Source organism: Haliea atlantica, from assembly GCF_054779855.1.
This window is the reverse complement of the sequence record NZ_BAAGXL010000006.1, coordinates 57,672-171,714: the sequence shown is the minus strand read 5'-3', so window position 1 is coordinate 171,714 and position 114,043 is coordinate 57,672. Positions and strand designations below refer to the sequence as shown.

Annotated in this window: 106 protein-coding genes, 3 tRNA genes and 1 other RNA gene (2 of these 110 only partly in view); 43 read left to right on the top strand and 67 right to left on the bottom strand. The window is 65.9% G+C overall.

Annotated elements, in window-relative coordinates:
• Nucleotides 1-1,178, bottom strand: partial view of a DNA internalization-related competence protein ComEC/Rec2 gene (locus ACYVGS_RS07450; protein WP_460588039.1) — the 5' end (the start) only. It extends 1,189 nt beyond the left edge of the window; 1,178 of the gene's 2,367 nt are visible here — the first part of the coding sequence; it begins with the start codon at nt 1,176-1,178; its stop codon lies off the left edge, out of view.
• A gap of 69 nt (nt 1,179-1,247) precedes the next feature.
• Between ACYVGS_RS07450 and ACYVGS_RS07445 the strand changes: the two genes are divergently transcribed.
• Nucleotides 1,248-1,802 (top strand): DUF2062 domain-containing protein, encoded by a 555-nt coding sequence (locus tag ACYVGS_RS07445; RefSeq protein WP_460588038.1) that lies wholly within the window; start codon nt 1,248-1,250, stop codon nt 1,800-1,802.
• On the opposite strand, the gene ACYVGS_RS07440 is transcribed toward ACYVGS_RS07445, so the two are convergent.
• The 12 genes from ACYVGS_RS07440 to ACYVGS_RS07385 all read right to left on the bottom strand — a co-directional run bounded on the left by ACYVGS_RS07440 (nt 1,796) and on the right by ACYVGS_RS07385 (nt 13,873).
• Entirely contained in the window at nt 1,796-3,034 is a 1,239-nt protein-coding gene (locus ACYVGS_RS07440; RefSeq protein ID WP_460588037.1) for an FtsX-like permease family protein, read from the bottom strand. The genes ACYVGS_RS07445 and ACYVGS_RS07440 overlap by 7 nt on opposite strands.
• Nucleotides 3,021-3,719, bottom strand: coding sequence for an ABC transporter ATP-binding protein (locus ACYVGS_RS07435; protein WP_460588036.1), 699 nt, complete (start codon nt 3,717-3,719; stop codon nt 3,021-3,023). Before ACYVGS_RS07435 ends, ACYVGS_RS07440 begins: the two co-directional genes overlap by 14 nt.
• Complete coding sequence (locus ACYVGS_RS07430; RefSeq protein WP_460588035.1) at nt 3,712-4,962, bottom strand: lipoprotein-releasing ABC transporter permease subunit; 1,251 nt, start codon at nt 4,960-4,962, stop codon at nt 3,712-3,714. Before ACYVGS_RS07430 ends, ACYVGS_RS07435 begins: the two co-directional genes overlap by 8 nt.
• Nucleotides 4,963-4,979: 17 nt before the next feature.
• Nucleotides 4,980-5,213, bottom strand: coding sequence for a (Na+)-NQR maturation NqrM (gene nqrM / locus ACYVGS_RS07425; RefSeq protein ID WP_460588034.1), 234 nt, complete (start codon nt 5,211-5,213; stop codon nt 4,980-4,982).
• 27 nt (nt 5,214-5,240) lie between these two features.
• Complete coding sequence (locus tag ACYVGS_RS07420) at nt 5,241-6,332, bottom strand: FAD:protein FMN transferase (protein WP_460588033.1); 1,092 nt, start codon at nt 6,330-6,332, stop codon at nt 5,241-5,243.
• Nucleotides 6,325-7,548 (bottom strand): NADH:ubiquinone reductase (Na(+)-transporting) subunit F, encoded by a 1,224-nt coding sequence (gene nqrF, locus ACYVGS_RS07415; protein WP_460588032.1) that lies wholly within the window; start codon nt 7,546-7,548, stop codon nt 6,325-6,327. Before nqrF ends, ACYVGS_RS07420 begins: the two co-directional genes overlap by 8 nt.
• A gap of 15 nt (nt 7,549-7,563) precedes the next feature.
• Nucleotides 7,564-8,181 carry an NADH:ubiquinone reductase (Na(+)-transporting) subunit E gene (gene nqrE / locus ACYVGS_RS07410; protein WP_460588031.1) on the bottom strand — a complete coding sequence of 206 codons (618 nt, stop codon included), beginning with the start codon at nt 8,179-8,181 and terminating at the stop codon, nt 7,564-7,566.
• Nucleotides 8,181-8,849, bottom strand: coding sequence for a Na(+)-translocating NADH-quinone reductase subunit D (locus ACYVGS_RS07405; RefSeq protein WP_460588030.1), 669 nt, complete (start codon nt 8,847-8,849; stop codon nt 8,181-8,183). The genes nqrE and ACYVGS_RS07405 overlap by 1 nt, the downstream gene beginning before the upstream one ends.
• Nucleotides 8,850-8,851: 2 nt before the next feature.
• Complete coding sequence (locus ACYVGS_RS07400; RefSeq protein ID WP_460588029.1) at nt 8,852-9,625, bottom strand: Na(+)-translocating NADH-quinone reductase subunit C; 774 nt, start codon at nt 9,623-9,625, stop codon at nt 8,852-8,854.
• Nucleotides 9,618-10,814 carry a Na+-translocating NADH-quinone reductase subunit B gene (locus ACYVGS_RS07395; protein WP_460588028.1) on the bottom strand — a complete coding sequence of 399 codons (1,197 nt, stop codon included), beginning with the start codon at nt 10,812-10,814 and terminating at the stop codon, nt 9,618-9,620. Before ACYVGS_RS07395 ends, ACYVGS_RS07400 begins: the two co-directional genes overlap by 8 nt.
• A 3-nt stretch (nt 10,815-10,817) precedes the next feature.
• On the bottom strand, nt 10,818-12,164 hold the full coding sequence (locus ACYVGS_RS07390) for a Na(+)-translocating NADH-quinone reductase subunit A (protein ID WP_460588027.1): 1,347 nt from the start codon (nt 12,162-12,164) through the stop codon (nt 10,818-10,820).
• Between the two features lie 239 nt (nt 12,165-12,403).
• Entirely contained in the window at nt 12,404-13,873 is a 1,470-nt protein-coding gene (locus ACYVGS_RS07385; RefSeq protein ID WP_460588026.1) for a glyceraldehyde-3-phosphate dehydrogenase family protein, read from the bottom strand.
• A 184-nt stretch (nt 13,874-14,057) separates the two neighbouring features.
• Here ACYVGS_RS07385 and mfd point away from each other — a divergent pair, with 184 nt between their 5' ends.
• Nucleotides 14,058-17,522 carry a transcription-repair coupling factor gene (gene mfd, locus ACYVGS_RS07380; protein ID WP_460588025.1) on the top strand — a complete coding sequence of 1,155 codons (3,465 nt, stop codon included), beginning with the start codon at nt 14,058-14,060 and terminating at the stop codon, nt 17,520-17,522.
• Nucleotides 17,522-18,766, top strand: a complete 1,245-nt coding sequence (locus tag ACYVGS_RS07375) for a CsiV family protein (RefSeq protein ID WP_460588024.1) — start codon at nt 17,522-17,524, stop codon at nt 18,764-18,766. The genes mfd and ACYVGS_RS07375 overlap by 1 nt, the downstream gene beginning before the upstream one ends.
• Here ACYVGS_RS07375 and ACYVGS_RS07370 read toward each other — a convergent pair.
• Nucleotides 18,720-19,466: an MTAP family purine nucleoside phosphorylase gene (locus ACYVGS_RS07370; protein WP_460588023.1), complete on the bottom strand. Its 747-nt coding sequence runs from the start codon at nt 19,464-19,466 to the stop codon at nt 18,720-18,722. The two genes, ACYVGS_RS07375 and ACYVGS_RS07370, sit on opposite strands and share 47 nt — an antisense overlap.
• A 271-nt stretch (nt 19,467-19,737) precedes the next feature.
• Between ACYVGS_RS07370 and ACYVGS_RS07365 the strand changes: the two genes are divergently transcribed.
• The gene (locus ACYVGS_RS07365; RefSeq protein WP_460588022.1) at nt 19,738-20,058 is read left to right on the top strand and encodes a DUF6763 family protein; all 321 of its coding nucleotides are present in this window, start codon (nt 19,738-19,740) and stop codon (nt 20,056-20,058) included.
• Nucleotides 20,059-20,157: 99 nt separating this feature from the next.
• Nucleotides 20,158-20,760, top strand: a complete 603-nt coding sequence (lexA, locus tag ACYVGS_RS07360; RefSeq protein WP_460588021.1) for a LexA family protein — start codon at nt 20,158-20,160, stop codon at nt 20,758-20,760.
• A gap of 27 nt (nt 20,761-20,787) precedes the next feature.
• On the opposite strand, the gene ACYVGS_RS07355 is transcribed toward lexA, so the two are convergent.
• The 4 genes from ACYVGS_RS07355 to ACYVGS_RS07340 form a co-directional block, all read right to left on the bottom strand.
• Nucleotides 20,788-21,027: a hypothetical protein gene (locus ACYVGS_RS07355; RefSeq protein WP_460588020.1), complete on the bottom strand. Its 240-nt coding sequence runs from the start codon at nt 21,025-21,027 to the stop codon at nt 20,788-20,790.
• A 71-nt stretch (nt 21,028-21,098) separates the two neighbouring features.
• Nucleotides 21,099-21,563, bottom strand: a complete 465-nt coding sequence (locus tag ACYVGS_RS07350) for a hypothetical protein (RefSeq protein ID WP_460588019.1) — start codon at nt 21,561-21,563, stop codon at nt 21,099-21,101.
• Entirely contained in the window at nt 21,560-24,289 is a 2,730-nt protein-coding gene (topA, locus tag ACYVGS_RS07345) for a type I DNA topoisomerase (RefSeq protein ID WP_460588018.1), read from the bottom strand. Before topA ends, ACYVGS_RS07350 begins: the two co-directional genes overlap by 4 nt.
• 113 nt (nt 24,290-24,402) lie before the next feature.
• Nucleotides 24,403-24,852, bottom strand: a complete 450-nt coding sequence (locus ACYVGS_RS07340; RefSeq protein WP_460588017.1) for a hypothetical protein — start codon at nt 24,850-24,852, stop codon at nt 24,403-24,405.
• A 128-nt stretch (nt 24,853-24,980) separates the two neighbouring features.
• On the opposite strand from ACYVGS_RS07340, the gene ACYVGS_RS07335 reads away from it, so the two are divergent.
• Complete coding sequence (locus tag ACYVGS_RS07335) at nt 24,981-25,415, top strand: adenine nucleotide alpha hydrolase family protein (RefSeq protein ID WP_460588016.1); 435 nt, start codon at nt 24,981-24,983, stop codon at nt 25,413-25,415.
• A 33-nt stretch (nt 25,416-25,448) separates the two neighbouring features.
• On the opposite strand, the gene ACYVGS_RS07330 is transcribed toward ACYVGS_RS07335, so the two are convergent.
• Complete coding sequence (locus ACYVGS_RS07330) at nt 25,449-25,706, bottom strand: glutaredoxin family protein (protein WP_460588015.1); 258 nt, start codon at nt 25,704-25,706, stop codon at nt 25,449-25,451.
• Nucleotides 25,707-25,848: 142 nt separating this feature from the next.
• On the opposite strand from ACYVGS_RS07330, the gene ACYVGS_RS07325 reads away from it, so the two are divergent.
• Nucleotides 25,849-26,754: an IclR family transcriptional regulator gene (locus ACYVGS_RS07325; protein WP_460588014.1), complete on the top strand. Its 906-nt coding sequence runs from the start codon at nt 25,849-25,851 to the stop codon at nt 26,752-26,754.
• Nucleotides 26,751-27,536, top strand: a complete 786-nt coding sequence (locus ACYVGS_RS07320; RefSeq protein ID WP_460588013.1) for a TrmH family RNA methyltransferase — start codon at nt 26,751-26,753, stop codon at nt 27,534-27,536. Before ACYVGS_RS07325 ends, ACYVGS_RS07320 begins: the two co-directional genes overlap by 4 nt.
• Before the next feature lie 97 nt (nt 27,537-27,633).
• Here the strand turns inward: ACYVGS_RS07320 and ACYVGS_RS07315 are convergent, their stop codons facing one another.
• The 10 genes from ACYVGS_RS07315 to dnaX all read right to left on the bottom strand — a co-directional run bounded on the left by ACYVGS_RS07315 (nt 27,634) and on the right by dnaX (nt 36,060).
• A complete protein-coding gene (locus tag ACYVGS_RS07315; RefSeq protein ID WP_460588012.1) occupies nt 27,634-28,809 on the bottom strand; it encodes a vWA domain-containing protein in 1,176 nt (391 codons plus the stop codon).
• A gap of 4 nt (nt 28,810-28,813) precedes the next feature.
• Nucleotides 28,814-29,662: an AAA family ATPase gene (locus ACYVGS_RS07310; protein WP_460588011.1), complete on the bottom strand. Its 849-nt coding sequence runs from the start codon at nt 29,660-29,662 to the stop codon at nt 28,814-28,816.
• A 62-nt stretch (nt 29,663-29,724) separates the two neighbouring features.
• Nucleotides 29,725-31,107 (bottom strand): vWA domain-containing protein, encoded by a 1,383-nt coding sequence (locus tag ACYVGS_RS07305; RefSeq protein WP_460588010.1) that lies wholly within the window; start codon nt 31,105-31,107, stop codon nt 29,725-29,727.
• Nucleotides 31,104-31,454: a hypothetical protein gene (locus ACYVGS_RS07300; protein WP_460588009.1), complete on the bottom strand. Its 351-nt coding sequence runs from the start codon at nt 31,452-31,454 to the stop codon at nt 31,104-31,106. Before ACYVGS_RS07300 ends, ACYVGS_RS07305 begins: the two co-directional genes overlap by 4 nt.
• Entirely contained in the window at nt 31,451-31,906 is a 456-nt protein-coding gene (locus ACYVGS_RS07295) for a YcgN family cysteine cluster protein (RefSeq protein ID WP_460588008.1), read from the bottom strand. Before ACYVGS_RS07295 ends, ACYVGS_RS07300 begins: the two co-directional genes overlap by 4 nt.
• Nucleotides 31,899-32,177, bottom strand: coding sequence for a YcgL domain-containing protein (locus ACYVGS_RS07290; RefSeq protein ID WP_460588007.1), 279 nt, complete (start codon nt 32,175-32,177; stop codon nt 31,899-31,901). The genes ACYVGS_RS07295 and ACYVGS_RS07290 overlap by 8 nt, the downstream gene beginning before the upstream one ends.
• Nucleotides 32,174-33,289: a ribonuclease D gene (rnd, locus tag ACYVGS_RS07285; RefSeq protein ID WP_460588006.1), complete on the bottom strand. Its 1,116-nt coding sequence runs from the start codon at nt 33,287-33,289 to the stop codon at nt 32,174-32,176. Before rnd ends, ACYVGS_RS07290 begins: the two co-directional genes overlap by 4 nt.
• The gene (recR, locus tag ACYVGS_RS07280) at nt 33,286-33,891 is read right to left on the bottom strand and encodes a recombination mediator RecR (protein ID WP_460588005.1); all 606 of its coding nucleotides are present in this window, start codon (nt 33,889-33,891) and stop codon (nt 33,286-33,288) included. The genes rnd and recR overlap by 4 nt, the downstream gene beginning before the upstream one ends.
• A 10-nt stretch (nt 33,892-33,901) precedes the next feature.
• A complete protein-coding gene (locus tag ACYVGS_RS07275) occupies nt 33,902-34,225 on the bottom strand; it encodes a YbaB/EbfC family nucleoid-associated protein (RefSeq protein WP_460588004.1) in 324 nt (107 codons plus the stop codon).
• Nucleotides 34,222-36,060 (bottom strand): DNA polymerase III subunit gamma/tau, encoded by a 1,839-nt coding sequence (dnaX, locus tag ACYVGS_RS07270; RefSeq protein ID WP_460588003.1) that lies wholly within the window; start codon nt 36,058-36,060, stop codon nt 34,222-34,224. The genes ACYVGS_RS07275 and dnaX overlap by 4 nt, the downstream gene beginning before the upstream one ends.
• Before the next feature lie 171 nt (nt 36,061-36,231).
• Here dnaX and ACYVGS_RS07265 point away from each other — a divergent pair, with 171 nt between their 5' ends.
• Both ACYVGS_RS07265 and ACYVGS_RS07260 read left to right on the top strand, forming a co-directional pair.
• Complete coding sequence (locus tag ACYVGS_RS07265) at nt 36,232-37,755, top strand: thymidine phosphorylase family protein (protein ID WP_460588002.1); 1,524 nt, start codon at nt 36,232-36,234, stop codon at nt 37,753-37,755.
• A gap of 2 nt (nt 37,756-37,757) precedes the next feature.
• Nucleotides 37,758-38,651, top strand: a complete 894-nt coding sequence (locus ACYVGS_RS07260; protein ID WP_460588001.1) for a ribose-phosphate diphosphokinase — start codon at nt 37,758-37,760, stop codon at nt 38,649-38,651.
• 67 nt (nt 38,652-38,718) lie between these two features.
• Here the strand turns inward: ACYVGS_RS07260 and ffs are convergent.
• An RNA gene (gene ffs, locus ACYVGS_RS07255) (signal recognition particle sRNA small type) lies at nt 38,719-38,815 on the bottom strand.
• Between the two features lie 198 nt (nt 38,816-39,013).
• On the opposite strand from ffs, the gene ACYVGS_RS07250 reads away from it, so the two are divergent.
• From ACYVGS_RS07250 to ACYVGS_RS07230, 5 genes are all read left to right on the top strand, one after another.
• A complete protein-coding gene (locus ACYVGS_RS07250) occupies nt 39,014-39,358 on the top strand; it encodes a hypothetical protein (RefSeq protein WP_460588000.1) in 345 nt (114 codons plus the stop codon).
• A 63-nt stretch (nt 39,359-39,421) separates the two neighbouring features.
• Nucleotides 39,422-40,735, top strand: coding sequence for a TolC family protein (locus ACYVGS_RS07245; protein WP_460587999.1), 1,314 nt, complete (start codon nt 39,422-39,424; stop codon nt 40,733-40,735).
• Between the two features lie 22 nt (nt 40,736-40,757).
• Nucleotides 40,758-41,681, top strand: coding sequence for an efflux RND transporter periplasmic adaptor subunit (locus ACYVGS_RS07240; RefSeq protein WP_460587998.1), 924 nt, complete (start codon nt 40,758-40,760; stop codon nt 41,679-41,681).
• A 12-nt stretch (nt 41,682-41,693) separates the two neighbouring features.
• Nucleotides 41,694-44,831, top strand: coding sequence for an efflux RND transporter permease subunit (locus tag ACYVGS_RS07235; protein WP_460587997.1), 3,138 nt, complete (start codon nt 41,694-41,696; stop codon nt 44,829-44,831).
• A 42-nt stretch (nt 44,832-44,873) separates the two neighbouring features.
• Nucleotides 44,874-45,857: a LysR family transcriptional regulator gene (locus ACYVGS_RS07230; RefSeq protein ID WP_460587996.1), complete on the top strand. Its 984-nt coding sequence runs from the start codon at nt 44,874-44,876 to the stop codon at nt 45,855-45,857.
• 60 nt (nt 45,858-45,917) lie between these two features.
• Here the strand turns inward: ACYVGS_RS07230 and ACYVGS_RS07225 are convergent, their stop codons facing one another.
• On the bottom strand, nt 45,918-47,501 hold the full coding sequence (locus tag ACYVGS_RS07225; protein WP_460587995.1) for a sulfatase-like hydrolase/transferase: 1,584 nt from the start codon (nt 47,499-47,501) through the stop codon (nt 45,918-45,920).
• A 253-nt stretch (nt 47,502-47,754) separates the two neighbouring features.
• Here ACYVGS_RS07225 and ACYVGS_RS07220 point away from each other — a divergent pair, with 253 nt between their 5' ends.
• Nucleotides 47,755-48,429 carry an SOS response-associated peptidase gene (locus ACYVGS_RS07220; protein ID WP_460587994.1) on the top strand — a complete coding sequence of 225 codons (675 nt, stop codon included), beginning with the start codon at nt 47,755-47,757 and terminating at the stop codon, nt 48,427-48,429.
• A 160-nt stretch (nt 48,430-48,589) separates the two neighbouring features.
• Here the strand turns inward: ACYVGS_RS07220 and ACYVGS_RS07215 are convergent.
• The 3 genes from ACYVGS_RS07215 to ACYVGS_RS07205 form a co-directional block, all read right to left on the bottom strand.
• Nucleotides 48,590-48,666 (bottom strand) — tRNA-Arg (locus ACYVGS_RS07215).
• 15 nt (nt 48,667-48,681) lie between these two features.
• Nucleotides 48,682-48,757 (bottom strand) — tRNA-His (locus ACYVGS_RS07210).
• A 60-nt stretch (nt 48,758-48,817) separates the two neighbouring features.
• A tRNA-Pro gene (locus tag ACYVGS_RS07205) sits at nt 48,818-48,894 on the bottom strand.
• Nucleotides 48,895-49,141: 247 nt separating this feature from the next.
• Between ACYVGS_RS07205 and folD the strand changes: the two genes are divergently transcribed.
• On the top strand, nt 49,142-49,987 hold the full coding sequence (folD, locus tag ACYVGS_RS07200) for a bifunctional methylenetetrahydrofolate dehydrogenase/methenyltetrahydrofolate cyclohydrolase (RefSeq protein WP_460587993.1): 846 nt from the start codon (nt 49,142-49,144) through the stop codon (nt 49,985-49,987).
• 78 nt (nt 49,988-50,065) lie between these two features.
• On the opposite strand, the gene cysS is transcribed toward folD, so the two are convergent.
• Together cysS and ACYVGS_RS07190 are read right to left on the bottom strand one after the other, a co-directional pair.
• Nucleotides 50,066-51,475: a cysteine--tRNA ligase gene (gene cysS, locus ACYVGS_RS07195; protein ID WP_460587992.1), complete on the bottom strand. Its 1,410-nt coding sequence runs from the start codon at nt 51,473-51,475 to the stop codon at nt 50,066-50,068.
• Between the two features lie 7 nt (nt 51,476-51,482).
• Nucleotides 51,483-53,141: a glutamine--tRNA ligase gene (locus tag ACYVGS_RS07190; protein WP_460587991.1), complete on the bottom strand. Its 1,659-nt coding sequence runs from the start codon at nt 53,139-53,141 to the stop codon at nt 51,483-51,485.
• A gap of 146 nt (nt 53,142-53,287) precedes the next feature.
• On the opposite strand from ACYVGS_RS07190, the gene ACYVGS_RS07185 reads away from it, so the two are divergent.
• Nucleotides 53,288-53,785 carry a peptidylprolyl isomerase gene (locus tag ACYVGS_RS07185; protein WP_460587990.1) on the top strand — a complete coding sequence of 166 codons (498 nt, stop codon included), beginning with the start codon at nt 53,288-53,290 and terminating at the stop codon, nt 53,783-53,785.
• Between the two features lie 15 nt (nt 53,786-53,800).
• Complete coding sequence (locus ACYVGS_RS07180) at nt 53,801-54,517, top strand: UDP-2,3-diacylglucosamine diphosphatase (protein ID WP_460587989.1); 717 nt, start codon at nt 53,801-53,803, stop codon at nt 54,515-54,517.
• 78 nt (nt 54,518-54,595) lie between these two features.
• On the opposite strand, the gene ACYVGS_RS07175 is transcribed toward ACYVGS_RS07180, so the two are convergent.
• Both ACYVGS_RS07175 and ACYVGS_RS07170 read right to left on the bottom strand, forming a co-directional pair.
• On the bottom strand, nt 54,596-55,243 hold the full coding sequence (locus tag ACYVGS_RS07175) for a MiaE family protein (protein WP_460587988.1): 648 nt from the start codon (nt 55,241-55,243) through the stop codon (nt 54,596-54,598).
• Complete coding sequence (locus tag ACYVGS_RS07170; RefSeq protein WP_460587987.1) at nt 55,240-55,710, bottom strand: DUF1289 domain-containing protein; 471 nt, start codon at nt 55,708-55,710, stop codon at nt 55,240-55,242. Before ACYVGS_RS07170 ends, ACYVGS_RS07175 begins: the two co-directional genes overlap by 4 nt.
• A gap of 195 nt (nt 55,711-55,905) precedes the next feature.
• On the opposite strand from ACYVGS_RS07170, the gene acnB reads away from it, so the two are divergent.
• Both acnB and ACYVGS_RS07160 read left to right on the top strand, forming a co-directional pair.
• The gene (gene acnB / locus ACYVGS_RS07165) at nt 55,906-58,521 is read left to right on the top strand and encodes a bifunctional aconitate hydratase 2/2-methylisocitrate dehydratase (RefSeq protein ID WP_460587986.1); all 2,616 of its coding nucleotides are present in this window, start codon (nt 55,906-55,908) and stop codon (nt 58,519-58,521) included.
• Between the two features lie 99 nt (nt 58,522-58,620).
• On the top strand, nt 58,621-59,388 hold the full coding sequence (locus ACYVGS_RS07160) for a crotonase/enoyl-CoA hydratase family protein (protein WP_460587985.1): 768 nt from the start codon (nt 58,621-58,623) through the stop codon (nt 59,386-59,388).
• Between the two features lie 61 nt (nt 59,389-59,449).
• On the opposite strand, the gene ACYVGS_RS07155 is transcribed toward ACYVGS_RS07160, so the two are convergent.
• Entirely contained in the window at nt 59,450-61,171 is a 1,722-nt protein-coding gene (locus ACYVGS_RS07155; protein ID WP_460587984.1) for a potassium/proton antiporter, read from the bottom strand.
• Nucleotides 61,172-61,433: 262 nt separating this feature from the next.
• On the opposite strand from ACYVGS_RS07155, the gene ACYVGS_RS07150 reads away from it, so the two are divergent.
• The 8 genes from ACYVGS_RS07150 (at nt 61,434) to ACYVGS_RS07115 (ending at nt 71,472) form a co-directional block, all read left to right on the top strand.
• A complete protein-coding gene (locus tag ACYVGS_RS07150) occupies nt 61,434-63,548 on the top strand; it encodes a carboxy terminal-processing peptidase (RefSeq protein WP_460587983.1) in 2,115 nt (704 codons plus the stop codon).
• A 137-nt stretch (nt 63,549-63,685) separates the two neighbouring features.
• On the top strand, nt 63,686-64,390 hold the full coding sequence (locus tag ACYVGS_RS07145; RefSeq protein ID WP_460587982.1) for a PAS domain-containing protein: 705 nt from the start codon (nt 63,686-63,688) through the stop codon (nt 64,388-64,390).
• 110 nt (nt 64,391-64,500) lie between these two features.
• Complete coding sequence (locus ACYVGS_RS07140) at nt 64,501-65,709, top strand: multidrug effflux MFS transporter (protein ID WP_460587981.1); 1,209 nt, start codon at nt 64,501-64,503, stop codon at nt 65,707-65,709.
• Nucleotides 65,710-65,924: 215 nt separating this feature from the next.
• Complete coding sequence (locus tag ACYVGS_RS07135; protein WP_460587980.1) at nt 65,925-68,138, top strand: TonB-dependent receptor; 2,214 nt, start codon at nt 65,925-65,927, stop codon at nt 68,136-68,138.
• Between the two features lie 15 nt (nt 68,139-68,153).
• Nucleotides 68,154-69,086 (top strand): Lrp/AsnC family transcriptional regulator, encoded by a 933-nt coding sequence (locus ACYVGS_RS07130; protein ID WP_460587979.1) that lies wholly within the window; start codon nt 68,154-68,156, stop codon nt 69,084-69,086.
• Nucleotides 69,087-69,291: 205 nt separating this feature from the next.
• Complete coding sequence (locus tag ACYVGS_RS07125; protein WP_460587978.1) at nt 69,292-69,717, top strand: H-NS histone family protein; 426 nt, start codon at nt 69,292-69,294, stop codon at nt 69,715-69,717.
• Nucleotides 69,718-69,771: 54 nt separating this feature from the next.
• Entirely contained in the window at nt 69,772-70,176 is a 405-nt protein-coding gene (locus ACYVGS_RS07120; protein ID WP_460587977.1) for a VanZ family protein, read from the top strand.
• Nucleotides 70,177-70,329: 153 nt separating this feature from the next.
• Nucleotides 70,330-71,472, top strand: a complete 1,143-nt coding sequence (locus ACYVGS_RS07115; protein WP_460587976.1) for a helix-turn-helix domain-containing protein — start codon at nt 70,330-70,332, stop codon at nt 71,470-71,472.
• 126 nt (nt 71,473-71,598) lie between these two features.
• Here the strand turns inward: ACYVGS_RS07115 and ACYVGS_RS07110 are convergent, their stop codons facing one another.
• Nucleotides 71,599-71,799, bottom strand: a complete 201-nt coding sequence (locus tag ACYVGS_RS07110) for a cold-shock protein (protein WP_460587975.1) — start codon at nt 71,797-71,799, stop codon at nt 71,599-71,601.
• Nucleotides 71,800-71,988: 189 nt separating this feature from the next.
• Nucleotides 71,989-72,969 (bottom strand): helix-turn-helix domain-containing protein, encoded by a 981-nt coding sequence (locus tag ACYVGS_RS07105; RefSeq protein WP_460587974.1) that lies wholly within the window; start codon nt 72,967-72,969, stop codon nt 71,989-71,991.
• Nucleotides 72,970-73,108: 139 nt separating this feature from the next.
• On the opposite strand from ACYVGS_RS07105, the gene ACYVGS_RS07100 reads away from it, so the two are divergent.
• The 6 genes from ACYVGS_RS07100 to ACYVGS_RS07075 all read left to right on the top strand — a co-directional run bounded on the left by ACYVGS_RS07100 (nt 73,109) and on the right by ACYVGS_RS07075 (nt 81,449).
• Nucleotides 73,109-74,599 (top strand): flavin-containing monooxygenase, encoded by a 1,491-nt coding sequence (locus ACYVGS_RS07100; protein ID WP_460587973.1) that lies wholly within the window; start codon nt 73,109-73,111, stop codon nt 74,597-74,599.
• A 148-nt stretch (nt 74,600-74,747) separates the two neighbouring features.
• Nucleotides 74,748-76,217: an acyl-CoA carboxylase subunit beta gene (locus ACYVGS_RS07095; protein WP_460587972.1), complete on the top strand. Its 1,470-nt coding sequence runs from the start codon at nt 74,748-74,750 to the stop codon at nt 76,215-76,217.
• Nucleotides 76,218-76,259: 42 nt separating this feature from the next.
• Nucleotides 76,260-78,065, top strand: coding sequence for a DNA helicase RecQ (recQ, locus tag ACYVGS_RS07090; protein WP_460587971.1), 1,806 nt, complete (start codon nt 76,260-76,262; stop codon nt 78,063-78,065).
• A gap of 25 nt (nt 78,066-78,090) precedes the next feature.
• Entirely contained in the window at nt 78,091-79,278 is a 1,188-nt protein-coding gene (locus ACYVGS_RS07085) for a hydroxymethylglutaryl-CoA reductase (RefSeq protein WP_460587970.1), read from the top strand.
• A gap of 157 nt (nt 79,279-79,435) precedes the next feature.
• The gene (locus tag ACYVGS_RS07080; RefSeq protein ID WP_460587969.1) at nt 79,436-79,861 is read left to right on the top strand and encodes a nuclear transport factor 2 family protein; all 426 of its coding nucleotides are present in this window, start codon (nt 79,436-79,438) and stop codon (nt 79,859-79,861) included.
• A 49-nt stretch (nt 79,862-79,910) separates the two neighbouring features.
• Complete coding sequence (locus ACYVGS_RS07075) at nt 79,911-81,449, top strand: AbgT family transporter (RefSeq protein WP_460587968.1); 1,539 nt, start codon at nt 79,911-79,913, stop codon at nt 81,447-81,449.
• Between the two features lie 12 nt (nt 81,450-81,461).
• Here ACYVGS_RS07075 and ACYVGS_RS07070 read toward each other — a convergent pair whose 3' ends face one another.
• Both ACYVGS_RS07070 and recA read right to left on the bottom strand, forming a co-directional pair.
• Nucleotides 81,462-81,911, bottom strand: a complete 450-nt coding sequence (locus ACYVGS_RS07070) for a regulatory protein RecX (protein ID WP_460587967.1) — start codon at nt 81,909-81,911, stop codon at nt 81,462-81,464.
• 83 nt (nt 81,912-81,994) lie between these two features.
• A complete protein-coding gene (recA, locus tag ACYVGS_RS07065; protein WP_460587966.1) occupies nt 81,995-83,038 on the bottom strand; it encodes a recombinase RecA in 1,044 nt (347 codons plus the stop codon).
• Nucleotides 83,039-83,307: 269 nt separating this feature from the next.
• Here recA and ACYVGS_RS07060 point away from each other — a divergent pair, with 269 nt between their 5' ends.
• A complete protein-coding gene (locus ACYVGS_RS07060) occupies nt 83,308-83,769 on the top strand; it encodes a type III secretion system chaperone family protein (RefSeq protein WP_460587965.1) in 462 nt (153 codons plus the stop codon).
• Nucleotides 83,770-83,818: 49 nt separating this feature from the next.
• On the opposite strand, the gene minE is transcribed toward ACYVGS_RS07060, so the two are convergent.
• The 3 genes from minE to minC are packed head-to-tail and all read right to left on the bottom strand — an operon-like array spanning nt 83,819 to nt 85,714.
• A complete protein-coding gene (minE, locus tag ACYVGS_RS07055) occupies nt 83,819-84,070 on the bottom strand; it encodes a cell division topological specificity factor MinE (protein WP_460587964.1) in 252 nt (83 codons plus the stop codon).
• Complete coding sequence (minD, locus tag ACYVGS_RS07050; RefSeq protein WP_460587963.1) at nt 84,070-84,882, bottom strand: septum site-determining protein MinD; 813 nt, start codon at nt 84,880-84,882, stop codon at nt 84,070-84,072. Before minD ends, minE begins: the two co-directional genes overlap by 1 nt.
• A gap of 49 nt (nt 84,883-84,931) precedes the next feature.
• Complete coding sequence (gene minC / locus ACYVGS_RS07045; RefSeq protein WP_460587962.1) at nt 84,932-85,714, bottom strand: septum site-determining protein MinC; 783 nt, start codon at nt 85,712-85,714, stop codon at nt 84,932-84,934.
• Nucleotides 85,715-85,857: 143 nt separating this feature from the next.
• On the opposite strand from minC, the gene ACYVGS_RS07040 reads away from it, so the two are divergent.
• Both ACYVGS_RS07040 and ACYVGS_RS07035 read left to right on the top strand, forming a co-directional pair.
• Nucleotides 85,858-87,480, top strand: coding sequence for a BCCT family transporter (locus ACYVGS_RS07040; protein WP_460587961.1), 1,623 nt, complete (start codon nt 85,858-85,860; stop codon nt 87,478-87,480).
• The gene (locus ACYVGS_RS07035; RefSeq protein ID WP_460587960.1) at nt 87,452-87,919 is read left to right on the top strand and encodes a universal stress protein; all 468 of its coding nucleotides are present in this window, start codon (nt 87,452-87,454) and stop codon (nt 87,917-87,919) included. The genes ACYVGS_RS07040 and ACYVGS_RS07035 overlap by 29 nt, the downstream gene beginning before the upstream one ends.
• Before the next feature lie 24 nt (nt 87,920-87,943).
• Here ACYVGS_RS07035 and ACYVGS_RS07030 read toward each other — a convergent pair whose 3' ends face one another.
• The 3 genes from ACYVGS_RS07030 to ACYVGS_RS07020 form a co-directional block, all read right to left on the bottom strand.
• Complete coding sequence (locus ACYVGS_RS07030) at nt 87,944-88,801, bottom strand: PA4780 family RIO1-like protein kinase (RefSeq protein WP_460587959.1); 858 nt, start codon at nt 88,799-88,801, stop codon at nt 87,944-87,946.
• Nucleotides 88,798-90,612, bottom strand: coding sequence for a DEAD/DEAH box helicase (locus tag ACYVGS_RS07025; protein WP_460587958.1), 1,815 nt, complete (start codon nt 90,610-90,612; stop codon nt 88,798-88,800). Before ACYVGS_RS07025 ends, ACYVGS_RS07030 begins: the two co-directional genes overlap by 4 nt.
• A 154-nt stretch (nt 90,613-90,766) precedes the next feature.
• Nucleotides 90,767-91,426 carry a Fe2+-dependent dioxygenase gene (locus ACYVGS_RS07020; RefSeq protein WP_460587957.1) on the bottom strand — a complete coding sequence of 220 codons (660 nt, stop codon included), beginning with the start codon at nt 91,424-91,426 and terminating at the stop codon, nt 90,767-90,769.
• 88 nt (nt 91,427-91,514) lie between these two features.
• Here ACYVGS_RS07020 and ACYVGS_RS07015 point away from each other — a divergent pair, with 88 nt between their 5' ends.
• Complete coding sequence (locus ACYVGS_RS07015) at nt 91,515-92,312, top strand: hypothetical protein (RefSeq protein WP_460587956.1); 798 nt, start codon at nt 91,515-91,517, stop codon at nt 92,310-92,312.
• A gap of 44 nt (nt 92,313-92,356) precedes the next feature.
• Here ACYVGS_RS07015 and secF read toward each other — a convergent pair whose 3' ends face one another.
• Together secF and ACYVGS_RS07005 are read right to left on the bottom strand one after the other, a co-directional pair.
• On the bottom strand, nt 92,357-93,271 hold the full coding sequence (gene secF, locus ACYVGS_RS07010) for a protein translocase subunit SecF (RefSeq protein ID WP_460588154.1): 915 nt from the start codon (nt 93,269-93,271) through the stop codon (nt 92,357-92,359).
• 66 nt (nt 93,272-93,337) lie between these two features.
• Entirely contained in the window at nt 93,338-93,664 is a 327-nt protein-coding gene (locus tag ACYVGS_RS07005) for a hypothetical protein (RefSeq protein ID WP_460587955.1), read from the bottom strand.
• Nucleotides 93,665-93,890: 226 nt separating this feature from the next.
• Here ACYVGS_RS07005 and mutS point away from each other — a divergent pair, with 226 nt between their 5' ends.
• Nucleotides 93,891-96,434, top strand: coding sequence for a DNA mismatch repair protein MutS (mutS, locus tag ACYVGS_RS07000; protein ID WP_460588153.1), 2,544 nt, complete (start codon nt 93,891-93,893; stop codon nt 96,432-96,434).
• 99 nt (nt 96,435-96,533) lie between these two features.
• Complete coding sequence (gene fdxA, locus ACYVGS_RS06995) at nt 96,534-96,857, top strand: ferredoxin family protein (RefSeq protein WP_460587954.1); 324 nt, start codon at nt 96,534-96,536, stop codon at nt 96,855-96,857.
• A 14-nt stretch (nt 96,858-96,871) separates the two neighbouring features.
• On the opposite strand, the gene rpoS is transcribed toward fdxA, so the two are convergent.
• From rpoS to ACYVGS_RS06915, 16 genes are all read right to left on the bottom strand, one after another.
• On the bottom strand, nt 96,872-97,957 hold the full coding sequence (rpoS, locus tag ACYVGS_RS06990; RefSeq protein ID WP_460587953.1) for an RNA polymerase sigma factor RpoS: 1,086 nt from the start codon (nt 97,955-97,957) through the stop codon (nt 96,872-96,874).
• 101 nt (nt 97,958-98,058) lie between these two features.
• On the bottom strand, nt 98,059-99,018 hold the full coding sequence (locus tag ACYVGS_RS06985) for a M23 peptidase family protein (protein WP_460587952.1): 960 nt from the start codon (nt 99,016-99,018) through the stop codon (nt 98,059-98,061).
• Nucleotides 99,015-99,929, bottom strand: coding sequence for a DUF368 domain-containing protein (locus tag ACYVGS_RS06980; protein ID WP_460587951.1), 915 nt, complete (start codon nt 99,927-99,929; stop codon nt 99,015-99,017). Before ACYVGS_RS06980 ends, ACYVGS_RS06985 begins: the two co-directional genes overlap by 4 nt.
• Before the next feature lie 4 nt (nt 99,930-99,933).
• Entirely contained in the window at nt 99,934-100,566 is a 633-nt protein-coding gene (locus ACYVGS_RS06975; protein WP_460588152.1) for a protein-L-isoaspartate O-methyltransferase family protein, read from the bottom strand.
• A gap of 16 nt (nt 100,567-100,582) precedes the next feature.
• A complete protein-coding gene (gene truD / locus ACYVGS_RS06970) occupies nt 100,583-101,632 on the bottom strand; it encodes a tRNA pseudouridine(13) synthase TruD (RefSeq protein WP_460587950.1) in 1,050 nt (349 codons plus the stop codon).
• A complete protein-coding gene (gene ispF / locus ACYVGS_RS06965) occupies nt 101,629-102,108 on the bottom strand; it encodes a 2-C-methyl-D-erythritol 2,4-cyclodiphosphate synthase (RefSeq protein ID WP_460588151.1) in 480 nt (159 codons plus the stop codon). The genes truD and ispF overlap by 4 nt, the downstream gene beginning before the upstream one ends.
• Nucleotides 102,109-102,113: 5 nt before the next feature.
• A complete protein-coding gene (ispD, locus tag ACYVGS_RS06960; RefSeq protein WP_460587949.1) occupies nt 102,114-102,812 on the bottom strand; it encodes an IspD/TarI family cytidylyltransferase in 699 nt (232 codons plus the stop codon).
• Complete coding sequence (locus ACYVGS_RS06955; protein ID WP_460587948.1) at nt 102,805-103,110, bottom strand: FtsB/FtsL family cell division protein; 306 nt, start codon at nt 103,108-103,110, stop codon at nt 102,805-102,807. Before ACYVGS_RS06955 ends, ispD begins: the two co-directional genes overlap by 8 nt.
• Before the next feature lies 1 nt (nt 103,111).
• Nucleotides 103,112-104,404: a phosphopyruvate hydratase gene (eno, locus tag ACYVGS_RS06950; protein WP_460587947.1), complete on the bottom strand. Its 1,293-nt coding sequence runs from the start codon at nt 104,402-104,404 to the stop codon at nt 103,112-103,114.
• 22 nt (nt 104,405-104,426) lie between these two features.
• Complete coding sequence (gene kdsA / locus ACYVGS_RS06945; protein ID WP_460587946.1) at nt 104,427-105,278, bottom strand: DAHP synthetase I family protein; 852 nt, start codon at nt 105,276-105,278, stop codon at nt 104,427-104,429.
• A 30-nt stretch (nt 105,279-105,308) separates the two neighbouring features.
• On the bottom strand, nt 105,309-106,940 hold the full coding sequence (locus ACYVGS_RS06940; protein WP_460587945.1) for a CTP synthase: 1,632 nt from the start codon (nt 106,938-106,940) through the stop codon (nt 105,309-105,311).
• A gap of 128 nt (nt 106,941-107,068) precedes the next feature.
• Complete coding sequence (tilS, locus tag ACYVGS_RS06935; RefSeq protein ID WP_460587944.1) at nt 107,069-108,436, bottom strand: adenine nucleotide alpha hydrolase family protein; 1,368 nt, start codon at nt 108,434-108,436, stop codon at nt 107,069-107,071.
• 23 nt (nt 108,437-108,459) lie between these two features.
• Nucleotides 108,460-109,407: an acetyl-CoA carboxylase carboxyltransferase subunit alpha gene (locus ACYVGS_RS06930; protein ID WP_460587943.1), complete on the bottom strand. Its 948-nt coding sequence runs from the start codon at nt 109,405-109,407 to the stop codon at nt 108,460-108,462.
• A gap of 78 nt (nt 109,408-109,485) precedes the next feature.
• Nucleotides 109,486-110,787: a sodium ion-translocating decarboxylase subunit beta gene (locus tag ACYVGS_RS06925; protein WP_460587942.1), complete on the bottom strand. Its 1,302-nt coding sequence runs from the start codon at nt 110,785-110,787 to the stop codon at nt 109,486-109,488.
• Between the two features lie 3 nt (nt 110,788-110,790).
• The gene (oadA, locus tag ACYVGS_RS06920; protein WP_460587941.1) at nt 110,791-112,611 is read right to left on the bottom strand and encodes an oxaloacetate decarboxylase subunit alpha; all 1,821 of its coding nucleotides are present in this window, start codon (nt 112,609-112,611) and stop codon (nt 110,791-110,793) included.
• A gap of 4 nt (nt 112,612-112,615) precedes the next feature.
• Entirely contained in the window at nt 112,616-112,873 is a 258-nt protein-coding gene (locus tag ACYVGS_RS06915) for an OadG family protein (RefSeq protein WP_460587940.1), read from the bottom strand.
• A 139-nt stretch (nt 112,874-113,012) separates the two neighbouring features.
• On the opposite strand from ACYVGS_RS06915, the gene ACYVGS_RS06910 reads away from it, so the two are divergent.
• Entirely contained in the window at nt 113,013-114,002 is a 990-nt protein-coding gene (locus ACYVGS_RS06910; protein ID WP_460587939.1) for a tRNA dihydrouridine synthase, read from the top strand.
• A gap of 31 nt (nt 114,003-114,033) precedes the next feature.
• Nucleotides 114,034-114,043, top strand: partial view of a pyrroloquinoline quinone-dependent dehydrogenase gene (locus ACYVGS_RS06905; RefSeq protein WP_460587938.1) — the beginning only. It continues 1,925 nt past the right edge of the window; only the first 10 of its 1,935 coding nucleotides appear in the window; it begins with the start codon at nt 114,034-114,036; the stop codon falls past the right edge of the window.

Genomic DNA, 114,043 nt, shown 5'->3' with positions numbered 1-114,043 from the left:
AGGCGCGCCGCGCCAGCGGCCCGACCGCGCCAGTGGGACAGCCAGAACAGGGACGCCACCGCCGCGAAGGACAGGCAGAAGCCCGGGGAGAGTGCGCTGAAGGGGTTCAGCAGGAGCACCGCCAGCGCCGCCAGCAGCAGATTCAGGGGTGCCCAGGCGGAGCGCCCGGCTAGGCTGGCGGCCATGCTGCAGGCCAGCATCACCCAGGCGCGGGTGGTGGGAATACTCCAGCCCGCCAGCGCCGTGTACAGTGTCGCCGATACCAGTGCCCCCAAGGCGAGCAGCCGGGGTGCCTGGCCACCCCAGCCCGGCAGGCGGGCCAGGGCAGCGCCCAACAGGGCGCCGAGCCCCGCCACCATGCCCACGTGCAGCCCGGAAATCACCAGCAGATGCGCCACGCCGAAACGCTGGAAGCGCGCCCAGTCGGCCGCCCCGATACCGCTGCGGTCGGCCACCGCCAGCGCCCGCAGCAGCCCGGCCGCTGGCAGCTCCCGGTCCAGCGCTCCCGCGAAGCGCTGGCGCCAGCGGTCGACGGCGCCACCCTTGTCCCGCTGCGGGCGCCGCTGCGGCGTGATTGCCGCACTGACACTGCCCAGGGCATGCACCCCGCGCGCGAGATGGCCTGCACGCGCGTTCCAGGCCCCGGGATTGACCGCGCCCCAGGGACGGCGCAGCCGCAGGCCCAGGGCCCAGGCCTCGCCCGGCACCGGCGGCAGCGCCGCCGGCCAGTAGACCTCGACCGTGCGAGGGCCCCGACAGCGCGCCGGGCTGAGGTGCTCCAGGGACAGGGTGACGCGGTAGAGCGGTTCGTCGCGGGCGTTCTGCACTGCCTCGGGCAGCCCGGTGACACGAGCAACCACCGACAACAGCTCGCGCTCGCAGGCCGCGGGGAGTTCCCGCTCGGCCCAGCGTGCCGCGTGCCCGCCGGTGACGCACAGGCCGAGCAGAACGCTCCCCAGCAAGGGGCGGGGCCCGCTGCCGCGGAGGCAGGCCGCCACGGCCGCCAAAAGTGCCCCGCAAAGCCAGACGGCTGCAGACACCGGAGGCAATGCGGGCGCCAGCAGGGGCAGGAGCAGACCCGCCAGCAAGGCCAGGCCGCGCTCGATCACGTCTGGAGATACCCGCCCAAGGTCGTCATAATGGCCGTCCACTGGCTCGACATGTCGAACGCGGCCCATGCCCGCGCCCGGATGGCCAGTCAAACACAGCCCTTGCATTTTTGACACGTCAGAAGCGAGCAGCCATCAATGCCACGCAAGAGACTACGCCGCTGGCTGCCCTCGCCGGCCCGCGTGCGCAGCATGCAATCCCTGCGGGTACTGGGGGAGTGGATCTATCAGCCCAACCTCTGGCACATCAACCGCTACTCCGCGTCGATGGGCATGTTCACCGGCCTGTTCGTGGCCTTTCTGCCCCTGCCCGGGCAGATGCCCCTGGCGGCCCTGCTGGCGGTGTTGCTGCGCTGCAACCTGCCGCTGTCGGTGGCCCTGGTCTGGGTCACCAACCCGGTTACCATGCCGGCCATTTTTTACCTGGCCTACCGTGTCGGCGCCCTGCTGATCGACAGTCACGTGCCGGTGCCGGCCTTCGAGATGAGTCTGTCCTGGCTGGAATCGCGGCTGCACACCATCTGGCAGCCACTGCTGCTGGGCAGTGTGCTCTGTGGCCTGCTGGTGGGGTCGCTGGGTTACTTCGTGGTCAACCTGCTGTGGCGTATCCACGTCATCCACCACTGGCGCCAGCGCCGACTGCGGCGGGCACAGCGGAGTGCAGCCTCAGCCGAGGACCGCGACCCTCAGTGACGCTCCTGGTGAAGCACCTGGGCGGGTGCCAGGCGCGCCGCGCGCAGGGCCGGGTACAGTGCCGCCAGCAGGCACATCAACAGGGCCACACCGCCGATGCTGAGCAGATCCGAGGCCAGCACGTCCACCGGCAGGAATGATACCGGGTAGACATCGGTGTCGAGGAAACGGTAGTCGAGCAGGCGCTCCACCACCCCCACCAGCTCCGGCAAGGCGAGGCTGAGAGCCACGCCGAGGCCCAGGCCGACACTCACGCCCACCGCCCCGATCAAGGCCCCCTGGAGGACAAAAATGCCGGCAATGGCGGCCCCGGAGGCACCCAGCGTGCGCAGAATGGCGATGTCACCCTGCTTGTCGAATACCACCAGGACCAGTGAGGAGACCAGGTTGAAAGCCGCCACGGCAATGATCGAGTAGAGCAGGATGCTGACTAGGTCGCGGGAGAGCTGGATCGCCGCGTAGAGATTGCCGTGGGTCATCATCCAGTGGGTCGCGTAATAGCCCGGTGGCAGCTGTCCCACCAGCTCCCAGGCCAGGTCCGATACCGCGAAGAGGTCACGGGTGCGCAGGTGCAGGCCGCTCACCCCCTCCCCCAGTCCGCTCAGCGCCGCAGCCCGGGACAGGCGCACCAGGGCCAGGGACTGGTCCAGCTCGGTGCCGGTTTCCGCCACCGCGACCAGGGTGAAACGCCCCATGCCCGTATCCCCCGCACCGCCGCGAGTGTCGGCGCCCCGCGGGACCAGCAGGGTCAGGCTGTCCCCCACCGCGGCCTGCAGGCGCCGCGCCAGGCCCGCGCCGAGGACCAGGGCGTCCTCCCGGCCCGCCATCGCCGCAGCGACGTCACCGGGTAGTGCGGCCAGCAGGGCGCTGTCCCCCGCCTCCAGCCCCAGGCCCGCCGCGGTCTGTACCTCACTGCCGCGCAGGAACAGTGCGTCGAAGGCAACGAAGGGACTGGCAGCGGTCACCTCCGGATGCTGCAGCAGTTCGCGGCGCATGTCGCGCCAGTCGGCCATGCCCTGTACGGACTGGATGGTCACGTGGGGCACCAGGGCCAGGATCCGCTCGCGCATCTCGCGGTCGAAACCGTTCATGACCGAGAGCACGGCCACCAGCAGCGCAATCGCCAGCACCAGGCCGAGGGTGGAGAGGGACGACAGGAAGGTCGAGAGATAGCCGCGGCCAAAGGCAAAACTATAGCGCAGGGCCAGGCGCAGCTGCTCACGCAGGCTCACGCGAACGCTCCTCCAGGTGACCGTCGACCAGCTCCAGTGTGCGCTGCATGTGCGCCGCGACGCCGGGGTCGTGGGTCACCACGACGAAGGCCGCACTGCCGGCGCTGAGCGTTTCGATCAGGCCCAGTATCTGCGCCGCGGAGCCCGGGTCCAGGTTGCCGGTGGGCTCATCCATCAACACACAGTCCGGCCGGGTCACCAGGGCGCGGGCGATCGCCACCCGCTGTCGCTCGCCGCCGGACAGCTCGCCGGGGCGGTGCTCCAGGCGGTGCCCCATACCCACCTGCTCGAGCATGTCCGCGGCCGCCCGCCAGGCCTGGCGACGGCCCTGCCCGGCGATCAGCAGAGGCATGGCGACATTTTCCCGGGCATCGAATTCCGGCAGCAGGTGGTGAAACTGGTAGACAAAGCCCAGGTGGCGGTTGCGCCAGCGGCAGCGCTCGCCCTCCCGCAAGCGGGACATGTCCCGGCCGCGCAGCAGCACCTGCCCCTCGCTGGGTGTATCCAGGCCGCCCAACAGGTTCAGCAGGGTCGACTTGCCCGAGCCGGAGGCGCCGATAATGGCGATGGTCTCCCCGGCGCGCAGGCTGAAATCCACGCCGCGCAGCACGGCCACTTCGCGCTGGCCGTCGCGGTAGACCCGGGACAGCTTCTCGCAGTGCAGGACGACGTCTCTCTCACTCATATCGCAGAACCTCCGCCGGCGCGATGCGCGAGGCTCGCCAGGCGGGATACAGGGTGGCCAGCAGGCTCAGCGCCAGGGCCGCGAGCACAACCGCCGAGACATCACCCCACATCAGCCGTGCCGGCAGCTCGCTGATAAAATAGACGGCCGGGTCGAACAGCTTCACCCCCAGCCAGTTCTCCAGGGTCGCGGTGACCGCGGCAATCTGCCAGGACAACACGACCCCCAGCAAGGCCCCCAGGGCAATGCCGAACAGGGCCAGCCCCAGGCCGTGGGCCACGAAAATCGCCACAATCCCACTTGCGCGGGCCCCCAGGGTGCGCAGCACGGCGATGTCGCGCCGCTTTTCCGCCACCGACATCACCAGCGTGGACACGATATTGAAGGCGGCCACCGCGACCACGCTGAGCAGCAGCAGCCCCACCATGAGTTTCTCCATGCGCACCGCGCGGAACAGGCTGCCCTGGGTCTGGGTCCAGTTGGTCACCACCAGGGAGTCGGGCAGCGCGAGCGCCAGATCCGCCAGGATCCCCGGCGCCGCCATCAGGTCGCGGGTGGCCACCTGCAGCCCGTCCACGGCCTCTCCCAGCGCCAGCAGGCGCTGCCCGGTGGGCAAGGAGACATAGGCCTGCTGGCTGTCGGGCTGGGCGTTGACCCGGAACAGGCCGGACACCGTGAGTCGCTTGCTGCGCGGAAAAGTCCCCAGCGGGGTGATGGTCAAGCGCGGCAGGGTGACTTCCACGGTATCCCCGGGACCGACTTCCAGGGCCGCTGCCAGGGCGCTGCCCAGCACGATGGAAAACGGCTCTGCCAGCAGCTCGGCCATGTCGCCGCCCAGCAGTGCACTGCCTACCCGGGAGACCTGCGCCTCCTGTGCGGGGTCGATCGCCGTGAGCCGTGCGCCCCGCAGCTGCCGCGGACCGGCGAGAATCACCTGGTCGTCAATGAAAGGGGCCACGCCGACCACGCCCGCCTGATTGCGGAGGCGTTCCGCCAGCGCCGACCACTCGGACAGCGGGCCGTCCGCCGACTGCACGTAACCGTGGGGGACGAGTGAGAGAATGCGCCCGCGCAACTCCGCGGCAAACCCATTCATCACCGAGAGCACGGTAATCAGCGTCGCCACGCCCAGCACCATGCCGAGCATGGAAATGCTGGCAATCAGGCCGGTGAAGCGGCTGCGTTTGCGGCTGAAGCTATAGCGCAGGCCGACGAACAGGGCATAGTGGGATAGACCGGACACGCCTCGGGGCGCCCGGCTCAGCGGTCGGCGCGGTAGAACGGCGTGTCGCCACCCGACTCGGGCTGCCCGCCGCGGGTCTCCTCGTCACAGCGATTGGGGTCGCCGCCGCAAATCTCGCAGGTGGAATCGATACCGACCGCGCCGAGGCCCCCGCAGGAGCCCTTGATCGGGCTGCGACCGGACATCACCCCCACCGCCATGATCGCCATGACCAGGCCGATGAACAATGCACTGAGTAGAAAGACTGCCATAGTGAAATCCTGCGGGGCTGCTGCCCGCTATGCCGAGGCTGGCGACCGGGCCAGCCAGGGGGCGAAGGCGGATGAATGTCGGGCCACGAAATCCTCGCCCCGTCGTTGTAACAAATATACCGCGAGACCCTGCTCCTCCGCCAGCGCCAGGGCCGCATCGGCCCCCAGCACCACCAGCGCGGTGGCCCAGCCGTCGGCTTCCATGCAGGTCGGCGCGAGCACCGTTACGGAAACCAGATCGTGTTCCACCGGGTAGCCCGTGCGCGGGTCGAGGGTGTGGGAATAGCGGCGCCCTTCCAACTCGAAGAAGTTGCGGTAGTCCCCCGAGGTCGCCACGGCAATGTCGCTCAGGGACAGGCCCAGCGCCACGCTTTGCGCCGACACGCCCCGGGGCAGGCCGGCTTCGGGGCGCTCCACGGCCACCCGCCAGTCATCGCCACGGGGGCTGTTGCCGGCCAGGCGCATCTCACCGCCAACTTCCACCAGGTAATCCTCGATGCCCCGGGTCGCCAGTACTGCAGCCAGCTGATCCACGGCGTAGCCCTTGGCGATGGAGGAAAGGTCGAGCTCCAGTGGGCGCTGTTTGCGCAGCGCCCTCCCCTGCGGGTCGAATTCCAGCCACTGCTGGCCCACCCGCTCGCGGGTCGCCGCCAGCTTGTCGTCGTCGGGCAGCGCCACGGGCATTTCGTGGGAGCCAAAGCCCCACAACTGAACCAGGGGCCCCACCGTGACGTCGTAGGCGCCTGCGGTCGTCTCGCCGATGGCAAGCGCCTGCGCCACCACCGCAAACAGCGGTTCGCTGACCGCCACCCACTCCCCCACCGGGGCGCGATTGAAGGCTGACAGTTCACTGTCATCGCGCCAGGTGGACATGCCGGCATCCACCGCGGCGAGCTCGGCTTCCAGCAGGCTGCGGATAGTTTCGGCATCGACCGGCTCGCCCTGGCCTGACGCTGCGCCCGGCAGATAGGTGACATGCCAGCTGGTCCCCATGGTGGCCCCGGCAAGCTGCACGGCATCGCGCCCGCCACCGCAGGCGGCGACGAGGCACAGGGCCAGGACACAAAAAAGCCACCCGGTGAGGTGGCTTTTCGCGACGCGGATGGGCCGATCAGCCACCGAAATCGTCCAGCATGATGTTCTCCGGCTCGACCCCGAGCTCGGTGAGCATCTTGATCACCGCGGCGTTCATCATCGGCGGGCCACACATGTAGTACTCGCAGTCCTCGGGCGCCGGATGGTTCTTCAAGTACTGCTCGTAGAGCACCGTGTGAATGAAGCCGGTAAGGCCTTCCCAGTTGTCCTCGGGCTGCGGATCCGACAGGGCCACGTGCCACTCGAAGTTGTCGTTCTCCTCCGCCAGCTGGTCGTACTCCTCGGTGTAGAACATCTCCCGCAGGGAGCGCGCGCCGTACCAGAAGGAGATCTTGCGCTTGCTGTTGAGGCGCTTGAGCTGGTCGAACAGGTGCGAACGCATCGGCGCCATGCCGGCACCACCGCCGATAAAGACCATCTCGGCGTCGGTATCCTTGGCAAAGAACTCGCCGAAGGGCCCGTAAACCTTGACCTTGTCGCCCGGCTTCAGGTTGAACACCCAGGAGGACATGATGCCCGGGGGGATGTCCTTGGCGCCGGGGGGCGGCGTGGCGATCCGGATGTTGAACTTGACCAGGCCCTTCTCTTCCGGATAGTTCGCCATCGAGTAGGCGCGGATGGTGGTCTCGTCACACTTGGACTCGAGGTCGAAGAAGCCGAAGCGCTCCCAGTCGCCGCGATACTCGGCGTCGATGTCGAAGTCCTTGTACTTGACCAGGTGCGGCGGACACTCCAGCTGCACGTAGCCACCGGCGCGGAAGTCCACGTTTTCGCCCTCGGGCAGACGCAGGGTCAGCTCCTTGATGAAGGTGGCCACGTTGGGATTGCTCTCCACCGTGCACTCCCACTGCTTGACCCCGAAGACCTCTTCCGGCACCTCGATGACCATGTCCTGCTTGACCGGGGTCTGGCAGGACAGGCGCCAGCCTTCCTGGGCGTCACGACGGGTGAAGTGGCTCTCCTCGGCGGGAACCATGGCGCCGCCGCCTTCCTTGACCACACACTTGCACTGGGCACAGGTGCCGCCGCCACCGCAGGCGGAGGGCAGGAACAGGCCGCTCTCGGAGAGCGTTCCCAGGAGCTTGCCGCCGGCGGGAACGTGGATGGTCTTCTCGCCGTTGATCTGGATACTCACCTCACCGCTGCTCACCAGGCGCGAGCGGGCCGCGAGGATAATCGCCACCAGTGCCAGCACGATGGCCGTGAACATGGTGACGCCGACAATGATCGTCATATTCATAACAGCACTTCCGCCTTAGATGTCGATACCGCCGAAGGACATGAAGCCCAGGGACATGAGGCCAACAGTGATGAAGGTGATGCCCAGGCCCTGCAGGCCGGCGGGCACATCACTGTACTTCAGTTTTTCACGAATACCGGCGAGGGCCACGATGGCCAGCGCCCAGCCAACCCCGGCACCGGAGCCGAAGGCCACACTCTCGGCAAAGCTGTAATCGCGCTCAACCATGAACAGCGAGGCACCCAGGATGGCGCAGTTTACCGTGATCAGCGGCAGGAACACACCGAGGGCGTTGTAGAGAACCGGCACATACTTGTCGAGGAACATCTCCATAATCTGGACAATCGCCGCGATCACGCCGATGTAGGAGAGCAGACCCAGAAAGCTCAGGTCGACGTTGGCCAGGGCGGGGATGCCGGTCCAGGCCAGCGCACCCTCGGCAAGCAGGTAGTTGAGGATCAGGTTGTTGACCGGCACGGTCACCGTCAGCACCACGATTACCGCGATACCCAGGCCCAGGGCCGCCGACACCTTCTTGGAGATGGCCAGGAAGGTACACATGCCCAGGAAGAAGGCCAGCGCCATGTTCTCGATAAAGATGGCGCGAATGAAAAGACTCAGCAACTGTTCCATTACGCGCCCTCCTCGGCGGCGGTGTGGGGGGCCATCTTGAAGTCAGGCTCTTCGACCTGCTGCTTGTCCCAGCTGCGCAGGGCCCAGATAAACAGACCGATCAGGAAGAAGGCACTCGGGGCCAGCAGCATCAGGCCGTTGGGGCTGTACCAGCCGCCTTCGTTGGCCAGGGGCAGGATCTCGAAGCCAAACAGCTTGCCGGAACCAAACAATTCGCGGAAGAAGGCCACCACCAGCAGGACCACGCTATAGCCAAGGCCGTTGCCGATGCCGTCGACAAAGCTCGGCAGCGGCGGGTTTTTCATGGCGAAGGCTTCGGCGCGCCCCATCACGATGCAGTTGGTGATGATCAGGCCGACGAAGACCGACAGCTGCTTGCTGATTTCATAGGCCACGGCCTTCAGCACCTGGTCCACCACGATCACCAGGGAGGCGATGATGGTCATCTGCACGATGATGCGGATGGAACTGGGAATCTGGCTGCGGATCAACGAGATGAAAAAATTCGACAGCGCCGTCACCGAGGTCAGGGCGATACACATCACCACCGTGACCTGCAGCGAGGTGGTCACCGCCAGCGCCGAGCAGATCCCCAGGATCTGCAGGGCGATGGGGTTGTTCCTGAAGATCGGTGTGGACAGCGTGTCCATCAATTCGGATTTTGCCATGATCAGGCCTCCCCGGATTTCAGGTTGTTCAGGAAGGGCTGGTAGCCCTGTTCGCCCAGCCAGAACTGCACCAGGTGGGTCACCCCGCGGCTGGTCAGGGTCGCCCCGGACAGGCCGTCCACACGCCACTCGGCGCGGGGGTTGTCGGGCTCGACACTGCCCTTGATCAGCTCGATTTCCACCTCGCCGTCGCGATAGACCTGCTTGCCCGGCCACAGGGCCTTCCAGCGGGGATTATCGACTTCGCCGCCGAGGCCGGGGGTTTCGCCATGCTCGTAGAAACCGAGGCCGGCGATGGTATTGAGGTCCGACTCCAGGGCGATGAAGCCGTAGAGGGTCGACCACAGGCCGTAGCCCCGTACCGGCAGGATGACCTTGTCCAGATCACCGCCGCTGCCCTCGACCAGGTACACCAGGGCGTAGTTCTCGCGGCGGCCAATGCCGGCGATATCCTCTTCCTGGGACAGGTCGATGGATTGCGAGGGGTCCTTGGCGGCCTTCACCGGCTCGTAGTTCTCCGGATTGCGTTCGTCGGTGAATTCGCCGGTCTTCAGGTCGATAACGCGAGTCTGCACCTGGGCAAACTGTTCCTCCACCGAGCGGCCTGGCTCCAGCATGCCGGCAGCGGCCAGGATATTGCGCTTGCGGTCCAGGGTCTTGTTGGCTTCCTGGGCCGGCTTCAGTACCACCGCCGCGGTGGATACCACCACCGAGCAGACAATACAGATGGCAAACGCGACCAGCAGGGTCTTTCCGATGCCGTCGTTCTTAGACACGGGCGAGCCTCCGTTTGATATTGGCCTGGATCACGAAGTGGTCCATCAGCGGCGCGAACAGGTTGGCGAAGAGAATGGCCAGCATGATGCCCTCGGGGAAGGCCGGGTTCATCACCCGGATCAGCACGCACATGACGCCGATCAGGATGCCGTAGGCGAACTTGCCGGTGTTGGTCATCGCCGCGGATACCGGATCGGTAGCCATGAACATCATGCCGAAGGCGAAGCCGCCCACCACCAGGTGCCAGTACCAGGGCATGGCAAAGGCGGGGTTGCTGTCGGAACCCACCAGGTTGAACAGCGTCGACAAGGCCACCATGCCCAGGAAGACACCGGCGACAATGCGCCAGGAGGCGATGCGGGTCACCAGCAGCACGGCGCCGCCGATCAGGATGGCCAGGGTCGAGGTTTCCCCGATGGAGCCGTGGATATTGCCGAGGAAAGCCTGGGTCCAGGTCCACTGTTCCTGCAGGGCGGTCATGCCCTGGGAGGCCACCACCGACAGCGGGGTGGCACCGGTGTAGCCATCCACCGCCGTCCACACCGCGTCGCCGGACATGCTCGCCGGGTAGGCGAAATACAGGAAGGCCCGGCCGGTCAGGGCCGGGTTGAGGAAGTTCTTGCCGGTACCGCCGAAAACTTCCTTGCCAATGACCACACCGAAGCTGATGCCCAGGGCCGCCTGCCACAGGGGCAGGTCCGGCGGGCAAATCAGGGCAAACAGGATGGAGGTGACAAAGAAGCCCTCGTTAACCTCGTGCCCCCGCTTCATGGCGAAGAGCACTTCCCAGAAGCCCCCGACGACGAAGGTCACGGCGTAAATCGGCAGAAAATACAGGGCGCCAAAGAGGAAGCAGTCCCACAGGCTGGACGCGTCGTAGCCCCCCAGGGCGGCGATGATGCTGCCGCGCCAGCCCTCGACCTCACCGCCGGTGGCGGCGAGGATCTCGTTGGCCTGGAAGCCCAGGTTGTACATGCCGTAGAACATGGCGGGGAAGGCCGCCAGCCAGACGGTGATCATGATCCGCTTGAGATCGACACCGTCGCGCACGTGGGCCGTGCTGCGGGTCACCGATGACGGCGAATAAAAGATGGTATCCACTGCCTCGTAGAGCGCATACCACTTCTGGTATTTGCCGCCCTCGTGGAAATGGGGCTCGAGCTTGTCGAGAACACTGCGCAAACCCACGGCTTAACCCTCCTTCTCGATGCGCGTCAGGTTGTCACGCAAAATGGGACCGTATTCGTACTTGCCCGGACACACATAGGTACACAGGGCCAGATCCTCCTCGTCGAGGTCGAGGCAGCCCAGGACCTGGGCGGTCTCGGTATCGCCCACGATCAGTGCGCGCAGCAGCTGCGTGGGGAGGTAATCCTGGGGTACCACCCGCTCGTAGCTGCCCACCGGCACCATGGCCCGCTCGCTGCCATTGGTGGTGGTGGTCATGGCCAGGGGGCGGGTACCCAGGAAACTGGTCAGGTAGATACCCAGGTTGGAGTGGCGCTTGCTGCCCGGGGACAGCCAGCCCATGAAGGAGCGCTCGCGGCCCTCCCGCAACACCGAGACCTGGTTGTGATAACGCCCCAGGTAGGCAGTGGGTGCCTGTACCCGACGGCCGCCGAGGACCGAGCCGGAGATCATGCGGTTCTCGCCGTCGCGCAACTGGCCGGCACACAGGGCCTGGAGATCGGCGCCCCGGTGGGTGCGCAGCAGGCGCGGCTGCTCCACCTGGGGACCGGCGAGTGCCAGCACCCGGCGGGTATACAGGCGGCCGTCAAGGAACAGTCGGCCGATGGCGATCACGTCCTGGTAGCCGATGGTCCAGACCACCTTGTTGAAGGAGACACCCCCTTCGAGGAAGTGGATATGGGTGCCCGGCAGGCCCGCGGGATGGGGCCCGGCGAACTCCGCCAGTTCGATGTTGGCGGCCTGCCCCCGGGGCAGGTCCGCCCCCGGTGCCGCACACAACCAGACCTTGCCAGCGGTCAGGCGGGCCAGCAGGTCCTGCCCCAGGGCAAAGGCCTCGGGCTCCTCGGCCACAATCACCTTGGGATCGGGTGCCAGGGGATGGGTGTCGATGGCGGTGATGAAAATGGCGGCGGCTTCGGCATCCAGTGCGGGCACCCGGCTGAAGGGCCGGGTCCGCAGGGCGGCCCATTCGCCGGCCTGGTTGAGCTGCTCGCGGATCGCGGCGGGCTCGAGCTGACGCGCTGCCTCCGGCGCGTGGGCGCCGAAATCCTCGGCCTCGTCACCCTCGATGTCGATCACCACCGACTGCAGTACCCGTTTGGCACCGCGATTGATTGCCGAAACCACACCGGCGGCGGGTGCGGTATAGCGCACGCCCTCGGTCTTCTTGTCGGTGAACAACAGCTGACCGAGCTTGACGCGATCGCCCTCGGCCACCTCCATGGTTGGCTTCATGCCAACGTAGTCGAAACCCACCACGGCTGCAGCACGTGCTGCCGGAGCGTCCTCAATGACCTGCCGGGGAGCCCCCTCAATCGGAAGGTCAAGACCCCGCTTGATTCTGATCATACGATCCGCCTACCAGTCTGTTTGCTGTTTCACGCGCGCCAGAGGCCCCGGAGGGCGCTGGCTTGATGCTGGAATGCCCTCTCGGGCCTGATCTTGTCGCAGCGTACCACCCCTGGCGGTACGCTGGTTCAAACCGCGCGCATTATAAAGAACCGGGAAGCCAGCGGCCACCTCCGTCCTTGTTCTGGGCAAAAAAAGTCCTGCGCGACGTCCCGCGCGGGACTACCCCGAGACGCCCGTCAGAGCGGCTTGGGGTAACGCGCATAGCTGATTCCCGCCATCTGCTCGAGAATCCGGTACACCTGACAACTGTAGCCGAACTCGTTGTCATACCACAGGTAGAGCACCGCCTGGCTGCCGTTGACGATGGTGGCCTGGGCATCAAAGATGCAGGCGTGACGCGAGCCGACAAAGTCCGAGGAGACCACTTCCGGCGAGTTGGAGTAGTCGATCTGCTTGCGCATGTCGGAGTGCAGCGCCATGTTGCGCATGTACTCGTTGACTTCCTCGGCGGTGGTTTCCCGGGCCAGGCTCAGGTTGAGGATAGCCATGGACACGTTGGGAATCGGCACGCGAATGGCGTTGCCGGTCAGCTTGCCGGAGAGCTGGGGCAGCACCTTGGCCACCGCCTTGGCCGCGCCCGTCTCGGTAATCACCATGTTCAGCGGCGCGCTGCGGCCGCGGCGATCCGCCTTGTGGTAGTTGTCGATCAGGTTCTGGTCATTGGTGTAGGCGTGCACCGTTTCCACGTGCCCGGAGAGAATCCCGAACTGGTCGTCCATGGCCTTCAGCGGCGGCACGATGGCGTTGGTGGTGCAGGAAGCGGCAGAGATGATGCTGTCGGAGGGCTCGATGATGGCGTTGTTGATGCCCGCCACCACGTTCTTCATGTCGCCCTTGCCCGGCGCGGTGAGGATGACCTTACTCACACCCTTGCTCTTCAGGTGCTGGGACAGCGCGGCTTCGTCGCGCCAGACACCGGTATTGTCGACCACGATGGCGTTGTCGATACCGTAGGCGGTGTAGTCGATGTTGTCCGGCGCATCGGCGTAGATGACCTTCACTTCGTTGCCGTTGGCAACAAAGGACTGACGCTCCTCATCCACGCGGATGGTGCCGTCAAAGGCACCGTGCACCGAATCCCGGCGCAGCAGGCTAACGCGTTTGAGCAGGTCGTCGGCGGCCTTGCCCTTGCGCACCACCACGGCCCGCAGCCGCAGGGACTCACCGCCGTCGGTCTTGTCGATCAGGATGCGCGCCATCAGGCGGCCAATGCGACCGAAGCCGTAGAGCACCACGTCCACCGGCTTCTCCACCGGCTTGTCGGTGGCGCCGATCAGGTCGGCGAGCTGCTCGCGAACATACTGCTCGACCGACAGGCCGGCACCCTCGCCCTTGTCGTAGTAGCGGACCGCCATGCGACCGATGTCGATGTGGGCGGGGCCCAGATCGAGTTCGGAAACCGCCTTGATCACCGGGAAGGTCTCGAACTCGGAGAGTTCGTTCTCCTCCACCTGCCGCACGTAGCGGTGGTCTTTCATGATCTGGGTCACCGAGCGGTTGACCAGGGACTTGCCGTATACATAGCACTTGACGTTGCGCTGACGGGACAGCTGACCAACCAGGGGTATCATCCCCTCAGCCAGCGCCTCGCGCTCCTTCCAGTCCTTGAAATAGTCGTCAGGGCGCTCTCGCTTGCGTTCATTCACGGGCTGTCTACCTTTCTGCCTGGGGATGAGGGAATTCGACGGGCGCGTATTATCGTTCCCCGCCCCGCCGAGGGCAAGGCAAGCCGTGACTATTCACGCTGCCGAATCAGACTGGCCGCGGCGTTTCCCCGCCGCACGATTGCTTTACAATAGGCCGCCAATCCGCTGAAGACCCAGGACACCCATGTTTGCACCCCTGCTGGAGGGCACCCCCTGGCCCGGCAAGCCCGGTTCACGCACCGCCATCGGTCCCTTTTACGGCAGCGCCGAAGCCCGCGCCGTGGCCGAACTGGCCCCGGCCGATCGCCTGTTGCTGGTGGTCACCGCCGACACCAGCTCCGCTATCGCCCTGGAGCGCGAGCTGTCCTTCTTTATCGACCGCGAACTCGAGATTCTGGCCTTTCCCGACTGGGAAACGCTGCCCTACGACAGCTTCTCACCCCACGAGGACATCATCTCCGATCGCCTGCGGACCCTCTTCCACCTGCCCCGGACCCGCGCCGGCATCCTGGTGGTCCCGGTTTCCACCCTGATGCACCGGCTCTCGCCCACCGATTACATCGCGGGTTCCAGCCTGGTGCTGGAACCGGGTGACACCCTGGACCGGGATGAATTCCGCCGCAACCTCGAGCGCAACGGCTACCGTCATGTGGACACCGTCTACGAGCACGGTGAATTCGCCCTGCGCGGCTCCCTGCTGGACATTTTCCCCATGGGCAGCGAGCAGCCCTACCGGGTCGACCTGCTCGACGACGAAGTGGACAGCCTGCGGGTTTTCGACCCGGAAACCCAGCGCACGGTGGAAAAGGTCGAGCGGATCAACCTGCTGCCGGCGCGGGAGTTTCCGCTCAACAGCGCCGCCATCGAACGCTTCAAGATGAACTGGTACGCCGCCTTTGACGTCGACCCCGACAGCTGCCCGACCTTCACCGAGGTCAGCGCAGGTCGCGCCCCCGGGGGCTGCGAGTACTACCTGCCGCTGTTCTTCGAGCGCTGCGCCACCCTCTTCGACTATCTGCCCGAGCGCACGCCGGTGATCACGGTGGGGGACACTTTCCAGGCGGCACGGCGCTTCTGGGAGGACGCCAACCGGCGTTTCGAAGAGCACGGCATCGACCCGCGGCGCCCCCTGCTGCCGCCGCGGCGCTGCTTCACCGCCGCGGAGGAGCTCTATCAACTGCTGGGCGAGACCGCGGTACTGGAACTGCGCCGCGACCCGCAGGCGCCTGTCCACGTGGAAAGCGGCTGCCTGCCGCCGCCCACCCTGGGTGCCGAGGGCGTGCGCGAGGCCCCCGCCGACCGCCTGCGCGGCTTCCTCGACCGCCACCGCGGCCCGGTGCTGCTGTGCGCGGAATCCGCCGGCCGCCGGGAAATCCTGCTGGAAAACCTCGCCGCCCACGACCTGCACCCGACAGAGGTCGACAACTGGCCCGGCTTCCTCGCCTCCGGCCTGGACTTCGCCATCGCCACCGCGCCGGTGGACCGCGGGCTGTACAGCGGCCCCGGCGAGCCGGCCCTGGTGGTCGAGCCCCAGCTCTTCGGCAACCGCGTGGCCCAGCGCCGCCGGCGGCGCAAGAGCGATGAAACCAGCATCGACAATGCCTTCCGCGACATCAACGAGCTGCGCGAAGGGGTGCCCGTGGTGCACCTGGAGCACGGCGTGGGCCGCTACCTGGGCCTGCAGAGCCTCAACGTGGATGGCGCCGACACTGAGTTCCTGGCGCTGGAATACGCCGGCGGCAGCAAGCTCTATGTGCCGGTGACCTCGCTACACCTGGTCAGCCGCTACGCCGGCGCCGACCCCGACCTGGCGCCCCTGCACAAGCTGGGCTCCGACCAGTGGGAGAAAGCCCGCCGCAAGGCCAGCGAGCGCGCCAGTGACGTCGCCGCCCAGCTGCTGGATGTCTACGCCCGCCGCGAGGCCCGCCAGGGCTTCTGCTTCGAGCTGCCGGCACTGGAGTACGAACAGTTCGCCGCCAGCTTCCCCTTCGAGGAGACCGCCGACCAGGCCGCCAGTATCCAGGCGGTAATCGACGACATGACCAGCCCGCGGGTGATGGATCGCCTGGTCTGCGGCGATGTCGGCTTCGGCAAGACCGAGGTGGCCATGCGTGCCGCCTTTATCGCCGCCCGCAACGCCAAGCAGGTGGCGGTACTGGTGCCCACCACCCTCCTCGCCCAGCAACACTACAACTCCTTTGCCGACCGCTTTGCCGACTGGCCGGTGACCGTGGAAGTGGTCTCGCGCTTCCGCAGCGGCAAGGAAATGGACGCGGTGCTGGCGCGGCTGGAACGCGGCGATATCGATATCCTGGTGGGCACCCACAAGCTGCTGTCCAAGGAGTTCCGCTTTGCCGACCTGGGCCTGCTGATCATCGACGAGGAGCACCGCTTCGGGGTCAAGCAGAAGGAGGCGATCAAGGCCCTGCGCGCGGAGGTGGACATTCTCACCCTCACCGCGACGCCGATTCCGCGCACCCTGAACATGGCCCTGGGGGGCATGCGCGACCTCTCCATCATCGCCACGCCGCCCGCGCGCCGGCTGTCGATCAAGACCTTCGTGCGCGAGCACAACATCGCCCTGATTCGCGAGGCGGTCCTGCGGGAGACCCTGCGCGGCGGCCAGGTCTACTACCTGCACAACGAAGTGAAGACCATCCAGGAAGCCGCCCGCAAGCTGCGCGAGCTACTGCCGGACCTGTCGATCGGGGTCGCCCACGGGCAGATGCGGGAAACCGAGCTGGAGCAGGTGATGTCGGCCTTCTATCACCAGCGCCACCACATCCTGCTGTGCACCACCATCATCGAGACCGGGATCGACATCCCCAACGCCAACACCATCATCATCGAGCGCGCCGACCGCTTTGGCCTGGCCCAGCTGCACCAGCTGCGCGGCCGGGTCGGCCGCTCCCACCACCAGGCCTACGCCTACCTGCTGTGCCCGCCGCGCTCGGCGATCACACCCGATGCCGAGAAGCGCCTGGAGGCGATCGAGGCCGCCGGCGACCTCGGCGCCGGTTACCAGCTGGCCACCCACGACCTCGAGATCCGCGGCGCGGGGGAACTGCTCGGCGACGACCAGAGCGGCCAGATCCACAGCGTGGGCTTTTCCCTCTACACCCGCATGCTGGAGCGCGCCGTGGCGGCGCTGCGCCGGGGCGAACTGCCGAATACCGACAGCCCCCTGGAACACGGCACCGAGATCAACCTGCATCTGCCGGCCCTGATTCCCGAGGACTACCTGCCCGACATCAATACCCGCCTGGTGCTCTACAAGCGCATAGCCGCCGCCGGCAGCGAAGAGGCCCTGCGCGCCATCCAGGTGGAAATGATCGACCGCTTCGGCCTGCTGCCGCAACCGGTCAAGCACCTGGTGCTGATGGCCAGGCTGCGGCAGCAGGCGGAATCCCTTGGCATCGTCGGGCTGGACATCGGGCCCGCGGGTGGCAGCATTGACTTCAGCGCCGATACCCGGGTCAACCCCATGAGCCTGGTCAAGCTGGTGCAGGGCGACCCGAAAGCCTGGCAGCTCGCCGGCGCCACCCGCCTGCGCTACCGCGGCGCCCTGGAAACCCCGGAGGAACGGGAGCAGTTTGTCGGCGACCTGCTGGCCCGTTTTGCCGCCGATGCCAACGAGGAAGCCGCCTGATGAGAAGCCCGTTCACCCGCACATTCGCCCTGCTGTTCGGTCTTGCGGGCAGCACCGCTTTATCTGCGGAGCCCACCGACTGGTACCAGGTGGAGCTGCTGGTTGTCGAGCAGCCCGCCCGACTCCGGGCGGACGGCGAGGCCTGGCCGCCCTTCCCGGATCTCGCCTACCCCGGGAACGGACGCTTCCTGATCGACCCCCAGCGTCTGCAGACCCGGATCGCGGAGCACCCCGAGGCCCTCGCCAGCCAGGTGGACGCCCGGGGGCGCCAGGTGTTGACGCTGCCGCCGCTGGCGGCCGCCTGGCGCGTTCCGTCAAGTCTGCCCCCGGCGGCGGACATCCCCCCCACGGGCGGGACACCGGCAGCCTCCGGCAGGCAGGCCGCCATCGCCGGGGCCGCAGCCACCCGTGCCGTCGACGACACCACCGGGGTCGCCGGCAGCGGCACGCCCGCGGCGGCCTCAGATCCGGTGCCAGAGAATCCCGGGGCCGACGCCGACACTGCCGCGGCCGCCGAAGCCCCCGAGGCGCCGCCACGGCTGCCGCTCTCCCACACTCTGCTGCCCGCCAGCGGCCACGAGTTTCGCGGTAAGGCCGCCTACATGGCCCGCAATGGGGGCTACCGCATTCTGTTCCACAAGCGCTGGTGGCAGCCAATACCCGAGGGCGCATCCCTGCGCCCGATTATCCTGGACCACTCCGGAGACGGGGGCAGCTGGCCAAGGCTGCAGGGCAGCGTCCAGCTCAGCCGTTCGCGCTACCTGCATCTGAGCACCCGCTTGTGGCTCAACACCGAGGGCGACACCTTCCCCGGGGAGGGCGCCATGCCCAGCCCGCCGCGGGGGCCAGCCAGTCTGCTGAGGGAACAGCCGGATGCCCGCGCGCTGAGCTGGCTGCTGGTCCCCGGCGTCCTGCCGGCGCACCTCGACCGGCGCCTGTTCCCGGCACCGCCGACGACCGAGGCGCCACCCGACTGGCCCTGGCGACACGCGGTGACCCTGGAGCAACAGCGGCGCATGCGCTCGGGGGAGGTTCACTATCTCGACCACCCCCGGCTGGGCCTGATCATCAAGCTGACCCCGCTGGACAGCGACACCCTGGAAGCGGCCGACTACGATCGCGCGTGGTACCACCTGACGACCGGCGCAGCGCTGGAAAACGGCGCTCCGGTCGACGCAGCCGAGGGGAAAGCCGGGGTCAGCCCGGCGCTGCAGCAGCCAGCAGGTTCGCCAGCAGCACCCTGACCCGACCGGCATTGGCCTCCAGGGTCTCGCGCATCGCCGCCAGGGTCAGGGGGGCATCCCCCAGCCCGGCGGCGGCATTCACCACCATGCACAGGCTGGCATAGGCCAGCCCGGCCTCCCGCGCCAGCGCGGCCTCGGGCATCCCGGTCATTCCCACCACATCGCCGCCATCCCGGCGCAGGCGCCGTACCTCCGCCGCGGTTTCCAGCCGCGGCCCCTGGGTGATCGCGTGCACCCCCGACGCCCGACAATCCAGTTCGGCCCTGCTGGCAGAGACCAGCAGGGCCTCGCGCAGGCCGGCGTCGTAGGGCTCGGTGAAGTCGATATGCAACAAGTGGCCATCGGCCCCCTCGTCGAAGGTGTGCTCGCGACCCCAGGTGTAATCCACCAGCTGGTCCGGGACCACCAGCGTGCCGGGAAGCAGGTCTGTGTGCAGCCCGCCCACCGCGTTGACGCCGACAATGTGGGTCGCCCCCACGGCCTGGAGCGCGGCGATATTGGCCCGGTAGTTGATCCGGTGGGGCGGGACCGCCGCCGGGCTGCCGTGGCGCTGCAGGAACCACACGGTCTCGCCGTTGAGGCGACCCCGTTGCAGCGGCCGCGAGGCCCGCCCCCAGGGCGTCTCGGGGTGTCGCTCTTCCACGACTTCCAGCCCCGGCAGCTGATGCAGCCCGGTGCCACCGATGATTGCCCAGCTCATGCCCGCACCCCCTGGTGCCCGGGTGAGTTAGACCGATTTGTCATTTACCTGCCCCCTGCTTGACGCCGTGCGGACATAACACACCGGAAACGGGATCAGACCGCTTCTCGGTGCCGCCTGCAAGACGCTGATTTGTCGGTGGTTACCCACAACGGCTGCGAAAAGACGCATAAACAAGCGCCTTGCATATTCCGGCTTTCCATAATGGACAGCGGCCCGCTGCATGGTATGTTGATCGGGAGTCAGTCTAACGCCACAGGGAGGAAACACAATGAAACGGATGCTCAATCCCGTTGTGGGCCGCTGGTACCTGGATGTGGAAACCGACACCCTGTTTGAAGTGGTTGCCTGGGAGCCCCAGGGCCTGGCGGTCGAAGTGCAGTACGTCGATGGCGAGGTCGCCGAATTCGACCTCGAGGTCTGGAGCCAGCTGGCCCTGGAGCCGGCCGCCGCCCCGGAGGACTGGCGCAACCCCTTCGAGCTGGACGACGAGGACAGCGCCGATCCCGACCTGCCCTACCACCCGGAAGACTGGAACAACCCGGTCAGCACCATCGAACCGGACGCCATGCTCGGGGTGGAGGAGTACTAGCGACGCCCCACGAGGTGATACCCAAAGTGGCGGCTTGTGTCCGCGGCGGGCCACTGTATATAATCACAGCCACTGTACAAAATTACAGGTGGCTGTGACATGGAGAGATTGACCCAGCGGCAACAACAGGTTCTGGACCTGATTCGGCGCCACATCGATGCGACGGGCTATCCTCCGACCCGCGCCGACATCGCCCGCCAACTCGGTTTTCGCTCCGCCAATGCGGCGGAGGAGCACCTCAAGGCACTGGCCCGCAAGGGCGCTATCGAAATCATCGCCGGCGCCTCCCGGGGCATTCGCCTGCCCGAGCCGGCGGGAATACCCATCGTCGGCCGTGTGGCCGCGGGCAGCCCCCTGCTGGCCCAGGAGCACATCGAGGACTACTGTCCCCTGCCCTCCTCCTTCTTCCGCCCCGCCGCCGACTACTTCCTGCGGGTGCAGGGGGACAGCATGATCGAAGCGGGCATCCTGGACGGCGACCTGCTGGCGGTGCACAGTACCCACGAAGCCCGCAACGGCGACATCGTGGTCGCGCGCATCGACGAAGAGGTCACGGTAAAACGCTTCCAGCGCGGCCGGCAGCGGCACCAGGTGGCCCTGCTGCCGGAAAACCCTGACTACCAGCCGATCCAGGTCGATCTGCGGGAGCAGTCACTGGTGATTGAAGGGTTGAGTGTCGGCGTAATTCGCCGCGACCACTAGACCATCAGTCGGGCTGCCCGCCGGGTATCAGTGCAAAACCCGGGGGCGCTCGGCCATGGTGTCATCCTCCTGCTCAAGCAGCACGGCGGCCGCCTGCAGGCCCGCCTGGAACATGGCTCGAGCCACCTCCAGGCTGTTGTCCATCAGGTACTCGCGGGTTTCCTCGGAGAACTCCACACGCACCAGCGGCTCGCTGTCTTCCCCGGAGCGTCGCAGCACGATCTCGCCATCACCCAGGTCAACAATTTCCAGTACAGCCGTCGGCACACGGCCTCCTCACACGCAACATGAAACGCTAGTGTAACAGCCGGCGGGCGGTGGGTCAGCCTCGAGCGCTATCAGCTCTCGTCGACAAAACTGCCGAGACGATCGAAGGTATCCCGCAGGCGGTCCAGGGTCGCCGCCAGGGCCTCGGGGTCGCTGGCGGGATCGACGCTCACCGCCAGGCCGACCCTTGCGGGTGCCGGCTCGCCGAGCGCGGACTCGTGCAGATAGGGCGCCAGCCAGGGGCTGGACTCCAGCTGCCGGCATTCTTCCAGCTCGGCCGGCAGACTGCGCCCCGGGGGCGGTGCGGGCAGCGCATCGACACAGTCGGGAAGGCTGGGGGGCAGTTGCGCGGGCTGCGCCAACGCGAGCAGAAACCAGCCCCAGGCGCGCTGCAGGTGCAAACGCACCGCGGGGGCCCAGGCCTGGTCCACCAGGGTGCCGCGCAGCTCGCCGGCGGCGCGCGCCTGCTGCCAGGCCTCCAGCAACAGACGGGCCAGGTAGAGGTGATGATTGGCCTGTCCCCGGGCGGAACTCATGTTTTTGCACCCGCCTTGCGCTTGGCCGGCGCCGCCTTGCGATTGCGAGCGGTACCCGACTTGGCGCCCTTGCCGCCCGCTGCCTTGCCAGCGCCGGCCTTGCCCTCCTCGGGCTGCCAGCGGCCGTTGCGATAGACAGCACGCCAGCCCGTCGCCTTGCCGTCAACCTCGCTCATCACGTACTGCTCGGCGCTCTTGCGGCTGTAGCGTACCTGGGTGCGGTTACCCTCGGGGTCGGTGACCGGGGCATCGAAGAGAAAGGTGTACTTGGGGTCGATTTCATCCCGGTGCGGCAACAGCTCGTCCACGAAGGGCGCCCGCGTCTCCCGGTTGCGCGGGAACTGGCTCGCCGCCAGAAACAGGCCCGCGGCACCGTCGCGCAAGACATAGTGGTCGTCGACTTTCTCACAGGCCAACTCGGGCATGGGCACGGGGTCCATCTTCGGCGGGGCCGGCTCGCCGTTGCGCAGCAGCTTGCGGGTGTTCTTGCAGTCCTCGGCGGTACAGCCGAAGTACTTGCCAAAACGCCCGGTCTTGAGCTGCATTTCCGCCCCGCACTTGTCGCACTCCAGGGTGGGTCCGTCGTAGCCCTTGATCTTGAACTTGCCGCTTTCCACCTCGTAGCCCGGACAGTCCGGGTTGTTGCCGCAGACGTGGAGCTTGCGCTGCTCGTCGATCAGATAGCTGTCCATGGCGGCATTGCACAGGCGACAGCGGTGCTTGGAGCGCAACAGGCGCGACTCCGCCTCGTCGTCGGCATCCTCGCGAATGACCTCGTCGCCGGGTATCAGGTTGATGGTGTGCTTGCAGCGCTCCTTGGGCGGCAGCGAGTAACCCGAACAGCCCAGGAACACCCCGGTACTCGCGGTGCGGATCTGCATCGGACGACCGCACTTGGCACAGGGAATGTCGGTCATCGTGGGCTCGTTGGGCTGCATGCCCACCGGCTGGGGTTCCTCGGCGCGCTCCAGCTGGGCGCGGAAATCGGCGTAGAAGCGGTCGAGGAGCTGCTTCCAGTCCAGCTCGCCCTGGGCGACATCGTCCAGGTGCTCCTCCATGCTGGCGGTGAAACCGTAATCCAGCAGCTCGGCGAAACTGTTCTGCAGCCGCTGGGTCACGATATCGCCCATTTTCTCGGCGTAGAAGCGGCGGTTCTCCAGGCGCACATAGCCGCGATCCTGGATGGTGGAAATAATCGACGCGTAGGTCGAGGGACGGCCGATACCGCGTTTTTCCAGCTCCCGCACCAGGCTGGCCTCGCCGTAGCGCGCCGGGGGCTTGGTAAAATGCTGGGCCGGGTGCAGGGCCTCCAGGGCCAGGGCTTCCCCTTCCTTCAGGTCCGGCAGGACGGCGTCCTCGCCCTTGCGACCGGCCGGTGGCAGCACCCGCGTGTAACCGTCAAAACGCACAATCCGTCCGCGTGCCGCCAGCTCGTAGTCACCCGCGCGCACGGTCACCGTTGTGGACAGGTATTCCGCGGGGGTCATCTGGCAGGCGACGAACTGCCGCCAGATCAGCTCGTACAGACGCTCCGCGTCCCGCTCCATGCCCTGCAGCGCGGACTGCTTGAGGCGCACGTCCGAGGGACGGATGGCTTCGTGGGCCTCCTGGGCGCCCTCCTTGCTGGAGTAGCGGTTGGGCTGCTCGGGAAGATAGCGCGCCGGGAAGCTCTCGCCGATGTAGGCCCGGCAACTGGCCACCGCCTCGTCGCTCAGGTTGGTGGAGTCGGTTCGCATGTAGGTGATGTAGCCCGCCTCGTAGAGGCGCTGGGCCATGGTCATGGTTTTCTTGACCGAGAAACCCAGCCGGGTACTGGCGGCCTGCTGCAGGGTCGAGGTGATAAAGGGGGCGGGTGGCTTGGAGCGGGTGGGCTTGTCTTCCCGCTGCGCCACCTGGTACTGCTGGCCCTCGAGTTCCGCCACCGCGGCCATGGCCGCCTGCTCATTGCCGGGCCGGAAGTTCTCGCCGCGATGGCGGCGCACCTCGAAACGGGTCGATGTCTGTTCCTGGCTCAACAGGTCGGCGTGGACCTCCCAGAATTCCTCAGGTACGAAGGCGCGAATTTCCCGTTCGCGCTCGACGATCAGGCGCACCGCCACCGACTGCACCCGCCCCGCGGACAGGCCGCGGGCCACCTTGGACCACAGCAGTGGCGACACCATGTAGCCCACCACGCGATCGAGAAAGCGCCGGGCCTGCTGGGCATTGACCCGGTTCTGGTCGAGGTGGGCGGGGTGCTGAAAGGCCTCGGTGATCGCATTCTTGGTGATTTCGTTGAACACCACCCGCTGGTAGCGCTTGTCATCGCCGCCAATCGCCTCGCGCAAATGCCAGGCGATAGCCTCTCCCTCGCGATCAAGGTCAGTCGCCAGGTAGACGGCGTCACAGTCGGCAGCCAGTTTCTTCAGCTCGGAAACCACTTTTTCCTTGCCGGGCAGGATCTGGTAGCGGGCTTTCCAGCCGTGCTCGGGATCGATACCCATGCGCCGCACCAGCTGCTCGCGGGCCTTGGCCTTGCGGTGGGCAGCCTTCTCGTCGGGGGACATCTTGCGCGTTCGCGCGGCCTGGGCGGCGCGCTCCTTGGGGTCTACCGGAGCCGTGCTGCCCGAGGTCGGCAGGTCACGGATATGCCCGACGCTGGACTTCACGATGAAATCCGGGCCCAGGTATTTGTTGATCGTCTTCGCCTTGGCAGGCGACTCGACTATGACGAGTGATTTACCCATAAACTCCCGCAGGTCGCAGCCAACGCTCGGCTGCCCAAGGTGAAAAGGACGCATATATACGGGGCTCGCCGGTCGCGGTCAAGGCGAGCAGTCCCGGCCGTGCCCGGCCCGGGTCAGCGCTGTTCGAGCGAATCACGCCACTGAACCAGCAGTTTGCCCATGCTCTGCACCATAGCGGCATCGCCCTGCTCTTGCCAGTAGAGACCGCAACTTCCCTCATCCACGCTGGCGGCCAGCACCTCCTCCGGGCAGCCCTCGAGGCAGGAGGGAGCCGGACCGGCCGCGGGCAGCGGGGTCCAGGCCGGGCCCTCCCGCCACCAGGCCTGCCGGCGGCGACCGCGGGCCAGGGACGGCGGCAGCCGCAGGCCGTAGTAAATCACCTCGCCGATCTCCGGGTTCGTGGGCGAACGGCCACCGGGCAGATCGCGGAACTCGACAAACAGCCCCGCCTGGGCGGCAGCCTGGCGCAGCGAGGCCTGGCGCCGTTGGCGCGGGGAGGGAAAGAAATTCGACAAGGGCGCCAGCACCATCAGGATGGCGCCGGCTATCAAGAGTAATTCCACGACTGGACCTGAGCGGGATCAATGAAAGCGCATGCCAGCGGCTCGGGGAGCGATGCGGGTGTATACGCGGCGACGCAGTATGCTATAACAGCGGTCTGTCGAAAACCCGAAGTCTCTGGAGCTGCACCATGGCCAATTACAAGAAACTGCTGATCGCCGTCGACCTCAGCGAAGACTCCCCCGAAGTTGCCGAGCGCGCCCGGGGGCTGGCCGAAGGCTCCGGCGCGGAACTGCACCTGATCCACGTGATCGAGCCCCTGAGCTTCGCCTACGGCGGCGACATCCCGATGGACTTCTCGGGCATCCAGGACGAGATCCACCAACAGGCCACCCAGCAACTCGCCAAGTTTGGCGAGACCTGGAAGATCGCCGCCGACCGCCAGTACATCGTGCTCGGCCGACCGGAAGTCGAGATCCACGAGAAGGCCGAGGAAATCGGCGCCGACCTGATCGTGGTCGGCAGCCACGGCCGCTATGGCCTGGCCCTGCTGATGGGCTCGACCGCCAACGGCGTACTCCACGGCGCCAGCTGCGATGTCCTCGCGGTGCGCGTGGGCAGCTGAGGACCGGCCGGCCGCTGTGGCGGGGCGTCACACTCAGGCAGGCGAAAGGAAGGCAAGTACCTCGGCCTCGCCAAAGGGCCAGTCGAGTTCCCTGCCATCGGCACTCTTGAGTACCGGAATGCGCAGCGCGAAGCGCTGCATCAGGTCTTCCGTCTCGCTGATGTCCACCACGGCAACGCCGGAGACCAGTCCGGCGTCCAGCACCCGCTGCAGCACCGCCTCCGCTTGCTCGCACAAGTGGCAGGCGCTGGTTCCATAGAGTGTCAGTGGCGGGTCACCGGGGTCTGGCACGAGTCTCACTCCTGTTGTTTAATGCGCCCTCATCCTGACGGATCGCGGCGATTTCCGGCCTGATTGGCCCCTCTTCGCGGAAACGGTACACTGGTCAGGTATAGTATACTGAACCAGCCAAGGATTCACCGGGAGCAATACTGTGGCGTTATTTTCGCAACCGACGGCCAGGGCTCTGGCCATCCTCGACCTGTTGATGGCCAACCCACAACAGGCCTTCGGGCTGACCGAAATGACCCGGCGCCTGAACCTGAACAAGGCCACCTGCCACGCCATCCTGACCACCATGGCCAACTACGGCTTCCTGGTGCAACACCCCAAGACCAAGGCCTACCGCCTGGGCCCTTCCATCATTGCCGCGGGCAATGCGGCCTTTGCCCAGTTCCCGGTGCTGGAGTATGCCAGGCCCGAACTGGAGGGCCTGAACAGCGACCTCAATCTCGGCTTTGCCGTGACCGCCCGCTCCAAGCTCCACCAGGTACTGCTGGCCCTCTACGGCAACGCCACCCCGCTGATGGACAGCTTCCAGCTCGGGCTGCGCCTGCCCAATACCGCGCCGATCGCCGCCTGCTTCACCGCATTTTCGCCGGCCAAGCAGCTGGAGGCCTGGCTGACGCGCGCGCATGAGTCCCGCGGTGGCTACAACGAGCGACTGGATCAGAAACTGCGGGTTTCGGTGATAGCGATTCGCGCCCGCGGCTACGAAGTGACGCTGAAGACCCGCGCCGAGGCCGAACTCACCCGGGAGCTCGAGCGGATTCACCAGTCCTGGAGCCTCGAGGAGCTGGAGGAAGCCACCAACCGCTACCAGCGGGATGTCTGCCTGGAACACTACCACCTCGACCGCATCGACCCCAAGGCGCGCTACGAGGTCGCCACCATCGCCGTGCCGGTGTTCGTCGCCCGCCAGGTACCGGTCCTGTGTTTCGTGGCCGGCTCGATCGAAAACGCCATCACCGGCGCCCAGATTGAAGATATCGCCGCGCGCATGAAGCAATCCGCGGACCGGGTAACGCGGCTCGCCGGCGGCGACGACGGCAGCAAGTGAGCAGTCACGACTACGCCGCCCGCAAGGCTTTCTTCCAGCGGGTCCTGACCGTCTACGGGCGCAAACCGGTACTCGAGGCCCTGCAGACCGAGGGCCTGACCTGCCACGCCCTGCACCTGGCGGACAGCAATCGCGAAGAAGGCGTGCTGCGGGAAATCCTGCGCCAGGCCGCGCGGCGCGAGATCCCCCTGCACTACCACAGCCGCACCGAGCTCGCGCGCATCTCCCGCAACGGTCGCCAGGACCAGGGCGTCGCGGCGGACATCCTCTGCCCGCGCTTCGCCAGCCTGGGCGATTACCTGGCGGCCCTGCCCCCGCGGCCCCAGCGACTGCTGGCCCTGGACGGTATCAGCAATCCGCAGAACCTGGGCATGCTGATCCGCTCCGCCGCCGCCGGCAGCATCGATGGCATTCTGCTGCCCAACCGCGGCTGCGCGGGCCTGGGTCCGCTGGTGATCAAGGCCAGTGCGGGGACGGTGTACCGCGCCCCGCTGCTGCGATGCGAGAGCGTGATCGAGGCTTTGGGTGAATGTCGGGCCGCCGGTTTCGAGCTGTGCACCCTGCGCGCCGACGCGCGGGAGTCACTGTTTGCCTACCGCCCCTCGGGCCACGTCGTCTTTGTACTGGGCAATGAAACGGAGGGAGTCAGCCGGGAAGTCGGGAAACTGGCGGATCGCGGCCTGTCCATCCCCATGCACAACGGCGTCGAATCCCTGAACGTCGCGGTGACCGCCAGCCTGATCGCCTTTGCCGGAGCCCTCCAGGGCAGCGCGGCTGAGTGATGGAAACTGGCCGGCAAGGGGCCTGGCAGCGGACTGCCCGCACCAGCAGGCACCACAAGGGCAGCGGAAATCCCGCGGCGGGGGAGCTCGCAGCGGGCTATTTCGAGAGATAGGCCATGGCATCCTCCAGACCGCGCAAGGTCAGGGGATACATGTGGTCCTCGAGTAATTGCCGGGTCATCTGGGTGGACTGGGTGTACTCCCACTCTTCCCGGGGTACCGGATTGATCCAGGCGACCTTTTCATAGGTCTGGCGCAGTCGACGCATCCAGACCTCGCCGGATTCCTCATTCCAGTGCTCCACCGAGCCCCCCGGCTGCACGATCTCGTAGGGCGACATCGCCGCGTCGCCGATGAAGATCACCTTGTAGTCGTGGCTGTACTTGTGCATCACGTCCAGCAGCGGGATGCGCTCGTTGTGGCGACGGATATTGTTGCGCCAGACGCTCTCGTAGATGAAGTTGTGGAAGTAGAAATACTCCATGTGCTTGAACTCGGTGCGCGCCGCGGAAAACAGCTCCTCGCACACCCGCACGTGGGGATCCATGGAGCCGCCGACGTCGAAAAACAGCAGCACTTTTACCGCGTTGTGCCGCTCCGGCACCATGCGAATATCCAGCAGGCCGGCATTGCGCGCGGTGGAGTGGATAGTGTCGTCGAGGTCGAGCTCCTCGGCAGCGCCGGTGCGTGCAAACTTGCGCAGGCGCCGCAAAGCCACCTTGATATTGCGCGTGCCGAGTTCCACGCTGTCGTCCAGGTTGCGGAATTCCCGCTTGTCCCAGACCTTCACCGCCCGCTTGTTGCGGCCGTTGGGGCCGACCCGGATACCTTCCGGGTGGTATCCCTCCTGACCGAAAGGCGAGGTGCCACCCGTGCCGATCCACTTGTTGCCCCCGGCGTGACGCTCTTTCTGCTCCTCCAGGCGCTTCTTGAACTCCTCGATCAGCTTCTCCAGCCCCCCCAGGGACTCGATCTTCGCCTTGTCCTCCTCGCTCAACTGCTTGATGAATTCCGAGCGCAGCCAGTCGTCGGGGATCAGCGCCTCGATCACGTCATCCATGGCCTCCAGGTCGCGGAAGTGCAGGCCAAAGGCGCGGTCGAAACGGTCAAAGTACTTCTCGTCCTTCACCAGGCAGGTGCGACTGAAGTAGTAAAAGTCGTCGATCGAACCGAAGGCCACCCGTGCCCGCAGACCGGTGAGCAAGTCGAGCAGCTCCCGGGTGGTGACCGGAATACCGGCATCGCGCAGGCCGTGGAAGAAGTTGACCAGCATAGGGTCAGCGGGCCTCCCGGCGATGCATGAAGGCCAGGCGCTCGAGCAGATGCACGTCTTGTTCGTTCTTCAGCAGGGCACCGTAGAGCGGCGGAATTGCCTTGCTGGGGTCGCGGTTCTTGAGCACCTGCTCCGGCAGGTCGTCGGCCAGGAGGAGCTTCAGCCAGTCGATCAGCTCGGAGGTCGAGGGCTTCTTTTTCAGACCGGGGATGTCGCGCAGGTCGAAGAAGACCTCCAGGGCCTCCTGGACCAGGGCCTGGGCGATCCCCGGGTGATGCACATCAATGATTTCCCGCATGGTGTCGCGGTCGGGGAAGTTGATGAAGTGGAAGAAGCAGCGGCGCAGGAAGGCGTCCGGCAACTCCTTTTCGTTGTTGCTGGTGATAATAATGATCGGGCGGTGGCGTGCGACAACCGTCTGCCCGGTCTCGTAGACAAAGAACTCCATGCGGTCGAGCTCGACCAGCAGGTCGTTGGGAAACTCGATATCGGCCTTGTCGATCTCGTCGATCAGCAGCACCACCTGCTCGTCTGCCTCGAAGGCCTCCCACAGCTTGCCTTTCTTGATGTAGTTGGCAATGTCGTGGACCTTGTCGTCCCCAAGCTGGGAATCCCGCAGGCGGGACACGGCATCGTATTCGTACAGCCCCTGCTGGGCCTTGGTGGTCGACTTGATGTGCCACTGGATCAGGCGCTTGCCCAGGCCGCGCGCCACCTCCTCGGCCAGCATGGTCTTGCCGGTGCCCGGCTCGCCCTTGATCAGCAGCGGGCGTTGCAGGGTAACGGCGGCATTGACCGCCATGCGCAGGTCGTCTGTGGCGACGTAGCGATCGGTTCCCTCGAATTGTGTCATTGGTGGTTCATCCAGTCAGCAGGTCGGAAAGCGCTCAAGGGTACTGGCAGCGCCCGCGGGGTTCAAGTTGAGCGGCCGCGGCGCTGCTCCCAGAGGCGCAGCTTGTGCCGGCGGCGGCGGCGCAGAATCCAGCTTATCAGGATGCCCGCGCCAAGCAGAAACACCAGCAGCGACAGCGTTGCGGTACGCAGGTTGGCCTGCGGAAGATCCGGTGGACGGGTGCTGATGGAAGACCCGGTCGCCGCCGGCTCCACCTGCAGCCGGTAGACCCAGCTCAGACGTTCCGGGCCGCGCTCCAGAGTGATTTGCAGGCGATACCAGCCCGGCTGCTGCAGGGGCGAGAAGAGCAGGGGCAGGCGCCCGGATAGCGGTTCCGGACTGGCTACCGCGACATAGTCCGCGGGCCCCTCGAGCCGTACCCGCCAGCGCCCCTCCTCCGGGAGTCCGCCCGCGACACCCTCCTGGAGCAGACCGAAGCTCCCCTCCAGGGCCTCCCCGGCCAGGACACGCGTCGGCAGCTCGCGGCGAGCGGGACTCAGGGGCAGGGAAGCAAAGACCGCGACCTGCTCGAGGTCTTCACCGTCCACCCGCCATTCACCGGGGGACGGGGACTCCCAGCGGCGCAGCCGGTGCGCCGCAAAACGCACGCGAGTTTCACCGGGGCCGGCCGTACTCGCATTCGCCGCGCCTTCGCGCGCGCCCTCGCCGTCACCGACAAGCGCCTGTGCCGGGCGGATGCTCAGGGCCGGCTTGGCGGAGGCGATCAACCAGGTCAGTGTGCGGGTCTCCCCGGGCACCTGCACTCGTCCTTCGCGCAGGGGCAGACGGGTCATGGGCAGCGCGGCGCTCAATACCCGCCACCAGGTATCCGCCGGGCTTGCCTGGGCAGGCAGCGCCTGGCCTCCGCTATTGCGGGCGAGGGACGCCAACAGGTCCGCCCCCGGCCCGCGACCGGCAACGGCGGTATAGATCGGCCAGCTGAGCGACTCGCTGTCGGCAAAGCGAGCGTCCAGGTCCCGGGCACCGGCGGCATTGACCATGGGCGAGTCCGCCACCTCGACGCGTCCGTCGCCCATCAGCAGTAGGGCACGCGGCCAGGCCGGATCGGCGGGAGCCGCAGCCAGGGCGGCGTCGAGTGCCGCCGGCAGTTGGGCGCCACCCTCCCCGGGTTCCCCCTGCAGCGAGGCCAGTGCCCGGTCACGCCAGTCGGCATCCACGGTGCCCGGGGGAAGCAGAGACTCGGCCCTGGCGCCGTAGCGCCAAAGCCCGACGCGCCCGCCCTCGGGCAGCAGGTGCAGCACCAGGCTGACCGCCTCCCGGGTCGCGGGATCCTCCAGCCAGTCTGCCTGCACCACCAGCCGCAGGTCATAGGTGGCCTGTGCGAAGGGGCTGATCACAAACCCGAGCAGGGCCGCCAGCAGGACTTGCCGCAAACGCCGGATCACGATCTGGGCGTCTCCGCCCGCGTCCGCCACAGCGTCAGGCGCAGCAGCGCGGTGATTATCACGGCCGCCAGCAGCGCCGCAGCGAGCGGTCTGAGGGCGTGCGTCGCCGAGGCCAGCTCGCCGGAAGTGAAGAACTGAAAGGCGGCGACGACCAGCGCCGGCGCGAGGGTATCGACACCCCCGTGGGGAAAGGCCGGGGTCAACAACAGGGCCGCGCCGCAGAGCAACAGCAGACAGCGTCGGCCGGGCCCCCAGCAGCCGCGCAGCCACCAGCCAAACAGGACCAGGGCAAGCAGAGCCGAACCCAGGTAGGCACCCAGGGCAATCGGATAGGCCTCCGCCGTCATGCTGTCTCCTCCCTGCTGTCGACCCAGTGCACAATGTGCTCCTCGAGACTGTCGGGATGCACGTGTTCCTCCGAGATCGCGCGCTCGTCCAGGGTGATTCCCGCCCGGCGCACGGACTCCGGATCGCCGGTGCGCAGGGGATGCCAGGCAGGCAGTGGCTTGCCGTGGGCCCGCAGCCGGTAGGCACAGGTGCCGGGCATCCACTCGAATTCCTCGGGCCGCGACCGATCCAGTACCACGCAGTCCGGCACCCAGCGTTGGCGCGTGGGATAGACCGTGCAGCGACATCCGGCGAGGTCCAGGTACTGGCAGTGCACGCGGGTGTAGAACAACTCGCCGCTGTACTCATCCTGCAGCTTGTGCAGGCAACAGCGACCACAGCCGTCGCAGAGCGCCTCCCACTGCTGCTGGTCCAGGGCCTCCAGGGGCAGGCTGTCCCACCAGTTAGTCATGTGCCGGCCCGGGCTGCAGCGGAGCCTCCGCGGGTTCTGCGGGGGGCATCTGCAGGAAAAAGCCGCGCTGCGCAATGCTGTCCAGAACATCGACCACGGCGACACGCGCCAGGTGACGCCCGGCATCCAGGGCCAGCACCATGACCGGCTGGGGCTCACCGAACTGCTGCAGCAGTGCCTCGGGAACATCCGCCAGTCCGCGCGCCTTGTCGACATAGAGATACATCTCGGCCCGGCGCGGGCTGCGATAAATCTGGCAGATACGTTTCACAACTGTCCTTCCTTCAATAGCTGTCGCAGAGGGCCAATCAGCTGCGTCTCGCGCCAGCCGCCCCAGCTCGGCGGCGGCGCTACCGACGTGCCGCCCGATTCGCGCAACAACAGTTCGTAGTCCCGCCCCGCCAGCGCCAGAGCCGGCGCCACGCCGAGCCCCTCCGCCAGGGCCTGGCCGCGCTGCTTGAGACGCTTGAGACGCTTGCGCTCCTCGGCGTTCAGGGGCGCAGGCAGACGCTGCGGCAGCGCCGCCTCCTGCAGACCAGCCACCTCCTCGACCAGGCCCTGGAACACCTCGCCGTAGCGACGTCGGGCCGCGGGGTTCAATGCCTCGACCCGGCCCAGGGTTTCCGCGTTCGGTGGCTGGGCCTGGGCAATAGCCAGACAGGCCGCATCGTCGACAATCCAGCCCCGGGGCTTGTCGCGCCGCCGGGCCTCCGCCTCGCGCCACTCGCAAATGCGCATCAACAGGGCCAGCTGGCGGCGGTTCAGCTTCCACGCCGACTTGATACGCTGGACCGGGTGCGCCTGGCTGTCGCGGAAACTGGCCAGGGTGTCGCGCCCCTCCTGGAGAACCCACTCCAGGCGCCCCTGCTCCCGTGCGCGTGCGTCGAGTACCCGCCAAACCGCCATCAGCCAGGTGACATCCTGGGCCGCGTAGTCACACTGCGATGCCGTGAGGGGGCGCTGCAGCCAGTCGGAGCGGGTTTCCCCCTTGGCCAGCGACTCCCCGCACAAGCGTTCCACCAGCCCACTGTAGCCAATGCCAAAATCCTCGCCGAGCAGTGCCGCGGCCCGCTGGGTGTCAAACAGGGGTTCCGGGAGGACACCCAACCAGCGATCGAAGACCTCGAGATCCTCGCTGACCGAGTGAAAGACCTTGACCACATCGGGGCGGGAAAGGAGGGTTTTCAGGGAAGCGGTGTCCGCCAGCGCCAGGGGGTCGACCAGGAAGGCCTGGCTGTCGAAGCAGAGCTGCACCAGGGCCACCTGGGGGTAGAAGGTGTCCCGGCGCATGAACTCGGTATCCATGGCCACCACCGCGCAGTCGGCGTGGTCGTCGAGGACCTGCTGCAGCGCCGCGCTGCTGTCGATCCAGCGCCAGCTCATGCCGGACGCTCGACACGGCGGCGGCCGCTGAAGGCGTGGGCCAGGGTATTGCCATCCACGTATTCCAGCTCGCCACCCAGGGGCACGCCGTGGGCGATGCGCGAGACATTGACCGAGGCCGGCAGGGCCTCGGTGAGGTACCAGGCGGTTGCCTCGCCCTCGACGGTGGGGTTGGTGGCCAGAATCACCTCCGTGACGCCCTCCTCGGCCACGCGCTCGAGAAAGCGATCGAGACCGAGCTCGGCGGGGCCGATGCCGTCAATCGGCGACAGGTGCCCCATGAGCACGAAATAACGCCCGCGATAGCCTCCGCTGTACTCCACCGCCATCACGTCGGAGGGGCTCTCCACCACGCAGACCGTCTGCGGGTCACGCCGCGGGTCGCTGCAGATTTCACAGACATCCTGTTCGGTGTAATTGCGACAGCGGCTGCAGTGATCGACCCGTTGCATGGCGTCTTCGAGCGCGGAAGCCAGGCGCATGGCCCCGGCGCGATCGCGTTCCAGCAGGTGCAGGGTCATGCGCTGGGCGGACTTGGGGCCAACACCGGGCAGGCAGCGCAGGGCCTCGACCAGGTTGCCCAGTGCGGGGCTGAACTTCATCGGCCAGGTCTCAGAACGGCAGCTTGAAGCCGGCCGGCAGGTTCATGCCCGCGGTCAGCCCGGACATCGCTTCACGATTGTGGGCCTCGACCTTGCGCACCGCGTCGTTAACGGCCGCCGCGAGCAGGTCCTCCAGCACTTCCTTGTCCTCGCCCAGCACGCTGTCGTCGATGCTCACCCGGCGCACGTCGTGACGCCCGGTCATCACCACCTTGACCAGCCCGGCGGCCGCTTCGCCCTCGACCTCGGCGCGGGCCAGCTCTTCCTGGGCGCGCTGCATGTCCGCCTGCATTTTCTGGGCCTGTTGCATGAGTTCGGAGAGATTGCCTTTCATCGTGGCTCCTGGGTATCTACCGGCGCGATGGACGACCGGTCCAAACGCCCGTCGAAACGGGCTATCAAGTGTTTCAGCAGCGGGTCCTGATCCACCTCCCGCTCTGCCTCCTGCTGCCGCTGGGCAGCCAGCCTCTGCTGCCGCTGTGCCGGGGTCTCGCCGGCCACCGCGCCGAGGGTGATCTTCACCGTCACGGGCTGTTCCAGGCGCAGCTCCAGGGCCTTGCGCAGGCGCTCGTCGTGACCGCTGTTGTAGAGCGCCGCATGCCGCTCGTCCAGCACGAACTGGAAGTCGGCGCCCTGCCACGCGCGCAGCTCGCAATGCAGGGCAATATTGTACACGATGCCCACCAGCCCGAGGGACTCCAGCAGGGCCGGCCAGTCACCGGCCAGGGTGTCCAGGTCAGGCGCTTCCGCCGGCTCGCCATCCTCCGCCTCGTCCGCACCCGCATCTGGCCCACCCGCGGGTGCCGGGCGCAGGGTGGAAGACGCCGGAGGCGGAGTCGAGGTCGAGGGCGGGGCCGGAGGGCCCCTCACAGACAGGGCCGGCGCCACGGGTGCGGCGCCAGCGGCCGCCGGAGCCGGCGCGGTCGTGGCGGCTGGCGCGGTGGAAGGCTCAGCGGGCGTCGGCGGGAGGCGCTGCGCGGGAGCCGACACCGGGACTGGCGTCGGCTCAGCCGGCTTTTTTCCCCCGGGGCTGCCCTCCCCGGCAGCCTGGCGTTCCCTATCGTCCTCGAAGGCGCCCGGTGGCAGCATCGCCGGGCGGAAAGCGAGCATTCGCAGCAGGCTCATCTCGAAGCCGCTGCGGGGGTCCGCTGCCCAGGGGAGATCGCGCTTGCCCTGCAGCGCCATCTGGTACCACAGCTGCACATCCTCCGCACTGAGGCGCCCCGCCAGTTCCGCCAGGCCGGGAGCATCCCCGCGCAGGCGGTCGCTGCCCGGCAGGAACTGCTGTACCGCGAGCTGGTGCAGGACAGAGAGCATCTCGTCGAGGCTGGCGGCAAAATCCGGCGCGTGCTCCGCCATGCGCGCCACGATATCCAGCACCGGCCCGGGCTCGCCCTCGGCCAGGGCCCGCAGCAGATCCAGCACAAAGTGGGTGTCCACCGTACCCAGCATGCTGCGCACCTGTGCCTCGTGCACACTGCCACTGCCGAAGGCGATCGCCTGATCGGTGAGGCTGAGGGCGTCGCGCATGCTGCCGTCGGCCGCCCGGGCGAGCAACCACAATGCGGGCTCCTCGAAGGGGATCATCTCCGTCTCGAGCACCTGGCGCAGGTGCCCAACCACCTGCTCCGGCAACATGTTCTTGAGGTTGAACTGCAGACAGCGGGACAGCACTGTCGCCGGCAACTTCTGCGGGTCGGTGGTGGCAAGCAGGAACTTGACGTGGGGTGGCGGCTCCTCGAGGGTCTTCAACAGCGCATTGAAGCTGCTGTTGGAGAGCATGTGCACCTCGTCGATCAGGTAGACCTTGAAGCGCGAGCGGGTGGGGGCGTACTGCACGTTGTCCAGCAGCTCGCGGGTGTCCTCCACCTTGGTCCGCGAGGCGGCATCGATCTCCAGCAGGTCGACGCTGCGCCCCTGGGCGATCTCCTCGCAGGCACTGCAACGGCCGCAGGGCTCCGAACTCACCCCGGCCTCGCAGTTCAGGCTCTTGGCAAAGATGCGCGCAATGGTGGTCTTGCCCACGCCGCGGGTGCCGGTGAACAGGTAGGCGTGGTGCAGGCGGTCGTGATCCAGGGCATTTACCAGCGCCTGACGCACGTGCTCCTGGCCGACCAGTTCACTGAATCGGCTGGGGCGCCATTTGCGGGCGAGAACCTGGTAGGACATGAAAATACGCGCCTTGCGGAAAAGGCCAAGGATACACCAGCCAGAGGGGTATCCAAAGCGCCGCTCCCCTCATGGCGGGCGGCCGGATAGCCCCGCGGGCCAGTGGCCAGGCATGGACAAGTGCCGCGCGGCCACTTATGGTTCCCGCTGCCCCAGACGCACGAGTTCCCCATGTCAGACGACAACAAACACTGCCTCAAACTGCGCCGGGTCGGCATCGACACCTACAAGGAAAACGTCGCCTACCTGCACCGGGACTGCCACCTCTATCGCAGCGCCGGCTTCCAGGCGCTGTCCAAGGTCGAGATCCACGTCGACGACAATGGCCGCAGCATCCTCGCGGTGCTCAACATCGTCGATGACCCGCGCATCTGCGGACCCGAGGAGCTGGGCCTGGGCCTTGAGGCCTTCGCGCAGCTGCAGTACCCCGAGGGCACGCCGGCGCTGATCGCCCACGCCCGCCCCCCGGGCTCGATCAGCGCGGTCCACCGCAAGATCGCCGGCGAGCCCCTGGACCGCGCGGACTACGCCGCCATCGTGCGCGAGATTGCCGAGCGGCGCTACGCCAAGATCGAGATGGCCGCCTTCCTGGTTGCCTGCAGCGAGGCGGGCATGGACCGCGACGAGGTGCTCTACTTGACCCAGGCGATGGTGGAAACCGGCGACCAGCTGTCCTGGAACGAACCGCTGGTTGCCGACAAGCACTGCATCGGCGGCATCCCCGGCAACCGGACCAGCATGCTGGTGGTCCCCATCGTTGCCGCCCACGGCATGTTCATTCCCAAGACCTCCAGCCGCGCCATTACCTCCCCCTCCGGCACCTCCGACACCATGGAGGTGCTGGCCAACGTGGAGCTGCCCACGGAGCTATTCAATGACATCGTGCGCAACCAGCGGGGCTGCCTCGCCTGGGGGGGCACATCGCGCCTGGCGCCGGTAGACGACATCCTGATTTCGGTCGAACGTCCCCTCTCCCTGGATTCCCCGGGTCAGCTGGTCGCTTCCATCCTGGCCAAGAAGGTCGCCGCCGGCGCCACCCACCTGCTGGTGGATATCCCCATGGGGCCCACTGCCAAGGTGCGCACCCAGCAGGAAGCCTTCCGCCTGCGCAAGCTATTCGAGTTCGTCGGCGACCGCATCGGCCTGCACCTGGAGGTGATCATCACCGACGGGCGCCAGCCGATCGGCCGCGGTATCGGGCCGGTGCTGGAGGCGCGGGACGTGATGCAGGTACTGGAAAACCACCCGGACCAGCCCCGGGACCTGCGCGAGAAGGCGCTGCAGCTGGCCAGCCGGATCCTCGAGTTCGACCCCGACGTGCGCGGCGGCCAGGGCTATCTGCTGGCCCGGGACATCCTCGAGTCGGGTCGCGCCCTGGACAAGATGCAGGCAATTATTGAACTGCAGGGGCGCAATCATTCACCCCCTGCCCTGGGCCAGCTGTGCCACGAGGTGACCGCCGCCCGGGCGGGGGTGGTGAGCAGCATCGACAACCAGCAGATCGCGCGCATTGCCCGGCTCGCCGGCGCGCCCATGGACCAGGGCGCAGGGGTCGACCTCTACTGCCGTCTCGGGGACACGGTCAAGGCCGGCGAGCCGCTCTACGCCATCCGCGCCGAATTCCCCGCCGACTTCGACTTCGCGCGGGAAGCCGCCGCGGCCGACAACGGCTTTGCCATTGGCGGGGAGACCTGAACATGCGCGGAAGCCTGATCCTGGGATTTGCGGATTACCGCGAGCCGGCGCAGCGCCTGGCGGCCGCCGCCGGCATGGACTACGCCGAGGTGCAGGTGCACCGTTTTCCCGACGGCGAGAGCCGGCTGCAGTTGCCCGCCACCCTCCCCGAGCGGGTCGTCCTGTGTCGCAGCCTGGACCAGCCCAACGGCAAGCTAGTGGAACTGGAGCTGGCGGCCGTGACCGCACGCGAGCTGGGTGCCCGGCACCTGACCCTGGTCGCGCCCTATCTCTGCTACATGCGCCAGGACTCGGCCTTTCACCCCGGCGAAGCGGTGAGCCAGCGGATCGTCGGGCAGTGGCTGGCGCGCCTGGTCGACGCCGTCATCACCGTCGACCCGCACCTGCACCGCACACCGCACCTGAGGGATGCTGTCCCCGTGCACCGCGCCCTCAGCCTGAGCGCCGGGCCCCTCCTGGGCCAGTGGTTGGAAGGCCGGCCCGCGGCGCCCCTGCTGCTGGGTCCGGACAGCGAATCTGCCCCCTGGGTTAAAAGCATCGCCCGGCTCGCGGGACTGGACTACGGCGTGGCCAGCAAGGAGCGCCTGGGCGACCGCGAGGTGCGAGTCACCCTCCCCGACCTGGAAGTCGCCGGCCGCGATGTGGTGCTGGTGGACGACATCGCCAGCACCGGGCGTACGCTCGCCGCGGCGGCGACACAGGTGCTGGCCAAGGGCGCCCGCAAGGTGGACGTGCTGGTCACCCACGCGCTGTTTGCCGGCGATGCCCTGGAGATTTTGCAGGCGGCGGGCGTGGGCGAGGTGCTCAGCACGGACAGCGTGCGCCACGCAAGCAATCGCGTGGAGCTGGCACCGCTGCTGGCGGAGGCTCTGAAAACGGTGGCGGAGACAGACTGAGATCGCGGGGCAGCGCGGCGGATACAGGCTGGCCGAATGCACTCGACAGGGACCGTAATGGAGATGACCCGAGCAGCCACACCCCGGCACACGCATCAGTAACTACCGTTGCTCCCTTCCGGGCCTGGCGGGGTTCGCTACCTGGCGTTGCGAGGGGACCACCCGGGTCACCATTACAGACTCGCCCTGCGGCGAGGGGGCGCATTGTCGCGGAAAGCGCGGTAGGCTGCAAGTATCCGATCGGGCGTGGGGCCATTCCAGTGTCCGCGCTGGGCAAACGGCTTGCCCCGGACCGACAGAGTCAGGTTCAAGGCGCGCGGCGCACATGTTACGCTGATACTTGGTTGCTGGAGGAAGAGCACATGCTCAGGCATTGCTTCATTGTCATGATTGCGCTGTTGGTTGCCCTGCAATCCACCGCGTCCGTGATCAATGAAACAGTCGCCTCCCACGACACCGATCACCACCCTGCGCATGCCTATTCCGACGAGGCCCGGAGCGACGCCCCGACAGCGCCTCCACCCCCGGCCGATGATCACAAGCACGCCGCGGACCACTGCCATCACAGCCACAACTGTTTCCATCAGGCCTTGACCGGCAGCCTGCTCGGGGCCTGGCAGTCATCGGCGGGGTTGCCCTGCGCCGAGTACCGGGAAGCGCCCCGCTGTGGGGTACTGTCCAGCCCCTTCCGCCCTCCCATTAGCTGACCCTGCGACGACCCGCGCCGAGCGGGAAACCCTGATTCCTTCGACGTTAGCAGGAGCTTTTGCATGCTCGTCTTTACTCCCGTGGACATCGGGCGGCGCCGCTTGCCGCACCGATGGGCCATTCCCGTGATCTGCCTGCTGGCACTCACGCTGCACCTCATTCCGGAAGCCCGTGCCGGCGGAGCCGTGCTCACCCTGTCCGACGCACTGTCGTTGACGCTGGCACAGAACCCCCGTCTCCAGGTTTTCGACCTGCGCCTGTCGGGCCTCGACGGCCGCCGACTGACGGCGGAGCAAAACCCCGCTCTCGAGCTGGGACTGGAAGTGGAAAACGCGCTCGGCAGCGGTGATCTGCAGGGCCTCAACGGCGCCGAGTACACGCTGGCGCTGTCATCGGTGCTGGAACTGGGTGGCAAGCGACAAGCCCGAGCCGGTGCGATTGACACACGCTACGGGCTGCTGGAAGCCGAGCGCCGCGCCGAAACCCTGGATCTGCTGGGTCGGGTCACGCAAAGCTTTATCACGGCCCTGGTCTTGCAGGAAAAGCTCGCCCTGGCAGCAGAGAGCGTGGCGGTGGCTGAACGCACCCAGGAGATCGTGACCGCACGCGCCGAACGCGGGGCGGCACCCCGGGCCGACACTCTGCGGGCCAGCGCCGCCCTGGTGCAAAGCCGCATCGAGCAGGACCGGCTGGAAGCGGAGCTGGCAAGCCGCACAATGGCGCTGGCCACCCTGTGGGGTGAGACCACGCCGACTTTCCGGTCCTTGCACGGCGACCTGTTCCAGCTCGGCGCCGCGAATAGCTTTGAAGCGCTCTTTCAGCGACTCAGTGACAGCCCGGCCATGCAGGCCTATGCCAGCGAAGAACGCCTGCGTGAGGCAGAGCTGCAATTGGCCCGCAGCCAGTCCGAAGCGAATGTTCGCTGGCAATTGGGCCTGCGTCGCTTCGAGGCAAGCAATGACACGGCACTTACCGCCAGCCTTTCCGTACCGCTGTTCAGCGGGCCCCGCAACCGCGGGGAGCTGCAGGCGGCGCGGGCAGCCGCCAGCGAAGTCCAGTATCGACGCGAAGACGCTCTCCTCCGGTTGAAGGCGCGGCTCTTCCAGGCTTGGCAAACCCGGCAGCAAGCCGTTGCCGCCGTCAAAGCAATGCGCGAGGAGGTGGTACCCGATCTCACTCAGGCTCTCGACCTCACGCGCCAGGCCTACCAAGGCGGCCGTTACAGCTATGTGGAATGGGTCACCGCACAACACGAACTTCTCTCCGCCCGACAGGCGCTGGTCGATGCCGCCGCCACGGCGCTGCTCAACCAGGCACTCATCGAACAACTCACAGCGCAGCCACTGGCTGCCGTTCAGGGCGCCAGCGAACGCTAAATCGGGAATTCAGGACTCAGACATGAATGCAAAGACACGACTTCTCTGGCTGCTGGCGACCACCTGGCTTGCCATCAGCCCGTTGCGGGCGGCTCAGCAAGCGCCCGGCGCGCCCTCTGCCAAGACCATGGGACCCCACGATGGGCGCACCAGCATCGCGCCCGAAATCGCGCAACGAGCCGGTATCACCACCGCAGCCGCCCGCCCTGGCACCCTCGAACGCACCCTGACTACCTTTGGCAATCTGGCGCCGGCCCCCGGGCAACGAGCGGAAGTGCGCGCCCGCTTTCCCGGTCTGGTCACGCGGGTGCTCGTCAACCTTGGTGACCAGGTCGGCCGCGGTAATGTCCTGGCCCAGGTGGAATCCAATGACAGCCTGCAGACCTACCCGCTACGGGCCCCCATCGCCGGTGTGGTGACCGCGCGACACATCAACAGCGGGGAAGTACCCGGCGAGGCCCCCCTCTTTGTCATCACCAACCTGGACACCCTATGGGCTGACTTGCGGATTTTTCCGGGCCAACGCGCTGCAGTCGCCACCGGCCAGGCCGTCAGCGTGACGGCCGAGGGGATCGAACGCCAGGGCACTATCCAGCATCTGTTGCCAACGGGTGAGCACACACCCTGGACCCTCGCCCGGGTCGAGGTAGAAAACAGTGACGGCCTGCTGATGCCGGGCCTGCTGGTGGCCGGGAAGATCGTCGTGGAGACCGTCGAAGTGCCCCTTGCCGTGCACAACCGCGCGCTGCAGTCCTTTCGTGACGGGACTGTGGTGTTTATCCAGAAGGGGGATACCTATGAAACCCGCCCCCTTGAACTGGGTCGTAGCGATGGCGAGATGACCGAGGTGCTGTCGGGGCTCGAGCCCGGCGACCGCTATGTGGTGGACAACAGCTACCTCATCAAGGCGGATATCGAAAAATCTGGCGCGTCCCACGACCACTGACAGGAGGCCACGATGATCACTGCCATCCTGCGCTTCTCGGTGGAGCGCCGCTATCTCATGCTGTCCCTGGTTCTGCTCCTGATCGGTGTGGGCGTGTGGAGCTTTCAACGCCTGCCCATCGACGCGGTACCGGATATCACCAATGTCCAGGTGCAGATCAACACGGAAGCTCCGGGCTACTCGCCCCTGGAGTCGGAACAGCGCATCACCTTCCCGGTGGAAACCGCGCTCTATGGTCTGCCAAACCTGGCCTACACCCGGTCACTGTCACGCTATGGGCTGTCCCAGGTCACCGTGGTGTTCGAAGAGGGCACCGACATCTACTTCGCCCGCAACCTGATCGACGAACGTCTGGGTGCTATCAAAAGCGCACTGCCCCCCGGTCTGGAGCCAAAGATGGGCCCCATCGCCACCGGCCTGGGTGAGATCTTCATGTACACGGTGGAGGCATTGCCCGGCGCCACTGGCCCCGGCGGCAAACCCCTTGACGCCACGGCACTGCGGGAAATCCAGGACTGGATCATCAAGCCCCAGCTGGCCCAGGTACCAGGAGTGACTGAAATCAACACGGTCGGTGGCTACGACAAGCAATACCATGTCACTCCCTCGCCGCAAAAGTTGCTGCAGTTCGGGGTTAGCCTGGGGATGCTGACCAACGCCCTGGCTGCCAACAATGCCAACCGCGGTGCAGGCTATATCGAGCGCAACGGCCAGCAATTACTGGTCCGGTCGCCGGGACAGCTGGCCACTCTTGCCGATATTGAGCAGGTGGTAATTGCCACCCGCGAGAGTGTGCCGGTGAGGGTCACCGACGTGGCGGAAGTCGGCATTGGCAAGGAGCTGCGCACCGGCGCCGCCACCCGCGATGGCAGGGAAACCGTATTGGGTACGGCCATGATGCTGATGGGGGAAAATTCCCGTACGGTCGCCCGGGCAATAGCGGAAAAGCTGGAGGCGATTGAGCCCTCCCTGCCCGAGGGCGTAAAGGTGGAGGCGGTCTACGACCGCACCCACTTGGTGGACAGGGCCATCGCCACCGTGGAAAAGAACCTCCTGGAGGGGGCGCTTCTGGTCATCGTGGTGTTGTTCCTGCTGCTGGGGAACCTGCGCGCCGCGCTAATCACCGCGGCAGTGATCCCGCTGTCAATGCTCGCCACCATCACGGGCATGGTGCGGACAGGGGTGTCTGCCAACCTGATGAGCCTGGGGGCGCTGGATTTTGGCCTCATTGTCGACGGCGCAGTGATCATCGTCGAGAACTGCGTGCGACGGCTGTCCCATGCCCAGCACGAGGGGCGGCTCGCACTCAAGGAACGGTTGCAGCTGGTGTACGAGGCTACCAACGAGGTGATCCGGCCCAGCCTCTTTGGTGTCAGCATCATTACCGTAGTCTACCTGCCGATCTTCTCCCTCACCGGCGTGGAGGGAAAAATGTTCCACCCCATGGCTGCCACGGTGGTGATGGCCCTGCTTTCGGCAATGGTACTGTCATTGACAGTGGTACCCGCCGCCGTGGCGGTCTTCATGGGTGGCAGGGTCGCCGAGAAGGAAAGTCCCCTCATTGGCGGCGCCAAATCCCTTTACCGGCCGGCACTGCAGCTTGCCATGCGCCATCGCTGGCTGGTGTTGGGCAGCGCCTCGTCACTGGTGGTGCTGTGCAGCTGGCTGGCGACCACCCTCGGCACGGAGTTCATCCCCCAGCTCGATGAGGGGGACATCACCCTGCACGCCATGCGCATTCCCGGCACCGGTCTCGAGCAGGCCATTACCATGCAAACACAGCTGGACGAGCGCCTGCAGGCGATCCCGGAAGTGGACAAGGTGTTCGCCAAGATCGGCACTCCGGAAATCGCCACCGACCCCATGCCGCCCAGCGTGGCGGACAATTTCGTCATCCTCAAGCCCCGGGATCAGTGGCCGGACCCGGAGCGGAGCAAAGCGGAGCTGCTGGCGACCCTGAAAGCCACCGTCGCCGAGTTGCCCGGCAACAACTACGAGTTCACCCAGCCCATCGAAATGCGTTTCAACGAGTTGATCTCCGGGGTGCGGGCCGATCTCGGCATCAAAGTGTTTGGCGATGACCTGAACCAGCTACTGGCCTCGGCGCAATCCATTCGGGAGATACTGGAAGGGATCGATGGAGCGGCGGACATTCAGGTGGAACAGGTTACCGGGCTGCCCATGCTGTCGGTCTACCCCAGGCGCACGACGCTGTCCCGCTACGGCTTGTCCGTGGATGACCTGCAGAGCCTAGTGGCCACCGGCATCGGCGGACAAGAAGCCGGTCTGATCTACGAAGGTGACCGCCGCTTTCAGCTGGTGGTGCGCCTGCCCGAAAGCCTCCGCCGGGACGTGGACGGACTAGCGGATCTGCCGGTTCCCCTGCCGGACGGCGACTACGTCCCACTGTCGGAGGTCGCCGACCTGGAGCTGGCACCCGCGCCAAACCAGATCAGCCGGGAAAATGGCAAGCGCCGCGTGGTGGTCACCGCCAACGTGCGCGACCGCGATCTCGGCAGCTTTGTCGACAAGGCAAGAGAGCGTATCGCTCGGCAAATCAAACTGCCCGACGGCTACTGGCTGGATTATGGCGGCACCTTCCAGCAAATGCAGTCAGCCAGTCAGCGCCTGACTCTCGTGGTACCCGCCACCCTGGCGCTCATTCTGGCGCTGCTGGTTTTGGCCTTTGGATCATTCAAGGACGCCCTGATCATCTTCACCGGCGTACCCCTGGCCCTTACTGGGGGCGTGCTGTCCCTGTGGCTCCGCGGTATGCCTCTGTCGATCTCTGCAGGGGTGGGCTTTATCGCGCTGTCCGGCGTGGCAGTGCTTAACGGCCTGGTGATGATCGCCTTTATCCGGGATCTCTGGCACCAGCAGGGCGAGCTGATGACGGCTATTATCGAGGGAGCCCTGATCCGTCTGCGACCCGTACTGATGACGGCGCTGGTAGCCAGCCTTGGCTTCGTGCCCATGGCACTCAATACCGGTACCGGCGCCGAAGTGCAGCGCCCCCTGGCGACCGTCGTTATCGGGGGTATCATCTCTTCGACGCTGTTGACGCTGTTTGTCCTGCCCGTGCTGTATTCCCTGGTGTATCAATCGAGAAACGGGAGCGGTGTCTTTGGCGAACAGGCAAGGCTAGCGTAAACTGTGCGGCCCCAACTGGCATTGAGTGAGTCTGCAGCAGGCATGAAAAACCGCCTGTCCCACATTGATATCAGACTCCTGCTGGCGCTGCAGGCGCTGCTCGACGAGCAAAGTGTAAGCCGGGCCGCCGATCGCCTCTGCGTCACCCAACCGGCCATGAGCAAGACCCTGGGCCGACTCCGCGACCTGCTCGATGACCCGCTGCTGACACGCTCGGGCTCGGGCCTGGTGCTGACCCCCAGGGCACAGGCATTGCGCCTGCCACTCGTGCGTGCGCTCAACGAACTGGAAGACCTGCTGGCGCCGGCCACCTTCGACCCGGCCTCGGCACAAGGGCGTGTCGGGATTCTTTACTCGGACACGATGTCGAGTGAAACCCTGCTCGCGCTGTGCGCGGACCTGCAACAAACCGCACCCCAGGTGCAGCTGGAGCTGCAGAACCACGTCAACACCCGTGTCGCGACCGTGGACCAGCTGGAACTCCTGCGTATCGGTGCAGTCGATTTCTCGATCTCCTCGGTATCGACCCGTGACCCGGATTTTGTCTGCTCACCGCTGAATCCGCGCGAGCTGATCTGCTGGATGCGGCGGGGGCACCCGCTGGCGGCGGTTGAGGAAATAGGCGCCGGAGAGCTTTTCAGCTACCCGCGACTGGTACTGTTCATGACCGGCTACGGCGAAGAGATCCGCGCGCAATTTGACGCTGCCGCCAAGCTGCTGAACATCGCGAGCGTGCCCCCCCTCAGGACCAGCTCCCTGCTAATGGCAATTGAGCTGATGCTGCAAAGCGACGCACTCCTGATCGCTTCCTCACAGCTAAGCAAGCTGGCCCTGACTCGCGACAAGATCATCGGACGCGACCTGCCGAAGGTAATTTTCGAAAATCAGGCGGGGCTTCGCCCCTACCTGATTCAGCATCTGCGCACCACGAGCTCACCCTTGCACCAGTGGGTACGCAGAAAAATCATCGAGATCGACAGGGTCGCTGTTCCCGCCAGCGACCGCACAGGAAACGCCAAGGGCTAACGGCGCCGGCGCTGCCAGAGCCCGGAGGAGCCTCGGGTAGCGCACTCGGGAAAGTGGCTATTAACGCTCGCCCCCGCCCTGCTGCCAGGCCTTCTCGCGTTCCCGCTCCTGCTTCCGCAAACGCGCACGGGTCTCTTCGTCGACCAGACGGCCACGGTCGCCAATCGCGCGAATCAGGGACTCATCGAAGGGCAACTCGTTGCGCCACCGGTCCTGCAGCTGCTCGCTGGGCGACACGGCCTCCGCCCAGTCTTTGGCGGGGATCCAGCCCGGATGCGGGACCAGCGTGCCGCGGGTACCGGCCAGCGGATGCTCCGCACGGCGCTGGCGCAGCAGCTCAGCCAGATGTACCACCTTTTCGGGCTCGCTCGCGGCCAGGTTGTTCTGCTCATTCGGGTCGCGATCAATCTGGAACAGCATTTCGCGCGTTTCCGTGGCAGTCTGGCCTTCGCGGACGATCTGCACCAGCTTCCAGGGCCAGTCGATCACGGCGGTAAAGATCATCCCGGGAACCGGAATCTCCGACACGAAGAACAAAGGCGTTTTACGCGGTACCGGCTGCCCGAGCAGTGCCGGCCAGCGGTTTTCCCCGTCGATCTCCGTACCGGCAGGCAGCTCCACACCCGCGGCGGCCGCCAGGGTCGGCATCACGTCGAGTACTGACATCATGTCGTTGAACGCCTGATTGGCCTGCAGGCGGCCCGGCCAGCGGATCACCGCAGGCACGCGGATGCCGCCCTCGAAGGTCTGCCCCTTCTGCCCTCGCAGCGGCTCGTTGTTGCCACCGTAGCCGTGAAAACCGCCGTTGTCGCTGAAGAACAACACCACCGTATTCTCCGCCAGTCCCTCGCTTTCCAGCTCGGCAAGCACCTGCCCCATGGCCCGATCCATCTCGTCAACCATGGCAGCATAGGTGCGCCGGTAGTCCTTCTCCGGCAGCCCGGCGTATTTGTCGATGGTTTCCTGTGGTGCCTGCATGGGGCTGTGCGGGGCGGTAAAGGGCACATACAGCAGGAACGGCTTGTCTTCATCGCGCTCGCGGATAAAGCGCAGCGCCTCGCGGGCCTCGAGGTGGGTCAGGTACTCCCCGGGTTCATGCACGCTCTCGCCGTTGTGCTGGAGGTCATGCCCGCCCTCGCGCTTGTGGTCGTAGAAGTCGGTATTGGTGTGCACGTGGCCCCAGAACTCGTCAAAACCCTGGGCATTGGGCAGCTGGTGTTCCTGCGTGTGCCCCAGGTGCCACTTGCCTACCAGGGCCGTCTGGTAGCCGGCATCCTGGAAGGCCTCAGCCAAGGTGTATTCGTCTTTATCAAGACCGGCGTTATACCAGGGGTGGATCTGGTCGTAGGCAATACCCAGCCGTATCGGGTCGCGGGCCGTCATCAGTGCCGCCCGCGTGGGGGAACAGATGGGCGTGGCGTAAAAGCGCTCCAGGCGAACGCCCTCCTCCGCCAGGCGATCAATGCTGGCGGTTTCGATGGGACTGCCGCGGTAGCCGACATCGGCCCAGCCGAGATCGTCGGCGAGGAAAATCACGATATTGGGGCGTTCGGGCTCTGCTATCGCCGAGGTGGCCGTGCAGCCAAAACCCAGCAGGAGTGTCGCAAAAAGCCTGAGCGATGCCCGCCCAGTTCTGAAGCGCATGGAAATTCGTTGAATGACAGTCATTGGATCGATCCCTGGTTGTCGACTCGGTATTCTTCTCGCACCAACCGTTTGCTCGCGGGGGCGTGCCAGCGGTAGCGTTGACCGGGTATTGAATCAGCCAGTGAAGACGTACGCTAATGGCCTTTGGCTATGCTTTGTATAACCCGCCAGGCATAGCTGCGAGGCAGCTTGCTCCCAGGGAGTGCAGCGATACACTGACAGGAAAACTCCTGGTTCGGGGGTAAATACCATGTGCGGCCGCTTCAACATCACCGACATGCCCGGCCTCCAGAGTTTGCTGGATGACCTCGGCATTGACCTGATACTGCCCGAGCCGCGCTACAACGTCGCTCCAACCGAGAACATCCTTCTGCTGCGCGAGGGGCGCGGCGATCCCGCCCGGTGGTGGCTGGTGCCCTCCTGGGCCAGAGAGGTGAGCACCAAGTACAGCCTATTCAACGCCCGGGCTGAGTCTTTGGCGAAAAGTCCGGCGTTTCGCGAGCCATTCAGGCGCCAGCGCGGGGTGGTACCGATGTCCAGCTTCATCGAATGGCGCCAGGAGGGCCAGAGGAAGCAACCCTGGGTGATCACCAACGAGGCGCAGATTCTGGCTGTGGCGGCCCTGTGGGACGTCTGGGAAGGGGGTGACGCACCGCTGCTGTCCTGCACGCTAGTCACTACCGAAGCCGCACCGGAGTTCAGGCCCTGGCACCATCGCATGCCGGTCATGCTGAGCCGTGAGGAGTGCCTGCGCTGGCTCGACAACCGCCAGACGATCAACCCGGGCGACCTGATGCTGGCGCCGGTGCTCAAGGAGAGCTTGATGCTCTACCCGGTCGATCGCAGCGTTGGCAATACCTCGCACCGCGACCCGGACTTGTTCCGCCCCTTGTCAGAGCCGACTGTCATTTCGGCGGAGCGGTGAAGAATCATCCAATTTGCACTCAGGGCCAGAGCCGGGTGGTGCTAGTAGTGAGCCCTGGCTCTATGCACTTACAATGGACTCACTGTGGACTTACGGGGCGGACTGGACTTATAGACTTCGGCAGACTTCGCCAGAAAGTGGTTATTTTTCAGGGGTTTAGTGGCGGGGGTAGAAGGACTCGAACCCTCGACCCACGGCTTAGAAGGCCGTTGCTCTATCCAGCTGAGCTATACCCCCGATGAGGGAGGGGAATGGGGTGGCCGACGGGGCTCGAACCCGCTACCTCCGGAGCCACAATCCGGTGCTCTACCAGGTGAGCTACGGCCACCACAACAAACGTGGTCTGAATACGACAGGCGTGCCAATTTGCCGTGTGTGGCGTGCAAATTGGTCGGGGTAGAGGGATTTGAACCCCCGACATCCTGCTCCCAAAGCAGGCGCGCTACCAGACTGCGCTATACCCCGAGATGAGTGACACCGTGGTGCGCTCGACCCCCGCGTTCAGGAGGGCGCATCATACTCAGGGTACCCGGGGTCGTCAACGGCAAAATGCCGCGAGTGCGCCCGCTCGCGGAGTCCGGAGCCCCGCATATCGGCGGCCCGGGCCGCGGCCAGGCGCGCGGCGACGGGGATACGCTTCCAAGGGCGCGGGCAGCGTGGGACAATAGCTGCCCTCCCCGGACCCCATCACATTTCGACAGGAAGCATGCAGATGTCAGCACTGGTACTCGACGGCAAGGCGGTTGCCCAGCAGACCGAGGCGGAATTGCGCGAGCGCGTGGACGCCCTAAAAGCCCGCTCCGACGGCAAGACACCGATTCTCGCCACCATCCTGGTCGGCGACGACCCGGCCTCGGCCACCTATGTGCGCATGAAGGGCAACGCCTGCAAACGCGTTGGCATGGAGTCCCTGGCGGTAGAACTGCCGTCCTCGACCACCACCGAACAGCTGCTGGCAAAGATCGACGAGCTGAACAACAACCCAGATGTGCACGGTATTCTGCTCCAGCACCCGGTTCCCGAGCAGATCGACGAGCGCGCCTGCTTTGACGCCATCGCCCTGGAGAAGGATGTCGATGGCGTCACCTGCCTCGGTTTCGGCCGCATGGCCATGGGCGAGCCCGCCTACGGCTGCGCCACGCCCCAGGGGATCATGCGGCTGCTGGAGCACTACCAGATTGAGATCGAGGGCAAGCACGCCGTGGTCGTGGGCCGCAGCCCGATTCTCGGCAAGCCCATGGCCATGATGCTGCTGCAGAAAAATGCCACGGTCACCATCTGCCACTCGCGCACCCGCGACCTGCCGGGCCTGGTGGCCCAGGCGGACATTCTGGTGGGTGCCGTGGGCAGGCCCGAGTTCATCAAGGCCGAGTGGGTGAAACCCGGTGCCGTGGTGGTGGATGCCGGTTACCACCCGGGTGGCGTGGGTGACATCGAGCTGGCACCCCTGGTGAACAAGGCCAGTGCCTATACGCCGGTACCCGGCGGTGTCGGCCCGATGACCATCAACACCCTGATCATGCAGAGTGTGGAGTCCGGGGAGAAATCCCTCGGCTAGGACGCCGACACCCTTTCACCCTGCCCGGCCGCTCCACGGCGGCCGGCGCAACCGGGGCTCATCCGGTGGAGAGCGGCCTCAGGCCCGTCGCCACTGGGTGCCTTCCCGGGAATCTTCCAGCACCACACCCTCCGCCAGCAGCTCGGCGCGAATGGCATCCGCAAGGGCAAAGTCCTTGTCCTTCTTGGCCCGGGCCCGGGCGGCAATTTTCTCTTCAATGGCTGCAGCGTCGAGGCCGTCGTCGTCGACCCCGCCCTGCATCCAGGCCTCGGGGTCCTGCTGCAGCAGCCCCAGCAATCCGCCCAGCGCCAGCAGGCGTGCCTTGAGCCAGGCCTGCTCCACGGGTGTCTGCGACTTGTGCAGCTGTCGCGCCAGGGCGTGCAGCTCACTGATTGCCCCGGGGGTGTTGAGGTCATCACAGAGCGCCTGGAAGGCGGCCTCGCCGGCCAGTTCCACCGCCTCGGGGTCGACGTCGATATGGCGCACGTCCCGCAGGGTGTTGTAAAGACTGCCGAGAGCGGACTCCGCCTGCCCCAGCAGCTCGCCGGAGAAGTTCAAGGGCGAGCGGTAGTGGGCGGAGAGCAGGGCAAAGCGCAGGACCTCGCCGCGGTAGTGCTGCAGCAACTCCCGCACCGTCTTCACGTTGCCCAGGGACTTGGACATCTTCTCCCCGTCCATGTCCAGGTAGGCGTTGTGCATCCAGTAGCGGACGAAGTCGCCGTCGTGACTGCAGCGGCTCTGGGCAATCTCGTTCTCGTGGTGGGGGAAGATCAGGTCGCGCCCGCCGCCGTGGATGTCGATGCTGTCGCCGAGGTGCGCCCGAATCATCGCCGAACACTCCAGGTGCCAGCCGGGGCGGCCACGGCCCCAGGGGCTGTCCCAGCCGGGCTCGTTGTCTGCCGCCGGTTTCCACAGCACGAAATCCCCGGGGTAGCGCTTGTAGTCCGCGACCTCCACCCGGGCCCCCGCCAGCATGTCCTCGAGGGAGCGCCCGGACAGCTTGCCGTAGTCGGGCATGGACTGGACGGCAAACAGCACGTGGCCGGCGGATTCGTAGGCGTGGCCTTTCTCGACCAGGGTCTCGGTGAGCTCGATCATGGCCCCGATATTGTGTGTCGCGTGGGGCTCGAGAGAGGGGCGCAGGGTATTCAGGGCCGCCATGTCCTCGCGGTACTTGGCGGTGAACTCGTCGGTCACCGCGTCGATGCTGCGCTCGCCGGCCTGTGCCGCGGCAATGATCTTGTCGTCGACATCGGTGATATTGCGCGCATAGACCACCTCCGGGTAGAGGTGTCGCAGCAAACGGAAGAGCACGTCGAACACCACCACCGGGCGCGCGTTGCCAATGTGCGCCAGGTTGTAGACCGTAGGCCCGCAGACATACATGGTCACGCGCTGGGGGTCGCGGGGCACGAAGCGCTGTTTCTCCCCACCGAGGGTGTTGTAAACACTCAGGGGGTGCTTGTTCGGGTTGTCGGATGCACTCACGTTACTGTTATCCCTCCCAGGTATCGCGCAGGCCGATGGTCAGGTTGAACACCGGTGCCTCGGGTGAATGGTCGTAGCGGTCGGCAACGAAATAGCCCTCGCGCTCGAACTGGAAGCCCTGCTCCGGCTCCGCTGCGGCGAGACCGGGCTCGATCCATGCACCCTCAACCACCCGCAAGGAGTCGGGATTGAGGCAGTCCATGAAGTCGCGATCGCCGCGGTCGGGGGCCGGGTCGCTGAACAGGCGATCGTAGAGACGCACCGTCGCCTGCCGCCCTTCCGTGGCGGAGACCCAATGGATCACCCCCTTGGGCTTGACGCCGTCGGCGGGGTCCTCGCCCAGGGTGTCGGGAATCACCCGGGCGTGCACCGCCAGGATGTTGCCCGCCTCGTCTTTCTCCACCGACTCGGCTTCCACCACATAGGCGCTGCGCAGGCGCACGCGTTTGCCCAACACCAGACGCTTGTACTTCTTGTTGGCCTCCTCGCGGAAGTCCTCGATGTCGATCAGCAGCTCGCGGGTAAAGGGCAGGCTGCGCTCACCGAGTTCCGGTCGACTGGGGTGAGCAGCTGCCGCCAGATCCTCGCGGTGCCCCTCGGGCAGGTTAGTCAGCACCAGGCGCAGGGGCTTGAGCACGCACATGGCCCGGGGGGCGTTGGTGTTCAGGTCGTCGCGGATGGCGTGCTCCAGCATGGCCACATCCACCACCCCATCGCTGCGGGTCACACCGATCATCTCGCAGAACTTGCGCACCGACCCCGGGGTAAAACCGCGACGTCGCATCCCGGCGATGGTGGGCATGCGCGGGTCGTCCCAGCCGCTCACCACGCCCTCGTCCACCAGCTGCTTGAGCTTGCGCTTGCTGGTGACGGTGTAGTTGAGGTTGAGGCGGCCGAATTCGTACTGGCGCGGCCGGCTGGGCACCGGCAGGTGCTCGATAAACCAGTCGTAAAGTGGGCGGTGATCCTCGAACTCGAGGGTGCAGATGGAGTGGGTCACCCCCTCGATGGCATCCTCCTGGCCGTGGGCGAAATCGTAGGTGGGGTAGATCACCCACTCGCTGCCGGTCTGGTGATGCACCGCGGTGCGAATGCGGTAGAGGATCGGATCGCGCAGGTTCATGTTCGGCGAAGCCATGTCGATCTTGGCCCGCAGCACGCGGCTGCCGTCGGGGAACTCCCCGGCCTTCATCCGCCGCAGCAGGTCGAGGTTCTCTTCGGGGCTGCGCTCGCGGTAGGGGCTGTTGCGCCCCGGCTCGGTCAGGGTGCCGCGGTGCTCCCGGGCCTGCTCCGCATTGAGGTCGCAGACGTAGGCCTTGCCCTGCATCACAAGGTACTCCGCCCACTCGTAGAACTGCGGGAAGTAGCGGGAGGCAAAGCGCACCTCCTCCGCCCACTCATAGCCCAGCCAGCGCACATCCTCCTGGATGGAATCGATGAACTCCTGGCTTTCCTTCTCCGGGTTGGTATCGTCGAAGCGCAAATTGCAGCGCCCGCCGAAGGACTCCGCCAGGCCAAAGTTGAGGCAGATGGATTTGGCGTGCCCCACGTGCAGGTAGCCATTGGGCTCCGGGGGGAAGCGGGTGACCACCTCGCTGACCCTGCCCATCTCCAGGTCCTCTTTGATAATGGCATGCAGGAAATTGTTGCCGGCTCGGGTTTCCATATCAGGCGCTGATTCCACTGTGTAAAACCGCGCATTATACCGGCAGCGGGGCCCGGTTTGGGGATCGCGTGCAGCAAGTTTCACCCGGCGGCAAAAGTCCGTATCATTGCCCGCCCATTATCCAGCACTGCAGACAGGACACACCCATGGTCATCATGCGCACCACCTTCGGCGACATCACTCTGAGCCTGGACGCCGAGAAGGCCCCGAAGACCGTCGCCAACTTCCTCAACTATGTGCGCGAGGGTTTTTACGACGGCACCATCTTCCACCGCGTGATCGACAATTTCATGATCCAGGGCGGCGGCTTCGACACCGACATGCGCCAGAAGCCCACCAGCGAGCCGGTCGAGAACGAGGCCGACAACGGCCTGAAAAATGACTTCGGCACCATCGCCATGGCCCGGACCATGGACCCCCACTCCGCGACGGCCCAGTTCTTCATCAACGTGAAGGACAACGATTTCCTCAACCACAGCGGCAAGACCATGCAGGGCTGGGGCTATACGGTATTCGGCAAAGTCACCGCCGGGGAAGACGTGCTGAACAAGATCCGCGCCCTGCCCACCACCAGCCGCAACGGTCACCAGGATGTGCCGGTGGACCCGGTGATCATCGAGTCCGTCGAGATCGTCGAGGGCTGAGGCCCCGCTCCCCGCGTGCCGGTTACCTGGTTCATCTCCGACCTGCATCTCGAGGTCACGCGCCCGGCCATCACCCGGGCGCTGGGGCATTTCCTGCTGGAACGGCGGGACTGCGACGCCCTGTACATCCTGGGGGACCTCTTTGACGCCTGGATTGGCGACGACGATGATGCCCCCCTGGTACAGGAGGTCGCGGACATGTTTCGGCGCTTTACCGCGGCGGGACCCAGCCTCTACCTGATGCAGGGCAACCGCGATTTCCTGCTCGGCCGCGAATTCTGCCGCCGGGTGGGCGCCCGCCTGCTGCAGGACCCCAGCGTGGTCAACCTGTACGGCGAGCCCACGCTGTTGATGCACGGGGACAGCCTCTGCACCGGGGACGTGGAATACCAGAAATTCCGCCAGACCACCCGCTCCGCCGCCTGGCAGCGCGAACTTCTGGCGCGCCCGCTGGAAGACCGGCGGCAGCTGGCCCGGGAGCTGCGCGCCCTGAGTCGCGAGGCCAACAGCAACAAGGCCGAGGACATCATGGACGTGACGCCCGAAGAGGTGGAACGGGCCATGCTGGATCGCGAGGTCCGCCAGCTGATTCACGGCCATACCCACCGCCCCGCCCGCCACGAGCACGCCGCCGGCACCCGCTGGGTACTGGGGGACTGGGAGGAACGCGGCTGGTGTATCGAGGCGCGACCGGGGCAACTTAGATTGATTGATTTCCCTATAAACTCATAGGGTTAAAGCCATGTCTTCGGGTAAATTCTCGAGTGTCGGGTCAAGCGCCCGGCCCCCTGCCGTGACGGCGCACTGTCATCAGATCGCAGCGGCGGCGCGCCCCGCCTGAGGACGCGTCGGCACGCCACTGTGAAAACGAAACTCGCGATCCTCGCGCTGCACCAGCGCCGCCTCCCGCTCGCGCAGGGTCTGTAGCCGCGCCGCCAGCTCCGGCTCGGGCGCCAGCCCCGACGCCAAGCCCAGGTAGTCCTGGAAGTGCCTGGCCTCGGACTTCAGCAGCGAGTGGTAAAAGCCGCCCAGCTCCTCATCCACCACCGGCACCAGGGCGGCGAAGCGCTCGCAGGAACGCGCCTCGATCAGGGCCCCCACCAGCAGGGTATCCAGCAGCCTATCGGGCTCGCGACTGCGCACCTCGGCGCGCAGCTCCCCGGCGTAGCGGGCCGCCGACAGCTGCGGGTAGTCCACGCCGCGCCGCTGCATCAGGCTGAGCACCTGCTCGAAGTGACGCAACTCCTCCCGCGCCAGGCGCGACAGCTTGTGCAGCAGCCGCGGCTGATCGACGTAGCGATACATCAGGTTCAGGGCCGTGGCAGCGGCCTTTTTCTCGCAGTTGGCGTGGTCCACCAGCAGGATATCGGGGTTCTGCAGGGCCCAGTCGACCCAGGCCGGTGGTGTCGCACAGCCGAGAAAGTCGCGCACCGGCTGCAAATCGACAGCGGCACTCATGCGCCCTCCTCCGCAAACAGGTCCGGCGTGCGCATGTAGCGGTCGTAGTGGGCCTCGGAGAGAGTATAAAACTCCCGGTCAATCTGCTCGCGCAAGTCGGTCAGTGGCATGCCTCGGTACTCCGCCTCCAGTTCAAAGCCAAAATCTGCCGGTCGCCGGATCTGCCCGGCCCCGGCCTTGAGCAGGCTGAACACCCAGCAATACTCGTCGTGCGTGGGGTTGTAGCGCAGTTGCTGGACCTGCAGCTGCCACTGCAAGAGGGCTTTGTCCACCACCCGCAGCTTGTTGCTGACGCACTGGGACAAAAAACCCGCGAGGCGCCCGTCGATGGCCCGCTTCTGCTCCGGGGAGTAACTGTTCCAGTGAATCACCTCGTGGGCGAAACGTTTGCAGCCACGGCATACGGCGTCGCCAATTCCGGTGGAACAGACGCCAATGCAGGGGGTTTTGACGATCGACAGCGACATGCGAAACAGACCGGGCGCGCGGCAACTCTCGGCGGCGCAGTGTAAAAGATCCACCCGATGAATGCACGGTATCCGGTCGCGGTTCATTTATCTTGCCCCGGCGCTGGGCTATACTCCCGCCCCGATTTTCCCGCGCCGGTGCGGGCTTCGCGCCACCGACGCACCCCATGGATTCCCCTGCACAGGAGCTCGATTGTGTTAGAAGCCTATCGTGAACACGTGGCCGAACGGGCCGCCCTCAATATTCCGCCCAAGCCCCTCTCCGCGGAACAGGTCGCGGACCTGGTGGAACTGTTGAAGGCTCCCCCGGCGGGGGAAGAAGCTTTCCTGCTGGAACTGATCAGCGAACGCGTCCCCCCCGGCGTGGATGAAGCGGCCTATGTCAAGGCCGGCTTCCTGTCCGCGATCGCCAAGGGCGAAGCCGAGAGCCCCCTGATCGACGCCGAGGCCGCGGTTCGCCTGCTCGGCAATATGCACGGCGGCTACAACATCGAGACCCTGGTCGGCCTGCTCAAGGATGACAAACTGGGTGAATTGGCCGCCGAGGAGCTCAAGCACACCCTGCTGGTCTTCGATGCCTTCCATGACGTCGACGAGCTGGCCAAGGCCGGCAACGCCAACGCCAAAGCGGTGCTGGAGTCCTGGGCCGAGGGCGAGTGGTTTACCCGCCGCCCGCAAGTGGCCGAATCGATCAAGGTGGCGGTATTCAAGGTCACCGGCGAAACCAACACCGACGACCTCTCCCCCGCCCCCGACGCCTGGTCGCGCCCGGACATCCCCCTGCACGCCCTGGCCATGTACAAGATGACCCGCGACGGTCTGACCCCCGAAGAGCACGGCGTCACCGGCCCGATGCAGCAGATTGCCGAGATCCAGGCCAAGGGCCTGCCGGTCGCTTTCGTCGGCGACGTGGTCGGCACCGGCTCCTCGCGCAAGTCCGCCACCAACTCGGTGCTCTGGTTCTTCGGCGAGGACATGCCCGGCACGCCGAACAAGAAAAGCGGTGGCATCTGCATCGGCGGCAAGGTGGCCCCGATCTTCTACAACACCATGGAGGATGCCGGCGCCCTGGTCTTCGAGGCGGATGTCGACCAGCTGAACATGGGCGACGTGATTGAAATTCGCCCCTACGACGGCAAGATCCTCAGCGAGTCCGGGGAGACCCTGTCCGAGTTCGCCCTCAAGTCCCAGGTGCTGCTGGACGAAGTCCGCGCCGGCGGCCGCATCAACCTGATCATCGGCCGCGGCCTGACCGCCCGTGCCCGCGAGGCCCTGGGCCTGCCGGTCAGCGACCTGTTCCGCACCCCGGAGCAGCCCACCGACAGCGGCAAGGGCTTTACCTTGGCGCAGAAGATGGTCGGCAAGGCCTGCGGCATGGAGGGCATTCGCCCCGGCACCTACTGCGAGCCGCGCATGACCACGGTCGGCTCCCAGGACACCACCGGCCCGATGACCCGGGACGAGCTGAAGGACCTGGCCTGCCTCGGCTTCTCCGCCGACCTGGTGATGCAGTCCTTCTGTCACACCGCCGCCTACCCCAAGCCGGTGGACATAGACACCCAGCACACCCTGCCCGACTTCATCATGACCCGGGGCGGTGTCTCCCTGCGCCCGGGTGACGGCATCATTCACAGCTGGCTCAACCGCATGCTGCTGCCCGACACCGTGGGCACCGGCGGCGACAGCCACACCCGCTTCCCCATGGGCATCTCCTTCCCGGCGGGCTCTGGCCTGGTGGCCTTCGCCGCCGCCACCGGCGTGATGCCCCTGGACATGCCGGAATCGGTCCTGGTGCGCTTCAAGGGCGAACGCCGCCCGGGCATCACCCTGCGCGACCTGGTGCACGCCATCCCCTACTACGCCATCCAGCAGGGGCTGCTGACGGTGGAGAAGAAGGGCAAGAAGAACATCTTCTCCGGCCGCATCCTAGAAATCGAAGGTCTGTCCGGCCTGACCGTAGAGCAGGCCTTCGAGCTGTCCGACGCCTCCGCCGAGCGCTCCGCCGCGGGCTGCACCATTGCCCTGGATGAGGACACCATCGCCGAGTACCTGCGCTCCAATGTGGTCCTTCTGCGCGCCATGATTGCCGAGGGCTACGGCGACGCCCGCACCCTCGAGCGTCGCGCCCGCAAAATGGAAGAGTGGCTGGAAAACCCCAGCCTGATGAAGGCCGATGCCGACGCCGAGTACGCGGCGGTGATCGAGATCGACCTCGACCAGCTGGCCGAGCCGGTGGTCTGTGCCCCCAACGACCCCGACGACGCGCGCCTGCTCTCCGAAGTCGCCGGCGACAAGGTGGACGAAGTCTTCATCGGCAGCTGCATGACCAACATCGGCCACTTCCGCGCCGCCGGCAAATTGCTGGAGCAGTTCAAGGGCGGCCTGGCCACCCGGCTGTGGGTGTCGCCGCCCACGCGCATGGACGAGCACCTGCTGATGGAAGAGGGCTACTACAACATCTTCGGCCGCGCCGGCGCGCGCACCGAGATGCCCGGCTGCTCCCTGTGCATGGGCAACCAGGCCCGGGTGGCGCCCAACAGCACGGTGCTCTCCACCTCCACCCGCAACTTCCCCAACCGCCTCGGGGACGGCGCCAATGTCTATCTGACCTCGGCGGAACTGGCGGCAGTCGGCGCGATCCTCGGTAAACTGCCGACACCGGCGGAATACCTGGAGTACGCCAACAAGCTCGACTCCATGTCGGCGGAGATCTACCGCTACATGAACTTCGACCAGATCGTGGAGTTCCAGAAGAGCGCCGAGGACGGCAAGCGCATCGCGGCCCTGGAGATCAGCGAAGTCACGGCGTAAACGTGACAGGCTGATTGCCGGACGGCAGCCAACAGAGGGCGGTTCCACGGAGCCGCCCTTTTTTTTATGATGATGAGCTACACAACAAGGAGAACAAGCATGTCGGACCAGCCCGTACTCGTCGATGTCGCCGATGGCGTGATGACCATTACCCTCAACCGCCCCGAGGCAAAGAATGCCGCCAACCGCGCCCTGGCCGAAGGCATTGCCGCCGCCATGGACGAGCTGGACAGTAACGACGCCATCCAGGTGGCCATCCTCACCGGCGCCGGCGGGACCTTCTGCGCGGGCATGGATCTCAAAGCCTTCGTCAGTGGTGAGCTGCCCATGGTCGAGGGCCGCGGTTTTGCCGGTGTGGCCGAGCGCCCCCCGCGCAAGCCCCTGATCGCGGCCGTGGAGGGTTTCGCCCTGGCCGGTGGCCTGGAGCTCGCCCTGGCCTGCGACCTGATCGTCTCGGCGGACAATGCGAAGTTCGGCATTCCGGAAGTCAAGCGCGGCCTGGCCGCGGGCGCCGGCGGCCTGCTGCGCCTGCCGCGCCAGATCCCCCCCCGGCTGGCCATGGAACTGGCCCTGACCGGCGATTTCATCGATGCCTCGCGCGCCTACGACATGGGCCTGATCAACCGTGTGGTGGAAGCCGGCAAGGCGCTGGAGGCCGCACGGGAACTGGCGGCGCGCATTTCCGCCAACGGCCCCCTGGCAGTCCGCGTGACCAAGGAAATCCTGGTCAGCTCCCCCGACTGGAAGCAGGACGAGATGTGGCAGAAACAGCAGGCCCTGATGCAGCCCATCTTCACCAGCGAGGACGCCATCGAGGGCGCCAAAGCCTTCGCCGAGAAGCGCAAGCCGGTCTGGAAAGGCCGCTGAGGCCACCCAGCCGGGACCGGGCAGTTGCCCCGCAGCAGGCGGGCCTGCCCGGCCAGTCGGCCTAGAACTTCAGGCCGACACTGGCGATCCGGTCAGCCTCCAGCTTGCGCACCACGAACTCCACCTTGCCTAGGCTAACGCGGTCCCCGACCACGGGCTTGTGGTGGAACTGGCGGTTGATAAAGGTGCCCACGGTCTGCTCCCGCAGTTCGCCGGGAACATCAAAACCGTACATGGTACCCAGGTCAATCAGGCGCGCATCGGGCTTGATCACGAAGTCGCCGTAGAAGCTGGACACCTGGCGCTGCCCATCCCCGGTTGCGGGAGCAAAGACCCGGGCCAGCGCGGGCGGGGTCTCGGCGGCCGCCAGCACCAGGATCTGGTCACCCGGCACCAGCTTTTCCTCGCGCCAATCGGATACCAGCACCCCCTGGCGCACCAGGCCCACCAGCTGCTCGCCCCCGGCCAGCGGCAGGCGCCGCGCCGGCATGCCCACGGCCTTGCTGCCCTCGACCGCGGTATAGAGCATCAGCTCCTTGTCCTGCTCATCCGGCAGGCGCAGGGCGAGGTGTTCCGGGTCCACCTGACTGGAAGGCACCTCGACCCCCAGCCAGCGGGCCATGGGGGCGATGGTCCAGCCCTGCACCACCAGGGAAATCAGCACCATGAAGAAGGCCAGCTCGAAGTAGGTGCGGGTCAGCTCCAGCCCGGCGAGGGAGGGAAACAGGGCCAGGATGATCGGTACGGCACCGCGCAGGCCGCACCAGCTGATGAACAGCTGCTCGCGCCAGGGAAAGTGAAACGGCAGCAGGGAGAGCCAGACCGCCAGGGGCCGCGCCACCAGGATCAGCACCAAGGCAATTGCCAGCGCGGGCAGCGCCAGGGGAACCAGGTGGCTGGGGGTGACCAGCAGCCCCAGCATCAGGAACATGCCGATCTGTGCCAGCCAGGCAATGCCATCGTGAAATCGCCGGATATCGCGGGCGTTCGGCAGCGAGGCATTGCCCACCAGGTAGCCCACCAGGTAGATCGCCAGGAAGCCGCTGCCACCCCAGAGGTTGGTCAGCCCAAAAACACTGAGCCCACCGGCGAGCGCCAGCAGCGGGTAGAGGGAGCCGGACAGGGGCAGCCGTCGCAGCAACAGCGTGAGCAGGTAGCCGCCGGCAAAGCCAACTGCCAGCCCCAGCCCCATCTGGCGCAGGAATTCGCCCACCACCGACCAGCCCGGTGCATCGGCGCCACTGGCCAGCAGCTCCACCAGAGCGATGGTCAGGAAGATCGCCATCGGGTCGTTGCTGCCGGATTCGATTTCCAGGGTGGCCCCGGTGCGCTCCTTGAGCTGCAGCCCCGCCGCGCGCAGCAGGCCGAAGACCGCCGCGGCATCGGTGGAGCCGACAATGGCGCCAATCAGCATGGCTTCCAGGAGTGACAGTTCCAGAATCCACCAGGCTGCCAGCCCGGTCACCCCCGCGGTGACCAGCACCCCCAGCGTCGCCAGGGAGAGCGCCGGCCCCAGGGCCACCCGGAAGGTGTCGCGGCGGGCCCCGAGGCCACCGTCGAAGATAATCAGTGCCAGGGCCAGGCTGCCGAAGAGATAGGCCTGCTGGATGTCGTCAAAGCGGATACCCCCCAGCCCCTCCTCGCCCGCCAGCATGCCGAGCAGGAGAAAAACCAGCAGCAGTGGCGCTCCCACCCGGTTGGAAAATACACTCGCCACCACGCACAGCAGGGCCAGGGCCGCGCCGCCGAAAATCATTGTGCTGGTAAGCTCTACCGTTCCCATGGACAGACCGCTGCTCTACTTTGCAATTTGCGCCCTTTATACCACGAGGTCGCGGCACTCCGTTCCGGCGCGCCGGATTTTCACCGTTTGCGACAAAGGAACCCGGCGCCAGCGAGGGGGTCAGAGAGACACAGACCGGGGGGCATCGCCACAGGATGGCGCCCCCTCGCCGAACACCCGATCCGGGCCAGGAACGGCCCGGTTTGAACTGACCACGGACGGCGCTACACTAGCCGATCCTGGTGCGGAGGTAGACCATAACATGACCCAATTCGCTCGCGTCATTCGCGCGTCCGCGCGCCCCTGTGCGCTCCTGCTGTCCCTGGCGCTCCTGCTCCCCGCGAGCCTGCTGCAGGCGGCCATTGAACACACCGAAAGCCAGCGGCAGACCATTGTCGAAATGATCGAGCAGCTGGAGGAGCGCCACTACGCACAGCTGATCTACGACGACGAGCTGTCGTCCCGGCACCTGGACAACTACATCGACGCACTGGACCCCGGCAAGATGTTCTTCATCCGGAGCGACCTGGAGAGTTTCGAGGAGTACCGCCTGGCCATGGACGATGACCTGCATGCCGGGCAGCTGGATGCGGGCTTCACCATCTTCAACCGTTTCCAGGAGCGGCTCGAGGCGCGCCTGCAGTCGGTTCTCGACGCACTTCCCGCCCAGGTCGCGGCCATGGATTTCAGCATCGACGAAAACTATGTGCTGGACGACGAGGCCCGCGATTGGGCCAGTAACGGCGCCGAACTCGACGAGCGCTGGCGGCTGCACCTGAAGAACCAGGTACTGAGCCTGCGCCTGGCGGAAAAGCCCGAAGAGGAAATCGTGCCGACCCTGGAAAAACGCTATCGCAACCAGCTCAAGCGCGTACAGCAGTACAACAGCCAGGATGTCTTTCAGGTCTACGCCAACGCCCTGACGGAGCTCTACGATCCACACACCAATTATCTGTCACCGCGCCGCTCGGAAAACTTCAACATCAACATGAGCCTGTCACTGGAGGGCATTGGCGCCGTGCTCCAGCTCGAGGACGAATACACCCGGGTAGCCCGCCTGGTCGCGGCTGGTCCCGCGGACAAGCAGGGCGAGCTGCGCCCCTCGGACCGGATCGTCGCGGTGGCCCAGGGTGAAGGCGGTGAATTCGAGGACGTCATCGGCTGGCGTCTGGATGAAGTGGTGGAGCTGATCCGCGGGCCCAAGGGCTCGACCGTGCGCCTGCAGGTGATTCCCGCCGGTGCTACCGCCGATGTGCGCCGCGACATCACCATCGTTCGCAACGAAGTCAAGCTGGAGGAGCAGTCCGCGCAGAAGGAGATTATCGAAGTCCCCGGTGCCGACGGTGACACGCTGCGCCTGGGCGTGATCGACATCCCCGCGTTCTACATCGACTTCGAGGCAATGCGCCGCGGCGACGATGATTACCGCAGCACCACCCGCGATGTGCGTCGCCTGCTGGATGAGCTGGAAGCCGAGGGCATCGACGGGCTCATCGTGGACCTGCGCCACAACGGTGGCGGCTCCCTGCAGGAAGCCAACGAACTCACCGGCCTGTTCATCGAGTATGGCCCCACCGTGCAGATCCGTCATGCTTCGCGGCGCGTGTGGCGCGATGGCAAACGCCTGCGCAGCCCCTATTACGACGGCCCGCTCGCGGTCATCATCAACCGACTCAGTGCCTCGGCCTCGGAAATCTTTGCCGGCGCCATCCAGGACTACGAGCGGGGTGTTGTCGTCGGCGACCGCTCCTTTGGCAAGGGTACGGTGCAGACCATGATTCCCCTGACCGAAGGCCAGCTGAAGCTGACGGAGTCCAAGTTCTATCGGATCTCCGGCGAGAGCACCCAGCACCGGGGGGTAGTGCCGGACGTGGTCTTCCCGTCCCTGTTTGACCCGGAGGAGATTGGTGAAAGCGCTCTCGAGCACGCTCTGCCCTGGGATCAGATCAATCCGGTCCGCCACCGCCGCTACGGCAATGTTCGCAGCATGGCGCCGAAACTGCGGGAAATGTTCGAGACGCGCAGCAGCGACAACCCCGACTTGCGCTACCTGCAGGAGCAGGTCGCCCTGGCCGAGGACACCCGCGACTTGCAGGCCCTCCCCCTCAATCTGGCGGAGCGCCTGGCGCTGCGCGACGAGCAGGAAGAGCGGGCACTGGCCATCGAGAACCGCCTGCGCAAGGCCCGCGGCGAGCCCTTGTTGACAGAGCTCGAGGCCGACCCTGAAGAAGAAAGTGCCGCCGCGGATGAACGGGACGAGGGTGAAGACGTCGAGTCCGACGTATTGCTGACCGAAGCCGGCAATATTCTCGCGGATGTCATGCTGATGGAGCGCCAGGCCTACGCCCAGCGCAATGGCATCAGCGAGGCCCGCTGACCCGAGGGACTGCAATTTGTCTCAACCAAGGACACATCGCGTCTCATAATTAACGCATAAGTACTATTACTAAGGCGACAGGCGTTCATTTTTGCGTAAGATGCGCAGGATGAGTTGTGACCTTAAGATGGTGCTTGATGGATTGGGTTGAAGGCATTGCCGAGGTCCTCCCGGTCATTCGACTGGATGAGCAGGCACGGATCGTCTCCATGTCGCCTGCGGCACTGCAGATGTTTGGTGTACACGAGCAGGAAGCCCGGGGACAGGTGCTGGCGGAACTGGGCACGCGCGAGCAGATGCTGTCCCACCTTCCCGAAAGCTGGCGGATCGGGTACAAGCCTTCCAATGAGGGCCTGGTGCACCTGCTTGAGCAAGCCTCGCGGTCAGCGGGGAACGCCACCCTGTGGATCTGGCTGCTGAGCAGCTCCGGGCGCCTGTTTCGCGGCATCTGCAACATGATCAAGCTCGACCGGGGTTTTGTCGTCTACACCGCCAATGTCGAGGACCCTTTCAGCCGCGGCATGGTCCGGGCGGAACGCGATGGCACCATCGTCACCGCCAGCGGTGGCCGCTGGACTTTTGATCACCTGCGCCTGCTCGAGGATTTCATCAGCGGCGACACCCTGCAACAGCTGGCCACCCACCACCACACCAGCACCTCGCGGGTACGCACTGTCCTCGACAAGCTGGCCGAGTCCAACGGTTTCAATACCGCCAGCGAGATGCGCGCCGCCATTTATCGCACGTACGTGGAGGAAGTGGTTCCGGCCCGGCAAAACATTTTCCCCGTCCTCTGCGCCAACCTGCCGGGCTTTCCGCTGCACGACGCCCCACCCAATTGAGCCGTCCCGCCGTGCAATAAACCGGGCCAGGCCCTATAATATCGGGCTGACTTGCCAGCTGGCATCGCGGGCGCCCCCCGCCCCCTCCACACCATCACCACAGGATCTTCATGCACCGGGAAACCCCTGTCCCGCTGTCCATGGTGTTCGCCCTCGGCTTCACCATGATGCTCGGCCCCTTTGCTATCGACACCTATCTGCCGGCCTTCCCCCTGCTCGCCGAAAGCCTCGGGGTCGAAATACACGCCATCGCGCTGAGCATTTCGGTCTATATGGCCTCCTTTGCCGTGGGCCAGCTGGTGGGTGGCGCGCTCTCGGATCATTTCGGCCGACGCCGAATCCTGGTCATCGGACTGTTGGCCTTCTCGGCCTCGAGCCTTCTGCTCACGACCATCGACACCCTGGCAGGACTGTTGACCGGACGGGTGCTGCAGGCCTTTGGGGCTGGCTGGGCTGCGGTTTCCATACCGGCACTGGTCCGCGACCGGGTGCACGGTCGGCAGGCCGCCAAGCTGTTTTCGATGATTGGCCTGGTCGCCATCGTGGCACCCGCCATCGCACCCAGCATCGGCAGCCTGCTGCTGCAGTTCGGCGGTTGGGAAATCGTCTTTGCCTTTCTCGGCCTCTATGCCCTCGCCCTGCAACCCCTGCTGGCCGTGACGGTATTCCGGGGTCCACAGCGCCCGCGCGAGGTATCCACCCCCGGCAGCATGTTGCGACGCTACCGAGAAGTACTGCGCAACCACCAGGCCTTGCCGTTTATCGGCTGGCAGACCTCGGCCTTTGCCGGCCTGATCGTCTTCGTCACCTACGCGTCCTACATCTACCAAATGCATTACGGCGTCTCGGAGCAGGTCTTTGCACTGCTGTTTGCCTGCAATATCGTCAGCATGTTCGCGTTCAACCTGGGCAACCGTTTCCTGCTCAACTGGTTTTCTCCACTGCGCATTCTCCAGGGTGCCACGGTTATCCAGCTGCTCGGCGCCGTGGTCCTGGTGGCCGTGGCTGCCAGCAACGGTCCCCTGGAGTGGTTCCTGCCCGCCATGATGCTCTACGCCGGCACGCTGGGGGCCATCAGCCCCAACAATCAGGCCTGCTACCTGGAACACTTCCCCCAGCACAGCGGCACGGCCGCGGCCCTGATGGGCACGACGCAGTTCGGCATCGGGGGCCTCCTTTCCGGGCTGACCACACTGCTCCCCCACACCCTGCTGTCGGTGTCGCTGTGCATTGCCGCGTGCGGTTTTGCGGGAGGTATCTTTCTGCTTTGGTCCCTGCGTAACGGGCAGCAGGGTGACCCCGAGCCACCCACCGCCTGAGTGCCCCACAACCCCAGCGATTCTCTACCGGGCCGAATGGCATCACCGCTGGAGCGGGCATCCGCGGAAATCAACTGATCGCGGGAGCTTGCATTTTGCGCAGCTGGCGGGGAAACTCCACCGCAAAGGCCCGCCCTTTGGGTGTGCCTCATAATAAAATGCAAATACAAGCAGCAGCTCTCATTATAAAAAAGTGATAACAGCGGGGTACTACCATGTATAACCTGACCCGGATCAAGGGCGCCACTCTGTGCGCGCTGACTCTCGCCATTCTCGATACACAGGCACCAGTTCTGGCCGCGGGCGCGCTGGAAGAGGTAGTCGTCACTGCGCGCAAACGCAGCGAAAGTCTCCAGGACACGCCCGTCTCGGTGACCGCCCTGAGCCGGGAAACGCTTATCCAGTCCGGGATGCAGCAGCTCACCGCCATCGAAAGACAGACTCCCAATCTCAGCTTTACCGTCGGCACCGGCGGCGGTAGTTCAACGGTCAATGCCTTTCTCCGGGGCGTCGGGGAGTTTGATTTCATCCTGACCACCGACCCCGCCGTTGGCGTCTACCTCGATGGGGTCTACCTGTCCCGGGCCTTTGGCGCCAACCTGGAGCTCTCCGATGTCGAGCGTATTGAAGTCCTGCGCGGCCCCCAGGGCACACTGTTTGGCAAAAACAGCATCGGCGGCGCCATCAACGTGATCACCCGGCGCCCCACCGGCGAAACCGAAGCGGAGATCAAGCTCAGCACCGGCTCTCGCGACCTCTGGGGCGTCTCCCTGTACGGCCAGACGGCGATTTCCGACACACTCGCCGCCAGCGCCTCATTCCTGCAGCGCGAGGCCGATGGCTGGCAGCGGCGACCGGGCGACGATGCCGGTGATGTCGATCTGGCGACCGGCCGGGTCTCCCTGGCCTGGACGCCGAGTGAAACCTTCGACTCCACCCTGACCGCCGACTGGCACCGGCAGGACCAGACCGGTTACCCCAACGTCATGCTGACCTGGCAGGACGGCACCACCTTTGGTGACCTCTGGAACCTGCTCAACCCCGATACCCCCTGCTGCACCCCCAACCGCGACATCGACCGTTCCGGTGCCGGCGGGCCGCTGCCGGAAGACGATGTCAAAGGCCTGGGTCTGAACTGGACCAACCGCTGGCAACTGAGCGATCAACTGGAACTCAAATCGATTACCGCCTGGCGGGAGGTGGATGCCCAGTTCGGTCGCGACGGTGACAACAGCCTGCTCAACTACAATGGCGACTACCACGACCAGGACCACGAACAGTGGAGCCAGGAATTGCAGTTTCTCGGCAGCCATGGCAACTGGGAATGGGTTGGCGGGCTCTACTATTTCGAGGAGGACACCCGCGATCTCACCGACCTGATCATTATCCAGGGCCTGGGAACCTCCGTCAGCTTCGACAACCGTCAGAAAACCACCAGCCAGGCTGCCTACGCCCACGCCACCTACAGCCTCACGCCCAGCCTGGACCTGTTTGCCGGCATTCGCTATACGCGCGAGGAAAAGGACTTCACCCAGGGCATCAGCAACACCGATTTTGGTGTGCCCCATGTTTTCTTTCAGCCCGGCGAGCCTGTCGGAAGCTGTCTCTTTGATCGCCCAACAGCCTGGTTTGATTGCAGTCAGGACTGGTCCAATACCTCGCCAAAGGCCGGGCTTTCCTGGCAATGGAACCAGGACGTGATGCTCTACGCCCATGTCAGTCGCGGCTTTCGCAGCGGCGGCTACAACGGTCGCGCCTTTGGCAGTGCCGCCGACCTCCAGGAGTACGAACCGGAAATCCTCACCGGTTATGAAGCGGGCATCAAAAGCGAGTGGCTGGACCGGCGCCTGCGACTCAATGCGGCGGCCTTTTACAACGACTACGAAGATATCCAGGTACTGATTACCCGTGCCGGTTCCGTAGCCGTGGAAAATGCCTCCGAAGCCTCTATCGAAGGGGTTGAGCTGGAGGCCACCTGGTTGCCGATGGAAACACTGCGGGTGCACAGCGGCATTGGATACCTGCGGGATGACTCCGAGGGCTGGGTCGATATCACCGGAGATTTTACCGATACCGAACTCAAACATACGCCAGAGTGGACGGCCAACCTTGCGATTGATTATCAGCAGTCTCTCGGCGAGTACGGTGCGCTTACTTTCCGCGGCGATATTCGCTACACCGCCGAATACTACCTGAATGCGGTAAACAGTGAAGTGCTGCAGGTGCCAGGTCATTCCCTGCTAGGGGCAGGCATCATTTACGACACACCGGACCGCCGCTGGGAAATGTCGCTCATAGGCACCAACCTGGGCGACAAGCGCGTTCTCAATTCTGGTTTCGACGGCAGCGGTTTCTTCGGCTATTTCGAGGGCAGTTATAACCGGCCGCGCACCTGGACCCTGAGTCTGCGTTATCGTTTTCAGGCCTGAGCGCAGGTGCAAAACATGCTGAAAGGAACACTCGACGCACTCGACCAGGCTATCATTGCCGCCCTTGAGGGCAATATTCGACGCCCCACACAGGCGATAGCCGAAGCCGTGAGCGCAACCCCGGCGACAGTAAAACGGCGGCTGGACAGACTACAGGGGGAGCAGATTATCACTCTTTCCCCCCTCGTGGACCTGCGCGCAGCGGGCTACGAATACCTGCTGATTATTGGTATTCGGGTGAAGCAGCTGTCACCCTACCGGGTCGCCGAGCGGCTCGGCGAAATTCCGGGGGCTCTGACCGCGAATGTCACCCTGGGCACCCAGGATATCGAACTGGTTGCCGCCGCTCGCGATCGCGAGGAAGCCAGTCACCTGCTGGCAGAAACCCTGCCAGCTATTGATGGCATCGCCAGCCTCGAGGCGGCGCTGTCACTGGATGTCTGGAAGTTTCGCAGCGGTGTTCTGGACCCGGCCAGGGTGTCCCCTAAATCCAGGCCTTCTCTGCTCGATGCTCTCGACCGCCAGATTATCCAGTCCCTGCGCCATACCGCCCGCAAAAGCAACCGGGCGATTGCCGCCGAGATCGGTATTTCCGAAACGGCGGTCCGAAACCGCCTCGCCCGCATGCAAAAAAATAAACAACTTAACTTTGAGCATGTCTGGAAACCCCTCGGGCAAAAGGATATTGCCGCCTTCGTGGGCATCGATGTCAAAAGCGGTGATGCAACGGCAGTCTGTCAGGCGCTGGCAGAAATCGATTCAGTGAGTTTTGTGACAACGGCCCTGGGGCGACACAATATTTTCTGCACGATCAATGTCGACAACCTGGAAACCCTGACACGGGTTCTGCACGAACGCATCATACCGATACCGGGCATACTCAGCACACGCCCCTCACATTGTCTGGATCAGGTTATTCACCAGCTCGAACTTGGGTTTATTATTTAATAAAGCTTTGGCAGCCAACGGACGAATTGCCCGCAATAGCGCCCTAAAATACCCTGCTGCCACGGATTTATTTATTATCTTCACTTTCAGTATTCCATTGACGTTTCATCCGGCAAATTTTCCCGGAAAACAAATCACTTTGCATAAACAAGCGGAAAATCCATATAATGCGACTTTCCAACAATGAATGAAAAAGGAGATCTGCATGAAGGGTAAGCCCTCTGCACTTCAGGAGTTCGCAAAATCCAAGACCCGGGCCAAGGCCGAAGCCAGAAAACTGCCTTTTGCAGAGCTGGAAAAGCTGATCAAGTCGCTGAATGAAGCTCTTGAAGCAGAAAAGGCCAAGGAAGAGAAAAAGCTGGAGCAGGAACGTCTGGCCACAATCGACAAAATCAACAACCTGCTCGCGGATACCGGCCTGAAACCCGAAGACCTGAAAAAAACCAAAAAGACCCGCGGCAAAGCCAAGGGTGCAAAAGCCGGACGGAAAATGGGCAAGGTTCCTCCGCGCTATCGTCTGGTCATTGATGGCAAGGAACACCTGTGGTCCGGACGCGGGCGGACCCCTCGGGTTTTTCAGGAATACTTCGATGCCGGCAACAGCCGGGAAAGCTGCGAAATTCAATCCTGATGTTTCTGGCCACCCCGGACCCGGGGTGGCCGATGTTTGCAATAGTTCCCCTACATGACACTGACACATTATCGCCTGCTGTTCGCCATCAGCCTGGGCACGACACTGCTGTTGTTGCTGCTGCCGGGTAACTGTGTGGAGGCGTTGCAGGACCTGCTGCGCGCACTCTGGCCCTGGGGTAGCCGCTCCTCTCTGGCCCTGAACAATCTGCCTACCGACAAGCTGGTACATGGCTCGCTGTTCACACTGTGCGGATTGCTGCTGGTAAAGGGCTGGCGACTGCGCGGACGTCAGTGGGTTCGCCCCTGGGGCCTTCTACTGCTTGCCGGGACGATTACCGAGCTGCTGCATATCGCACTGCCCGGGCGCAGCTTCGAGTTCAGTGACATGCTGGCAAACACACTCGGTGCCAGCATGGGCATCGCCATCGGATGCCGGCTACAAAGCTTCCGAGGGTAAAAATCCAACCTTCCAGCTTAACCCATAAAGCTGGACGCAGCCAAACACCCCTTGCGAGGTAATCCGCGCCCCGGCTGATAGCATGCCGGGTGGAGGATTTCTCACCAGGGGCGCCCCACGCTCCTGGCCTCCGAGCACTCAGAGGGGGTTCAGGTGCGCGGTTTTTCCCTGCTGGATTCATCGGGTCTGCCCGTTGCAAAAACGTGTTTTGATCCCGCAAACATTCCGGAGGCACTGCATCTTGACGTATGGCGACAGGCCTCGCGTTGCGGTGCCCAGGTGGACAGTCTGCAGCGGGACTGGCGCTTTCGCGGCCGCACCAGCAACTGGTACACCGACGGCGTGGTGTTCTCTCACACCCTCTGCGACGCCACCCACTATCAGCGCACCCCACGGCATATCCGCCGCGGCGACAGCGACTGCCTGGTCCTGAAACTGCAACTGGCTGGCCACCAGCAGGGCATCTTCGGCGATTTTGACCACTTCTCGTCGCCGCCGGGGACACTGGTGCTGCAGGACTGGGCCATTCCCTACAACATCACGACCACACCCTACGAAGTCATGGCCGTATCCATCCCCCGTTACCTCCTGCGGGGTAGTCATCTCATGTACCGCCGCAACCCGGTCATCACCTGGCAGCCCGATTCTCCCCAGGCCCGCCTGCTGGTGCCCATCCTGACACAGACACTGAAGAGTCTTGCGACCGCGAGCGCGGGCGAAGCGGATGCCTACGCGGCGGGGATCACCGGCCTGCTCGACGGTCTGCTGCTGGGGGACCGGGAACTGCTGCAGAGCAAATACCGCGAGCGCGACCGCCTGGAGGATATGCGCCAATACCTCTCGCGCCACCTCTCGGACCCCGACCTGGGAGCGGACCACCTCTGCCGCCAGTTTCACTGCTCGCGCGCCACGGTGTACCGCTTATTCCAGCGGGAGGGCGGTATCGCAACCTTTATCCTGCGTCAGCGCCTGCAACGATGCATGCAGGAAATCAGCCGCATGGGCGTGGTACAGAAGGGATTCCTGGAGGCCCTTGCCCACACCTGGGGCTTTTCCAGCCGCGCCAACCTGGCGCGTCACTTCAAGGCCTATTACGGCATCACGCCACAGCAGGCCGTCGAGGCAGCCAGAAGCCACCAGAACGAAGGGCAGCGGGAAATGAACGCTCCCTACTGGCGGGATGCGCATCGGGTGAGTCGCTGGCTTGAGAGCATCGCACCGGGCGCCAGTCCAACTGAGCCGGCAGGGGCTCATGGAGGGGCCCGCCAGGGGCCGCGGGAACTGGCTGGACACTAGCTCCCCCGCCCCTGTGGGGCTGAAGCTACACAGTGGGGCCGGGCAGCCCCTCGCTTGCGGGCATTCGCCCACAAAAAAACCCGGCGTGTCACCACGCCGGGTTTTTCGGGTTCAAAGCCTCTCGGCTCAGACCACTACAATGTTCTCGGCCTGGGGGCCTTTCTGCCCTTGAACCACATTGAACTCGACTTGCTGGCCTTCAACCAGAGTCTTGAAGCCGGAACCTTGGATCGCGCTGAAGTGCGCGAATACGTCGGGGCCGTTTTCCTGAGCGATGAAGCCGAAACCTTTAGTTTCGTTGAACCATTTTACGGTGCCAGTTGCCATGATAGCGTCCTGTATTTCAAAAATATAACGATGCCTTCCGCAGAAGGCGGTAAAGCTTGGTAGTGCAAAGACTTATGAAACAGGGGACGTAATCTGACAAGCTGCCAGTTGGTTCTGTATCAATCAGCGCAAGAACAATCAAGCTGAGACCAAGTATACCCTGACCGCCTCCACCGTCAATTGCTATTTTTACGCTTTTTCTGCCTGCCACTGCCGGGGTGCGCAACCGTACCATTGGCGGAATGCCCGGCGAAAACTGCCCGCATCGGCAAAACCCAGCTGAGCCGCTACCGCCGCCACATCCTGGCCCCGGGCAAGCCCGGTTGCCGCCGCCTCGGCCAGGGCTCGCTCGCGCAACTGCCTGAAACCACTACCCTCCTGTCGGAGCTGCTGACGAAAGGCGGACACCGATTTGCCTAGCTCCCGGGCGAGCTCTGCCTGGGTCGGCAGTGGCTGGCCCCGGGTCAGCATGGCGGAGAACAGAATGGCAACCTGGGCCGACAGGCTGTGCCGCGTGGGAAGGAATACCGCGCAGGGAAACAGTTCAAAGAAGCGCGGAAACTCCGCGGCCGTGCGCACCACCGGCCAGGCCAGCACAGAGCGTTCAAAAACCAGGGCATAGTCACTCCCGCCCGATAACACGGGCGCGCGAAACAGCTTGAGGAAGGGCAACACGTCATCCCGACGGGTAGGACCTGCGCGCACCTGGCGCAGCGGCAGCTCACGCCCCGCCAGCCATTGCAGCAACTGGTGAAAGGCAAACAGCCCGGTGATGTCCACCATGTCGCTGGCCGTGGTGGTCTGCCGGCGCAGAGAGTCCAGTTTGAACAAGGCCTGATCAGCGGACAGCTCCAGGCTGATCTGGCCGGCACGGGGATACAGCAGATCGGCAAACCGGGCCAGCAGCTCGACTGCCTCGGCCAGGGATGCGCCGGTCAGCGCGCAGCGGCATTGCAGCTCGACTTCGCGGCGCGCCATTGGCGCGTGCTCATCGCCGCTGGCCACATGGGCTTCCAGTGCCTGGATGGCGCGCAGATACCAGCGCATGAAGCCCGCGGCATTGGCGGTATCACCGGTGACACTGACCTCCAGACCAGCGGCCTGCAACTCGCTTTCCAGCAACTGCCGCAGGGGCTGAAACAAGTCAGTGTTAAGGGCAGCGACCGACATGGAGACACTCCTGCAATGCACGAACAGAATGACTAAAACAGACACAAATGTAACGCTTTATTGACACTTCAGTCACGACAGACAGCGTCCACCCCACTAAGCTGGATCCCGATCGTTCATTCACAGGAGCAGTTTGGCCATGACCACTCGTGAACTCAAAGTTGTTGTCCTCGGTGCCGGTATGGCGGGCATGCTGGCGGGCATTCAGCTGCAGAAACGCGGCTACCGCAATGCCGTGATCTATGAAAAGGCGGATCGCGTGGGCGGTACCTGGCGTGAAAACACCTACCCGGGTCTGACCTGCGACGTCCCCTCGCATTTTTATACCTACAGCTTTGAACGCAACCCCGACTGGACCCGACACCTGCCACCCGGCCCCGAGATCCAGTCCTACTTCGAGCGCACCGCGGCAAAATATGGTGTGTTGGACATGATCCGCTTCAACGAAGAAGCCGAGAGCGCGGAGTGGCGCGACGGCAAATGGCAGCTGCAATTCAAGAGCGGGCACAGCGATAGCGCCGACGTGTTGATCGCCGCCACCGGTGTGCTGCACCAACCCCGCTACCCGGACATCCCGGGCGCCGGCGATTTCCGCGGCGCCCTTTTCCACAGCGCACGCTGGGACCACAGCGTGGCTCTCGACGGCAAGCGGATCGCTGTCATCGGCAACGGCTCGACCGGGGTGCAGATCATTTCCGCCCTGGCCGGCCGTGCGGCACACCTGGAGCACTACCAGCGCACCCCGCAATGGATCATGCCGGTGGAGAACGGCGAGTTCAGCGAAGAGGAGCGCGCCGCCTTCCGCGATCCGGAAGTGCTCAACCGGGTGATGAATCACGACGAGTACATGGCGGCGGTAGAGGCCTACACCCAGGCCGTTACCAATGTGGACTCTCCCGAGGCCCAGGAGATGATCAAGGCCTGTGTCGACAATCTCGAGCAGAGCGTTCGCGACCCGGAACTGCGCGAGCGCCTGCGCCCGGATCACACGCCGCTGTGCAAACGCCTGATATTCTCGCCGGACTACTACGAAGCGATCCAGCATCCGAATGCCGAGCTGGTCACCACCGGTATCGAGCGGATCGAGGCAAACGGCATCCGCACCCGGGACGGCGAACTGCATGAACTGGACGTGATCGTCTATGCGACCGGCTTCCACGCCGACGCCTTCATGCGTCCCATGCAGATTACCGGCGCCGGCGGGGTCACCCTGCAAGACTACTGGGCCGACAAGCCCCGCGCCTACCTGGCGATCAGCATGCCCGACTTCCCCAACCTGTTCATGCTCAACGGCCCCAATGGCCCGGTGGGCAACTTCTCCCTGATCGATATCGCCGAGAACCAGTGGATCTATATCGACCAGCTGCTGGAGCGCCTGCGCCAAGGGGATTGCGATGCGCTGGCACCCTCCCACGCCGCCACGGAGGCCTTCGAGGCGGCCCGTGTCGAGGCCGCCCGCAACACCGTGTGGTTCAAGGGCGGCTGTTCCAGCTGGTATCTCGACAAGGAGGGCATTCCCTCCAGCTGGCCCTGGAACTTCGAGCGCTTCGTCAGTGAAATGGCGGAACCGGACTGGGCCGCCTTCGGCCTGCCCGCTCCCTCCGCCGACGACCAGTCGCAAGTCGCCTGACGGTCCGGGGCCCGCAAGCGGCGGGCCCCGCCCCCGACAGTCCAGTCCAGGTAGCCCCACCGGCACGGCTGCGGTCACCGGGCCTGCTTGCCCAGCGGGTCCGCATTGCGTATGTTCCTCCGCGGATTCGCAAGGTGGAAGCAAGGCCATGGATGACTATCGGGAAGACTGGGAAGGGCTGCTCGGGGCGTGGCGAGAACGCACTGCCAGGGCACAGGCGATGGGCGGCGAGGAGCGTGTTGCACGGCAACACGCCCGCGGCCGCCACACCGCCCGGGAGCGGATCGCGGCCCTGTGTGACCCGGACAGCTTCTGCGAGTACGGGGCTCTCGCGGGCGGCCAGCATCCCGGGGGCCATGAGCCGGTAGCGGCGGACGCCCTGGTGGGCGGGACCGCCCGTGTCAACGGCAACCCGGTGGTGCTCTTCGCCGAGGACTTCACTGTACAGGGCGGCAGCATTGGACACCCCAACGCCGCCAAACGCGCGCGCCTGGTACGCCTCGCCCTGGAACAGGGTCTGCCCCTGCTGATGCTGCTCGACGGCGCCGGGGAACGCGCCTCCAACCAGGGCGAGCGCTACCCCCATGCACCGGGCGACCTGCAGCTGCTCGCCGATCTCCAGGGCCAGGTGCCAACCGTCGCCCTAGTACTGGGCACCTCCGCCGGCCACGGCGCCCTGGCCGGGATGTTCGCCGACCTGGTCATCATGCTGGAAGGCAGTGCCCTTTTCAGCGCCGGCCCGCCACTGGTCAAGGCCGCCATGGGCATCGACACCACCGCCGCCGAACTGGGCGACGCCCGCATGCATACCCGCGACAGTGGCGTGGCACACAATCTCTGCGCCAGCGAAGCCGACTGTTTTGCCACGGCGCGCTATTTCCTCAGCCTGCTGCCACCCCGCCGCGGGGCAGATCTTCCTGAAGTAGCCCAGGGTAAAACCACCCAGCCCTACCGCTGCGAGGCCCTGGCAGGCCTGATACCCCCGCGGGTCGACCTGCCCTACGACATGCGCGCGGTGTTGCGAGAGCTGGTCGACCGCCACACCCTGTTCGAACTGCAACCGGACTATGGCCGCACACTGGTCACGGCGCTGGCGCGGATCGGTGGATGCCCCTGCCTGCTGGTGGCCAACCAGCCGGCAGTCCAGGCCGGCGCCATCACCCGGGACGCCGCCCTCAAGGCTCGCCACTTTATCGACATGGCCAGTCGCTTCGGCCTGCCCCTGGTCAGCCTGGTAGACAACCCGGGCGTCATGCCCGGACCGGAAGCCGAGCGCTCGGGTGTACTGCGTGCGGCGGGCGAGATGTTCCAGGCCCAGCGCCGCTACCGGGGTCGCAAGGTGGTCGTGGTTCTGCGCAAAGCCTTTGGTTTTGGCTCTTCGGTGATGGGCATGAACCCCTGGGATCAGCAGCTGGTCACGCTGGCATTGCCGGGTATCAGCCTGGGGGGCGTGCCCGCGCTGGGTGGCGCGGCTGCCAGCGGTGCGGACGACGACGAGGCGCTGGCGATGCAAACCCGGCAGAGCGGCGCCTGGCTGGCAGCCGACGCCATGGCAGTGGACCGTGTCGTGGAACCCGCGGCACTGCGCAACGAACTGATCGCAGCCCTTGCGACCTGATTGGATGCCCGTTGCCGCAGTCGGCTGAGTTACAATGGTCGCATGAGAGACGCCCGGGAGACACTGCAGACAGTTTTCGGCTACGACGCCTTCCGGCCTCTGCAGGAAGCCATCGTCGATCACGTGATCGACGGTGGCGACGCCATGGTTCTGATGCCCACGGGGGGAGGCAAGTCCCTCTGTTACCAAGTGCCGGCACTGGTCCGCCCCGGCTGCGGCGTGGTGGTGTCACCCCTGATCGCCCTGATGCAGGACCAGGTCATTGCCTTGCAGGAGCTGGGGGTAAATGCAGCCTACCTCAACTCGACCCTGGAGCCCCAGGCGGCCCGGGCGGTGGAGGACGCATTACTCGCCGGTGAGCTGGACCTGCTCTACATTGCCCCCGAGCGCCTGGTGCAGCCGCGCACCTTGTTCCTGCTGGAGCGGGCGCGCATTGCCCTGTTCGCAATCGACGAAGCCCACTGCGTCTCGCGCTGGGGCCACGACTTTCGCGCCGACTACCTGCAGCTGAGCCTGCTGCATGAGCGCTTCCCGCAGATACCCCGCCTGGCCCTGACCGCGACCGCCGACGCGCGCACCCGCGAGGAGATCATCCAGCGACTCGACCTGCACGAGGCCGGCCAGTTCATCGCCGGCTTCGACCGCCCCAATATCCGCTACCGGATTGCCCTCAAGCAGAACCCGCGCCAGCAATTGCTGCAGTTCCTGCGCGAAGAGCACCCCCGGGACTCCGGCATTGTCTATTGCCTCTCGCGCAACAAGGTCGAGGAGACCGCCCAGTGGTTGAGCGCCCAGGGCTTCCACGCCCTGCCCTACCACGCCGGGCTACCCGCGGCGCTGCGCGCCACCCACCAGGCGCGCTTCCTTCGCGAGGAGGCCGTGGTCATGGTGGCGACCATCGCCTTTGGCATGGGCATCGACAAACCCGATGTGCGCTTTGTCGCCCACCTCGACCTGCCGCGCACCATCGAAGCCTACTACCAGGAAACCGGCCGCGCCGGGCGGGATGGCCTGCCCGCGGATGCCTGGATGGTCTACGGCCTGCAGGACGTCCTGAAACAGCGGCAGATGCTGGACGCGTCCGAAGGCAACGATACCTTCAAGCGGGCCGAGCAGCAGCGCCTGAATGCCATGCTTGGTCTGTGCGAGGTCACCGGTTGCCGGCGCCAGGTTCTGCTGCGCTACTTCGGCGACACACTGCCCTCCCCCTGCGGCAACTGCGACACCTGTCTCGAACCGGTCGACAGCTGGGACGGCACCGAAGCCGCACGCATGGCACTGAGCGCGGTGTATCGCACCGAGCAGCGGTTTGGGGTCAATCACCTGATCGACGTCCTGCGCGGCAATGAAAACGAGCGCGTGCGCCAGTTCGGTCACCAGCGGCTGCCTACCTTCGGCGTGGGGGAAAAGCTGGATGCCAACCAGTGGCGCTCGGTATTCCGGCAATTGGTCGCCCGCGGGCTGCTGGACAGCGATCCGGAGCGCTATGGCGCGCTAACCCTCGCCGAATCCTGCCGCCCGCTACTGCGCGGTGAAGAAGAATTGTGGCTGCGCCGGGACCAGCGTCCGGTGCGGCAGCGTAGCACCCGCAGCGCGGGCGAAGCCTTCGACGTGGACAGCGAACTCTGGGAGGCCCTGCGCGAGTGTCGGCGCCAACTGGCCGAAGAACAGGGCAAGCCACCCTACATCATCTTCCACGATCGCACGCTGCAGGAAATGTGCCTGCGTCTGCCCCGGGATATTCAGGCCTTCGGCGAGCTGAGTGGCGTCGGACAGAACAAGCGTGACAAGTACGCCAGTGCATTTTTACAGGTGATAGACTCACATTTGCAGAATCGCCTTCATTAACCCAGCCACACGGGAGAACAATAAAGTGAGCGACAAACGCATCCCCCGGGACAACCAGAACGATTACGGCCACGACATCATCGCCCGCCGCCAGGAGTTCATCGAAGCGGAGACCGGCGCGAGACTCGACCACACCCGGCGCTATTCCTTCGACCCACAAGACATGTCCGGCAACATCGAGAACCTGTTTGGCGTCGTCCAGGTACCGGTCGGCCTCGCCGGCCCGCTGTTGGTCGACGGGGAGCACGCCCAGGGTGAGTTCTACGTGCCAATGGCGACCATCGAGGGCACCATGTTGGCCAGCTACAACCGCGGCATGAAAGTGATTCGCGAAAGCGGCGGCGTCCGCACCACGGTCTGCGGCGAGGCCATGCAGCGCGCGCCCTGCTTCGTTTTTCGCGATGCCCGCGAAGCGCGGGACTTCGAGCAGTGGCTGGTGGCCAACTTCGAGCCGATCCGGGAGGTGGCGGAATCCACCACGTCCATCGGGAAACTCCAGGAAATCGAACACTATATCGCCCACAACATGGTGTTCACCCGCTTCGACTACACGACCGGGGATGCCGCTGGCCAGAACATGACCAGCAGGGCCACCTTCGCCGCCTGCGAGTGGATCCGCCAGCAGGTGCCGCACATGCGCCACTACCTGCTCTCGGGGAACTTCGATACCGAGAAACGCACCTCCTCGGTGAACTCCCTGAAAGGCCGCGGCCGCCGCGTCACCGCCGAAATCACCGTGCCCCGCGACGTGCTCCAGCGCAATCTGCGGGTCACCCCGGAGGCCATGCACTACGGGCAGGGCATTACCACCATCGCCTCTTTCCTGACCCACTCCTCCAACAACGCCGCCCACCCCGCCAATGGCCTGGCCGCGCTCTACCTGGCCACCGGACAGGACATCGCCAATATCGGCGAATCCAACCAGTGCACGGTCTACACGCGGGTTACCCGGGACGGTGACTATTTCTTTTCCGTGACCCTGCCGGCACTGATTCTCGCCACCCACGGCGGTGGCACCAACCTGCCCACCCAGCGGGAATGCCTTGAAATCCTCGGCTGTCACGGCAAGGGCAAGGCCCTGAAACTGGCCGAGATTGCGGCCGGCCTGGTGGTCGCCGGCGAGCTCTCCCTGGGCGCGGCCACGCGCGTCGACAAGGCCACCGGGCGCAATGAATGGGTCGAGGCCCACGAGCGCCTGGGCCGCAATCGCTGAGCGCGCAGGACGCGAGCACACTGCATAGTTGAACCAGGCCTGGCCCGACTCTCGGTCGGGCACCTGATGGTTGCCATGCTATACCGGCAGCGCTGGGGCACTCGCGGATGCCGGTCTAAGATCGGTGAACGATCAGCGATGTACCAGGCAGCAAGACATGGAACCTGCAGACAGCAACAAGGCCCGCGTCACTCAGTTTCTCGACGATCTGAGTCACGGGCGGGTGGAATCCGCGATTGCCGCCTACGCCACCGACGGCGACGTCGAGACCATGGGCGAGACACTCATTTCCGGTGTCACTGACTTCCCGGGCATCCCGGATGCCATCCGCGGCATCCTCCAGGTATTCCCCGACGGCATCACTTTCACCATCAAGAGCATGGTCGCCGAGGGCGACAAGGTGGCCGTGGAAGCCAGCAGTCTGGGCGAACACGTCTCCGGCAAGACCTACAGCAACGACTACCACTTTCTCTTCGAATTCCGCGACGGCAAGCTGCTGCACCTGCGCGAGTACATGGATACCGAACGGGTCACCGAGGTGCTGTGCAACGGCATGCGCCCTCCCTACAGCCTGGATGACTGAGCGCGGCCAGCCCGGTACACTCGTCGGCTAAAGGCCGGCGGATGACCCGATGACCCCTCCCCCAAAAGCTTCCCAGCGTCTGCTCTCGCTCATTGAACGCGCGGGCAACCGATTGCCGGACCCGGCGGTCCTGTTCATAGCCCTGCTGGTGATTACCTGGGCGCTGTCGGCGCTGTTCTCCCTGTTCAGCTATGACCTGACGGACCCGCGCACCGGTCAGCCACTGGTCGTGGTCAACCAGCTCGCGCCCGAGGCCATGACGGCCTTTCTTGCCGACATGGTGCAGACCTTTGCACACTTCCATCCGATCGGTGTGGTGCTGGTGGCCATGCTGGGGATCGGCGTCGCCGAGCACAGCGGTTTTATCCATACCGCCCTGCGCGCCATGCTGCGTGTCACGGCAAACTGGCTGCTGACGCCGATGATCATCGGCGTGGGCATTGTCAGCCACACGGCAGCGGACGCCGGCTATGTCCTGGTCATTCCCCTCGGCGGCATCATTTTCCACGCCGCCGGACGGCATCCCCTGGCCGGGATCGCCGCCGCCTTCGCCGGCGTGTCGGGGGGCTATGCCGCCAACTTCGTACCCTCGGCAGTCGACCCCATGCTGCAGGGCATCAGCCAGTCCGCCGCGCAGATCCTCGACCCGGCAGTCAGCCTCAACCCGCTGAACAACTATTTCTTTACCGCCAGCTCCTCTGTGCTGATCATTCTCGCGGGCTGGCTGATTACCGACCGTATCGTCGAACCGAGACTGCGCCACACGGCAATTGATCAGGAGGAGGAAGCCGAGGGCAGCCTCCAGGCGGAGACCGGCCCACGGGAGCAACGCGCCCTGCGCGCCGCCCTCTGGACCATGCTCGGCTCCCTGCTCCTGCTACTTCTCAGCGCCCTGCCCGAAGGTTCCGCCTGGCGCGGCAGCAACGGTTCTCTGACAGAGTTCGGTGCCCCCCTCATGGAGGCCATCGTCCCCTTGATCTTTCTCTTCTTCCTCTTGCCGGGGGTGGTCTACGGCGTCATGGCGGGCACCATCAGCAGCAGCCGGGACGTCATTGATGGGATGAGCAAGACCATGCAGACCATGGCCTACTACCTGGTCATCATGTTCTTTATCGCCCAGTTCATCTACGCCTTCAGCCAGTCGAACCTGGGTATTCTGCTGGCACTGACCGGTGCGCAGTCGCTGCAGGCCATGGGCCTGCCGGCGGCCCTGACAGTCTCGGGGGTGGTGCTGCTGACCGGCCTGCTGAATCTTTTCGTGGGCTCCGCCTCGGCAAAATGGGCCCTGCTGGCACCCATCCTGGTGCCCATGCTGATGGAGCTGGGAATTTCACCGGACCTGACACAGGCCGCCTACCGGGTGGGCGATTCCACGACCAACATCATTACGCCACTCATGCCCTACTTCCCCCTGGTGGTGGTCTATTGCCAACGCTATGTCCGGGAGACGGGGATTGGTACCGTGGTCGCGATGATGCTGCCTTATACCCTCAGCTTCATCGTCATCTGGACGCTCTTCCTGCTGGCCTACTGGGGGCTGGGGATCCCCCTCGGCCTGCAGGCGAGCTATGGCTACCCGGCGGGCTGAGGTGGCGCCAGGTCAGGTATCGAGGAGATGCCGGAAACTCTGGTGATGAAAACCCCGGGACTGCAGGAAGCGAGCCCGGCGCGCCTTCTCCCGGTTATCCCCCACCGGGCTCGAGGCGTACTTGCGCTGATACACCTGTTCCGCCAGGGCATCCCAGTCGGGCGATAACGTCCGCTCGGCCTGATTGATTGCGCCCTCGTCGAGCCCGCGCTCGCGCATCTCCTGGCGTACCCGCAGCGGACCGTAGCCGCGCTCCACGCGCTGCCGGAGAAAACTCTCGGCGAATCGCGCGTCGCTCTGCAGACCTTCCATCGCCAGGGCATCCAGCACCTCGTCCAGAAGCCCTCCCTCACCGAAACGACGACGCAGCTTCTGCGCCAGTTCCAGGCGAGAATGCTCGCGGCGCGCCAGCAGGTTCATTGCCGCGAGCCGCAAATCCCGGGTGTCAGTGGTGTTCTGCATACGGTTTCGCTCGGGTCGCCTGGGGGGTAGCCAGCGCGGCGGGCTGAGCGGAACGCCCGCGCCCGCTGGCCACGCCGCGGGGCTCATTCCGCGTCAACCGTACCGCCCTGCTCGGCCGCTGCCGCGGACTTGGGCACGGGGGCGGCCATCAATTGACTGCGAATCTGGCTTTCGATCTCGCTGGCAATCGCCGGGTTTTCCTCCAGGAAGCGCGCGGCATTGGCCTTGCCTTGGCCGATCTTGTCGCCCTGGTAGGCATACCAGGCGCCCGACTTGTCGACCAGGTTCAGTTTCACACCCCAGTCAATCACCTCGCCCAGGTGATAGATGCCCTTGCCGTAGAGAATCTGGAACTCCGCCTGCTTGAAGGGCGGGGAGACCTTGTTCTTGACCACCTTGACCCGGGTTTCGTTGCCGACCACCTCGTCGCCCTCCTTGACTGCACCGATCCGGCGGATATCCAGACGCACGGAGGAGTAGAACTTGAGGGCGTTGCCACCGGTGGTGGTTTCCGGATTGCCGAACATGACGCCGATCTTCATGCGGATCTGGTTGATGAAGATCACCAGGCAGTTGGTCTGCTTGATGGTGGCGGTCAGCTTGCGCATGGCCTGGCTGAGCAGGCGGGCCTGCAGACCGACATGGGAATCCCCCATCTCGCCCTCGATTTCCGCCTTCGGGGTCAGCGCCGCCACCGAGTCCACCACCAACACGTCGACAGCGCCGGAGCGCACCAGCATCTCCGCCACTTCCAGGGCCTGCTCGCCGGTATCCGGCTGGGACAGGATCAGGTCGTCCACCTGCACACCGAGCTTTTCCGCATAGATCGGATCGAGGGCGTGCTCGGCGTCAATGAAGGCCGCCGTTCCACCGGCCTTCTGTGCCTCGGCAATCACCTGCAGCGTCAGGGTGGTCTTGCCCGACGACTCGGGCCCGTAGATCTCGCAGATGCGGCCCTTGGGCAGACCGCCGATACCGAGGGCGATATCGAGCCCCAGGGAGCCGGTGGAAATGGCCGGTATCGCCACGCGCTCGGTATCACCCATGCGCATGACGGTACCCTTGCCAAACTGCCGTTCAATCTGCCCCAGGGCGGCGTCCAGTGCTTTCTGCTTGTTCGGATCCATAGTCGACCTCGTTACGGAAGCGTTTGCCATGATGGCGGGAACGGCGCGCCGGGAGTGCCCCCCGGACCGGCGCCAACCCGACCCAACTACTGTATATATACTCAGTGCATCAGAAACAGATTGCAAGCCCCAAAACGCCCGTTTTCCATCCTTCGCGTAGCGACCTGCCGGAAAAGGCGACAGGTCGGCCGGGACACTCCGACTGGAGCCCCGGCCCCACAAGCCGTAGAATAGCCGCCCCTGATTGTCCCGGAGAGCAACGCGCCCCCATGCCTACCCCCGATCGCGCCACCCTCGAGCACTGGCTTCAGAAAGCCCGGGTCACCGTCGAACTCTGCGACCACTGCGAGGGCCTGCACCTGAGCGACCTGCGCCAGCTGGAGGGCGTGGTGGACAGCCGCTTGCTGGTGGAACCCTTTGGCGTCCTGCTTACCACGGGCCTGGAGGTGCGGCCGATGGCGCTGATGGCGATTGCCGCGGACCTCGGCCGCCTGAGCATGGACTACCCGCTGTTGAAGCTGTTCCTGGACATTGTCGACGACGCCACGCCGCAACTGGTGGTCTCGGCCATCTATCCCGGCGCCGCGGGCATGACCCAGGCGCAGTTTGCCGATTTCCTCGCCGCGGGTCTGCAGGCGACCCGGGAGCTGGCCACGGAGTGCCTGCGCCTCGACTATCTGTTCGCGGGGGAAAGCCAGGCGCCACTGGCGCCCAGCACCCGCTTGCACTGAAGCGCCCCGCTCGGACACGGCCGCCGCGCGCGGCGCGCCGCGGCAGGCCTCAGCGGTCGGGCAGGGTAATATTCAGCTCCAGGACCGAACAATTGCCGTTCTGGTCCAGCTGCACGTCCACCTGGTCCTGCTCCACCTCGACGTACTTGCGGATCACCTCCAGCAACTCCTGCTGCAGGCGCGGCAGCCAGTCCGGCTGATTGCGCTGGGACCGCTCGTGGGCGACGATGATCTGCAGGCGCTCCTTGGCGATCGAGGCCGTGTTCTTCCGGCCGCTGCGGAAATAGTCGAAAATCCCCATCACTTCCTCCCAAACAGGCGCTTGAACAGGCCGCGGCTCTCCAGTGACAGAAAGCGGTGATCGCGGTCTTCACCCAGCAGTCGCGCCACGGCATCGTCGTAGGCCTGACCCGCCTCGCTCTCGCGATCGTGGATCACCGGGACCCCCTGGTTGGAGGCCTTGAGCACCGACTCCGACTCCGGGATCACCCCCAGCAGGCGGGTGGCGAGAATATCCTCGACATCCTCCACCGAGAGCATCTCACCGCGCTCCACCCGTACCGGGTTGTAGCGGGTCAGCAGCAGGCACTCCTCCACCCGCTCGCCCTGCTCGGCGCGGCGGGACTTGCTCTGCAGGATGCCCAGGATGCGGTCCGAGTCGCGTACCGAGGAGACCTCGGGGTTGGCCACCACGATCGCGGTATCGGCAAAGTACAGCGCCATGAACGCGCCGTGCTCGATACCCGCCGGCGAGTCGCAGACGATATATTCAAAACCGTCCGCCGCCAGGTCCTGCAGCACTTTCTCCACGCCCTCGACAGTGAGGGCGTCCTTGTCGCGGGTCTGGGAGGCGGGGAGGATATAGAGATTGTCGACCCGCTTGTCCTTGATCAGCGCCTGGCGCAGGTTGGCTTCGCCGTTGATGACGTTGACGAAATCGTAGACCACACGGCGCTCGCAATTCATGATGATATCGAGGTTGCGCAGCCCGATATCGAAATCCACCACCACCGTCTTGTGCCCGCGCAATGCCAGGCCGCTGCTGATGGCGGCGCTGGTGGTGGTCTTGCCCACCCCGCCTTTTCCTGATGTCACAACAATGATTCTGGCCACGTAAGTGATCCTTGTAGCGATTGGATGAATGAAAAACTGACCCGGGCGGTCAGACCAGGGCCTCGACCCGCAGGGTCTGCGCATCGAGACTGATCTGCACCGGCCGCTTCCACAGCGGCCCCTGCAGGTCGTCGTGCAGCTTGAAGTCACCGGCAATGGAAACCAGCTCGGCCTCCAGGCTCTGGCAGAAGATCCGCGCCTGGCTGTCCCCGCGCACACCGGCCAGGGCGCGCCCCCGCAGGGGGCCATAGACATGGATATTGCCATCCGCCAGGACCTCTGCCCCCTCGGATACCGATGAGAGCACAATCAGGTCGCCACCCGCCGCATAGACCTGCTGACCGGAGCGCACCGGCGTGGTGACCACCCGGCTCGGAGAAGGGGATTCCAGCGCTGCGGGTGTAGGTGCTGCGGGTGTAGGTGCCTCGGGTGTTTCCGGCGGCGCGGTATCGCCTGCCGGCTCCCGCGGAGACCGCGCGCCGCGAGCGCGACTGGCGGGAAGGCAGGCCAGGCCCGCTTCCCGGGCCATCGCCTCGCGTCCCGGGCTACCCCCGCGCACGCCGACCGGCAGCAGTCCGTGTCGCCGGCACAGGTCCACCAGCTCGCTCAGTGGCAGCTCAACGCTTTCGGCGAGCCCGTCCAGGTCGAGGATCACCGGCGTGTCGCGGAAAAACGCCGGAGCCTCGGCCACCTTGTCCTGCAGATCCTGCAGGAAACGCTGCGAATCCCAGGCGACCAGCTCCAGCGCTGTCATCGGAAACAGGCCGCCCTTGAGGCGGAAAGTCGCGGTGGATGAGTCGGTGGCGGGACGTGCCGGGGAGGTAGCAGACATGCAGACAACAGCGATCCAGTTGGGGTTTGAAAGCCGGAGATTCTCGCACATGCGGGCCAGGAAGTCGTCAGCCGATGGACGATTTCCACGCTCTCCCTGTGTTAGGGTAGGGGTCTTTGTCGCGATCGGAAGGGGGCAACTCTTTGCTGGACCGACTACAGCGGGCACTCGGCTTACAGACCATTCCCGGCGTGTTCTTCAGCGCGGCGGCAATCGCCATCATTTTCGTCGCCATCGCCATTCCGATGGATCAGGAAGTCGCGGCCTTCTTCGGCAGCCTGACCCGCTGGGTCGCACGATACCTGGGCTGGTTCTACATTCTCTCGGTGACGGCTCTGCTGGTCTACTTGCTGACACTCGCGCTGGGGCGCTACGGGAGCATTCGCCTGGGCGCGGATGACGCCCGGCCGGATTACAGCAATGCCACCTGGTTTACCATGCTGTTTGCCGCCGGCATCGGCACCATCCTCATGTTCTGGGGGGTCGCCGAGCCGATCTCCCACTTCTCCGCCCCGCCCTTCCCCGGTGTCGAGGCCGGCTCCGAGGACGCGGCGAGACAGGCGATGACCCTGGCGCTCTACCACTTCGGCCTGCACACCTGGACCATTTTCGCCCTGCCCGGCCTGGCCATTGCCTACTTTGCCTACCGCCACGCCCTGCCCATGCGCATCAGCAGCCTGCTCTACCCGCTGCTCGGCGAGCGCGTGCACGGCCCCCTGGGCCAGGTGGTCGACGTGGTCGCCGTGCTGGGCACCCTGTTTGGCGTCGCCACCTCCCTCGGACTCGGGGCAATGCAGTTGAACAGCGGGCTGCACTTTCTCTTCGGTACGCCCACCAGCGCCGGGGTGCAGGTCATCCTGATCACGGTCATTGCGGGTATCGCCGGCATTTCGGTCGCTCTCGGCCTCGACAGCGGCATACGCCGGCTGTCGCAGCTGAACATCCTGCTCGCGCTGCTGCTGGCACTGCTGATCGCGGTGCTCGGGCCGTCGCTGCTGATCTTCGAGGGCATGGTGGAATCCGTCGGTGCCTACCTGGATGACCTGCCTTGGCTGGCCTTCTGGACCCAGACCTGGACCGATTCCGACTGGCAACGGCGCTGGACCATCTTTTACTGGGCCTGGACCATTTCCTGGGCCCCCTACGTCGGCCTGTTCATTGCCCGCATCTCCCGCGGTCGTACCATCCGCGAATTTATTGGCGGCGTGCTGCTGGCACCGACCCTGTTCACCCTGGTCTGGTTCTCGATCTTCGGGCTCTCCGCCATCCAGGCGGAAATGAGCGGCGTGGCACTGGCCGACCAGGTCCACCAGGACCCCTCCGTGGCCGTCTTCGTGCTGCTGGAAACCCTGCCACTGACCACGCTGACCTCCCTGCTCAGCGTGATGATCATCATTATTTTCTTTACCACCTCGGCGGACTCCGCTTCGCTGGTGATCGATACCCTGACCCGCCGCGACGACCAGCCCTCGCTGGTGCGCCAGCGGGTGTTCTGGGCCGCGGCCCAGGGCCTGATCGCCGCCACGCTCCTGCTGGCCGGCGGGCTCGACGCGCTGCAAAACGTGATCACGGCCCTCGGCCTGCCCTTCTGCATACTGCTGCTATTCATGGCAGTATCCCTGGGGCGTGCCCTGCGGGCGGACTATCGCGGCTTCTCCGTGCAGGAACTGGCCCACGGCCAGGTCTACCCCGAGGTGGAAGCCACCCCCCAGACCACCGACACTGTGGAGGCACAGCATGTACCGGAAACTGCTGATCGCGGTTGACCCCGAGGACGACGGCGAGGGCAAGGTGGCCCTGGAGACTGCCTGCCAGCTGGTGGAGGAGAGCGGCGAACTGCACCTGGCGAGCATCTATCAGCCAGGCAGCGCCGGTTTCTTTCCGCACGTGGAAAGCGAGACACCCGAGGAGAAAGAGGCGGAGGTGCGCAAGTGGCTGGACCTGCTGATGCGCAAGTACCTGCCGATGAACCGCTCGGCGAGCCTGCACGTGGTTGCCGGCACACCGGGGGAGGCCCTGGTGGCGTTGGCAGCCTCCACCGGCGTGGACCTGCTGTTGCTGGTGTCCCGCGGCTCGAGCAGCCACTGGCCCCTGCGCAAGGCGACCGTCGAGTACGTCAGCGTCAACGCGCCCTGCGCGATCCTGATCCTGCCGCCGATTCCCCGTGAAGAGCGCGAAGAACAGGCCGAGGCAAAACAGAGCTAGTCCGCTGCCCCCGCGGGAACGGCCTCAGCCCTCCTCGTCCGCCTGCTGGCGACGCGCCTGATCCAGCTGGTGTTCGCGATACACCGCGCGGATTTCCTGCATCACGGCGTCGACATCGGCATCCCGCGGCACGTCCTCGACGGTGCCGCTGAGCGGTGACTCGGGCTCCAGGTCGCCGGCCTCGAAACGCCCCCAGATTTCCTCGGCATAGCGGGTTTCCAGCAGCTCGGCGGCAAACTGCCCGTAGTACTGCGTCATGCGCCGAACATCGCGAACGAACATGGCCATGGCATTGTTGTTGGAGGCGGCATCCACGGCCTGGGGCAGATCAATGATCACCGGCCCGCCGGCATCGACCAGCACGTTGAACTCCGAGAGATCGCCGTGAACCAGGCCGGCGCAGAGCATGCGAGTGATGTAGCGCAGCATCAGCTCAAAATCCTCCCGCGCCTGCTCCGCCGACATGCTGACCTCGGCCAGTCGCGGTGCGACTTCGCCCGCCTCGTCCACCACCAGCTCCATCAGCAGCACGCCCTCCACAAAGGCGAGGGGTGCCGGCACCCGCACATCGGCCTCGGCCAGCCGGTACAGGGCGCTCACTTCCGCACTCTGCCAGGCCTCCTCCTGCTGTTCACGGCCGTAACGCGAGCCCTTTTCCATCGCCCGCGCGCGCCGGGAATTGCGGACCTTGCGGCCCTCGGTATAGCGAGCGGCCTGGCGGAAACTGCGCTGGCGGGCCGCCTTGTAGACCTTGGCGCAGTACAGCTCCCCGCCGTGGCGCACCACGAAGACATCCGCTTCTTTCCCGCTCATCAGCGGGTGAATCACCTCGTCAACCAGGCCGTATTCGACCAGCGGCTGCAGGCGCTCCGGGGTTTTCATCGCGGTGTGGGCTTGCCCGGCTTCTGGCGCGAGGCAGCGACGTCCGGCCGGGGCCGCTTCTTGCCCGCCGGGGCCTTTTTGCCCACGGGCTTGCCGCCCTTGGGCTTGCGGGCGGCCCCCGCCTTGCCGGCACTGCCCAGGGGTGACAGCTGCAGGCGCTGGCCCGAGACCCAGACGCCCTGGAGGTGCTGGAAGACCTCATCCGGCATGCCTTCGGGCAGGTCGACAGTACTGTAGTCCTCGTGGATCAGTATCTTGCCAATGTGCTCCGAGTCGATATCCGCCTCATTGGCGATCGCCCCCACCAGGTTGCCGGGTTTGACCCCGTGCTGGTGACCGACCGCCACCCGGTAACGCTGCATGCCCGACTGCACCGGCGCCGCGGCGGCGCGGGAATCGCCCGCGGCCGCGGGCTCCCGACGCGGGGCCCGCGGTGGCCGCGGATCACTGCGCCCGGGGGCCGCGCCCCGCCCCGGCACCTCGGTGCCGGCAACCGGTGGGGCGGGCGTATTGCCCTGGGCCAGTACCACCAGGGCCGCGGCGATTTCCAGGACCGGCACACCGAATTCGTGCTGATAGCCCTGAACCAGCTCGCGGGCCGCATCCAGCTCGGCCACATCGAGGGTCTCGGTGATGCGCTGGCGGAAGCGGGCACTGCGCTTGTCGGTCACTTCCTGAGAGGTCGGCACCTGCATGGGCTCGATCTGCCGGCCGGTGGCGCGCTCGATGGCCTTGAGCAGACGGCGCTCGCGATTGGCCACGAACAGGATCGCCTCGCCGTGACGTCCGGCGCGACCGGTACGGCCGATGCGGTGGATATAAGCCTCGACATCGTAGGGAATATCGTAGTTAATCACATGGGTGATGCGATCCACATCCAGCCCGCGGGCCACCACGTCGGTCGCCACCAGGATATCGATGCGCCCGGCCTTGAGGTTTTCGACGGTCTTTTCCCGCTGGGCCTGCGCCACGTCGCCGGTCAGTGCCGCGCTGGCGAATCCGCGGGCGGCGAGCTTTTCGGCCAGCTCCGTGGCGGCGATACGCGTACGCACGAAGATGATGATGCCGTCGAAGTCCTCCACCTCGAGGATACGCGTCAGGGCGTCGAGCTTGTGCACGCCCGACATCATCCACACCCGCTGACGGATGCGCGATTCGGTCACCGAGCTCACCTTGACGGTAATCTCACGCGGCTCGTGCAGGTGGGTCTTGGCTATCCGACGGATGGCCTCGGGCATGGTCGCGGAGAACAGGGCCACCTGGCGCTCGGGTGGGGTGTGGGAGAGGATCCACTCGACATCGTCGATAAAGCCCATGCGCAGCATCTCGTCGGCCTCGTCCAGAACCAGCGTGCGCAGACTGCCCAGATCGAGGGAACCGCGGCGCATGTGGTCCATTACCCGCCCAGGCGTCCCGACAATCACCTGCACGCCGCGGTTGAGCTGACGCAGCTGGGTGCGCATGTCGGCGCCACCGTAGAGCGGCAGCACATGAAAGCCCGGCAGGTAACGGGCGTAGCTCTGGAAAGCCTCGGCGACCTGCAGGGCCAGCTCGCGAGTGGGTGCCAGCACCAGGACCTGGGGTGCCGACTGCTGCGGATCCAGCCGCGCCAGGCAGGGCAGCGCAAAAGCGGCAGTCTTGCCGGTACCGGTCTGGGCCTGACCGACCAGGTCGGCGCCGGTCAGCAACAGGGGAATGGTCTCCGCCTGGATGGCCGAGGGCGTTTCGTAGCCGACGTCGATCAGGGCCTTTTGCAGCGGCTCGGGCAGGTTGAGGTCCGCAAAGCGGGCGACGGGTGTTTCCTGGGGCATGAAGTTTTCCGGACCGCGACCTGCGCGGACAGTGAGAGGCGATAGAAGGGGGCGACCGGGCACACATGCCGGCGCATGCGACTATCATAGCAGTCGCGGCCGTTTCCTGCACCGGCAAGCTGCCGGCGGCGGCAATACTACCCGACTGGGGCGTTCAATCCTCCAGCCAGAGCCGCATCAGGTTGGTCCGCACCAGGCTGAGCCGGTCAAACTGCTGCGACTTGCCCCGCTCGGAGAATTCCTCGCGCAGGGCCAGCTCCAGTTCAAACAGCAGGGCGCGCTGCTGTGCATCGCGCACCAGGCTGCGCACCCAGCCCACAACGGCGATGCGCTCGCCGCTCACCACCGGCTCCACCCGATGCAGGTAGACCGTGGGATACAGCAGCAGATCCCCGGCGCCCAGCTTCCAGGCACGCTCGCCGCTGCTGTCTTCGAGCACCAGCTCGCCCCCCTGGTAGTCCGCCTCGGATGTGAGCCCCAGGGTGAAGGACAGATCGGTCCGCTGGCCCGCAATCAGGCAGTCATCCACATGAGAGCCGTAGGCCATGCCCTCGCGGTAGCGGCTGATCATCAGTCGCGGAAAGGCCTTGGGGCGCGCCGCCAGGGCAAACAGGGTGTGTTCGCGCAAGTGTCGCTCGACCATGTCCAGCAAGGTCTCGGTGTGGCGGTCCCGCTGCGCCTGCTCATTGCGCTTGACCGTCCGCGCCGCCCAGCCCGCACTCGTCTCGCCGGTGACAAACTGGCAGCGCGCCGCCCCGTCGCGAATGGCGTCGAGGGTAGCGGCATCAATGACCTGTGGCAGGTGGAGAATCATGGCAATGTTAATGAGAACCAGAGTTATTTGCAGTCAGGGCTCGCGAAGGTGCATTATAGACATCTCACAACCCGGATGAGAGGGGAATATGAACGAACGTCGCAAATTGTGGATGGGGCTGAGTGCCGCCCTGATGGTCGGGACAACATCGGCGCACAGCGCCCTGCCGGTTGAGAAGGGGACCCCGGGCAGCAGCCAGGCCCTGCAGCTGGCGGCCCTCGGGGGTGAAGGCGAAGGCGCGGAGGCGTCGGTGGATCTGCGCACGGACGATGTCAGTTACCTGGGGCAGCTGGGGCTGGTCCGGGGGCATCTCTGGGTCGGCCTGCAGCTCTATCGCCACGACCACCGGGAGATGGCGCGCACCCACATGAAGCATCCCGGCGACGAACTCTACAGCAGCCTGGTGCCGGCCATGCAGGCCCGCGACGTACCCGCCTTCGCCGAGACCCTGTCGGCCCTGAGCGACAGCGTCAATGCCGATGCGCCACTCTCCACCGTAGAGGAAAAGCACGCGGCCCTCTCCGATGCCATCGCCGAGGCCGAACAACTCGACCAGGCCGCGCTGAAGACGGTACTGCTGAGCATCGCCTACATGACGCGCACCGCCGCAGAAGAATATGCACTGGGGGTCAAGATGGGGGATGTGGTCAACCATCACGAGTACCAGGACTCCTACGGCTTCACCGAAGTGGCGAGGCAGCGCCTGGACCGCCTGACTCCCGACCAGCGGGCCGCCGGCCCGGAGGCCATCGCGGCGGTTCGCGAACAGCTGCAACAGATCGACAGCCTGTGGCCGGAGCTGGTCCCAGAGGCCCGTCTGAACGGCGATGCCAGTGTGCTCTACGGTGCCTCCGCCCGCATCGAGATTGCCGCCGGCAGCCTGTAGCCCCGGCACCCCGGCGCCTTCTCGCCCGGCGCCGGGGCTTCCGATCAGGGCAGTGCGTCCCCGCCCTCCTCCCCCGCTTCCCGCGCCACCAGCAGATCCTCCCGGGACACTCCCAGCATCAGCAGGATGTTGGAGGCCATGTAAATCGACGACCAGGTCCCCACGCCGACCCCCACCAGCAGGGCAATGGCGAAGCCAAAAATCATGTCCCCACCCCAGACCGCCAGCGCCACCAGCACCAACACGGTGGTCAGGGAGGTAATCAGCGTACGCCCCAGTGTCTCGGTGATGGAAATGTTGACCACCGCCGCCGGTATCTCGCTGCGCAGCCGCCGGAAGTTTTCACGAATGCGGTCGAAGACCACGATGGTATCGTTCAGGGAATAGCCGATCACCGCAAGAATGGCCGCCAGCACAGTGAGGTTGAACTCCATGCCGGTGAGCGAGAAAAAGCCCAGCGTGATGATGACGTCGTGCACCAGGGCAATCACCGCGCTCGCGGCGAACTTGAGCTGGAAACGAAAAGCGATGTAGAGCGTAATCAGCCCCAGCGCCAGCACCATGGCCAGGCCGCCCTGCTCGCGCAGCTCGCTGCCCACCTGGGGGCCGACAAATTCGGTGCGGCGCAACTCCACCCCACCGGCGACGTCGGCCCGCAGCAGCCCCAGTACCCGAGGCACGCCCGCCTCGCCGGTCCCGGCAGGCAGGCGCACCAGCACGTCGCGATCGCTGCCATAGGCAACCACCACTGCACCCCCGATCCCCGCGCTGGACAAGGTTTCCCGGATCGCGTTCAGATCCGCGCTATCGCTGTAGTGCAGTTCCAGCAGCGTGCCGCCGGTAAAATCCAGCCCCCAGTTCAGTTGCCGGGTGGCCAGCGATGTCACGGAGGCCAGCAGCAGGCACAGGGACAGCCCCAGGGCCAGCCGACGCCAGCCCATGAAATTGATGATGTTCATAGTCATGTCTCGCAGTAATCCCATTCTCTGGTGCGCCCTGCAGTCGCGCGCACCCTTCGGTAAGAATCACGCGAGTCGGGGCGGACCCTGGGGCTGGCAAGGCGCACGCAGCAGGCGCAGACGGGGGGACTGGGTGGGCCGCGGCCGGGGGACCGCCATCGGGCGGTAGTCGACGGAGGCGCGCAGGCTTGGCGCCAATGCGGGGGCCGGGGGCTCATCGGCCCGGCTCCCGCTCTCCACCAGGAACAGGCCGCTGCCATCCAGGGCCGGGCGCAACTGCCTGTCATCGTCGACCTGGTCCGGCGATGCTGCCGAGGCCAGCGACAGGTTCGCCAGCACCAGCAGGATCAGTGCCAGTGGGGCAAGGCAGCGGCGCAGGGGGAGGAACGTCATCGACGGCGGACAACAGGATGAAGGTGACGTTTTTTACCATGCGCTGGCACCGGCGGGAAGCGAATTAGTGCCAGAACGGGACCGCTGAAGCCCGCGCCGACGCGGGCGGGCACAGCGACATGCCCAGCGCCCCTGTCGCCCGGGCGACCGGATCCCGTATCATGACGCCTCGTCATTCAGCCGACAGGAAGCGTTTTTCTTGAGTTCATCCGCCAACCACACTCCGATGATGCAGCAGTATCTCGCCCTCAAGGCAGAGCACCCCCGGGACCTGCTGTTCTACCGCATGGGCGACTTCTACGAGCTGTTCTACGAAGACGCCCGCCGCGCCGCGGAACTGCTCGACATCACCCTGACCGCCCGGGGCAAATCCGCGGGTGAACCGATCCCCATGGCAGGTGTGCCCTTCCACTCCGCCGAGGGCTACCTGGCGCGGCTGGTGCGCGCGGGCATCTCGGTGGCGATCTGTGAACAGGTCGGGGATCCGGCCACCAGCAAGGGCCCGGTGGAGCGCCGGGTGGTGCGGGTGGTCACCCCGGGCACCCTCAGCGACGAGGCGCTGCTGGAGGAGCGCAGCGACAACCTGCTGGTCGCCCTCGCGCATCACGGGGACCACTACGGCCTGGCCCACCTGGACCTGGCCAGCGGCCGCTTCCGGGTCCTCGAGGTCCGCGGTGAGGAGGCCCTGGCCAGCGAATTGCAGCGTCTGGACCCGGCGGAACTGCTGTACCAGGAATCCATCGGCCTGCCCCTGGTCACCGCCCGCCGCGGCGCCCGCGCGCAGCCGCCCTGGGAGTTTGATCAGACCGGCGCCCGCCGCGCCCTCAACAACCAGTTCCAGACCCACGACCTGCGGGGCTTTGGCTGTGACACCCTCGGCCTGGCCCTGGGTGCCGCCGGCTGCCTGCTGCAATACGTCAAGGACACCCAGCGCAGCAGCCTGCCGCACATTCGCAGCCTGGCCCATGAAAGCCGCGCGGAAAGTGTCATCCTCGACGCCGCGACACGACGCAACCTGGAGCTGGACCGCAACCTGGCGGGGGGCGAGGAGCACACACTGTTCGCGGTGATGGACAGCTGCCGCACCGCCATGGGCAGTCGCCTACTGCGCCGCTGGCTGCACCGACCGCTGACCGACGTCGCTACCCTGGAAGCGCGTCAGGACGCGATTGCCTGGCTGCTGCAGACAATGAACTTCGAGGATTTGCGCCGGAGCCTGAAAGCCATTGGCGACATGGAGCGGATCCTCAGCCGGGTCGCCCTGCGCTCCGCGCGCCCCCGGGACCTGACCCGCCTCGCCAGCTCCCTGGGGGTGCTGCCCGAGTTGCAGGACATTCTCAGCGGCTGCGAAGCCGGCCACCTGGCCAGCCTGGCAAAGCAGGCTGGCGAGTTCCCCGCCCTCTGCGAGCTGCTCGGGCGCGCCCTGATCGAGAATCCGCCGGTGGTGATCCGCGACGGCGGCGTTATCGCCGACGGCTACGATGCCGAGCTGGACGAACTGCGCGGCATCTCCGGCAATGCCGGCGACTACCTGCTGGAAATCGAACGCCGCGAGCGCGAGGCGACCGGGCTCAGCAGCCTGAAGGTCGGCTACAACCGGGTACACGGCTACTACATCGAGATCAGCCGCGCGCAAGCGGAGCAGGCACCGGACACCTACCAGCGCCGCCAGACTCTGAAAAATGCCGAACGCTTCATCACCCCGGAACTGAAAACCTTCGAGGACAAGGCCCTGTCGGCCAAGAGCCGTGCCCTGGCGCGGGAGAAGGCCCTCTACGACGAGCTGCTGGAGCGGCTCAATGATCAGCTGGCGCCACTGCAGGATTGCGCCGCCGCGGTCGCCGAGCTGGACCTGCTGGCCTGCCTGGCCGAGCGCGCCGACAGCCTTGAGCTGTGTCGCCCTGCCTTCAGCGACACCCCGGTGTTCGAGGTCGCCGGTGGCCGCCACCTGGTGGTGGAGCAGGTGCTGGAGGAGCCCTTCATCGCCAACGACGCCCTGCTCGACGAGCAGCGGCGCATGTTGCTGATCACCGGCCCCAACATGGGCGGTAAATCCACCTACATGCGCCAAAACGCCCTGATCGCCCTGCTCGCCCATATCGGCAGCTATGTGCCGGCGCGCAGCGTGCGCCTGGCGCCCCTCGATCGCATTTTCACCCGCATCGGCTCCTCCGATGACCTCGCCAGCGGCCGCTCCACCTTCATGGTGGAAATGACCGAGACCGCCAACATCCTGCACAACGCCACCGAGCGCAGCCTGGTGCTGATGGATGAGGTCGGGCGCGGGACCAGCACCTTCGACGGCCTCAGCCTGGCGTGGGCGGCCGCCATCCAGCTGGCCCGGGAGGTGCGTGCCTTTACTCTCTTCGCCACCCACTACTTCGAGCTTACCGCGCTGCCGGAGCAGTGTCCGACCATGGCCAACGTGCACCTGGATGCCACCGAACACCAGGACCATGTGGTGTTCCTGCACAATATTCAGGAGGGTCCGGCCAATCGCAGCTACGGGCTGCAGGTGGCCAAGCTGGCGGGCATTCCCGACGGTGTCCTCCGGGCCGCCCGGGAAAAGCTCGCTGCCCTGGAGCAGCAGAGCCGGGGCGACGGCAGTCCCCCCGTCCCCGCGGCACCGCCACCGGCCCAGAGTGACCTGTTTGCCAGCAACCAGCACCCGGCGCTGGAGCGCCTGCGGGAGCTGCCGCTGGACGACCTCAGCCCCCGCCAGGCCCAGGAAGCACTCTACGCACTGCGGGAAATGCTCGATCTGCCCTGATGGCAGTTCGCGGAGGACGCTGCCGGCCTTTCAAAGCGGGCCGACAGGAGGTAGAATCGCGTCCTCTTTCAGTCAGGTCGGAAACGAGGCGGGACAGACATGACCTTCGTTGTTGGTGAACAGTGTATCAAGTGCAAGCACACGGACTGCGTGGAAGTCTGTCCGGTCGACTGCTTCTACGAGGGCCCCAACTTTCTGGTCATTCATCCCGATGAGTGTATCGACTGCGCCCTCTGCGAGCCGGAATGCCCGGTCGACGCCATCTACTCGGAGGATGAGCTGCCCGAGGACCAGCAGGTGTTCCTGGAGCTGAACGCCGAACTGGCGGAAATCTGGCCCAACATCACCGAAATGAAGCCCGCACCCGCGGATGCCGAAGAGTGGGCCGGCAAGCCCAACAAGCTGGCCCTGCTCGAGCGCTGAAGCGCGCCGCGCGCTTAATTGAATAGCGAGTCGCCTGTCAGCCCCTGGTTTTCCATCAGGTGGCGCAGGCGGCGCAGCGCTTCCACCTGGATCTGCCGCACCCGCTCCCGGGTGAGGCCAATCTCACGCCCCACCTCCTCCAGTGTACTGCTCTCGTGACCGCGCAGGCCAAAGCGCCGGGACACCACCTCGCGCTGTTTTTCACTCAGCTCGTCCAGCCAGTAACTGATACTGTCGCGAATATCGTCGTCCTGCAGCAATAGCGAGGGATCCGAGACGTGGGTGTCGGCAATGGTTTCGAGGACCGCCTTTTCGGAGTCCGGCCCCACCGGCAGGTCGATCGAGGTGACACGCTCGTTGAGGCCCAGCAGGCGCTTGACCTCCTCCACCGGCTTGTCCAGGGTCTGGGCAATCTCCTCCGCGGAGGGCTCGTGATCCAGTTTCTGGGTCAGCTCCCGGGCCGCGCGCAGGTAGACGTTGAGCTCCTTGACCACGTGAATGGGCAGGCGGATGGTGCGGGTCTGGTTCATGATGGCCCGCTCGATGGTCTGTCGGATCCACCAGGTGGCGTAGGTGGAAAAGCGGAACCCGCGTTCCGGATCGAATTTCTCCACCGCCCGGATCAGCCCGAGATTGCCCTCCTCGATCAGGTCGAGCAGGGTGAGGCCACGATTGATGTAGCGGCGGGAAATCTTGACCACCAGCCGCAGATTGCTCTCTATCATCCGTCGCCGACCCGCCTCGTCGCCACTGCGGGCCAGGCGCGCGTAGTGCTTTTCCTCGTCGGCGGACAGCAGTGGCGAGAAGCCAATCTCGTTCAGGTAGAGCTGGGTGGCATCCAGGGACTTCTCCGGGCAGCGCGCGCTGCGGGCGCGCTCAAACTCCTGCTCGTCGCGATCGGCCTCGGCGTCCTGACTGCTCGCGCTGTCATCACTGCCAAAGGCCAGGGCACCCTGATCCTCCGAGCCCTCGTCCAGTTCCTCGCTATCCTCCTGCTCGAAGTCGGCGGGAGCGGCGGCGGGGGGTGGGCCCCCATTGCGCCGCGCACCGCGCGATGAGGATGCCTTTCCGGAACCGCTTCTTGTTGTTTTGACGTCCATGGCCACACCTCGTCCGCTGTGCTCGGGCTGAAGCTGATTGCTGCCGACTTGACAGACTACTCCAGACCCACATCACAAGACAAGCGCGACCCGCGCGGCCCTCAACGACGCGGCAGCAGCCCCAGGGGATCCACCGGCTTGCCCTCGCGGCGAATTTCAAAGTGCAACTTGACGCTGTCAGTGCCCGAATCGCCCTTCTCGGCAATCTGCTGACCGGCGGCAACGCTGTCCCCTTCGCGCACCAGCAAGCGGTCGTTGTGACCATAGGCGCTCAGATGGGTGTCGTCGTGCTTGACGATGATCAACTCGCCAAAACCGACAATGCCGGTACCGGCGTAGACCACCTGTCCCGGTGCCGCCGCGCGCACCGGATCACCGCGCTGACCGTCAATATCGACCCCCTTGTGCACCGTGGAAGAGAAGCCCCGGGTGACGCGCCCGTCACTGGGCCACTGCCAGCGACTCACGGGACCCGTGGGTGCGGGACTTGGCGCCGGTTTCGGGGCCGGCGCCGGTGATGTCGAGGCAGGCGCAGACGGGGCGGGTGCTGTGGCCGCCGCAGGCTCCCGGGCGGGCGAATCACCCGCGGCTGGCCCCACCGGCGCAGCGGGATCGCCGCTGCGCGGCATCGGCTCCGGTGTCAATCCCGAACCGGGCCCTGCGCCGCTATTGACCGGCGCCGACCCGGGGGACGCCGGGCGCACAATCACCTGTCCCGGCGCCGGGCGCGAGTCGCCGGCCGGTGCCACCGCCACCCGCTGCGGCGCCTTCGGTGGCGGTGCCGGATCTTCCGCGCCGCGTACCAGGATGCGCTGCCCGGGATAGATGGTATAGGGCGCGGGGATAGCGTTGATGCGGGCGACCCTGCGGTAATCCAGGCCAAAGCGGAAGGCGATGGAATACAGGGTGTCGCCGGGCGACACGGTATAGAATTCCCGCGGGTCCTGGACCCGTGCGGGGCTGCGCCGATCCTCGATCGGTGCCGGCGCATGTGCCACACAGGCGCCGAGCAAGAGCAGCCCGAGCAGCGCCGGCAGCCGATACACCAGCGCCGCCTTCATGACTGCCCCCAGCGCCGCTCGAGCCACCAGACCAGGAGAAAGCCCCCGACCATCAACAGCAGGCAGGGCAGCAGATAGGGGTCGGCGCCCAACTCGGCGAAGGCGCCGGGGGAGACCGGCACTTCCTGTACCGGGCGCGGTTCACCGTCGCTCCCCATCACCCAGCTCAAGGGGCGCTTCCAGGGCCAGACCACCAGCAGCGAGCCCGCCAGGAAGCCGGTGAGCAGCGCCATGGTCAGGGCGTGATAGTGGCGCAGCAGCCAGTGCAGCAGGCGCGAAAAACAGAGCAGCCCCGAGCCCGCACCGAGGGCGAACACCAGTAGCACCTCCGGCTGCAGGTCGCGCAGCGCGCCCAGGATCGGCGCATACATTCCCAGCAGCACCAGGATAAAACTGCCGGAAATCCCCGGCAGGATCATGGCACAGATGGCGATAAACCCGGCCAGGAAGACACTGAGCAGGCCTGGCTCCACGGGCGCCAGGGTCGGCGAGAGGGCCACCACCGCGGCGAGGCCTGCCCCCGAGCCCAGGGCCAGCCACTGCCCCGGGCGCCAATAGGCTACCTGGCGCAGCACCACCAGCGCGGAGGCCAGGATCAGGCCGAAGAAAAACGCCCACAGGGGCACCGGATAGTGGGCCAGCAACCAGCTGATCCCCCGCGCCAGGGTCACCACACTGGTGAGGATGCCGGCCAGCAGCGCGGCCAGAAAGTTGCCGTCGACATGCTGCCAGGCGGAGCGCCACTGACCGCGCAGGAGCATGCGCAGGGCGACCAGGTCGAGGCAGCGCAGCGCCGCCAGCAAACGATCGTAAATACCGGTGATGAACGCCATGGTGCCGCCGGAGACGCCGGGCACGATGTCAGCGGCTCCCATCAGTGCACCGCGCAGATAGATCCCCCAGAGTGTCATCGCGCTACTTCACCGTGCCGGGACGCAGGGGCACGAAGCGCACCGCGTCGACGATGCGGGTATCGAAGCCCTCGTGACTGCGGGTGACAACCTGCAGGTGCTGGGCACTGCCGCCGACGGGAATCACCAGGCAGCCGCCGGGGGCCAGCTGCTGCAGCAGTTCCTCCGGAATCGTCTCGGGGGCCGCGGTGCTGAGAATGCCGTCGTAGGGGCCTTCCTCGGCCCAGCCAAAGTGACCGTCGGCATGCCGGTAACGCACGTTGCGCAGTTTGAGCTGGCGCAGGCGTTGGCGGGCGCGTTCCTGCAGGGGGCGAATGCGCTCCACCGTAAATACCTCATCCACCAATTGGGCCAGCACGGCGGTCTGGTAGCCGGAGCCGGTACCGATTTCCAGCACCCGCTTGCGCGGACCCAGTTCCAGCAACAGCTCGGTCATGCGGGCAACCACCCAGGGCTGGGACAGGGTCTGCTGAAAGCCGATGGGCAGGGCGATGTCCTCGTAGGCGCGGTGGGCCATGGCCTCGTCGAGGAACAGATGGCGCGGCGTGCTGCGCAGCACATCCAGCACAGCCTGGTTGCGAATGCCCTGCTCCGCCAGACGCGCCACCAGGCGCTCCCGGGTACGCTGGGAGGTCATGCCGATTCCGCTGAGATCATGCTTGCTCACTGATCTCGCCCCTGTCCCCATAGTCCACCAGTTCCGCCAACACCGATGTGGCGTAGCCACCGGGCCCCAAACTGAAGCCCAGTCTCAGCCCGCCATCATCACAAAACTGCCAGGAAAAGTCATCCGGCCACAGGCGGGTGCGGCGCCAGTCGAGCTGCAGACCCTGGGCTTCCAGAAAGCGACACAGGGCGAGGTCTTCCTCGAGCCAGGCCAGCTGCCGCTGCCACTGGGCTTCACTCTGGAGCACTTTGCCCCGCCCCCAGAGCGGCAGCCCCGGGTGGAGGTCGCCACTGGCGCAGCGCCGGGCCAGTTCGGCGTCCACCTCGGGGCAGGGAAACAGACTGCGGGAGCCGTGCAGCATGCCGACATCGCCGGCCTCGAGCTGGTTCCAGCTGCCCGCCTCGACGCGTCGTGCCAGCAGCCGGTTGAACAAACTGGCGCGCAGGGCTGACAGGTAGAGGCCGCGCCGCCCCCGGGAGACCCGGCGGCCGGATCGCGCCGCCCAGTCCCGGGCCTGCCGCTCGGTATTGCCACCGCGGCCAAAACGCTGCTCGCCAAAATAATTGGGCACGCCCTGCTCGCGCAGGCACTGCAGGCGCGCCGCCAGGGCCTCGGGCTCCGCATCGCAATCGCGCAAATGCAATTCGAAGCGGTTGCCCCGGTGCACGCCCCGACGCAATTTTCGCGGGTGCCGCGTCAGGTCGAGCACACGCACCTCGCCGGCCACCTCGAGAGCGCTCCAGTCGGGCTCCGGACGGCCGGCGAGACGCACACTGAACCACTGGCGGGTCAGGGCGTGGCGGTCCTTGAGGCCGCTGAAACTGATATCCACCAGGGGAATACCGCTCAGGTCGGCCAGGCGCTGCTGCAGCTCGGCGGTATTCAGGCCGCGCTTCTCCAGGTAGAGAAAGGCGTGTTCGCCCTCCCCCTCGGGCTCGAAGCCGAGTTCCTCGATTACCACGAAGTCCTCGGGCACGGCGCGCAGGGTGGCGCGACCCAGCAGTTCGCCATGGGCGCGCGGCAAGGGCCCGCTCACGACCCCTGCTCCGCCAGCAGCACCACCGCGTGGGCGGCAAGCCCCTCTTTGCGGCCCGCAAAGCCGAGGCCCTCGGTCGTTGTCGCCTTGATATTGACCTGCGCCGGCGCCACCCTCAGGTCCGCCGCCAGGTGCTCGCGCATGGCCGGAACGTGCCCCGCCAGCTTGGGCGCCTGGGCGATCACGGTGCTGTCGGCGTTGACCAATCGCCAGCCGGCACGCCGCATGTCCGCCACCACGCGGCGAAGCAGGAGGCGGCTGTCCACCCCGGCCAGGGCCGGATCGTCGTCGGGAAAATGGTGGCCAATATCGCCGCGGCCCAGGGCCCCGAGCAGGGCATCGCAGAGGGCGTGGATGAGCACGTCGCCATCGGAATGGGCAATCAAGCCCTGGCTATGGGGGATACGTACGCCGCCGATCACCACATGGTCGCCGTCACCGAAGCGATGAACGTCGTAGCCGTGACCAATGCGCATGTCACTCATGCTGTCGCTGCCTCTGTCAGGTAGAGCCTGGCCAGCGCCAGGTCGGCGGGAACTGTCACCTTGATATTGCGCGGATTACCGGCCACCACCTGCACCGGGTGACCGGCCCACTCCATCGCGGAGGCCTCGTCGGTCACCTCCACGCCGGCGGCCAGCGCGCGCTCCAGTGCCAATTTCAGCTCGCCCAGGCGGAACATCTGCGGGGTCTGCGCGCGCCAGAGATCCGCGCGCGGCACCGTGGCCTGGACACGCCCCCGGGCATCGACCCGCTTGAGGGTATCCACTACCGGCAGCGCCAGCAGCGCGCCGGTCGCGGTCGACCGCACGCGCTCGACCAGGCCCTGCAGGTCATCCTGCGAGAGGCAGGGGCGCGCGGCGTCGTGAACCAGAACCCAGTCCTGGGGCGCCGCCTGCTCGGCCAGCGCCCCCAGGGCCGCCAGGACGGAGTCGGCCCGGGTCGCACCACCGTGGATCAGCCTCGCCCGCGGCTCGCTGGCCAAAGCCCGGGCACGGTGGTCACCGGCCTGCACCGCGACACAGACGCCGGCGATATCCGGCAGCTGCAACAGGGCTTCCAGGGCGTGGCGAATGAGTGGCTTGCCGGCCACTTCGAGATATTGCTTGGGCAGCCCGGCCGCCATGCGACTGCCGCTGCCCGCCGCGGGAATCACCCCCCAGCAACGCGATTCACTCATCGTCGTTAGCGTCCGCTGCCGGTTCCGCGTCCTGCTGGAACTGGTAAAACACCTCGCCCTCGCGAATCAGTCCCAGCTGCTCCCGGGCGCGCTGCTCCAGGCCTTCCTTGCCGGACTTCAACTCCAGAACGTCGCGCTCGATCACCGCATTGCGGGCGCGCAACTCCGCGTTGAGCGCTTCCTGCTCGACCACTTCTTCGCGCAGACGTGCGCGCTCCGCCAGGCTGCCCTCGGCAAACCACAGGCGGTACTGCAACACCAGCAGCAGCAGGAGCAGGCCCAGCAGGAGGAGGCGCATGTCAGCGCTGGCGCGGGAACTCGGCCAGCCCGCGGTAGGGGGCGCGCCCCGCCAGTTCCGCCTCGATCCGCAGCAGGCGGTTGTACTTGGCCACGCGGTCGGAACGGCACAGGGAGCCGGTCTTGATCTGCCCCGCGGCGGTCGCCACCGCCAGATCGGCGATGGTGGCGTCCTCGGTTTCCCCCGAGCGGTGGGAGATCACCGCGGTGTAACCCGCCTTGCGTGCCATGGCGATCGCATCCAGGGTCTCCGAGAGGGAGCCGATCTGGTTGAACTTGATCAGGATGGAGTTGGCCACGCCCTGGTCGATTCCCTGCTGCAGGATCTTGGTATTGGTCACAAAGAGGTCGTCACCCACCAGCTGCACGCGCTCGCCGATCTTGTCCGTCAGCAGCTTCCAGCCGGCCCAGTCGGACTCGTCCAGGCCGTCCTCGATGGAAATGATCGGGTGATCGCTGGACAGTTTGTCCAGGTAATCGGCGAACTCGGCACTGCTGAAGCGCTTGCCCTCCCCGGAGAGGTCGTAGACGCCGTCGCGGTAAAACTCGGAGGCCGCACAGTCGAGGGCCAGGGTGATGTCCCGGCCCAGCTGGTAGCCGGCCTTGCCCACCGCCTCGGCAATGACCTCGAGGGCGGCCTCATTGGAAGGCAGGTTGGGGGCGAAGCCACCCTCGTCTCCCACGGCGGTGTTCAGGCCCCGGGCGGAGAGCACCTTCTTCAGGTGGTGGAAAATCTCGGCGCCGGCGCGCAGGGCCTCGGCGAAGCTGGGCGCAGCCACTGGCTGGACCATGAATTCCTGGATATCGACGTTGTTGTCGGCGTGCTCGCCGCCGTTGAGGATATTCATCATCGGCACCGGCATGGAGTATTCGCTGCTGCCATTGAGCTCCGCAATGTGCTGGTAGAGCGGAACCTTGCGCGCCTGGGCGGCGGCCTTGGCCGCGGCCAGGGACACGGCGAGGATGGCATTGGCGCCGAAATTCGCCTTGTTCTCGGTACCATCGGCTTCGATCATGGCGTGGTCCAGCTCGCGCTGCTGGGATGCATCGCGGCCCTGCAGCAGGCTCCGGATGGGCCCGTTGACATTGCCCACCGCCTTGAGAACGCCCTTGCCCAGATAGCGGGCGCTGTCGCCATCGCGCAACTCGAGTGCCTCGCGGGAACCGGTGGAGGCCCCGGAAGGTGCACAGGCCGAGCCCACTTCGCCGCTGGCCAGGGTGACTTCCGCCATTACCGTCGGGTTGCCCCGGGAATCCATGACCTCGAAGGCCTGAACGTTTGCGATACTGCTCATGCGATTCAACTCCAGTGATCTGTCAGGAAATATTCACGGGGGGGAGCCCCTTGACCAGCGTGTCCACCGCCTTGACCTGGGCCAGGAAGGGCTCCAGCTGGTCCAGGGGAAGCGCGCTCGGCCCGTCACAGAGGGCCTTGTCCGGGTCGGGATGCGCCTCCAGGAAAAGCCCGGCCAGGCCCACGGCGACACCCGCGCGAGCCAGCTCCGCCACCTGGTGGCGGCGCCCGCCGGAGGCGGCACCGCCGGGATCGCGGCACTGCAGGGCGTGGGTCACGTCGAAAATCAGCGGGATATCGCCGCAGGCCCGTTTCATCACGCCAAAACCGAGCATGTCGACGACCAGGTTGTCGTAGCCGAAGTTGCTGCCGCGCTCGCACAGCAGCAGCCGCTCATTGCCGCACTCGCGGAACTTCTCCGCCACGTTGGCCATCTGCGAGGGGCTCAGGAACTGCGGCTTCTTGATATTGATGACCCGGCCGGTAGCGGCCATGGCCGCTACCAGGTCCGTCTGGCGGGCGAGGAAGGCGGGCAGCTGCAGAATATCGCAGACCTCCGCCGCGGGCGCCGCCTGCGACGGCTCGTGAACGTCGGTAATCACCGGAACGTCGAACTCCGCCTTTACCGCCGCCAGGATCTCCAGGCCCGCTTCCAGGCCGGGGCCGCGGTAGGAGTGGATCGAGGAGCGGTTGGCCTTGTCGAACGAGGCCTTGAACACCCAGGGGATTTCCAGGCGCCGGCAGACCTCGGCGTAGTGGGCCGCGACCTTCAGCGCGAATTCCCGACTCTCCAGCACATTGACCCCGCCGAGAAGAACCAGCGGGGCATCGTTGGCCACCGGAATACCGGCGACATCAATCACGGGGGCTGACATGTGCTTCTCCCTGGCCGAGCCCGCGGGGGCTCACGAGGCCTGCGCGTGCGCCTGGGCAGCGCGTATGTAACTGGTAAACAGCGGATGGCCGCCCCGGGGCCGCGAGGTGAACTCGGGGTGGAACTGGCAGGCCACAAACCAGGGATGGCCGGGCAGCTCGATCATTTCCACCAGGGAGCGGTCGGCGGACCAGCCGGCCACACGGATGCCGGCATCGGTCAGGGTCGGCAGATAGTTGTTGTTGATCTCGTAGCGGTGGCGGTGGCGCTCGGTGATGGTGTCGTTGCCGTAGATCTCGCGCACCTGCGAGCCGGGTTCCAGGTGGCAGGGCTGCGCACCCAGGCGCATGGTGCCACCGAGATCGGAACTCTCGTCCCGCTGCTCCGTGGAGCCGTCGGCATTCTGCCACTCGGTAATCAGGGCCACGATGGGGTAAGCCGTGGACGGGTCCATTTCCGTGGAGTGCGCCCCGGCCAGCCCGCAAACGTTGCGTGCGTACTCGATCAGCGCCACGTGCATGCCCAGGCAGATCCCGAGGAAGGGAATGCGGTTCTCCCGCGCGTAGCGCACCGCGGTAATCTTGCCTTCGACGCCGCGGTCGCCGAAGCCACCGGGGACCAGGATGGCATCGGCCGTTTCCAGCACGCCGGTGCCGTCGCGCTCGATGTCCTCGGCATCAATGTAGTCGACCCGCACGTTCACCAGGGTCTGCAGGCCCGCGTGCTTGAGTGATTCATTGAGGCTCTTGTAGGCGTCCAGCAGATCCATGTACTTGCCGACCATGGCCACCCGCACGGTGGCCGCGGGCGCGGCAAACTCCCGACGCAGGACATCGTCCCACTCGCTCAGGTCGGCCTCGGGGCAGTCGATACGGAAACGCTCCACGACGAAGCTGTCGAGGCCGTGCCCGTGCAGCATACCGGGAATGCGGTAGATGGAATCGGCGTCGAGCAGGGGAATCACCGCGCGCTCCTCGACGTTGGTAAACAGGGCAATTTTCTTGCGCGCGCTCTCGTCGATATCCACGGTGGATCGGCAGAGCAGGATATCCGGCTGCAGGCCAATGGAGCGCAGCTCCTTGACCGAGTGCTGGGTAGGCTTGGTCTTGATCTCCCCCGCCGTGGCGATGTAGGGCACCAGGGTCAGGTGCATCAACAGGGCGCGGCTGGCACCGACCTCCACCTTGAGCTGTCGGGCCGCCTCAAGGAAGGGCAGGCTCTCGATGTCGCCCACGGTACCGCCAATCTCGACAATCGCCACGTCGGAGTCACCGGCACCGAGAATCACCCGGCGCTTGATCTCGTCAGTGATGTGGGGAATCACCTGCACGGTGCCCCCCAGGTAGTCTCCGCGACGCTCTTTCTTGAGCACGGTGTCGTAGACACGGCCGGTGGTAAAGTTGTTGGAGCGGGTCATGCTGGCGCGGGTAAAGCGCTCGTAGTGCCCCAGGTCCAGGTCGGTCTCGGCACCATCCTCGGTGACGAAGACCTCGCCGTGCTGGAAGGGGCTCATGGTGCCCGGGTCCAGGTTGATGTAGGGGTCGAGTTTGAGCAGGGTGACCTTGAGGCCACGCGCCTCGAGTACTGCCGCCAGCGAGGCGGCGGCGATCCCCTTGCCCAGGGAAGACACCACACCACCAGTGACGAAAACGAAACGCGTCATGCAAAGCCTATTTACGCTGTAGTTACGGGCATTCAGGCGCAAACCGGCGGTGACGGGCGTAGCCTCGTGACGCGGTATGCAACCTGCGGAAAGATGGGGCGTCAGATTAGCAGAAAGCCCCTGCTGACTCAATCCGCATGCGGCGATAACGGCCCTTTCGGGGTAGCCAGGGCCGGCGTCCAGCGGGGCCGCCAGCAGCCCTCGCCACCCCGCGCGCAGTAGCGGCTGCTCTGGCTCAGCCACAGGTCGCCCACCGCCAGCAGCTCATCCCCCAGGTAGAGCAGCGGCAGGCGCTGCCGCCACCAGGGCGGCACCCCCGCATCCTGCAGCAGCGTCTTCAGCCGGCGGTGACCCGCGCGACCGGGCAGCAGCAGACGCTCGCCGCCGCGGCGCCAGTGCAGCCGCAGAACCTCCCCCGCCTCGAGGCGCAAAGCCGGACCCTCGGCCGCCGGCTCGAGCGCCAGGGAGCCCGCGGGCAAGGCGACACGCGTCCCGGGCACCAGCGTCGCGGGCGGGCCACACTCGGGCAAGGTGGCTGGCAGCAGGAACACCGCCCCCGCAAAACGCTCCAGCACCCAGGCGCCCCCGCAGAGACGCACCCGGTTGCCATCACCGCGCAGCTGGCGCAGGAACTCCTTCAGGGGCCGCGACTCCGGCACCAGCAAGCCGCGATCCCGCAGCCAGCGGCGCAACTGCAGCGACGCCACGGCATCCTCCGCCGCGAGCAGCGTGTCGAGGGACAGCCCGACATCGCCAAAACGGTTTATCCACAGGGGCAATGGCGGCAGCAGGGACTCGAGGGCACGGTCCGCGTCCTCGAGGTGGCCGGCCGCGCGCACGAGAGAGGCGACGCTGTCCGGCCACCGCGATGCCAGCAACGGCATCACCTGCTGGCGGAGAAAATTGCGATCCTGGCGCAGGTCGCTGTTGGACGAATCCTCCACCCAGGTCAGCCGGTGCCGCCGCGCGTAGGCTTCCAGCGCCGTGCGCCCCCAGGGAAGTAGCGGCCTCACCAGGGTGCCGCGCCCCATCGCGCGCTGCCGCGGCATGCCCTGCAGACCGGCCAGCCCGCTGCCGCGCAACAGGCGCAGCATTACGGTCTCCGCCTGGTCGTCGCGATGGTGGGCAAACAGCACGACCTCCCCCGGGGCCATCCCCGCTTCCAGCGCTGCATAGCGGGCATGGCGGGCATCCGCCTCCAGCCCCGCCCCGCTGCTGGAAACACTGACTGTCGGCTGGCGCAGCGGGACACCCAGGCTTCGGGCCAGCTCACCGCAATGCGCCGCCCAGTCGGCGGCGTCGGCTTGCAACTGATGATTGACGTGTATCGCCAGCAGGGGCGGCGCCAGTGGCCGCTGCTGGCGATAGACCGTCAGCAGGTGCAACAAGACCGTGGAATCCAGCCCCCCGCTCCAGGCCACGCGCCAGCGCGGCGCCCCCTCGTGGGGCGCCAGCAGGGGAATCAGCGCGGTGTAATCGAGATCCGCGGGGCCCATGGGACGCCGCCGTGCGAGGCGGCTCAGTTGCCGTAGGACATCAGACGCTGGTAGCGCTGTTCCAGCATCTGGTCGGTGGGAATCGCGGAGAGCTTCTCGAGCTGGGTGACCAGGTGCGACTGAATGCGCTCGGCCATCCTGTCGACGTCGCGGTGGGCGCCGCCCATGGGCTCGGGAATGGTGGCATCGACGATGCCCAGGTCCTGCAGTACGGAGGAAGTCACCCCCATCGCCTGGGCCGCATCCGGCGCGTGTTCGCTGCTCTTCCAGATGATGTTGGCGCAGCCTTCCGGGGAGATCACGAAATAGGTCGAGTACTGCAGCATCGCCAGGTGATCGCCGACGCCGATCCCCAGGGCGCCGCCGGAACTGCCTTCGCCGATCACCACACAGATGACCGGCGTGGAAAGGCGCGACATCACCGCGAGGTTCTGGGCAATGGCCTCGCTGATGCCGCGCTCCTCGGAATCGATGCCGGGGTAGGCCCCCGGGGTGTCGATCAGGGTGATCACCGGCATGCGGAAGCGCTCGGCCATCTGCATCAGGCGCAGGGCCTTGCGATAGCCCTCGGGCTTGGGCATGCCGAAGTTGCGCATGACCTTGTCCTTGACCGCCCGCCCCTTTTCCTGGCCGATGACCATGACCGGGCGACCCTGCAGCCGCGCGGTGCCGCCGACAATGGCGCGGTCATCGCCGAAGTGGCGATCGCCGTGCAGCTCGTCGAAATCGGTGAAAATCCGCGGAATGTAGTCCAGGGTATAGGGCCGCTGCGGATGCCGCGCGACCTTGACGATATCCCAGGCACTCAGGTTGGAGTAGATCTTCTCCGTCAGCTTGGCGCTCTTCTCGCGCAGGGTGCGGATTTCCTCGCTGATGTTGATGTCCGCGTCCGACCCCACCAACTGCAGCTCTTCGATCTTGACTTCAAGCTCGGCAATGGGCTGTTCAAAATCAAGGTAGTTGGGGTTCATGCACACTCGGCTCGGCAGATACGTGGAAGGGGGAGTTTACAAAAATAATCGCCCCGGCACCAACGGCGCGGCGCGGAGTCACCCTCCCACCAGGCTGATCATCACCCCGGCGGCCACGGCGGAGCCCACGACGCCTGCCACATTCGGGCCCATGGCATGCATCAGCAGGTAATTGTGGGGGTTCGCCTCGAGCCCGACTTTGTTGCTGACCCGCGCCGCCATCGGCACTGCGGAAACACCGGCAGAGCCGATCAGCGGGTTGACCGGTGTCGTGCTGAAGCGATTCATCAGCTTGGCGATCAGGATGCCGGAGGCGGTACCGATGGCAAAGGCCACCACCCCGAGACCGAGAATGCCGAGGGTGTTGAGGTCGAGGAATTTGTCCGCCACCAGCTTGGAGCCCACCGACAGGCCGAGAAAAATCGTGGTGATATTGATCAGGGCATTCTGCGCCGTCTCGCTCAGGCGCCCGACCACGCCACTCTCGCGCATCAGGTTGCCGAAGCAGAACATGCCCAGCAGGGGCGCCGCCGCCGGCAACAGCAGGGCCACCAGTATCAGCAGCAGCAACGGGAATACGATCTTTTCCCGCCGCGAGACCACGCGCAGCTGCGTCATCTCAATGCGACGCTCCGCCTCACTGGTCAGGGCGCGCATGATCGGTGGCTGTATCAGGGGCACCAGGGCCATGTAGGAGTAGGCCGCCACCGCGATCGGGCCGAGCAGGTCGGGCGCCAGCACGCTGGAAACATAGATGGCGGTCGGCCCGTCGGCGCCGCCGATGATGCCGATCGCCGCGGCGTCGGCGAGGCTGAAGTCCATCAGCCCCAGGGTACTCAGCCCCACCGCCCCCAGCACCGTGGCAAAAATCCCGAATTGCGCCGCGGCGCCGAGGAACAGCGTGCGCGGGTTGGCCAGCAGGGGGCCGAAGTCGGTCATCGCCCCGACCCCCATGAAGATCACCAGGGGCGCCACGCCGCTGGCAATCGCCACGCTGTAGAACACGTGCAGCATGCCGTCGCTGAAACCTGCACCCCGGGCCACCATGGTCGCCTCGTGCAGCAGCATCGGCGGCGCCTCGGCCAGCACCTTGAACAGGCTGTCTGCGTGCGCCGTATCCGCTCCCAGCACCCGCGCAATATCCGCCAGCACGGCGGGGTCACCGCTGTGCAGGGCCGCCTCTGCCGCGGACCAGGCGAGGCCGCCGCCGGGAATGTTGGCCAGGATGCCGCCGAATCCGATCGGCACCAGCAACAGCGGCTCGAAGCCCTTGCGAATGGCCAGGAACAGCAGGACCAGCCCAATCGCGATCATGATCGCCTGGCCGGGCTGTATGTGCGCGAGGCCAGTGGCGCCCCAGAGCTGCAACAGATTGTCCATGGATCAGCCCAGGGTAATCAGGGGATCGCCGACAGCCACGCTGTCGCCGGCCTTCACCTCGACCGCCCGCACCTGCCCGGCGGCGGGCGCACGCACTTCGGTCTCCATTTTCATGGCTTCCAGGACCACGATGACCTCGCCGCTTTCGACCGCATCGCCGGCGGCCACATTGACCCGTACGATGTTGCCGGCCAGGGGGGCCGGCACCGGCTTGCCCCCGCTGTCGCCGCCCGTCTGATTGGCGGGCGCCGCCTCCGCAGGTGCGGACGCGGCGGGCTGCAGCTGCTGGATGTCGCCGCCCTCGCTGACTTCCACCACGTAAGCCTGGCCGTTGACGTTCACGGTATAAACCGCAGCGCCCGCCTCCCGGGCGGACCGGTCTTGCGCCTTCGGTGCTGTCGCCGGCGCGGCCGTCGCCTCGCTGTCCGGGGCCGGCTCGAAGGCCTCCGGGTTACCGCGGTTGGCGAGGAACTTCAGGCCGACCTGGGGAAACAGCGCGTAGGTCAGGACGTCGTCGATGCGCCGCTCGTCCTCCGCCAGGCGGATATCCTGCTCCCGGGCCAGCGCCTCCAGCTCGTCCTGCAGGCTTTCCAGCTCGGGTTCCAGCAAGTCCGCCGGGCGACAGGTCACCGGTGCATCGCCCTCCAGCACACGCTGCTGCAGGGATTCGTTCACCGGCGCCGGCGTGGCGCCGTATTCGCCGCGCAGCACGCCGGCGGTCTCCCGGGATATCGACTTGTAACGTTCACCGGTGAGCACGTTGAGCACCGCCTGAGTGCCGACGATCTGGGAGGTCGGCGTGACCAGGGGAATATAGCCAAGTTCCTCGCGCACCCGCGGGATCTCCTCCAGCACCTCGTCCATGCGATCGATGGCACCCTGCTCGCGCAACTGGTTTTCCATGTTGGTAAGCATGCCCCCTGGCACCTGGGCCACCAGGATCCGCGAATCGACCCCGCGCAGGGAACCTTCGAACTTTGCATACTTGCGCCGCACCTGGCGAAAGTACGCGGCAATCGCCTCGAGGCGGTGAATGTCCAGCCCGGTATCCCGGTCTGTCCCCTCGAGTATGGCCACCACTGACTCCGTGGGGGAATGCCCGTAGGTCATGGACATGGAGGAGATGGAGGTATCCACGTTGTCGATACCGGCCTCGACGCACTTGAGAATGGTGGCCGTGGACAGCCCGGTGGTCGCGTGGCACTGCATGTGAATGGGAATGCTGCAGCTTTCCTTCAGCCGCCGCACCAGTTCGTAGCCCTCGTAGGGGCGCAGCAGACCCGCCATGTCCTTAATGGCGATGGAGTCGCCCCCCATGTCCTCGATGCGCTTGCCCAGGTCCACCCAGGTGTCCAGGGTGTGCACTGGGCTGATGGTGTAGGACAGGGTGCCCTGGGCGTGGCGGCCCGTCTCCTTCACCGCCTGCAGGGCCACCTCGAGATTGCGCATGTCGTTCATGGCATCGAAGACGCGGAAGACATCCACCCCGTTGACCGCCGCCCGCTCGACGAACTTGCGTACCACGTCGTCGGCGTAGTGCCGGTAGCCGAGAATGTTCTGGCCGCGGATCAGCATCTGCTGCCGGGTTTTCGGCATGGCCTTCTTCAACTCGCGGATCCGCTCCCAGGGATCTTCACCGAGATAGCGGATACAGGCATCGAAGGTGGCACCGCCCCAGGACTCCACCGACCAGAAACCGACTTCGTCCAGCTCGCCGGCAATCGGCAGCATGTCCTCGAGACGGAAACGGGTTGCCAGCAGTGACTGGTGGGCATCGCGCAGCACGACATCGGTGATGCCCAGCGGCTGTTTGCTTTTGGCCATGGTCTCAGTGCCTCTGTGAACGGTGTTGGTGAAGGGCGGCGGCAATGGCCGCGACCACTTCCGGTGCCGGAGCCCCTGCGGCCGGGGTGGAGGGCTGTCCGCTGCGCCGCGGCGCCGGTGCCGGCTCGGGCTCCGGGAACCAGCGCTGCATGACCCGGGCACTCAGGGTGACCGCGACCACCAGAAGCGTCAGGAACAGACCCACCGCGGTCATCCCGAACAACATCAGCTCGAAACCCCGCGCCATCAGACCCGTGTCCATGGGCACCCCCTCGGTACAAATAGATGACCCATCATAAAACAGGACCCCGGCCGCGCGCCAACCGCAACCGGGTCATGTCGGCAGCCCGCCCGGGACGGGTATACTGTGCCGCTTTATCCAACCGGGAGACCCCGACCCCATGCGCGTCATGCTTGCCCCCATGGAGGGCGTCATCGACCCCGCCATGCGCCGTCTGCTCACGGGGCTGGGTGGCGTGGACCGCTGTGTGACCGAGTTCCTGCGTGTCTGCGACCGCCTGCTGCCGCCGCGGGTCTTCCGCCGCCTGTGCCCGGAACTCGACCAGGGCGGCCGCACCCGCGCCGGTGTGCCGGTCTTTCTGCAGCTGCTCGGCGGTCAGCCCGCCCCCCTGGCGGAGAACGCCGCGCGGGCGGCGGAGCTGGGGGCACCCGGCATCGACCTGAACTTCGGCTGCCCGGCCAAGACCGTCAACCGTTCCGACGGCGGTGCCATCCTGCTGCGGGAGCCGGAGCGGGTGTCTGCTATCGTCGCCGCGGTGCGCCGCGCCGTGCCGGCGCAGATTCCGGTGACCGCCAAGATACGCCTGGGTTTCGAGGACCGCAGCCCCTTTCTCGACAACGTCCGGGCCATCGCCGAAGCCGGCGCCAGCGAATTGACCATTCACGCCCGCACCCGCCGCGACGGCTACCGGCCTCCGGCCTGGTGGGAGGAAATATCCCGCGCCCGGGAGGCCGCACCGGGACTGCCGATCATCGCCAACGGCGAGATCTGGAGCGCCGACGACGCCCGGCGCTGCCGCGAAGTCACCGGCTGCAGCGACCTGATGCTGGGCCGCGGTGCCCTCTGCCGACCCGACCTGCCGCGCCTGGTGGCCGCCAGCCTCCGCGGCGAGGCCGGCCCCGAGCCCCTGGCCTGGCGCGACATCCTGCCCCTGCTGGCGGAATTCCTGGACCTGAACCTGGCCTGCTACGATCGCGGGCACGCCGCCAATCCCTTCAAGCAATGGCTGGTCTATCTGCGCGCCTACTACCCCCAGGCGGCGCGCTTCTTCGAAGAGATCAAGCGCCTTCGCCAACCCGACGATATCGCCCGGGCCCTGGCGCAGGCGAGTGAAGACGCCTACCCCGATGACCGCGTCAGAGCTGCCTGAACGCGGTCAGCCCCACATGCAAGGACAAGACATGCACAAGA

Coding starts and splice junctions, on each gene's coding strand:
- ACYVGS_RS07235 (WP_460587997.1), top strand. CDS start 41,694: ATGATCACTGCCATCCTGCGCTTCTCGGTGGAGCGCCGCTATCTCATG.
- oadA (WP_460587941.1), bottom strand. CDS start 112,611: ATGGCCAAAAGCAAACAGCCGCTGGGCATCACCGATGTCGTGCTGCGC.
- ACYVGS_RS07140 (WP_460587981.1), top strand. CDS start 64,501: ATGCACCGGGAAACCCCTGTCCCGCTGTCCATGGTGTTCGCCCTCGGC.
- ACYVGS_RS07365 (WP_460588022.1), top strand. CDS start 19,738: ATGAAACGGATGCTCAATCCCGTTGTGGGCCGCTGGTACCTGGATGTG.
- ACYVGS_RS07295 (WP_460588008.1), bottom strand. CDS start 31,906: ATGACTAACTGGTGGGACAGCCTGCCCCTGGAGGCCCTGGACCAGCAG.
- minC (WP_460587962.1), bottom strand. CDS start 85,714: ATGTCTGCTACCTCCCCGGCACGTCCCGCCACCGACTCATCCACCGCG.
- ACYVGS_RS07405 (WP_460588030.1), bottom strand. CDS start 8,849: ATGGCAAAATCCGAATTGATGGACACGCTGTCCACACCGATCTTCAGG.
- rpoS (WP_460587953.1), bottom strand. CDS start 97,957: ATGGACGTCAAAACAACAAGAAGCGGTTCCGGAAAGGCATCCTCATCG.
- ACYVGS_RS07265 (WP_460588002.1), top strand. CDS start 36,232: ATGTCAGACGACAACAAACACTGCCTCAAACTGCGCCGGGTCGGCATC.
- nqrM (WP_460588034.1), bottom strand. CDS start 5,213: ATGGCAGTCTTTCTACTCAGTGCATTGTTCATCGGCCTGGTCATGGCG.
- dnaX (WP_460588003.1), bottom strand. CDS start 36,060: ATGTCCTACCAGGTTCTCGCCCGCAAATGGCGCCCCAGCCGATTCAGT.
- ACYVGS_RS06940 (WP_460587945.1), bottom strand. CDS start 106,940: ATGACGCGTTTCGTTTTCGTCACTGGTGGTGTGGTGTCTTCCCTGGGC.
- ACYVGS_RS07125 (WP_460587978.1), top strand. CDS start 69,292: ATGAAGGGTAAGCCCTCTGCACTTCAGGAGTTCGCAAAATCCAAGACC.
- ACYVGS_RS06980 (WP_460587951.1), bottom strand. CDS start 99,929: ATGACACTCTGGGGGATCTATCTGCGCGGTGCACTGATGGGAGCCGCT.
- ACYVGS_RS07105 (WP_460587974.1), bottom strand. CDS start 72,969: ATGTCGGTCGCTGCCCTTAACACTGACTTGTTTCAGCCCCTGCGGCAG.
- ACYVGS_RS07070 (WP_460587967.1), bottom strand. CDS start 81,911: ATGCAGAACACCACTGACACCCGGGATTTGCGGCTCGCGGCAATGAAC.
- ACYVGS_RS07240 (WP_460587998.1), top strand. CDS start 40,758: ATGAATGCAAAGACACGACTTCTCTGGCTGCTGGCGACCACCTGGCTT.
- ACYVGS_RS06985 (WP_460587952.1), bottom strand. CDS start 99,018: ATGAAGGCGGCGCTGGTGTATCGGCTGCCGGCGCTGCTCGGGCTGCTC.
- ACYVGS_RS07130 (WP_460587979.1), top strand. CDS start 68,154: ATGCTGAAAGGAACACTCGACGCACTCGACCAGGCTATCATTGCCGCC.
- kdsA (WP_460587946.1), bottom strand. CDS start 105,278: ATGTCAGCCCCCGTGATTGATGTCGCCGGTATTCCGGTGGCCAACGAT.
- ACYVGS_RS07095 (WP_460587972.1), top strand. CDS start 74,748: ATGGATGACTATCGGGAAGACTGGGAAGGGCTGCTCGGGGCGTGGCGA.
- ACYVGS_RS07015 (WP_460587956.1), top strand. CDS start 91,515: ATGAACGAACGTCGCAAATTGTGGATGGGGCTGAGTGCCGCCCTGATG.
- ACYVGS_RS06925 (WP_460587942.1), bottom strand. CDS start 110,787: ATGGACAATCTGTTGCAGCTCTGGGGCGCCACTGGCCTCGCGCACATA.
- ACYVGS_RS06975 (WP_460588152.1), bottom strand. CDS start 100,566: ATGACCTCCCAGCGTACCCGGGAGCGCCTGGTGGCGCGTCTGGCGGAG.
- nqrF (WP_460588032.1), bottom strand. CDS start 7,548: ATGAATATGACGATCATTGTCGGCGTCACCATGTTCACGGCCATCGTG.
- ACYVGS_RS07145 (WP_460587982.1), top strand. CDS start 63,686: ATGGATTGGGTTGAAGGCATTGCCGAGGTCCTCCCGGTCATTCGACTG.
- ACYVGS_RS07370 (WP_460588023.1), bottom strand. CDS start 19,466: ATGAGCTGGGCAATCATCGGTGGCACCGGGCTGCATCAGCTGCCGGGG.
- ACYVGS_RS07225 (WP_460587995.1), bottom strand. CDS start 47,501: ATGCGCTTCAGAACTGGGCGGGCATCGCTCAGGCTTTTTGCGACACTC.
- ACYVGS_RS07260 (WP_460588001.1), top strand. CDS start 37,758: ATGCGCGGAAGCCTGATCCTGGGATTTGCGGATTACCGCGAGCCGGCG.
- ACYVGS_RS07020 (WP_460587957.1), bottom strand. CDS start 91,426: ATGATTCTCCACCTGCCACAGGTCATTGATGCCGCTACCCTCGACGCC.
- ACYVGS_RS07120 (WP_460587977.1), top strand. CDS start 69,772: ATGACACTGACACATTATCGCCTGCTGTTCGCCATCAGCCTGGGCACG.
- folD (WP_460587993.1), top strand. CDS start 49,142: ATGTCAGCACTGGTACTCGACGGCAAGGCGGTTGCCCAGCAGACCGAG.
- minE (WP_460587964.1), bottom strand. CDS start 84,070: ATGGGGATTTTCGACTATTTCCGCAGCGGCCGGAAGAACACGGCCTCG.
- ACYVGS_RS07245 (WP_460587999.1), top strand. CDS start 39,422: ATGCTCGTCTTTACTCCCGTGGACATCGGGCGGCGCCGCTTGCCGCAC.
- ACYVGS_RS07025 (WP_460587958.1), bottom strand. CDS start 90,612: ATGCCCCAGGAAACACCCGTCGCCCGCTTTGCGGACCTCAACCTGCCC.
- ACYVGS_RS06930 (WP_460587943.1), bottom strand. CDS start 109,407: ATGAACCCCAACTACCTTGATTTTGAACAGCCCATTGCCGAGCTTGAA.
- topA (WP_460588018.1), bottom strand. CDS start 24,289: ATGGGTAAATCACTCGTCATAGTCGAGTCGCCTGCCAAGGCGAAGACG.
- ACYVGS_RS07190 (WP_460587991.1), bottom strand. CDS start 53,141: ATGGAAACCCGAGCCGGCAACAATTTCCTGCATGCCATTATCAAAGAG.
- ACYVGS_RS07075 (WP_460587968.1), top strand. CDS start 79,911: ATGACCCCTCCCCCAAAAGCTTCCCAGCGTCTGCTCTCGCTCATTGAA.
- ACYVGS_RS07350 (WP_460588019.1), bottom strand. CDS start 21,563: ATGAGTTCCGCCCGGGGACAGGCCAATCATCACCTCTACCTGGCCCGT.
- ispD (WP_460587949.1), bottom strand. CDS start 102,812: ATGAGTGAATCGCGTTGCTGGGGGGTGATTCCCGCGGCGGGCAGCGGC.
- ACYVGS_RS07275 (WP_460588004.1), bottom strand. CDS start 34,225: ATGAAAGGCAATCTCTCCGAACTCATGCAACAGGCCCAGAAAATGCAG.
- ACYVGS_RS07160 (WP_460587985.1), top strand. CDS start 58,621: ATGTCGGACCAGCCCGTACTCGTCGATGTCGCCGATGGCGTGATGACC.
- ACYVGS_RS07315 (WP_460588012.1), bottom strand. CDS start 28,809: ATGCTGGTCAACTTCTTCCACGGCCTGCGCGATGCCGGTATTCCGGTC.
- secF (WP_460588154.1), bottom strand. CDS start 93,271: ATGAACATCATCAATTTCATGGGCTGGCGTCGGCTGGCCCTGGGGCTG.
- ACYVGS_RS07110 (WP_460587975.1), bottom strand. CDS start 71,799: ATGGCAACTGGCACCGTAAAATGGTTCAACGAAACTAAAGGTTTCGGC.
- ACYVGS_RS06915 (WP_460587940.1), bottom strand. CDS start 112,873: ATGGACACGGGTCTGATGGCGCGGGGTTTCGAGCTGATGTTGTTCGGG.
- lexA (WP_460588021.1), top strand. CDS start 20,158: ATGGAGAGATTGACCCAGCGGCAACAACAGGTTCTGGACCTGATTCGG.
- ACYVGS_RS07335 (WP_460588016.1), top strand. CDS start 24,981: ATGGCCAATTACAAGAAACTGCTGATCGCCGTCGACCTCAGCGAAGAC.
- ACYVGS_RS07150 (WP_460587983.1), top strand. CDS start 61,434: ATGACCCAATTCGCTCGCGTCATTCGCGCGTCCGCGCGCCCCTGTGCG.
- tilS (WP_460587944.1), bottom strand. CDS start 108,436: ATGGGCCCCGCGGATCTCGATTACACCGCGCTGATTCCCCTGCTGGCG.
- ACYVGS_RS07310 (WP_460588011.1), bottom strand. CDS start 29,662: ATGACACAATTCGAGGGAACCGATCGCTACGTCGCCACAGACGACCTG.
- ACYVGS_RS07250 (WP_460588000.1), top strand. CDS start 39,014: ATGCTCAGGCATTGCTTCATTGTCATGATTGCGCTGTTGGTTGCCCTG.
- ACYVGS_RS07300 (WP_460588009.1), bottom strand. CDS start 31,454: ATGACGGCGGAGGCCTATCCGATTGCCCTGGGTGCCTACCTGGGTTCG.
- recQ (WP_460587971.1), top strand. CDS start 76,260: ATGAGAGACGCCCGGGAGACACTGCAGACAGTTTTCGGCTACGACGCC.
- ACYVGS_RS07135 (WP_460587980.1), top strand. CDS start 65,925: ATGTATAACCTGACCCGGATCAAGGGCGCCACTCTGTGCGCGCTGACT.
- ACYVGS_RS06910 (WP_460587939.1), top strand. CDS start 113,013: ATGCGCGTCATGCTTGCCCCCATGGAGGGCGTCATCGACCCCGCCATG.
- mutS (WP_460588153.1), top strand. CDS start 93,891: ATGATGCAGCAGTATCTCGCCCTCAAGGCAGAGCACCCCCGGGACCTG.
- ACYVGS_RS07080 (WP_460587969.1), top strand. CDS start 79,436: ATGGAACCTGCAGACAGCAACAAGGCCCGCGTCACTCAGTTTCTCGAC.
- ACYVGS_RS07185 (WP_460587990.1), top strand. CDS start 53,288: ATGGTCATCATGCGCACCACCTTCGGCGACATCACTCTGAGCCTGGAC.
- fdxA (WP_460587954.1), top strand. CDS start 96,534: ATGACCTTCGTTGTTGGTGAACAGTGTATCAAGTGCAAGCACACGGAC.
- nqrE (WP_460588031.1), bottom strand. CDS start 8,181: ATGGAACAGTTGCTGAGTCTTTTCATTCGCGCCATCTTTATCGAGAAC.
- eno (WP_460587947.1), bottom strand. CDS start 104,404: ATGAGCAGTATCGCAAACGTTCAGGCCTTCGAGGTCATGGATTCCCGG.
- ACYVGS_RS07100 (WP_460587973.1), top strand. CDS start 73,109: ATGACCACTCGTGAACTCAAAGTTGTTGTCCTCGGTGCCGGTATGGCG.
- ACYVGS_RS07005 (WP_460587955.1), bottom strand. CDS start 93,664: ATGACGTTCCTCCCCCTGCGCCGCTGCCTTGCCCCACTGGCACTGATC.
- recR (WP_460588005.1), bottom strand. CDS start 33,891: ATGAAGTTCAGCCCCGCACTGGGCAACCTGGTCGAGGCCCTGCGCTGC.
- mfd (WP_460588025.1), top strand. CDS start 14,058: ATGTTTGCACCCCTGCTGGAGGGCACCCCCTGGCCCGGCAAGCCCGGT.
- ACYVGS_RS07175 (WP_460587988.1), bottom strand. CDS start 55,243: ATGAGTGCCGCTGTCGATTTGCAGCCGGTGCGCGACTTTCTCGGCTGT.
- ACYVGS_RS06955 (WP_460587948.1), bottom strand. CDS start 103,110: ATGCGCCTCCTCCTGCTGGGCCTGCTCCTGCTGCTGCTGGTGTTGCAG.
- ACYVGS_RS07230 (WP_460587996.1), top strand. CDS start 44,874: ATGAAAAACCGCCTGTCCCACATTGATATCAGACTCCTGCTGGCGCTG.
- ACYVGS_RS07030 (WP_460587959.1), bottom strand. CDS start 88,801: ATGAAAACCCCGGAGCGCCTGCAGCCGCTGGTCGAATACGGCCTGGTT.
- ACYVGS_RS07220 (WP_460587994.1), top strand. CDS start 47,755: ATGTGCGGCCGCTTCAACATCACCGACATGCCCGGCCTCCAGAGTTTG.
- ACYVGS_RS07060 (WP_460587965.1), top strand. CDS start 83,308: ATGCCTACCCCCGATCGCGCCACCCTCGAGCACTGGCTTCAGAAAGCC.
- ACYVGS_RS07390 (WP_460588027.1), bottom strand. CDS start 12,164: ATGATCAGAATCAAGCGGGGTCTTGACCTTCCGATTGAGGGGGCTCCC.
- ACYVGS_RS07375 (WP_460588024.1), top strand. CDS start 17,522: ATGAGAAGCCCGTTCACCCGCACATTCGCCCTGCTGTTCGGTCTTGCG.
- ACYVGS_RS07170 (WP_460587987.1), bottom strand. CDS start 55,710: ATGTCGCTGTCGATCGTCAAAACCCCCTGCATTGGCGTCTGTTCCACC.
- recA (WP_460587966.1), bottom strand. CDS start 83,038: ATGGATCCGAACAAGCAGAAAGCACTGGACGCCGCCCTGGGGCAGATT.
- ACYVGS_RS07035 (WP_460587960.1), top strand. CDS start 87,452: ATGTACCGGAAACTGCTGATCGCGGTTGACCCCGAGGACGACGGCGAG.
- ACYVGS_RS07445 (WP_460588038.1), top strand. CDS start 1,248: ATGCCACGCAAGAGACTACGCCGCTGGCTGCCCTCGCCGGCCCGCGTG.
- ACYVGS_RS07435 (WP_460588036.1), bottom strand. CDS start 3,719: ATGAGTGAGAGAGACGTCGTCCTGCACTGCGAGAAGCTGTCCCGGGTC.
- ispF (WP_460588151.1), bottom strand. CDS start 102,108: ATGCGCATTGGTCACGGCTACGACGTTCATCGCTTCGGTGACGGCGAC.
- rnd (WP_460588006.1), bottom strand. CDS start 33,289: ATGAGCTGGCGCTGGATCGACAGCAGCGCGGCGCTGCAGCAGGTCCTC.
- ACYVGS_RS07155 (WP_460587984.1), bottom strand. CDS start 61,171: ATGGGAACGGTAGAGCTTACCAGCACAATGATTTTCGGCGGCGCGGCC.